Origin of the sequence: Bradyrhizobium sp. 956_D2_N1_4 (assembly GCF_052076025.1) — a bacterium.
GTDB classification, from domain to species: domain Bacteria; phylum Pseudomonadota; class Alphaproteobacteria; order Rhizobiales; family Xanthobacteraceae; genus Bradyrhizobium; species Bradyrhizobium barranii.
Genome location: NZ_CP197237.1, coordinates 4,764,233 through 4,879,575, shown reverse-complemented (window position 1 = coordinate 4,879,575; position 115,343 = coordinate 4,764,233). Strand labels below are relative to the sequence as shown.

96 protein-coding genes and 7 pseudogenes (2 of these 103 running past the window's edge) are annotated in these 115,343 nt (G+C 61.9%); 52 read left to right on the top strand and 51 right to left on the bottom strand.

Annotated elements, in window-relative coordinates:
- A protein-coding gene (locus AB7535_RS23165) for a MobA/MobL family protein (protein WP_439036960.1) crosses the window boundary here: on the bottom strand, window positions 1-595 show its start. The gene continues 1,988 nt to the left of window position 1, outside the view; 595 of the gene's 2,583 nt are visible here — the first part of the coding sequence; it begins with the start codon at window positions 593-595; its stop codon lies off the left edge, out of view.
- Window positions 596-856: 261 nt separating this feature from the next.
- Here AB7535_RS23165 and AB7535_RS23160 point away from each other — a divergent pair, with 261 nt between their 5' ends.
- The gene (locus AB7535_RS23160; RefSeq protein WP_439036959.1) at window positions 857-1,567 is read left to right on the top strand and encodes a hypothetical protein; all 711 of its coding nucleotides are present in this window, start codon (window positions 857-859) and stop codon (window positions 1,565-1,567) included.
- A gap of 145 nt (window positions 1,568-1,712) precedes the next feature.
- Here the strand turns inward: AB7535_RS23160 and AB7535_RS23155 are convergent, their stop codons facing one another.
- On the bottom strand, window positions 1,713-1,841 hold the full coding sequence (locus AB7535_RS23155) for a hypothetical protein (protein ID WP_439036958.1): 129 nt from the start codon (window positions 1,839-1,841) through the stop codon (window positions 1,713-1,715).
- A 112-nt stretch (window positions 1,842-1,953) separates the two neighbouring features.
- Between AB7535_RS23155 and AB7535_RS23150 the strand changes: the two genes are divergently transcribed.
- The 4 genes and pseudogenes from AB7535_RS23150 (at window position 1,954) to AB7535_RS23135 (ending at window position 4,141) form a co-directional block, all read left to right on the top strand.
- Window positions 1,954-2,307: a hypothetical protein gene (locus AB7535_RS23150; protein WP_439036957.1), complete on the top strand. Its 354-nt coding sequence runs from the start codon at window positions 1,954-1,956 to the stop codon at window positions 2,305-2,307.
- A gap of 2 nt (window positions 2,308-2,309) precedes the next feature.
- The gene (locus AB7535_RS23145) at window positions 2,310-2,909 is read left to right on the top strand and encodes a PIN domain-containing protein (protein WP_439036956.1); all 600 of its coding nucleotides are present in this window, start codon (window positions 2,310-2,312) and stop codon (window positions 2,907-2,909) included.
- Between the two features lie 220 nt (window positions 2,910-3,129).
- Window positions 3,130-3,540: pseudogene (locus tag AB7535_RS23140) on the top strand (helix-turn-helix domain-containing protein); the annotation flags it as partial.
- Between the two features lie 97 nt (window positions 3,541-3,637).
- The gene (locus tag AB7535_RS23135) at window positions 3,638-4,141 is read left to right on the top strand and encodes a hypothetical protein (RefSeq protein WP_439036955.1); all 504 of its coding nucleotides are present in this window, start codon (window positions 3,638-3,640) and stop codon (window positions 4,139-4,141) included.
- Window positions 4,142-4,609: 468 nt separating this feature from the next.
- Here the strand turns inward: AB7535_RS23135 and AB7535_RS23130 are convergent, their stop codons facing one another.
- Entirely contained in the window at window positions 4,610-5,221 is a 612-nt protein-coding gene (locus tag AB7535_RS23130) for a hypothetical protein (protein WP_354134195.1), read from the bottom strand.
- Between the two features lie 2 nt (window positions 5,222-5,223).
- The gene (locus AB7535_RS23125) at window positions 5,224-6,060 is read right to left on the bottom strand and encodes a metallophosphoesterase family protein (protein WP_439036954.1); all 837 of its coding nucleotides are present in this window, start codon (window positions 6,058-6,060) and stop codon (window positions 5,224-5,226) included.
- A gap of 81 nt (window positions 6,061-6,141) precedes the next feature.
- On the opposite strand from AB7535_RS23125, the gene AB7535_RS23120 reads away from it, so the two are divergent.
- Window positions 6,142-6,375 (top strand): helix-turn-helix domain-containing protein, encoded by a 234-nt coding sequence (locus AB7535_RS23120; RefSeq protein WP_439036953.1) that lies wholly within the window; start codon window positions 6,142-6,144, stop codon window positions 6,373-6,375.
- Window positions 6,376-6,545: 170 nt separating this feature from the next.
- On the opposite strand, the gene AB7535_RS23115 is transcribed toward AB7535_RS23120, so the two are convergent.
- On the bottom strand, window positions 6,546-6,881 hold the full coding sequence (locus tag AB7535_RS23115; protein WP_439036952.1) for a hypothetical protein: 336 nt from the start codon (window positions 6,879-6,881) through the stop codon (window positions 6,546-6,548).
- A 464-nt stretch (window positions 6,882-7,345) separates the two neighbouring features.
- Here AB7535_RS23115 and AB7535_RS23110 point away from each other — a divergent pair, with 464 nt between their 5' ends.
- Both AB7535_RS23110 and AB7535_RS23105 read left to right on the top strand, forming a co-directional pair.
- Window positions 7,346-8,605, top strand: a complete 1,260-nt coding sequence (locus AB7535_RS23110) for a nucleotidyl transferase AbiEii/AbiGii toxin family protein (protein WP_439036951.1) — start codon at window positions 7,346-7,348, stop codon at window positions 8,603-8,605.
- Window positions 8,606-8,679: 74 nt separating this feature from the next.
- Entirely contained in the window at window positions 8,680-8,817 is a 138-nt protein-coding gene (locus AB7535_RS23105) for a hypothetical protein (RefSeq protein ID WP_439036950.1), read from the top strand.
- A 119-nt stretch (window positions 8,818-8,936) separates the two neighbouring features.
- On the opposite strand, the gene AB7535_RS23100 is transcribed toward AB7535_RS23105, so the two are convergent.
- The 5 genes and pseudogenes from AB7535_RS23100 to AB7535_RS23080 form a co-directional block, all read right to left on the bottom strand.
- Window positions 8,937-9,446 (bottom strand): hypothetical protein, encoded by a 510-nt coding sequence (locus tag AB7535_RS23100; RefSeq protein ID WP_439036949.1) that lies wholly within the window; start codon window positions 9,444-9,446, stop codon window positions 8,937-8,939.
- A gap of 1,327 nt (window positions 9,447-10,773) precedes the next feature.
- Window positions 10,774-10,905, bottom strand: a pseudogene (locus AB7535_RS23095) (PRC-barrel domain containing protein); the annotation flags it as partial.
- 274 nt (window positions 10,906-11,179) lie between these two features.
- Window positions 11,180-11,998: a glycosyltransferase 87 family protein gene (locus tag AB7535_RS23090; protein ID WP_439036948.1), complete on the bottom strand. Its 819-nt coding sequence runs from the start codon at window positions 11,996-11,998 to the stop codon at window positions 11,180-11,182.
- A gap of 1,060 nt (window positions 11,999-13,058) precedes the next feature.
- Window positions 13,059-13,319 (bottom strand): heme-binding protein, encoded by a 261-nt coding sequence (locus AB7535_RS23085; protein ID WP_439037362.1) that lies wholly within the window; start codon window positions 13,317-13,319, stop codon window positions 13,059-13,061.
- 67 nt (window positions 13,320-13,386) lie between these two features.
- Window positions 13,387-14,316 (bottom strand): dTDP-4-dehydrorhamnose reductase family protein, encoded by a 930-nt coding sequence (locus tag AB7535_RS23080; protein WP_439036947.1) that lies wholly within the window; start codon window positions 14,314-14,316, stop codon window positions 13,387-13,389.
- Window positions 14,317-14,600: 284 nt separating this feature from the next.
- Here AB7535_RS23080 and AB7535_RS23075 point away from each other — a divergent pair, with 284 nt between their 5' ends.
- Together AB7535_RS23075 and wecB (AB7535_RS23070) are read left to right on the top strand one after the other, a co-directional pair.
- Window positions 14,601-15,887: a class I SAM-dependent methyltransferase gene (locus AB7535_RS23075; protein ID WP_439036946.1), complete on the top strand. Its 1,287-nt coding sequence runs from the start codon at window positions 14,601-14,603 to the stop codon at window positions 15,885-15,887.
- A gap of 37 nt (window positions 15,888-15,924) precedes the next feature.
- A complete protein-coding gene (gene wecB / locus AB7535_RS23070) occupies window positions 15,925-17,007 on the top strand; it encodes a non-hydrolyzing UDP-N-acetylglucosamine 2-epimerase (protein WP_439036945.1) in 1,083 nt (360 codons plus the stop codon).
- 102 nt (window positions 17,008-17,109) lie between these two features.
- Here wecB (AB7535_RS23070) and AB7535_RS23065 read toward each other — a convergent pair whose 3' ends face one another.
- Both AB7535_RS23065 and AB7535_RS23060 read right to left on the bottom strand, forming a co-directional pair.
- The gene (locus tag AB7535_RS23065) at window positions 17,110-17,883 is read right to left on the bottom strand and encodes a glycosyltransferase (RefSeq protein WP_439036944.1); all 774 of its coding nucleotides are present in this window, start codon (window positions 17,881-17,883) and stop codon (window positions 17,110-17,112) included.
- 37 nt (window positions 17,884-17,920) lie between these two features.
- A complete protein-coding gene (locus AB7535_RS23060) occupies window positions 17,921-20,341 on the bottom strand; it encodes a YfhO family protein (RefSeq protein ID WP_439036943.1) in 2,421 nt (806 codons plus the stop codon).
- Window positions 20,342-20,908: 567 nt separating this feature from the next.
- Between AB7535_RS23060 and AB7535_RS23055 the strand changes: the two genes are divergently transcribed.
- The 3 genes from AB7535_RS23055 to AB7535_RS23045 all read left to right on the top strand — a co-directional run bounded on the left by AB7535_RS23055 (window position 20,909) and on the right by AB7535_RS23045 (window position 23,791).
- The gene (locus AB7535_RS23055; RefSeq protein WP_439036942.1) at window positions 20,909-21,172 is read left to right on the top strand and encodes a hypothetical protein; all 264 of its coding nucleotides are present in this window, start codon (window positions 20,909-20,911) and stop codon (window positions 21,170-21,172) included.
- The gene (locus AB7535_RS23050; protein WP_439036941.1) at window positions 21,169-21,723 is read left to right on the top strand and encodes a methyltransferase domain-containing protein; all 555 of its coding nucleotides are present in this window, start codon (window positions 21,169-21,171) and stop codon (window positions 21,721-21,723) included. The genes AB7535_RS23055 and AB7535_RS23050 overlap by 4 nt, the downstream gene beginning before the upstream one ends.
- A gap of 193 nt (window positions 21,724-21,916) precedes the next feature.
- Window positions 21,917-23,791, top strand: a complete 1,875-nt coding sequence (locus tag AB7535_RS23045) for a hypothetical protein (protein ID WP_439036940.1) — start codon at window positions 21,917-21,919, stop codon at window positions 23,789-23,791.
- Window positions 23,792-23,872: 81 nt separating this feature from the next.
- On the opposite strand, the gene AB7535_RS23040 is transcribed toward AB7535_RS23045, so the two are convergent.
- The 3 genes from AB7535_RS23040 to AB7535_RS23030 form a co-directional block, all read right to left on the bottom strand.
- Complete coding sequence (locus AB7535_RS23040) at window positions 23,873-24,301, bottom strand: GlcG/HbpS family heme-binding protein (RefSeq protein ID WP_439036939.1); 429 nt, start codon at window positions 24,299-24,301, stop codon at window positions 23,873-23,875.
- A complete protein-coding gene (locus AB7535_RS23035; protein WP_439036938.1) occupies window positions 24,294-27,269 on the bottom strand; it encodes an FAD-binding and (Fe-S)-binding domain-containing protein in 2,976 nt (991 codons plus the stop codon). The genes AB7535_RS23040 and AB7535_RS23035 overlap by 8 nt, the downstream gene beginning before the upstream one ends.
- Window positions 27,270-27,373: 104 nt before the next feature.
- Window positions 27,374-28,111 (bottom strand): GntR family transcriptional regulator, encoded by a 738-nt coding sequence (locus tag AB7535_RS23030; RefSeq protein ID WP_439036937.1) that lies wholly within the window; start codon window positions 28,109-28,111, stop codon window positions 27,374-27,376.
- A 132-nt stretch (window positions 28,112-28,243) separates the two neighbouring features.
- Between AB7535_RS23030 and AB7535_RS23025 the strand changes: the two genes are divergently transcribed.
- The 7 genes and pseudogenes from AB7535_RS23025 (at window position 28,244) to AB7535_RS22995 (ending at window position 38,321) form a co-directional block, all read left to right on the top strand.
- Window positions 28,244-29,446 (top strand): pyridoxal-phosphate-dependent aminotransferase family protein, encoded by a 1,203-nt coding sequence (locus AB7535_RS23025; RefSeq protein WP_354115017.1) that lies wholly within the window; start codon window positions 28,244-28,246, stop codon window positions 29,444-29,446.
- A gap of 52 nt (window positions 29,447-29,498) precedes the next feature.
- On the top strand, window positions 29,499-30,782 hold the full coding sequence (locus AB7535_RS23020; RefSeq protein WP_439036936.1) for an MFS transporter: 1,284 nt from the start codon (window positions 29,499-29,501) through the stop codon (window positions 30,780-30,782).
- Window positions 30,783-30,898: 116 nt separating this feature from the next.
- Window positions 30,899-32,098 carry a pyridoxal-phosphate-dependent aminotransferase family protein gene (locus AB7535_RS23015; protein ID WP_028156591.1) on the top strand — a complete coding sequence of 400 codons (1,200 nt, stop codon included), beginning with the start codon at window positions 30,899-30,901 and terminating at the stop codon, window positions 32,096-32,098.
- A gap of 41 nt (window positions 32,099-32,139) precedes the next feature.
- Window positions 32,140-32,937, top strand: a complete 798-nt coding sequence (locus AB7535_RS23010) for an enoyl-CoA hydratase/isomerase family protein (protein WP_354248920.1) — start codon at window positions 32,140-32,142, stop codon at window positions 32,935-32,937.
- A 145-nt stretch (window positions 32,938-33,082) separates the two neighbouring features.
- Window positions 33,083-33,274, top strand: a pseudogene (locus AB7535_RS23005) (tripartite tricarboxylate transporter substrate binding protein); the annotation flags it as partial.
- A gap of 173 nt (window positions 33,275-33,447) precedes the next feature.
- A complete protein-coding gene (locus AB7535_RS23000; protein WP_439036935.1) occupies window positions 33,448-35,508 on the top strand; it encodes a metallophosphoesterase in 2,061 nt (686 codons plus the stop codon).
- A 311-nt stretch (window positions 35,509-35,819) separates the two neighbouring features.
- Window positions 35,820-38,321, top strand: a complete 2,502-nt coding sequence (locus AB7535_RS22995; protein WP_439036934.1) for a hypothetical protein — start codon at window positions 35,820-35,822, stop codon at window positions 38,319-38,321.
- A 373-nt stretch (window positions 38,322-38,694) separates the two neighbouring features.
- Here the strand turns inward: AB7535_RS22995 and AB7535_RS22990 are convergent, their stop codons facing one another.
- Window positions 38,695-39,228, bottom strand: coding sequence for a prepilin peptidase (locus tag AB7535_RS22990; protein WP_439036933.1), 534 nt, complete (start codon window positions 39,226-39,228; stop codon window positions 38,695-38,697).
- Between the two features lie 495 nt (window positions 39,229-39,723).
- Between AB7535_RS22990 and AB7535_RS22985 the strand changes: the two genes are divergently transcribed.
- The 4 genes from AB7535_RS22985 (at window position 39,724) to AB7535_RS22970 (ending at window position 43,330) form a co-directional block, all read left to right on the top strand.
- Window positions 39,724-40,698 (top strand): Bug family tripartite tricarboxylate transporter substrate binding protein, encoded by a 975-nt coding sequence (locus AB7535_RS22985; RefSeq protein ID WP_439037361.1) that lies wholly within the window; start codon window positions 39,724-39,726, stop codon window positions 40,696-40,698.
- Window positions 40,699-40,904: 206 nt separating this feature from the next.
- A complete protein-coding gene (locus AB7535_RS22980) occupies window positions 40,905-41,447 on the top strand; it encodes a tripartite tricarboxylate transporter TctB family protein (RefSeq protein ID WP_283017166.1) in 543 nt (180 codons plus the stop codon).
- A gap of 9 nt (window positions 41,448-41,456) precedes the next feature.
- Window positions 41,457-42,971, top strand: coding sequence for a tripartite tricarboxylate transporter permease (locus AB7535_RS22975; RefSeq protein WP_439036932.1), 1,515 nt, complete (start codon window positions 41,457-41,459; stop codon window positions 42,969-42,971).
- Window positions 42,972-43,063: 92 nt separating this feature from the next.
- A complete protein-coding gene (locus tag AB7535_RS22970; protein ID WP_439036931.1) occupies window positions 43,064-43,330 on the top strand; it encodes a right-handed parallel beta-helix repeat-containing protein in 267 nt (88 codons plus the stop codon).
- Window positions 43,331-43,427: 97 nt separating this feature from the next.
- Here the strand turns inward: AB7535_RS22970 and AB7535_RS22965 are convergent.
- The 3 genes and pseudogenes from AB7535_RS22965 to AB7535_RS22955 form a co-directional block, all read right to left on the bottom strand.
- A pseudogene (locus AB7535_RS22965) lies at window positions 43,428-43,616 on the bottom strand (CoA transferase); the annotation flags it as partial.
- Window positions 43,617-43,801: 185 nt separating this feature from the next.
- On the bottom strand, window positions 43,802-44,803 hold the full coding sequence (locus AB7535_RS22960) for a class I SAM-dependent methyltransferase (RefSeq protein ID WP_439036930.1): 1,002 nt from the start codon (window positions 44,801-44,803) through the stop codon (window positions 43,802-43,804).
- Complete coding sequence (locus AB7535_RS22955; protein WP_439036929.1) at window positions 44,800-45,771, bottom strand: fatty acid desaturase; 972 nt, start codon at window positions 45,769-45,771, stop codon at window positions 44,800-44,802. The genes AB7535_RS22960 and AB7535_RS22955 overlap by 4 nt, the downstream gene beginning before the upstream one ends.
- A gap of 237 nt (window positions 45,772-46,008) precedes the next feature.
- Between AB7535_RS22955 and AB7535_RS22950 the strand changes: the two genes are divergently transcribed.
- Both AB7535_RS22950 and AB7535_RS22945 read left to right on the top strand, forming a co-directional pair.
- Window positions 46,009-46,191 carry a hypothetical protein gene (locus tag AB7535_RS22950; RefSeq protein ID WP_439036928.1) on the top strand — a complete coding sequence of 61 codons (183 nt, stop codon included), beginning with the start codon at window positions 46,009-46,011 and terminating at the stop codon, window positions 46,189-46,191.
- Window positions 46,192-46,341: 150 nt separating this feature from the next.
- Window positions 46,342-46,587, top strand: coding sequence for a hypothetical protein (locus tag AB7535_RS22945; protein WP_439036927.1), 246 nt, complete (start codon window positions 46,342-46,344; stop codon window positions 46,585-46,587).
- Between the two features lie 7 nt (window positions 46,588-46,594).
- Here the strand turns inward: AB7535_RS22945 and AB7535_RS22940 are convergent, their stop codons facing one another.
- Window positions 46,595-47,278 carry a class I SAM-dependent methyltransferase gene (locus AB7535_RS22940; RefSeq protein ID WP_212454617.1) on the bottom strand — a complete coding sequence of 228 codons (684 nt, stop codon included), beginning with the start codon at window positions 47,276-47,278 and terminating at the stop codon, window positions 46,595-46,597.
- 9 nt (window positions 47,279-47,287) lie between these two features.
- Window positions 47,288-48,286, bottom strand: a complete 999-nt coding sequence (locus AB7535_RS22935) for a glycosyltransferase family 2 protein (RefSeq protein ID WP_439036926.1) — start codon at window positions 48,284-48,286, stop codon at window positions 47,288-47,290.
- A 223-nt stretch (window positions 48,287-48,509) separates the two neighbouring features.
- Here AB7535_RS22935 and AB7535_RS22930 point away from each other — a divergent pair.
- Window positions 48,510-48,722: pseudogene (locus tag AB7535_RS22930) on the top strand (tripartite tricarboxylate transporter permease); the annotation flags it as partial.
- A 46-nt stretch (window positions 48,723-48,768) separates the two neighbouring features.
- Here AB7535_RS22930 and AB7535_RS22925 read toward each other — a convergent pair.
- The 3 genes and pseudogenes from AB7535_RS22925 to AB7535_RS22915 form a co-directional block, all read right to left on the bottom strand.
- Window positions 48,769-50,583, bottom strand: coding sequence for a chloride channel protein (locus AB7535_RS22925; RefSeq protein ID WP_439036925.1), 1,815 nt, complete (start codon window positions 50,581-50,583; stop codon window positions 48,769-48,771).
- 396 nt (window positions 50,584-50,979) lie between these two features.
- A pseudogene (locus AB7535_RS22920) lies at window positions 50,980-51,921 on the bottom strand (CaiB/BaiF CoA transferase family protein); the annotation flags it as partial.
- Window positions 51,922-52,905: 984 nt separating this feature from the next.
- Window positions 52,906-54,099, bottom strand: coding sequence for a CaiB/BaiF CoA transferase family protein (locus tag AB7535_RS22915; RefSeq protein ID WP_439036924.1), 1,194 nt, complete (start codon window positions 54,097-54,099; stop codon window positions 52,906-52,908).
- A 191-nt stretch (window positions 54,100-54,290) separates the two neighbouring features.
- On the opposite strand from AB7535_RS22915, the gene rfbA reads away from it, so the two are divergent.
- Together rfbA and rfbB are read left to right on the top strand one after the other, a co-directional pair.
- Window positions 54,291-55,166, top strand: coding sequence for a glucose-1-phosphate thymidylyltransferase RfbA (rfbA, locus tag AB7535_RS22910; RefSeq protein ID WP_439036923.1), 876 nt, complete (start codon window positions 54,291-54,293; stop codon window positions 55,164-55,166).
- A 25-nt stretch (window positions 55,167-55,191) separates the two neighbouring features.
- Complete coding sequence (gene rfbB / locus AB7535_RS22905) at window positions 55,192-56,253, top strand: dTDP-glucose 4,6-dehydratase (protein WP_439036922.1); 1,062 nt, start codon at window positions 55,192-55,194, stop codon at window positions 56,251-56,253.
- Between the two features lie 126 nt (window positions 56,254-56,379).
- On the opposite strand, the gene AB7535_RS22900 is transcribed toward rfbB, so the two are convergent.
- Window positions 56,380-56,688, bottom strand: a complete 309-nt coding sequence (locus AB7535_RS22900) for a hypothetical protein (protein ID WP_439036921.1) — start codon at window positions 56,686-56,688, stop codon at window positions 56,380-56,382.
- Window positions 56,689-56,889: 201 nt separating this feature from the next.
- Here AB7535_RS22900 and AB7535_RS22895 point away from each other — a divergent pair, with 201 nt between their 5' ends.
- The 5 genes from AB7535_RS22895 (at window position 56,890) to AB7535_RS22875 (ending at window position 63,515) form a co-directional block, all read left to right on the top strand.
- Window positions 56,890-59,895, top strand: a complete 3,006-nt coding sequence (locus tag AB7535_RS22895) for a M10 family metallopeptidase C-terminal domain-containing protein (protein WP_439036920.1) — start codon at window positions 56,890-56,892, stop codon at window positions 59,893-59,895.
- A gap of 115 nt (window positions 59,896-60,010) precedes the next feature.
- The gene (locus AB7535_RS22890; protein WP_439036919.1) at window positions 60,011-60,697 is read left to right on the top strand and encodes an acetyltransferase; all 687 of its coding nucleotides are present in this window, start codon (window positions 60,011-60,013) and stop codon (window positions 60,695-60,697) included.
- Between the two features lie 7 nt (window positions 60,698-60,704).
- Entirely contained in the window at window positions 60,705-61,637 is a 933-nt protein-coding gene (locus AB7535_RS22885; RefSeq protein WP_439036918.1) for a hypothetical protein, read from the top strand.
- A gap of 47 nt (window positions 61,638-61,684) precedes the next feature.
- A complete protein-coding gene (locus AB7535_RS22880) occupies window positions 61,685-62,512 on the top strand; it encodes a phytanoyl-CoA dioxygenase family protein (protein WP_439036917.1) in 828 nt (275 codons plus the stop codon).
- A gap of 40 nt (window positions 62,513-62,552) precedes the next feature.
- A complete protein-coding gene (locus AB7535_RS22875; protein ID WP_439036916.1) occupies window positions 62,553-63,515 on the top strand; it encodes a methyltransferase domain-containing protein in 963 nt (320 codons plus the stop codon).
- Window positions 63,516-63,520: 5 nt separating this feature from the next.
- On the opposite strand, the gene AB7535_RS22870 is transcribed toward AB7535_RS22875, so the two are convergent.
- Both AB7535_RS22870 and AB7535_RS22865 read right to left on the bottom strand, forming a co-directional pair.
- Window positions 63,521-64,171, bottom strand: a complete 651-nt coding sequence (locus tag AB7535_RS22870; protein ID WP_439036915.1) for a class I SAM-dependent methyltransferase — start codon at window positions 64,169-64,171, stop codon at window positions 63,521-63,523.
- A gap of 4 nt (window positions 64,172-64,175) precedes the next feature.
- A complete protein-coding gene (locus AB7535_RS22865; protein ID WP_439036914.1) occupies window positions 64,176-65,159 on the bottom strand; it encodes a glycosyltransferase family 2 protein in 984 nt (327 codons plus the stop codon).
- Between the two features lie 661 nt (window positions 65,160-65,820).
- Here AB7535_RS22865 and AB7535_RS22860 point away from each other — a divergent pair.
- Window positions 65,821-66,603, top strand: a complete 783-nt coding sequence (locus AB7535_RS22860; RefSeq protein WP_439036913.1) for a hypothetical protein — start codon at window positions 65,821-65,823, stop codon at window positions 66,601-66,603.
- Window positions 66,604-66,717: 114 nt separating this feature from the next.
- Here the strand turns inward: AB7535_RS22860 and AB7535_RS22855 are convergent, their stop codons facing one another.
- A complete protein-coding gene (locus tag AB7535_RS22855) occupies window positions 66,718-67,410 on the bottom strand; it encodes a WbqC family protein (protein ID WP_439036912.1) in 693 nt (230 codons plus the stop codon).
- 187 nt (window positions 67,411-67,597) lie between these two features.
- Between AB7535_RS22855 and AB7535_RS22850 the strand changes: the two genes are divergently transcribed.
- The 3 genes and pseudogenes from AB7535_RS22850 (at window position 67,598) to AB7535_RS22840 (ending at window position 72,179) form a co-directional block, all read left to right on the top strand.
- On the top strand, window positions 67,598-68,512 hold the full coding sequence (locus AB7535_RS22850) for a class I SAM-dependent methyltransferase (RefSeq protein WP_439036911.1): 915 nt from the start codon (window positions 67,598-67,600) through the stop codon (window positions 68,510-68,512).
- A 146-nt stretch (window positions 68,513-68,658) separates the two neighbouring features.
- Window positions 68,659-70,464: an acyltransferase family protein gene (locus tag AB7535_RS22845; protein WP_439036910.1), complete on the top strand. Its 1,806-nt coding sequence runs from the start codon at window positions 68,659-68,661 to the stop codon at window positions 70,462-70,464.
- Between the two features lie 799 nt (window positions 70,465-71,263).
- A pseudogene (locus tag AB7535_RS22840) lies at window positions 71,264-72,179 on the top strand (IS110 family transposase).
- Window positions 72,180-72,429: 250 nt separating this feature from the next.
- Here the strand turns inward: AB7535_RS22840 and AB7535_RS22835 are convergent.
- Window positions 72,430-72,771: a type II secretion system protein GspD gene (locus tag AB7535_RS22835; protein ID WP_439036909.1), complete on the bottom strand. Its 342-nt coding sequence runs from the start codon at window positions 72,769-72,771 to the stop codon at window positions 72,430-72,432.
- A gap of 455 nt (window positions 72,772-73,226) precedes the next feature.
- On the opposite strand from AB7535_RS22835, the gene AB7535_RS22830 reads away from it, so the two are divergent.
- Window positions 73,227-73,571, top strand: coding sequence for a hypothetical protein (locus AB7535_RS22830; protein WP_439036908.1), 345 nt, complete (start codon window positions 73,227-73,229; stop codon window positions 73,569-73,571).
- A 9-nt stretch (window positions 73,572-73,580) separates the two neighbouring features.
- Here the strand turns inward: AB7535_RS22830 and rffA are convergent, their stop codons facing one another.
- Entirely contained in the window at window positions 73,581-74,723 is a 1,143-nt protein-coding gene (rffA, locus tag AB7535_RS22825; protein WP_439036907.1) for a dTDP-4-amino-4,6-dideoxygalactose transaminase, read from the bottom strand.
- A gap of 177 nt (window positions 74,724-74,900) precedes the next feature.
- Between rffA and AB7535_RS22820 the strand changes: the two genes are divergently transcribed.
- Window positions 74,901-76,487 carry a hypothetical protein gene (locus AB7535_RS22820; RefSeq protein WP_439036906.1) on the top strand — a complete coding sequence of 529 codons (1,587 nt, stop codon included), beginning with the start codon at window positions 74,901-74,903 and terminating at the stop codon, window positions 76,485-76,487.
- 55 nt (window positions 76,488-76,542) lie between these two features.
- Here AB7535_RS22820 and AB7535_RS22815 read toward each other — a convergent pair whose 3' ends face one another.
- The 5 genes from AB7535_RS22815 to AB7535_RS22795 all read right to left on the bottom strand — a co-directional run bounded on the left by AB7535_RS22815 (window position 76,543) and on the right by AB7535_RS22795 (window position 81,384).
- A complete protein-coding gene (locus AB7535_RS22815; RefSeq protein WP_439036905.1) occupies window positions 76,543-77,757 on the bottom strand; it encodes a glycosyltransferase in 1,215 nt (404 codons plus the stop codon).
- The gene (locus AB7535_RS22810) at window positions 77,754-78,521 is read right to left on the bottom strand and encodes a class I SAM-dependent DNA methyltransferase (protein WP_439036904.1); all 768 of its coding nucleotides are present in this window, start codon (window positions 78,519-78,521) and stop codon (window positions 77,754-77,756) included. Before AB7535_RS22810 ends, AB7535_RS22815 begins: the two co-directional genes overlap by 4 nt.
- The gene (locus AB7535_RS22805) at window positions 78,518-79,639 is read right to left on the bottom strand and encodes a DegT/DnrJ/EryC1/StrS family aminotransferase (protein WP_439036903.1); all 1,122 of its coding nucleotides are present in this window, start codon (window positions 79,637-79,639) and stop codon (window positions 78,518-78,520) included. The genes AB7535_RS22810 and AB7535_RS22805 overlap by 4 nt, the downstream gene beginning before the upstream one ends.
- The gene (locus AB7535_RS22800; RefSeq protein ID WP_439036902.1) at window positions 79,636-80,082 is read right to left on the bottom strand and encodes a hypothetical protein; all 447 of its coding nucleotides are present in this window, start codon (window positions 80,080-80,082) and stop codon (window positions 79,636-79,638) included. The genes AB7535_RS22805 and AB7535_RS22800 overlap by 4 nt, the downstream gene beginning before the upstream one ends.
- Window positions 80,083-80,199: 117 nt before the next feature.
- A complete protein-coding gene (locus AB7535_RS22795; RefSeq protein ID WP_439036901.1) occupies window positions 80,200-81,384 on the bottom strand; it encodes a CgeB family protein in 1,185 nt (394 codons plus the stop codon).
- A gap of 382 nt (window positions 81,385-81,766) precedes the next feature.
- On the opposite strand from AB7535_RS22795, the gene AB7535_RS22790 reads away from it, so the two are divergent.
- A complete protein-coding gene (locus AB7535_RS22790) occupies window positions 81,767-83,404 on the top strand; it encodes a carbamoyltransferase family protein (RefSeq protein WP_439036900.1) in 1,638 nt (545 codons plus the stop codon).
- Window positions 83,405-83,434: 30 nt separating this feature from the next.
- Here AB7535_RS22790 and AB7535_RS22785 read toward each other — a convergent pair whose 3' ends face one another.
- Together AB7535_RS22785 and AB7535_RS22780 are read right to left on the bottom strand one after the other, a co-directional pair.
- Entirely contained in the window at window positions 83,435-83,950 is a 516-nt protein-coding gene (locus tag AB7535_RS22785) for a D-glycero-alpha-D-manno-heptose-1,7-bisphosphate 7-phosphatase (protein WP_439036899.1), read from the bottom strand.
- A 76-nt stretch (window positions 83,951-84,026) separates the two neighbouring features.
- Window positions 84,027-85,250, bottom strand: a complete 1,224-nt coding sequence (locus AB7535_RS22780; protein WP_439036898.1) for a phenylacetate--CoA ligase family protein — start codon at window positions 85,248-85,250, stop codon at window positions 84,027-84,029.
- Window positions 85,251-85,336: 86 nt separating this feature from the next.
- On the opposite strand from AB7535_RS22780, the gene AB7535_RS22775 reads away from it, so the two are divergent.
- Window positions 85,337-86,491, top strand: a complete 1,155-nt coding sequence (locus AB7535_RS22775) for an AGE family epimerase/isomerase (RefSeq protein ID WP_439036897.1) — start codon at window positions 85,337-85,339, stop codon at window positions 86,489-86,491.
- Window positions 86,492-86,556: 65 nt separating this feature from the next.
- Here the strand turns inward: AB7535_RS22775 and AB7535_RS22770 are convergent, their stop codons facing one another.
- The 6 genes from AB7535_RS22770 to AB7535_RS22745 all read right to left on the bottom strand — a co-directional run bounded on the left by AB7535_RS22770 (window position 86,557) and on the right by AB7535_RS22745 (window position 93,814).
- Complete coding sequence (locus AB7535_RS22770; RefSeq protein WP_028152015.1) at window positions 86,557-87,396, bottom strand: ABC transporter ATP-binding protein; 840 nt, start codon at window positions 87,394-87,396, stop codon at window positions 86,557-86,559.
- Between the two features lie 145 nt (window positions 87,397-87,541).
- On the bottom strand, window positions 87,542-88,825 hold the full coding sequence (locus tag AB7535_RS22765) for an ABC transporter substrate-binding protein (protein ID WP_439036896.1): 1,284 nt from the start codon (window positions 88,823-88,825) through the stop codon (window positions 87,542-87,544).
- Window positions 88,826-88,870: 45 nt separating this feature from the next.
- Complete coding sequence (locus tag AB7535_RS22760; protein WP_071912027.1) at window positions 88,871-89,944, bottom strand: branched-chain amino acid ABC transporter permease; 1,074 nt, start codon at window positions 89,942-89,944, stop codon at window positions 88,871-88,873.
- Window positions 89,945-89,947: 3 nt separating this feature from the next.
- Window positions 89,948-90,841: a branched-chain amino acid ABC transporter permease gene (locus tag AB7535_RS22755; RefSeq protein ID WP_014493866.1), complete on the bottom strand. Its 894-nt coding sequence runs from the start codon at window positions 90,839-90,841 to the stop codon at window positions 89,948-89,950.
- A gap of 223 nt (window positions 90,842-91,064) precedes the next feature.
- Entirely contained in the window at window positions 91,065-92,996 is a 1,932-nt protein-coding gene (locus AB7535_RS22750) for a long-chain fatty acid--CoA ligase (RefSeq protein ID WP_439036895.1), read from the bottom strand.
- On the bottom strand, window positions 92,993-93,814 hold the full coding sequence (locus AB7535_RS22745) for an ABC transporter ATP-binding protein (RefSeq protein ID WP_014493868.1): 822 nt from the start codon (window positions 93,812-93,814) through the stop codon (window positions 92,993-92,995). The genes AB7535_RS22750 and AB7535_RS22745 overlap by 4 nt, the downstream gene beginning before the upstream one ends.
- A gap of 337 nt (window positions 93,815-94,151) precedes the next feature.
- Here AB7535_RS22745 and AB7535_RS22740 point away from each other — a divergent pair, with 337 nt between their 5' ends.
- Window positions 94,152-94,826, top strand: coding sequence for a Crp/Fnr family transcriptional regulator (locus tag AB7535_RS22740; RefSeq protein WP_028152011.1), 675 nt, complete (start codon window positions 94,152-94,154; stop codon window positions 94,824-94,826).
- On the opposite strand, the gene AB7535_RS22735 is transcribed toward AB7535_RS22740, so the two are convergent.
- Complete coding sequence (locus AB7535_RS22735; protein ID WP_038957534.1) at window positions 94,823-96,073, bottom strand: MFS transporter; 1,251 nt, start codon at window positions 96,071-96,073, stop codon at window positions 94,823-94,825. The two genes, AB7535_RS22740 and AB7535_RS22735, sit on opposite strands and share 4 nt — an antisense overlap.
- Window positions 96,074-96,363: 290 nt before the next feature.
- On the opposite strand from AB7535_RS22735, the gene AB7535_RS22730 reads away from it, so the two are divergent.
- Window positions 96,364-99,684 (top strand): adenylate/guanylate cyclase domain-containing protein, encoded by a 3,321-nt coding sequence (locus tag AB7535_RS22730; protein ID WP_439036894.1) that lies wholly within the window; start codon window positions 96,364-96,366, stop codon window positions 99,682-99,684.
- A 21-nt stretch (window positions 99,685-99,705) separates the two neighbouring features.
- Window positions 99,706-100,386: a redoxin domain-containing protein gene (locus tag AB7535_RS22725; RefSeq protein WP_439036893.1), complete on the top strand. Its 681-nt coding sequence runs from the start codon at window positions 99,706-99,708 to the stop codon at window positions 100,384-100,386.
- Here AB7535_RS22725 and AB7535_RS22720 read toward each other — a convergent pair.
- A complete protein-coding gene (locus tag AB7535_RS22720) occupies window positions 100,383-101,243 on the bottom strand; it encodes a uroporphyrinogen-III synthase (RefSeq protein ID WP_439036892.1) in 861 nt (286 codons plus the stop codon). The genes AB7535_RS22725 and AB7535_RS22720 overlap by 4 nt on opposite strands.
- A gap of 140 nt (window positions 101,244-101,383) precedes the next feature.
- Between AB7535_RS22720 and purU the strand changes: the two genes are divergently transcribed.
- Window positions 101,384-102,247 (top strand): formyltetrahydrofolate deformylase, encoded by an 864-nt coding sequence (gene purU, locus AB7535_RS22715; protein WP_439036891.1) that lies wholly within the window; start codon window positions 101,384-101,386, stop codon window positions 102,245-102,247.
- Window positions 102,248-102,512: 265 nt separating this feature from the next.
- A complete protein-coding gene (locus tag AB7535_RS22710) occupies window positions 102,513-102,965 on the top strand; it encodes a hypothetical protein (RefSeq protein ID WP_439036890.1) in 453 nt (150 codons plus the stop codon).
- 616 nt (window positions 102,966-103,581) lie between these two features.
- Here the strand turns inward: AB7535_RS22710 and AB7535_RS22705 are convergent.
- Complete coding sequence (locus AB7535_RS22705) at window positions 103,582-104,121, bottom strand: hypothetical protein (protein ID WP_441279799.1); 540 nt, start codon at window positions 104,119-104,121, stop codon at window positions 103,582-103,584.
- 229 nt (window positions 104,122-104,350) lie between these two features.
- Here AB7535_RS22705 and AB7535_RS22700 point away from each other — a divergent pair, with 229 nt between their 5' ends.
- Window positions 104,351-104,533, top strand: coding sequence for a hypothetical protein (locus AB7535_RS22700; protein ID WP_439036888.1), 183 nt, complete (start codon window positions 104,351-104,353; stop codon window positions 104,531-104,533).
- A gap of 96 nt (window positions 104,534-104,629) precedes the next feature.
- Here the strand turns inward: AB7535_RS22700 and AB7535_RS22695 are convergent, their stop codons facing one another.
- Window positions 104,630-105,943, bottom strand: coding sequence for a hypothetical protein (locus AB7535_RS22695; protein WP_439036887.1), 1,314 nt, complete (start codon window positions 105,941-105,943; stop codon window positions 104,630-104,632).
- 149 nt (window positions 105,944-106,092) lie between these two features.
- Window positions 106,093-106,851 (bottom strand): class I SAM-dependent methyltransferase, encoded by a 759-nt coding sequence (locus AB7535_RS22690; RefSeq protein WP_439036886.1) that lies wholly within the window; start codon window positions 106,849-106,851, stop codon window positions 106,093-106,095.
- A 313-nt stretch (window positions 106,852-107,164) separates the two neighbouring features.
- Between AB7535_RS22690 and AB7535_RS22685 the strand changes: the two genes are divergently transcribed.
- The 4 genes from AB7535_RS22685 to AB7535_RS22670 all read left to right on the top strand — a co-directional run bounded on the left by AB7535_RS22685 (window position 107,165) and on the right by AB7535_RS22670 (window position 113,042).
- Window positions 107,165-109,213: a hypothetical protein gene (locus AB7535_RS22685; protein WP_439036885.1), complete on the top strand. Its 2,049-nt coding sequence runs from the start codon at window positions 107,165-107,167 to the stop codon at window positions 109,211-109,213.
- A gap of 248 nt (window positions 109,214-109,461) precedes the next feature.
- A complete protein-coding gene (locus AB7535_RS22680) occupies window positions 109,462-110,496 on the top strand; it encodes a polysaccharide biosynthesis protein (RefSeq protein WP_439037360.1) in 1,035 nt (344 codons plus the stop codon).
- A 103-nt stretch (window positions 110,497-110,599) separates the two neighbouring features.
- The gene (gene wecB, locus AB7535_RS22675) at window positions 110,600-111,739 is read left to right on the top strand and encodes a non-hydrolyzing UDP-N-acetylglucosamine 2-epimerase (protein WP_439036884.1); all 1,140 of its coding nucleotides are present in this window, start codon (window positions 110,600-110,602) and stop codon (window positions 111,737-111,739) included.
- A 121-nt stretch (window positions 111,740-111,860) separates the two neighbouring features.
- On the top strand, window positions 111,861-113,042 hold the full coding sequence (locus AB7535_RS22670; RefSeq protein ID WP_439037359.1) for a glycosyltransferase family 4 protein: 1,182 nt from the start codon (window positions 111,861-111,863) through the stop codon (window positions 113,040-113,042).
- A gap of 108 nt (window positions 113,043-113,150) precedes the next feature.
- On the opposite strand, the gene AB7535_RS22665 is transcribed toward AB7535_RS22670, so the two are convergent.
- The 3 genes from AB7535_RS22665 to AB7535_RS22655 all read right to left on the bottom strand — a co-directional run.
- Entirely contained in the window at window positions 113,151-113,447 is a 297-nt protein-coding gene (locus AB7535_RS22665; RefSeq protein WP_439036883.1) for a hypothetical protein, read from the bottom strand.
- A gap of 255 nt (window positions 113,448-113,702) precedes the next feature.
- Window positions 113,703-115,022: a lipopolysaccharide biosynthesis protein gene (locus AB7535_RS22660; RefSeq protein ID WP_439036882.1), complete on the bottom strand. Its 1,320-nt coding sequence runs from the start codon at window positions 115,020-115,022 to the stop codon at window positions 113,703-113,705.
- A 141-nt stretch (window positions 115,023-115,163) separates the two neighbouring features.
- On the bottom strand, window positions 115,164-115,343 hold the final stretch of the coding sequence (locus AB7535_RS22655) for a hypothetical protein (protein WP_439036881.1). It continues 1,119 nt past the right edge of the window; 180 of the gene's 1,299 nt are visible here — the last part of the coding sequence; its start codon lies off the right edge, out of view; the stop codon is at window positions 115,164-115,166.

Here is a 115,343-nt window from a genome sequence, read left to right as displayed (position 1 = left end):
TCTCCCAGCTAAGGTTCGGCCAGTGGATCCCTTCCTTGACTTCTACCTTGACCTTGGCCTGATCGCCGCGAGGACGGACGCGTGCCACGAAATCGCGCTGCTTCAGACCGAATTTGCCGTTGGCGTCGATCGGCCGAGTGGAGAAAAGATAGTGCGCGTGGCGGTTCGTGCCAGCTTCGTGGATCGCCAGGTGGATCGTCAGACGTGACGATCCACGGACATGTAATGCGATCCTCTGCGTTATCTCGATAGCTTCGTGAAGCGACGCCTCGTGCGGTGCGGGCAGGGCGACAACGAGGGCAAACCCTGCCTGCGGTGGCCGTTGGCGTTCATCGAGGGGCTTGATCACCTTGCTAAGCTCGGCGCTGTCTATCGCGCGTGCAAGAGAGGCGCTGTCATAATGGCTGACGAGGTGAGCGTCCGGCAGCCAGACATCCTGGTAGCTGACGTCGCCCGCGAGGTGGATGTAATCGACAGCTCCTCCGGGGAGGCGTGGATCGTTGATCCGGTCCCGAAGGATATAGGCGACGTTCGTGGTCGCGCCCGCCAACTCGGTCAGCGACACGATGGTAAATCGGGCGTAAGGGATCGCCATCAGAAACTAAGCTTCCAAAGATTGCATATTGAGCGTTTGGCATTCAGCAGGCCAACAATGGGCAGCCGCCCTGGAAAGCCGCAAGCTCATAGGCCGGCCGTCCCCGCAATTTGAAGTTTTTGCAGGTATCGAGCCCGGCCGCGCGGTGGTGGACGGCAGCAATCCACACCACTCCACGAAATGTCACCCCGCTGGGCGTCTTCTCGCTTTGACCCTGCTGGACGTCGTGCTCCGATACGGCGGTAGACGGAGGGAGATCCCATGAAGAACGAACTCAAACGCATCGATGCAAGGCTGGCGCGTATCAGCGAGGAGCGCGCAGAGCTTGATCGCGACACCGCGGCCGCGAAGGGCGAACGTGAGGCGGTGGTGCTTGCCGGGTTGAAGGAAGCGGGGGTGTGCGAGCTGCCTCCTGCGGAGCTGGAGGCGCTGATCCGGGGCATCCGCGCCGCCGGACAGGTCCAGACCAAGGCTTCCATCGACGAGGCTGGCACCAAGCAGGATTGCGTGAAGGTGAAGGTCCGTCTTAGCCGTAACGCAAGCGAGCAAAAGCAAGGCGCTTTGCGCGCGGCGGGGGTCAACTGGAATGGTAAGCAGGGGCGGTATGTCGGTCGCGTCAGTAAAGCCACGCTGGCGAAGCTCATCGAGCAGTTTGATGACCGGGTCGAGGTCGAGGCCGCCGAAGAACCGCCGCCGGATGGAGGATTGCCGTCCACCGCCTTGCCGAGCGTCGAAGCGCCGTCGGTGGCAGCCGAACCGGCTGGCGAGCCGGCGCCGGAGGGTGCTCTTGAAGCTGACCAGGCGCCGCCGGCGGTGGACCCGTCCACCGCCGCCCCGGCCGCCGAGGAACCGCCGGTGGCCGCCGCTGAGCCCTCGCCGGCGTCTGAGCCGGTTGCTCCCCGCGAGGGCCTCCAGCAGCCTCCGCAGGCGCCCTGGCCCCGCCTGCCGCCGTTGCGCCGCCCGAGCACCTAGAGCGGTTCACGGAATTATTGAATCGGTGCGGCGACGGGCATAAAACGCCCCCACAAAAACGCCCTCCACTTTCGCAGGACACAAAAAACCCACCGGCGACGGCGGGGTTTTCCTTTGGGTGATGCGGTTGAACTTGATCGAGAGGCTATCCCTCGAGCTTGTGGGTCCCCTCCAGCCATCCCGGGAGCAATTCCTCGACCACCCCGGACACGCTCGTCTTTTCGCGGGCGGCGAGGTCGCAGAGCGGGACGACGCCATCAGAGCGCTTTCGCATCGCCATTTATCATCGTGCGAAATCGAGGTATTTCAGTACCTTATTCTCAAGAGCTTGAACTTGATTTCATTAGTTTAAGTATTTTATGATATTTGAGGAAGAGGAGCTAGTCATGGCCAAAGCAAAATCGCGTTCGACCTCCCTCCCCGAGGATCTCGATCTTCGGGTTCGCACGATTGCACTCAGAGAAAATCGGACTCCCGCCAATGTTCTCGAAAATGCCGTCAGGGTTTTCACATTGTTACCTCAGGACCTCCGGAATCTTTTGATCGAGAATTCGGCCGACCAGATGAAGGGCGCGCGGAAGATCGAGGAGCTGAGCCGTCGCATCATGTTCTCACTGGCCAGGGAACGTTTCGAACAGGCTGCTGCGAAGCTTGCCGCTTCCGATGGAAAGATCGACCACGACATGCTTAACGCCGACGAGATGGTCGTGGTCGAGACGTACGGTCCTGCGGCGACCTGACGATGATCGTCGTGGTCCCGGACATCAACGTGCTCGTCTCAAAATTGTATGCCGACAAAGCGGCCAAATCGTCGACGATAAGTCAAAAGGTCGTTCTGCATCTCGTTTCCGGGTCGATCAACGGTGAGCCGGTGCAGATCGCCATGTCGTTCAAGATGCTCGACACGTATCGCGAAGTGCTCCTCCGAAAGGAATACCCGGAAGCCCTGGTGGAGGAGGAGATTTTCGCACTTGTCGACATGATGAAGTTCGGGCCAGCCGGTTTCGACCCGCACATCGTCCTAGGCGGGTCTCCGGACCCGGCATTGAAAGATCTCGAGGATGGCGGCGTTCTTGCGACCGCCTACGCCGCGCACGCCGGCATCCTGATCTCCGACAATCTGAAGGATTTCGCCGGACAAGATGCGGAGACATACCGGACGTCGCGCGTCCAAGCGCCCGACGGCAAAACGCGCGAACTCTATTGTGTCATTCGCGCTAGACCAGACGGAAGAGAACTCGTGATCGTGCATCCGGCCGATTTCATATCGTGGATCGACCGTAAGTTTAAGATTTCGCCCGAGGCGATCAGACAGGCATTCACCGTCATACCGCAACCGTAAGGCGCGGCGGATGGTCGAGATTCGAGATACGTCGTCCAGGGGACATACTTTGCCCGGCGACCTCTGCCAATGGTTCGCGGCGCTCAATCCAGCACTTGCATCTTCAATGATTTAGAGAGGGATTAGAGGACCTACTCTGCCCGTGGCCGCAATCGGGAGGGATTCCGGATTTGGAACGAATATGATTCAAGATGCTGGCTGGGCTGGAGGCCAGCATCCGATGGTCCGACCAATTTCCAATGATTTGCGTAAGCGTGCGGTTGCGGCTGTCGCAGAGGGTGAGAGCTGCCGCTCGGTGGCATTGCGGTTTGGGGTTGCGGTGTCGTCGGTTGTGAAGTGGTCGCAGCGTTATCGAGCGACCGGCTCGGTAGCGCCCGGTAAGATGGGCGGCCATCGCAAGCCCGTACTTGAACCGCATCGCGCCTTCATCAGGGAACGGATCAGTCAGACGCCGCATTTGACGCTTCACGCCCTGAAGGACGAACTCGCCGCGCGCGGGATCAAGGTTTCCCACAATGCGGTCTGGCTGTTTCTGCGGCGCTAGGGGCTGCGGTTCAAAAAAACGCTGCTCGCCCTCAAGCGAGCTCGCTCAGACATCGCGCGTAGACGCCAGCGCTGGCGTTCATGGCAGGCTACCCGCCGGCAGCGTGCTGTCGGTTCAAGGGCCCCGGAGGGGAAACCTGAAGCGGCCTTTGCTTTGTCTGTTGGGCCTCGCCCCCTGAGAGCCTATGCGGACCATTATTTATGTTGACGGTTTCAACCTTTACTACCGGATGCTTGAAAAGCGTCCCGATCCGAAATGGCTGAACATCAAGCAGCTCTGCGTCCAGTTTCTCAAACCGGAAAATATCATCATTGGTGTTCGCTCTACACCGCGCCGCGTTGATCCGCTCGCTCCAGCCCGGCAGCAGGTCTATTTCGACGCGCTCGCTACCATTCCTGAAATTTCTCTGCACATGGGGAGTTTTCTGGGTGCAAAGAAATTCTCAGGCCTGGTCCACCCGCCGGCGCTCCGTCCGCCGCTCGCCAATCAACTTCCGCAGCCACGGCCAGCCGTCGTCAAGGTTCACAAGACCGAGGAAAAAGGCGGCGACGCAAATCTCGCCTCGCATCTTCTTCTCGGGGCATTTCGAAACGATTACGATGTTGCGGCTGTGCTCTCAAATGACACTGACCTCGTCGAACCTAGCATGTTGCTTCTCAAGATTTTAGCGAGTTGTTGCGATCCTTAAGTAATTCGCAACACGCCTTCTCCAAGAGGGCCCAGACCCTCTGTCTGCGGTGGTGCGCAACCACCATGCACTCGGCCTTACGCGCTGGGTCGCCAGTCAAAGGGTTTGCGGTCTCCGTAATCTCGACATGGTAGTCCGAGCAGTCAGCGAGGTCGCTTACGTTGGATATCTGCATCGAAGCGACGGCGCGGCTCTCCAACTCAATGCCTCCAGGCACCAATTCGATAGTTATCCTCAGCATTTGTTCCGCCTTCTTTGTTTGATGCGGGAAGCTCGGCCCGATGCCGATTGAACGTTGCCCAACCGGAAGCCTGAGCAGTGATCGAAAATTACGACTTTGGAGCGCCCATCGGCATCCGACGAATTGCTGAACCGCAGCAACTCATAGGAGGAGTTGCGCGAATTGCAGGAGAACTTAAACGCCAATAATGGAAGTGAGGTTTGCAGCTTCGCGTACATGGAAGGCTGTCATTCCAGCCCTAACGACGCAGGAGACACATCGGTAAAGCTGTTGGTTTTCGGATCGTATCGTCTGCAAGACAGAATTTGAATCTTGCCGTTGATCTCGCCTCGACGGATGTAAATGTTCTCGAGGCCAGGCTTCATTGGCGCTCGTTCACCCTTAGCGTGAAGGTCGCAAGCGGTTGCAAGGTAACTTCCGCGGCGGTAGAGCCGACCCTCCTCACTGCAGATTTCACACGTGCATGCTGAACACGCACATGCGAGCTCAATCAGCTTATCCACGTTAGCAGTGGTGGATTGCGAAAGTAGCCCATTCCAAGAAACCCGTAGGAGGCCTTGCTCCTCCTTGATCTGCATCAGCTTAATCGTATTGCCTTTACCTTCTTCGTCGAGAAGGTATTGGAGCTGTGTACAGAGCCGATCGAGAATGCCGAGCCATCCTATTCCGCAGTCGGGAAGACCTTCAGCTAACTCCGGATGAGATTCTGGTGGTTGGAAGAGCTTGTAGTGCACCCAGACAAGTTCAGCTCTCCAATCTTCGGGCGCGGGGCACGAAGGCATGCCTTCCTCTTCGAGGTCCAGATTATCATGAGAAAAGACTCGCTCGTCTTCTGCCATCTTCAAATGTCTATGATGAGTTCAGGGTCGAAGTGGCCGCCTTCGACGGGATTGCAGATTACGCGGGTTCGACCGCATTCTACGTGGTAGGGAGCATGAACATGACCGCAGACCCAAAGTTCAGGCCGGACATGATCGGGTAATGTTGGGAGGATGTTTGATGTGTAGAAGGCGGGTGCCCACCAAGGAAGCCGAGCACCTCGATATGCATCGACGCAGGCAGCGAGAGGAGGGTGGTGTGTAACTACTACGGTTGGGCCTTCGTGGATAGAGACGAGTTCGTCAACGAGAATAGCCCTTTCCCGCGCATGCTCGGCTGCGGCATCATATGGGGTCCATCTGCCTCTTTCGGTTGTGATCGCGCCATACTCACGGGGACCGGTCTTTGGATGAACCGCGATAGCGCGCGCGCGGGCTGCCCACTCGATTTCATTGTCAGTGCCCCACATCCAGCGGCTGGCTTGAGCCCAATCCCCCCAAAGCGTCAGCCCGATAAAGCGCGTATCGTCAATTTCGTATGTAGGACTGTCGGCGCTTAGAACGGTGACAACCTTTCGACGAGCCTCGGCGTTTTGTCGATCTGCCTCATTACGCATTAATTTGATGACGTCAGCGATGGTGTGTCCACCGGTCTCATGAGTCCAAAACTCATGATTACCAGGAACAATTAGCGCGGGCTTTCCATGCGCGATTTGCGTGACACACTGAACAGCTTTTTGGGGTTCGCCTTCCCAAATGTCACCGGCGCAGACCAGCACGTCGAATGACTCACTCAGGTACGGTAGTTCGTTTAACGCCCGGCGTTCCAAGTGCAGATCCGAAATAGCGAGTACTCTCATAAGATCGGATCCAGCCGGAATCGCACGATGTGAATACTATAGTCTGTAGTCCTTTAGTGTTCAAGCGCGAACTATCGCGGGGTGACAAACCCCAACATAGCCTTTGGAAAACTGGTCGCTAGTCTACGGCAATCCGCCCAACTCTCTCAGGAGGAGCTTGCGGAACGGGCGGCTATTCATCGAACCTACGTGAGCCAGCTTGAACGTGGCTTAAAATCGCCCACGCTTGTCACACTATTCAGGTTGTCGAAGGCGCTTGGCACAACTCCAAGCAAGCTGGTGCGGCAATTGGAGACCGATCTCGGCGGAATATAGTTCGAGGTCTCTTGGCTGAATGGCGTTTTCCGGAACATAGGTGGCAAATATCATTCGTGCACGGCCGCTCACCTCGCTTCAACTGGTTATCGAGGATGTCCGGTGGTTTGCGGGCGCGCCGGATACCTTACTAGTCGATGCTAGACCACCGCGCGCCGCTGTGCTTGCCGTTACCGGATCCAGTCGACGGGCACGCTTTGATAACGCTCGACCAGAGCCTCGCGGACCTCCGAATAGTTCAAGGTCGCTTCGGCCACGTGCAGCATGGTCGGAAACCGTATGCCGCCCTTGGGCTCGAAGCGCAGGCGGTCTTGCCTGCCGACAGCTAGGTCGGCCTGCAGGGCGCTGAAGTCGGTCCGCTCGTTGACGGCCACGACGATCTCGCCGTCGACGATCGCGCTGCCGAGTCCGGCCGAGGCGTAGGCCGCCGCGATGCCGGTGAAACGCTTGGTCCAATTCAGGCTCTTCCGGGTGAAGATCTCGGTGCCGGCGTCCGAGACGTGCAATTGGCTGCGGTAGCCGTCGAACTTGATCTCGTGGATCCAGCGGCCACCAGCCGGCGGCTTCGGCTTCAGCGTCGCGAGTTGAGGGGCGATGAACCAAGCATCGGCCCGAGGGGAACTACTCCCTCGACGGCCGTCAGGTCCGGGATCCTGCTACGCTAACGCCGCCCATTGTGAGAGAGATAGGGGCTCAAGTCCCTGAAATCTAATCATTTCTTGCGACTTGCAGGTCTGTTCCCGATTATCGGGTGTAGATCGAGAAGAGCCATGCTGCACACCAACAAGCCCGTTATGCCGGTCATCAACGGCATCCTGGAACTCCGCGAGGGCTACCGCCGTCCGCTCGGCGGGCGCGAACAGCGCGTCGTCGACGCTGGCCGCGCGCTCTATGGTGAGCGGTGGATGCGCCGTCTCCCGCCTCGTGAATGCCTCCCGTTCGATGGAGGTGTCTCACCAGGACGCGCTACGTGTTCGAGCGCGTCCTGGTGCGCCTCGGTGAGTGCGAAGTCTGGAACAAGCGCCTCGTGCTGAAGGGCGCGATGGCTCTGATCGGTGTGACGCAGGATCACCAGCGTACCACCACCGACATCGACGTCTGGGCGATCGACAAGCTCACGCGCGAGGAGGCGATCGAGGCGTTCAAGGCGATCGCCTCCGTTACGCCCTCCGATGCCGATCCAATGACGTTCAACCTCGACACGCTCAAGGTGGAATCGATCAACACCAAGGCTGACGAGCCGGGTCACCAGATCACCTGTGAGGCCCGCATCGGTAATATGCGCCTGAAGTTCAAGTTGGAGATCAGCCACGGCCACGTCTGCACGCCGAAGCCGGTCATGATGACCTATCCGACCGTCCTCGACGGCCACGCGCCGGCGAAGATCATGGCTTACAACGCCGAGACGATGCTCGCGGAGAAGGTGCACGCCATTGTCTCGCTCGGTACGCACACCAGCCTCTACAAGGACTTCTACGATGTCGCTCTCATCATGAAGAAGTGCGATCTCGACGGCCAGGATACCGAGCAGGCTTTCAAGCGCACGTTCGGCAAGCGCCTGACGGATATCCCGGACCTGGACAGCGAAAAGCTCCCCGTCTTTCATCCGGATTTTTTCGCTGAGGGCGAGCGCAACTGGCGTGAATGGGCTGATAAGAAGTTCGCCGGACAGCGCGGCTACGTGAAGCAGAGCTACGCTGATCTGGTATCTGTAATCGAGCCCTTCATTTCGTATTGCTGCTCGATGACCCGCGACGAGGCCATGACGATGGACTGGAAGGCCCAGGCCTGGAGCGTGCCGCTGGTCGACAAGGAGATTCTGGACTGGCAGGCGGACATCGCGTGGACTATCGCGACTGAGCGCCGAATGGCATCTGGCGAGTACGTCAGTCAGCGTGAGTTGATTGAGCGCGCGCGGTCCGCGGCCACCAGCGTGACGGAAGAGGAGGCGCCTGGGCCCGCCTTCGGCATGTATCCGGCAAACAGCTACGCAACCTGCGGATATCGCGTCCCGATATCAATGAACGTTTCGCTCTTGCCGCCAGAAATCCAGCCACCGTCCGAAGCTTTGCGAGCGCCGGAACTGTTGCGCCTTTCAGCGGCTTGCTGGCCTCGACGCCGCGAGACTTCGTGCGCAATGATATCGAGCTATATGTGCCACGGGATGGCGATTACGAATGGCTATTCAGCCTCACCCCACGGTACTTGTCCAGAAATGCTCGGGACATAATCGTAAGCGACATCTTTCTTGAGTTGTCTGAGCGTCGCGTCGATCGCGCTGGCGTCCCGGCTTGCGCGAAGCGCATGATTGCCGCTTACAACAAAGACAATCCTATGAAGACTTACGGCGACATTCGCACGCCGCTGCCTCTCGACGCGCCAGCCTATTTCGACGGGACCATGTCGCGCGTTGAGATTGTTTCGGAGAACCTCTGGCCGTGAACTCAACGGCCGGAGGCGCCTCGGCGACAGCGGGTCCTCACCGGTCACGGCGCAGTGCCGTATCGACATAGGATGTAGGCCCGCCGGCTCAGGCTTGCGGGCCCTCACTCAATGTTTAATCACTGCCATGCAACTGAATAGCTTCGCCCGTTGGAGTTAGGATCGCTGTTGTCGCTGGCCGAAAAGATGATGCCGGCACCGCGAAAATGCGAATAACCTCCGTTGGCCACTTTTGAGGGACTATGTGGTGGGCCAAGCGGACTCCCATCCTCAAGCAAGACAATGGTCGATCTGGTCGGACCACTGTCAAAGTCCGCGAGCCCGTCGAGTTTTGGCGCAAGGGCCTGATAGGCGGTCGCATCGAGCTTACGGAAGGGGCCGGACAGATTCGCGAACTTGGGCGGCTCAGGTATTGGAACGTAGCTGTAGTGCAGATAGAGCGCGACCGGGAAGTAGACGGCAAGTACGACTAAAACCGCCTTTGTAACCTGAGGAAGTGTCCAAGACGGCATGGCTAGACCACGCGACGATGGGATCACTTGCTCGAGTATAGACGAGAAACCAGCAAGGAGGCAGTTCACCTTGGCGGGCCTCCACACCTTGGCAGAAGTACGAAGCAAAACGGTCAACGCTATTGTCTTTCCCGGGACCCAGATTCCTAGTCACGCTTCGTTGCACGAATACAATTTTTGCGGCTATCGATTGAACCAATTTTCCGCGCTCGCGCCAAAGTAGTAATCGCCATTCGGCGGGGAAACAGAAGGGAATTGACCATGCGTGCATTGCAAATTGCTGCCGCCACGGCAGTTCTTGCCTTCCTATTCTCATCTCCATTGTTTGCGCAATGCGCGGGGTGCGGCGCGGACTACAACTGAGCCGAACGAAACCGCGTTAACCCGGGTTCTGAAAATCGCACCACTTTGCAGGACATCGAGAGACAAAGTGAATCGGCGCGATGCGCAAACGATGCCATGCGGAGGAACGACCTGCGGCAGGTACATCCGCCGGGTGATCCCATACGACGCAACCAATGATCTTTCTCGAAAGCGCGGGGCTTTGGTCCCGCGCTCATACCTATAGCGCCGGTCGCCGCCGGTGGTCACCACCGGCGGCAACCGAGCGGACAGGCGGCCGGTTCACGTTGATGGGCCTGCGCTAATCATTCGTGAATTGCCCACCCCTGACGCCGTAGAAATACTGATCCAGCTATGATGGCGGTGGCGTTGATTACCGGCTGTGTCAGCGTTTTGGCTCTAGGCGCCACATTCGCGGTGGTCATCTATTTCGATGCTAGAGCGGATCGCAGGCGCCAACAGTAAGGCCGCGCCGGAAGTTGATTGCCTGATGAACAGGATCACTCAAACGTTGGGCCGGACGGGGATGTCCCTTGTTGTCGTCTCTCTCGTCTCTGCCTGCTCCAGCTCAGAACATGCCGCTCCGAAGTCAGTTGCTCGATCTGGCGCGCCGTGGGCCCGAGACCTCAATGAGCCGCCCCCAAATCGAGAGCCCGCGAGTGCCGCAACTGCACAGACAAAGGCAGGCCTGAACGCTGCGCGCCAGAAGGCGGTTACCGGGCGGTAGGGGGGCTTTCGCGCTGAGTCGTCCGCAAGCTTACCTGTGCTGGCAGAACTTCACGAGCGGCGGGGCTTTGGTCCCGCACCTAGATCAGCGGAAAATGGTTGTTCCTATATTGAAGGGCTGACGGATCCGCAGGGCTCATGGGTTAGGAGCACGTGCCCGTGCCAACATTCATGGTGCGTTTGGGCGAAGCCAATCAAGGCCAGGATAATCAAAGCCACTACGACGCATCCGGCTACAACGTTCTGCATCATGGCTGCCACTCCAGGTAAACTGTGACTGGCTTACTCGGCCAGGCACCGGCGAGCAGGCCTTCGAAGTCCGCGCTGGGCGCCCGGTCACCGAGTGATCACCGCGGACGGTGACCGGGCGGACAAGCTATCTGGCGAAACCGGAGTCTAGAAGCTTCAGAGTCGAAATCGGCCACTTGCCGTCGTGGCCACCGATCGAGATCCGGAGCCCGTGCACCTCGTCAAGGAAGACGTGATCAACCGTCCCCGCCTTACCGTCGCGGCGGGCTTTTTTTGGTCTTGGGAAATTCACGGGTGGTTGCCGGTTCTTTCTGGCGGGCCTACAAAAGAAAAGGCCGCAGGGGTGGACCACTGCGGCCGACCGGGTTAAAAAAATTTAAAATATGCAGCCAGCCCCGTTTCACCTAGGCTGAATACGGCGCAGCGCGGCAGGACAATTGTTCTCTCTGCTTCGGGCTGGGCTCGCGCGAATAGGCGGCGATCGCAGTTGCGCTTGGCGGCGTGGCGCTGGCTTTGCAGCGAATCTGGCTACACTATTCCGCGGCTTGTACGACCTGGGGCAGGGCCGGCGCAGGCTGTGTTCCGCGTCGCAGCAGCCTCGCGAGCAGAACAAGCAGCGACATCAGCGCGAAGCCACCGATGGCGGGTGCAAACTTCCCATCCATGTCGGCAAGATCGGCCTCATTCCCGAACTGTGCCGCCATGCGTGCCGACTGAAGCATGCCGTAGGCGCCGGCGAGCAGGATCAGTCCATAGATGACGCTGCGTTCGCGCGCACTCGCCAACTGGACAAGATCGGGAAGCAGCAACGCGAGGCCAATCCCCACCATCGGCAGGTCGTAGTCATAGGCATAGGGGCTGACATGGTGGTGATGCCGAGCGCGAATGTGGGCGACATTTATTCGCGCGGCGCCAAGCCGGACGGCGAGCACGACCGCGAACAACGCGAAGCAGGCGACGACCGCCTGGGCCCAGAAAGCAAAGGTCGGAGGAGCACCGGCGCTGCCGACGGCCGCGTAGGTCGAGATCATGCGAAGCAGCGGATAAAGACCGTGCTCCAGGAAGATGGCTGATTCCCGGACAGCACCGAGCCAGACGGTCCAGATCTGCCATCCGAACACCAGCGTGCAGATGAGTGAGCTCGCCAGCACGAACATGGTGGCCGTCGCGAGCGCCGCCCAGCGGCGCGCCGCCAGCATGTAGACGCCGGCGGCAATGGCCAGATGCGGCTTGATCACCATCGCGCCCAGTGCGAGACCGGCGAGGACCTGGCGCCGCTCCACGTTGAGGCAGACTAGGCCGATCAGTGCGCCTGTGAGGAAGCCGTTCTGAACGGCTATGCGCCGAGGCAATGATGAAGACCGAGCTACCTGGTTAATTCTCGCACTATGCCAAGATGACCGCCTCTGCTTAGCAATTTTACGAGGAGACCGCAGCCTGCCGCGATGAGGCAACTCGCGCCTCGATCTGGTCGATCGGGAAGGCTGCTTGAAGCTTGCTCACGAATGGACCGAGCTGGCGCTCGCGGCCGAGCGGGGCCAGATTTTCCGCCGAGGTTAACGGTGGATACGTCCCAGCAGCATGTGTCGCTTGCCGGATTGAGCTCCCGAGCGCAGGCTGTCGTGCACCGCGCCTTGGCGGGCCGCGCGGTCACACCGAATAACCTCCAATCGCTGACGCAGCGCGACCTGTTTATGCTCGTGGGCGTGGGCCCGCGGACGTTGAAGGAGATTGTTAGCTGGGCGGAGGCGAAGAGCCTGCGGTTAGCGCGCGGGGCTTGAGTGCTACGAGCGCAGCGCACTGGCCGCGCAGAAGCGCGCGCTTCGATCGGTGAAGGTCACCGCGAGGGTAAAGTTTGTGAAGGCTTCGTTCTGGAGAAATCTCGACTAGCTGGCCAGCGATCGGTCACGGGAAGTTATAGAATTAACCTCTCGGCTGACTGAAATGACGTCAAGTTCTTTCGATGTTAGCTTAAGTATTGACTTATGCTGAGTTTTTCTCTTCCGAATTCTTGTGCGTAATTCTTTGTGGAAGAGAATGAATACAAAACTCCCGCCTCGGCTGGGTGCAGGACATCTCGACGATGCACTTCGGAGGGTTGCAGCATACCCAGGCGAATGCCCGAACTACGGCCATGACCGGACGAGCGACTGCTTAACGAACTCTTCCGCACTATGGCGGCTCGTTCTCACCACCTTTGCAGATATTTGCTCCGCTAATCTCGTCACCGCTGCCACCGGCTACTGCCTGACAGACTAGGCTAGTCTGCCAAGAGCCGACCTGCCGTCGCATTTATTTATGCCGCGTTAATCGCCGATGCATAGAATGAAGGGATGTGTCATGGGTTTTTCAACCGCCGGTGAACTTTTAGCATCGACGCACTCTTGCGCTTCGCTTCGCCGCGGACGAGCGCTATCCAGCGTTGGCCTTCAGCCTTGCGGCCTGGATGCCGGTGATGGCATAAGCCCTGTCATTGTCGGAGGTGTCGCCGGACACTCCGACGTCACCGAGCAGTGTTGCGCCATCCATGATCAGCACGCGGCCGGAGACCGACACCAGCGAGAGTGAACTCGTTCGCAAAATCGCACGTTTCGCTTCGAAGCGTCCGGCGCGTTGCGGCAGAGGGTAATCGCGCGTCTCAGTTCTCCACGAGCCTGAAGGTTTGTTCCACATCGAGCAGGTGATATCTCGCTCGCTGTGCTCACGTTTGGACAAATAGCCCCCTTACTATTGCTGAGATTCAATGCGCGTCGTAGGGCGTTGGGTCTTCGTGCATTTCCCTGATCATCGTGTGCCAGTCTGGCGCGCGGAAACCGGTTCGTTTCGCGAAGTTGCTGCCGTCGAGTCTGCGATCGCAGAAAAACGTCTCGTCGCGCTCGAGGGTCACGCCGAGCCCGTATTGAGCGTTCACGATCTGCAAAAGCTCGTATTTGCTGATCGGCTCCGAGGCAACGTGCCAGACGCCATCGACGTCCGGATGTTCCGTAATCAATTTTCCGACCAGATCTGACATGGCGCTGGTCGTGAGCCCAGTATAGAGAGCGCCGACGAATCCCCTCGCGTGCCCGCCGCGTTGCGCAAGGAACCATTCGATCAGACTGGAGCGCCCGCGCAGTTCCCTGCCGACGATGGAAGACCGAATGGTCAGGCAGCCGGGCCCCGAAACTTCACCCAGCAGCTTGCTGCGTCCGTACAGATCCTCGGCGTCGGTAGGCGAATTCTCCGCAAAAGGACCTTTCCGGCCGGCGAACACGCAATCGGTGCTGAATTGTATCAGGCGGGCGCCCCGCTGCCTGCAAAGTGCTGCGGCTCTGTGCGGAAGCATCGCGTTGGCAGCGATCGAAGTAATGGCGTCCTTCGCCAGATCGAGCTGCTTGATCACGCCGACCGCATTTATCACGACATCAGGACTTGCCGCCTCGATCGCGGCCTGGAGGGCCGTGTCCTGCAAAACATCCACATTTGGCTGAATCTGGTGTGTGACAGCCAGGGCCAGTCGTGCCGCGGGCGTGTCGGGAATCGAAGATGAGCGTATCGTTCCGGAAACCTGAAAGCCCTGCGCCGCTAGCCGCTGGACAAGCTTGTGCCCAAGCATACCGGTCGCCCCGAGCACTAGCACGCGCGGGACGCGGCGAGCCGTGTGTGGATCAGGCGGCAATTCCGACGACATTCTTCATTTCCACTCACGATTGACGTGGCCCAGCATCTCAGCGGATGGCATCTATCTCACCGGTCTGTCAAGAAATTCCGGATTTCGCGTGGGCGGGCCCGGACCTGAGGCAGGACGATGTGTCATTTCCGGCCCGCCCGGTGGTTAGGTCCCGCTTGACAAGTTCGAGCCATCAGGCGCACGCCTAGTGCATAGGGCTTGTTGGCTAAAAAGTTCGCTAGCTACCGCTTAGTTGGACCTAATCTCGGGGTTCGACCCCATCAAGTAGGACCTCGACAGTCGTTATGGAAAGATTGCATCCGATTGACACCCAGAACGGTCGATGTGCATTTTGTGAGGCAGAGGGTCTGGTAGAAGTCATTGATTTCGGCGAGGTGGCGCTGGCCGGCGGGTTCTTGAAGGAAGAAACGTTCGCCCGAGAATCGAAATTCCGCCTGCGGGTGTGTTTTTGCCCGAGCTGCTACGCGGTTCAGGTTCCCGACAAGGTCGATCCGAGCCTCCTCTTCGCCGATTATTTTTACTTCTCGTCGGCGATCCGGACACTGAGGGAGCATTTCAACGATTACGCGACGGAGGTGGTTGCACGATTTGTCAATCCGCGCCATGCCACCGTGCTCGAATTCGGCTGCAATGACGGCATCCTCCTGAAGCCGCTGGCGGATCAGGGTATCGCCAATCTCATCGGCGTCGATCCGGCGCTCAATATTCTGAAGACGATAGACGATCCGAGAATCAACACGGTCCATGGCTTCTTTGACGAATCGCTCGTCGAGCAGTTGATCGGGCGTTTTGGCAAGGCCGATCTGGTTCTTGCCAACAATGTGTTCGCGCATATCCCTGACATCAACGGCGTTACGCGGGCGGTAGAGAGAATCCTGAAGGACGACGGCGTCTTTGTCTTCGAGGTGCACTATCTCGGCAAGATCATCCAGGATCTCCAGTACGATATGATCTATCACGAGCACCTGTATTATTACTCCCTGCTCGCGCTCGAAAATCATTTCGCTCGTCATGGCATGACAGTCTTCGACATCAAGCCGATACCGATTCACGGTGGCTCGATGCGTTATTATGTCTGCAAGAAGAACAGTTTCCATGCCAAAGACATCTCGGTCCGCGTGCATAATCTGCGGAACGAGGAGCGGGCGCTTGGCTATGACCGTCCGGAGACCTACACGACATTTGCTTCAAACTGCGCCGACCGTCGCCAAAGGCTGCTGGACCTGTTGACGCGGTTGCGAGCAAAAGGCCGCACGATCGCCGGTTACGGAGCATCCGGCCGAGCCAACACCATTATCCAGTATTGCGAGATCGGGCGCGAGCATCTCGAATACATGATCGATGATGCGCCGGCAAAGCACGGCTATTCGACACCCGGTTCGCATCTCATGATCCGCAGCAACGACGTGCTGCGTACGGATCCTCCGGATTATCTGCTGATCTTTGCCTGGAGCTTCTTCAATGAAATTGCGGCGAAGAGCGCAGACTACGTCGCGCAAGGCGGCCGGTTGATGGTACCGCTTCCCGATGTGCGGATAACGTTCTATCCGACGTCGGATGATCTGCTCTAGAAAAACTGAACTACCCCGGTAAAAGTCGGAGACTAGAATGAAAGTTATGTCGATTTTCGGCACGCGGCCGGAAATGATCAAGATGTGGTCGACGTTCAAGAAGCTTGATGCCCTGAACTTCGAGCACATCATGGTTCACACCGGCCAGAATTTCACGCCGGAGCTCAAGGATTTCTTCTTCCGCGATCTCGAGCTGCGCGAACCGGATCATCAGCTCAATATCGACACCTCGAGCTATTCGCGCGAAGTCGCCGACGTGATCATCAAGTCTGATCAGTTGTTCGAGCAGTACAAGCCGGACGCGCTGCTGATCCTCGGTGATACGTTCAGCGGATTGTCGGTGATGCCGGCGGCACAGCGCGGCATCAAGATCTTCCACATGGAGGCGGGGCTGCGGGCGTGGGACAAGCGGATGCCGGAGCAGCGCAACCGCATCCTGATCGACCACATGAGCAGCATCCTGCTGCCGTTCAATGCCTATCACAGGGAGAATCTCCTCCGCGAGAATATTCATCCGTCGAAGATATTCGTGTCCGGCAATCCGACGTTCGAGGTGATGCGTCACTTCCTGCCGCAGATCCAGGCCTGCGACGTTCTCAAGCGCCTGAACCTGTCGCCGAAGGGCTACATCCTGGTCACCGCGCACCGTAGCGAGAACGTCGACAATCCGGTCTATCTCGCCCGTCTGTTCGAGGCCTTCGGGGAGATGGCGCGCCGCTTCAAGCGCGAGGTGATCTATCCCATGCACCCGCGCACCAAGAGCAAGCTGAAGGATATCAAGATCGCCGACGGCGTTCGCGTCATGGCGCCGCTCGGATTCTACGACTTCAACAAGCTGCTCGCGGAAAGCTTCTGCGTGCTCTCGGATTCCGGCACCGCGCCGGAAGAGGCGCTGTTCTACAAGGTGCCGTGCGTCAGCCTGCGCATGACCACGGAACGACCGGAGACTGTCGAAGCTGGCGCCGTCGTGGTCGGCGGCATGGAAGTGTCCAACCTAGTTGACGCCGTTGAAACGGTGACCGGTCAGGATTGGCAGGTGCGGTACGACTTCAACGACAATTTCGCGGCCTCGTCGGTCGTGGTCAACTGCATCCGCAGCCAGATCACGAACTGGTTCTGAGCGAGCGGAAGGCGCTCGCCTGAGGGGTTGCCGGCCTTGAGGGGGTAGGCCGGCTTTCCCCGACCCTGGGTGCTGGAGACCGCGTGACGGTCTCCGGCGGCGTCATCTCTTGAAGATGTAGTGGAGATAGCGCCAGTAGATGCTCCACTGGTAGGTGAACTTCGACTCGGAGCCCTCTTCCTGCCTCACGGTCAGGATGTAGGGCACTTCGGCGAAGCTGAAGCCCATCTTGCCCGCAAGATAGACTTCCTCGATCAGGACGATGAAGCCTCTCTCCGTCGTCGGGAGCTTGGTCCAGGCCTCGGTCCGGATCGCGCGAAATCCGTTGGTGAAATCGGTGATCGGCAAGCCCATCACCATCCGGGCCAGCAGATTTCCTGCACGGGAGATCCAGTAGCGCTGCCAGGAAACGCCCTTGACGGTGCCCCCCATGTCGTACCGGGTCGCTTTCACGAGATCGACGCGGCGCCGCATGGGCTCGTAGAAGTTGGCGATGAAATGCGGCGCCTGCGTCCCGTCCGCATCCATGACCAGCGCGTACTCGAAACCATTCTCGGCCGCGACCCGGCAAAGGGTCCGCTGCGCTGCGCCGTAACCACCGTTCTGGGCGTGGCGCTCGAGAACGAGCGACGGAAACCTGCGCTGTAACTGAAGCAGGATCTCCCAGGTCTTGTCGCTGCTGCCGTCGTCGACCGCGATGATGGCCGTGCGCGTCGGGACCGTGCTCAGGAACGCAGAAATATTGGTCAAGCAGTTTTCGATTGCGGCCGCCTCATTGTAGGTGGGCAGCGCAATGCAGAAGCTCGGCAGTCCTTCGGCACTCTCCGTCGGGCGGGAACTCGCAGCAACGGACGAGGTGTCGGCGGGGTCTTGCAAGTGCAGATCTCCAACAGGCTAACCGATACAGGATCCACTATCCGGCCTGCCGGACCTGTGCGGACGCGCCGCCAGCGGCCCCTCCCATCAAGGCCCCCAGCCGCGGGTCAATCCATTGCCGGAATAGAACGAGACAAAGCAAGACGGCAAGCCCAATGCCCGAAAATATCTCGCCTATCAAGAATGTCCGGGGGGCATAGCGCATCTCGACGACATGCTTGCCGGGGTCCAGAAGCACGCCCCGGAAGGCCTGGTTGACCCGGCCAAGATGACGTTCCTCGCCGTCGACCCAGACCTTCCAGTTCGGATGCCAGGCATCGTTGAGCACCAGGACGCCCTTTTGCGACAGGCTGGCCGACATCTCGAGCCGGGTATGGTCGTAGCGCGTGATGTCGGCATATTCGGGCTGGCTCGGGGGCCCCGCGCTCGGGCCCAGAACTCCACGTGCTTTTGCCTCCGCTATGAAGACGGGATCGTCGGAGGTCACGACCTCACGCGGCGACCTGTCGATATCCAGCGGTGTCTGATGTCCTTCGGAAACCTGATGGACAATGAGCGCGCGCGGCAGGGGACCAGGGTTTTCGACGATTGTGAACATGGGATCCTGGTAACTGATCCGCCAGCCGGACCCCGTCACGAACTGACGAAGGCGCACATACGACGTCGGCAACACCAGGAACCTGACGCCGAGAAAATCGAGCCCGCGAAGATTGAGAAAATCGGTGTCAGGTGCCAGCACCAGGGTCGCGAATGTCTCCCAACGCTGGGCCGGATTGGGCAAGATCAGGCGATTGAAGAGATCCTCATAACGGGGGAACAGCTGAAAGTTCATCGAGCCGATCTGGTACAATCCATATGCGCTGCCGTATTCCGGCGGAACGCCCGGCTGCCCGTAACTCGCGACCCGGTGCAGACCGCCTTCCTTTTGCAGCATGTCGATGAACGGCGCAGGCTGCAGGAAACGGTCGTACCGCACCAGCTTGTAATGATTCACGTCGAACGTGAGCTCGCCCCAGGAGAGCACGACGAGGCTCAACGCCACGATGATCGGAGCGACCTGTGTTCGTCTCAGAATGATCAGTGCCACGCCTGCCTCGAGGAGGGCCAGTGTGACCCCGAGATAGAGCGGGTGCTTGATGTTCTCCCGGCCATAAAGGAGCGTTGTGTAGGCGAATGCTCCGCCAATCACCGCCGCGCCGGTAAGCAACGGGATCCAGCGTAGTCCACCCTCGAGCAGGGCGTGCAGTCCGAATGCGACGATGATCGAACAGACCAGCCCGATGCTGATCCATACATATTGTTCGCCGAGGTTGCCGAGCACCGGGATCGCATCGATGAGCGACGATACGCCGGCTACTCCGTAAACCCGCCCGATCAGCAGCAGGAGAACCGCGCAGAGGGGAATGAGGATGGTGCGCTGAAAGACCGGCCATGGCCGAACGATCTGGGTCGCGAGCAGGGCGCCGATGATGCCCTGGTGAAATGCGGAGTTGCCGCGCAGCTGTGTGAGCTGCGCGGTCGGGGCGACGTAGGACTCGAAGGCGTGCTTTGGCGTGAAGAGCGAGATCAGATTGAAAAGGTTGGTCGGGAAGAATTGCCGCTTTGCGTAGGAGTCGCCGGTGGCCATGTATTTCAGCGCTTCGAAGATCGGCAGATACACAACCGCAAGCGTGAGCAGAGCGAGCGCCACGCCGCCTAGCTGTCCCGCGATCAAACCGCCGGCGACCCTGGAAATCGAGCCCAATCCGCGCGCTCGCGAGATCGCATGTCCAACAGAAGCGGCAGCGCCGACCAGCAGGGCCGTTGCCATTGTCAGGATCGTCGTTGGCAGAAACGTCGTGGCGAGGATCAAGCCTGCCCCACACGAAACGCCCGCAAGCTTCAAAGCGCTCGGACGCCGCGCGAAGCTCACCAGTGCCAGCGTCAAGATCGGGAAATAGAGCCATGTCTGCGAGACATTCGAGCCCATATTGGCGACGTAATAGCCATTCAGCAGATATGTGACGCCACCGGCCAGCGCTGCGACGAACGAGAGCCGAAATTCGATCGTAAGCAGCACGAGCAGGCAAAAGACGGCGATCAGGTTGAAGACCAGGAAGACGGCGTGGAACGCCCCATCGCTGCCGCCAAGAAGCGCGGTCGTGATCGTCAGGGGCGAGGTCTTGATGTCAACGAGCGTTTCGGGGCCATATGAGCCGGTCGCCGAATACGGATTCCAGTAGATCGATTGCCCATCGCGAAAGCTGCGCCGGACGAACTGGATGCCAGGCTCAGACTGGAACGCGGCGCCCCCCGGATCGGTGAACCCGTCGGCGATGGTGCGGCTCTCCCGCTCGGGAAACAGCTGAACCTTGCTTTGCTTGTCGTAGGTGATGTTGACGATATTTGCGTTGCTCAAGCTGGCCTTGAGGAAGATGACGTCCGGGAATGCGCACACGATCAGGACGATCGCAGCCACCGCACAACGTCTGACAAGTCCTCGGTCGTTTGAGCCGGATCGACGATCTGCAAAAATCTCCAAAACCGAAAAGCCGCCCCACCCCGACATCGCAATAGATCCGCTTCACTCGTCTTGCAGCCGCAGCGCCAACGTGGCGGCTTTTGTGGCACCTGCCGCGCAACATAGCACGGCCACGCGGCGAGACGCGACGGCCCGTACGAATACGGATAAATCGCGTGCCCATTTGCGGGAGGGCCACGCCGCCGCGATTCGTCAATTCGCATTCTGAGTAGCCAACAGAGTTCTCACCGCGCGTGCCACGGAATCGGGCCGCCGCGGTTGCCGCGGCTTCGGCATCGACGGGTTCAGCGTCGGACAGCTCGTGGAGTCCAGAGCATGCCGTCAGGCTTCTTGACCCGCATCGTGCTGGTCGTTGGTTGGGTCCGGTGGCCCAAAAAGGCTGGTTCCAGAGGCCATTGGTGGCTCTTTTTGTTCTCTTAATACTGGAGGGCTTGCGGTTTACAGAGGCGTCAAATGTCGAAATTTGCTTGACAAGTGAGCATCATGCATCGCGAGGGCCTGGTTGTGGGTAAGAACGAAGAGCCGCGGGGCTCGAGGACAGTCGACGATTTTTCGAGCCAGTGGACGACGTTCCCCGACAACTCAGGCTATTTCGTTTCGATCGATCTGTTCGAGGACTCGCTCGCCGGTTTGCTGAGCTTGAAGGATTTCTCGGACAAGCGGGTTCTTGATCTCGGCAGCGGCACCGGTCGCATCGTGCGTTGGATCCTGAAGGCGGGTGCGCAGCATGTCTACGCGGTCGAGCCGGCGGAACGATCGAGATCTTGAAAGAGAATACGCGCGAGCGCTCCGAGAGAATTACCTACAAGAACTGCACCGGCGACAAGGTCGACATCGACTCCGATGTCGATGTCGCGGTTTCGCTCGGCGTCGTGAGCTATATCGAGAATCCGCTGCCGACGTTTCGTGCCATTCGCAATGCGTTGCGTCCCGGCGGTCGCTTCTTCGTGCTGCTGATGTCGCGGGAAGGAAACGCATTCTATTATTACTTCGTGCTTCCGCTACGATGGATGACGACCAAGCTGCCGGATTCCTGGCTCGTGGGCGTCTCCAGGTTCCTGGCTGGTTGCGCATCGATCTACGGCGCGCTGTGTCACGTCGCTCCGCTGCCGATGCATGTCTATTTTCGCTCGGTGTTCACGAAGGTCGCCTGGCGCGAACGGGTCATGCTCGTGTTCGACCAGCTGAACCCCACCTATGCACACTATTATCGCGGGCCGGAGCTCCGGCAGCTGTTCGAAGCCGCAGGATTTACCGACATCAAGATGATTCACAGGCATGGCTACAGCTGGGCAGCGATCGGCACGCGGCCGTCCTGACTTTCCCGCGTGCCAGGCTGGTGGCACCCGTTTTCGGTCCATCGATGCTGGCCGTGGTGAGCAAGTAAGCGGGAGTGCTTGGGGGCTCGAATGATCCCGGGTCGCCGGCGAGATCAGGAAGAGTCTGAGAATGCCTTGGAGGTGGGACTTCCTGGGTCTGCGGAAAGTAAGCCGCGGCGCCGTCGATCTGACCTTGCTTGCGCTGCTGAGCACGGTCGAGGTCTGGCTTCTCGTGCGGGATTTCGGTGTACGGCTATCGCAGCCGCCGATCGACGAAGGCCCGGTGGCGCACGCCTACTACTTCGCCAACCCCGGCAATTTCTCGCTAGATGCCTACATGACGGTCTGGACTCACGTTGGGATGAGCTCAGTCACGAACTGGCTTCCGGCGTTTCTCTTCAAATACCTCTCCGTCCCGCCTGAGATATTCTACGCGCTCTTCGTCATCTTGCAGGCCGCAGGCCTCAGCTGTGCCTGCTACTATTTCGCGATGACGTTGTTCAAGTCGCGGGGCATCTCCTGGCTGACCGCGCTCTTCGTGCTGATGTGGCGGCCACACTTCTTCAGTCCCGCACTGATTGGAGGGCTCGACTGGATGCCTTATGCCAATTGGTTGGCGCTGCCGTGCCTCATCATGGCGGCGGCAATGGTGGTCCAGGAGCGCGTCAGATCCAGCACGATATGGCTTGCTGTCGGCGCGGCCATTCATCCGATCATGGCGCTGATCGCCACCATGTTCGTTCTCGCCTATATCGTGACGCAGCGTGGACTGAATGTCAGAACGGTCTTGCTTGCCGCCGGTGCGGGTTCGGCAGTTCTCCTCGTGGCCTATGTTCCGGGCTACATTTCAACACGCGGACTGGCGACAATCTCGATGTCAGCCAAGGCGCTGTTGAACAACGCGCACATCTATCCTTTGGGGGCCGAGTACCCCTATGGTCTGGCAGCCTTCATCAACGGAATATTCTGGACGGTCGGACTGTTCCTGCTCGGGCTGTCCGGCCTCGCCGGCGCGAGCAGGCAGGCGCGCTGGTTCCTGTTCAGCGCGGGAGCGATGACGGGCTTGGCCTGTGCGCTGCATGTTCTTGCGGTGATCCTTCAATTTGCCCCCGTCATGAATCTGATCCTGTCGCGCGCCTGCATTCTTCTCCTTCTCGTGAGTATTCCCTTCGTCGTGCGGCGTTTGGTGGCTGATCTTGCGAGCGGGTCGCCGCTTCGGGTGATTGCCGCTCTGTTGCTCCTCTTCAATTGCTGCACGTTGTCGATCCTGGGGCTTGTCGCGCTTTCCTTGCGGCCGGCCGAAATTGCCGGGAACCGTGTCAGAACTGCTTTCGCCTGGATGGGGAGCGCGGTCGCCCTCGTGACGTCTGTCGTCCTGCTTGTTCGTCACGTGCCCGGTTATTCAGCAGCTGTTGATCAGAAGCTGCTTTTCTGGATGGGGAGCACGATCGGCTGGATGCTGACGGAAAACAGGCTCAGTCTGTTCAGGTGGGATCTGTTCATTGCGTGCACTGCGGTGATCGCGCTGGCGAGCATCTTTGCGCGAACCTCCTGGGGGCGGGATTTGATCGCCTTGCCTGCAAGGAAGCTGGTCGAATTTCGTGCGGCTGTTGCTGTCGTGGCCTGCGCTCTCATCGTTGCGATGTCGCTGGACAATGCCGCGACGGGCCTGGCGGAGACGACGGGTGTGCATCGTGACCTGTACGATGCCCAGGTCTGGGCGCGCGATCACGCCCGGCCCGGGTCGGCTTTCATCAACACCGGCTTGGCGCCGCTGGCCTGGCGCGGGGTCAGCAGGCGTCAGACCGTGGTGACTTATTTCGTCGGGAACGTCTACGTTTCGACTCCCGAGGCCCAGAAATACAACGCACGCCTGACCGATTTCAAAACACGGAACATGATCGTCGATGGTTCAGAGAGCTGGGCAAGGCTTGATGAAAACCAATGGCGCGCGTTTAAAAGCGAGTTTGGCGGGGACTACCTGGTTCGAAAAGCCGGGTGGAATTCGCTGTCATTTCCCGTCGTCTTTTCAAACCACTCATTCGTCATCTACAAGCTTGACGGCTAGAGCGAACGACGGAGGCCAGATTTTGGGCCTACGACATCAGCTGCGACGGGAACGTTCCGGCGCGGCTGACGCATCGGATATCTAGCCCGCGTTGGCCTTCAGTCCCGCCGCCTGGATGCCGGCGACCGCACAGGCCTCGTCATTGTCGGAGGTGTCGCCGGAGACGCCGACCGCGCCCAGCAGGGTGGTGCCGTCCTGGATCAGCACGCCGCCGGGGACCGGCACCAGCGCGCCCTTGGCGATCGTGTTCACGGCGTCGATGAAATAGGCCTGCTCCTGTGCGCGCTGGTACAAGGCGCGCGAGCCCATGCCCATGGCGAGCGCACCATAGGCCTTGCCGTGGGCGATCTCGGCGCGCATCAGGCTGGTGCCGTCCTGCGCTGCCGCGATCTTGAGCACGCCGCGTGCGTCCAGGATGGTGACGACCAGCGGCTTGAGCTTCAGCTCGGTGGACTTGGCGAAGGCGGCGTCGAGGATTTTGCGGGCGGTGTCGAGCGTGAGGTCAGCCATGGCTGGTTTCCTTTTTGGTGTGAGAAGTGGAATTTGCTCCGGCGCGGTCGAGGCTCATCGCCAGCACGCGCGCGACGTGAAGCGCTTCGCGCTGGGCGCCGTCGTGGATCTGATGCCGGCAGGAGGTGCCGTCGGCAACGACCAGTGTAGCTTGGTCGGCGCGCCGCACCGCGGGCAGCAGCGACAGCTCGGCCATCTCGATCGAGGCATCATAGGTGTCAGCACCGTAGCCGAACGCGCCGGCCATGCCGCAGCAGCTCGATTCGATGGTCTCGACCTTCAGGCCTGGAATGAGGCGCAGCACCTGCTCGACCGGCTTGAAGGCGCCGAAGGATTTTTGGTGGCAATGGCCATGGACGACGGCCTTGTCCGCGACGGTGCCGAGCGACAGCTGCAGCCTTCCGGCCTCCGCTTCGCGCACCAAAAATTCCTCGAAAGTCAGCGCGTGGGCGCCGACGGCCTTGGCATCGTTGTCCTTGCGCAGCGAGGCGAGCTCGTCGCGCAGCGTCAGCAGGCAGCTCGGCTCAAGGCCGACGATCGGTACGCCACGGGCGGCAAAGAGCGCGAACGCGGCCACTAGGCGGTCGAGTTCGGCCCTGGCTTCGTCGACGAGGCCGGCTGAGAGGAATGTACGGCCGCAGCAGAGCGGGCGACTGCCGCTCGCGGGCCTAGGCAGGTGCACGCGATAACCGCCCGCCGCGAGCACGCGGAGCGCGGCGTCGAGATTTTCGCGCTCGTAGATGCGATTGAAGGTGTCCGTGAACAACACGACTTCGCGTCCGGTCTCCGGCCCGACCGCTTCCGCGGGCGGCACGAATACGTCGCTGCGGAAGGCGGGCAGGGCGCGGCGTGCGCTGATGCCGGCAAAGCGCTCGAACAGCTTTCGGAGCAGCGGGCTGCGGTTGCGCAAATTGGCGAGTGGCGCGAAGCGCGATGCGAGACCGGCATAGCGCGGGAGGTAGCCGACCAGGCGATCGCGCAGGGTCAGGCCATGGGACGCGGCGCGGGCGGCGAGCACCTCGATCTTCATCTTGGCCATGTCGACGCCGGTCGGGCATTCGTGGCGGCAGGCCTTACAGGAGACGCAGAGTTTTAGGGTCTCCATCATCTCGTCGGAGGACAACGCGTCGGGACCGAGCTGGCCGGAGATGGCGAGCCGCAAGCTGTTGGCGCGGCCGCGGGTGACGTCCTTCTCGTTGCGCGTGGCGCGATAGGACGGGCACATCACGCCGCCCTCGAGCTTGCGGCAGGCGCCGTTGTTGTTGCACATCTCGACCGCGCCCTGGAATCCGCCGCCGGCGCCGGGATAGGCGGACCAATCCAGCTTCGTCTTCAACTCGTTGACGCGGTAGTTGGGTTTGAAGCGGAACAGCGAGCGATCGTCCATCCGGGGCGCATCGACGATCTTGCCGGGATTGAGGACGCCCTCGGGATCGAAGCGGCTCTTCACCTCCCTGAAGTCGGCGACGAGACGCTCGCCGAACATGGTCTCGTGGAATTCGGAGCGCACCAGGCCATCGCCATGCTCGCCGGAATGCGAGCCCTTGTACTCGCGCACCAGCGCGAAGGCTTCCTCGGCGATGGCGCGCATCGCCTTGACGTCCTTCTCCAGCTTCAGGTTCAGCACCGGCCGTACGTGCAGGCAGCCCTCGGAGGCATGCGCATACATCGTGCCGCTGGTGCCGTGCTTTGCGAAAACCTCGCCCAAGCGCGCGGTGTAGTCGGCCAGATGCGGCAACGGCACGGCGCAATCCTCGACGAACGAAACCGGCTTGCCCTCCTGCTTCATCGACATCATGACGTTGAGGCCGGCGGCGCGGAAATCGGCGATGCCGCTTTGCAGCGCGGGCTCGGTGATCTCCACCACGCCGCCCCATTTACGCTTGTCATTATTCCAGCCGAAGCCGAGATCGCCCATCAATTCGCCGAGTTGCTTGAGGCGCACCAGATTGTCGGCCTGGTCCTCTTCGGCGAATTCGACCACCAGAACGGCATCCGGATCGCCCTTGATGGCGGCAGAGATGATCGGCCTGAACATCGCGATGTCGCGGCCGAGCGCGAGCATGGTGCGGTCGACCAGTTCGACCGCGATCGGCTTGAGCTTGACCAGGTGCTGGGCGGCGTCCATCGCCTCGTAGAAGCTGCCGAAATGGCAGATGCCGAGCGCCTTGTTGCGGATGACAGGCCACAGCTTCAGCTCGACCTTGGTGGTGAAGGCGAGGGTGCCTTCGGAGCCGACCAGGAGATGCGCCATGTTGTTGCGCGCATTGCGCGGCGTCAGCGCATCGAGATTGTAGCCGCCGACACGGCGCTGCACCTTGGGAAAGCGCGCAGCGATCTCGTCGGCCTCGCGGGCGCCGAGATCGAGCATGTCGCGGAACAGGGCGCGCGCGCTGTCGTTCGCATCGAGATCGGAGAGATCACGCGACACCTCGCCGTACCGGCCCAGCGTGCCGTCGGCGAGCGCCGCCTCCATCGACAGCGTGTTGTCGCGCATCGTGCCGTAGCGCAGGCTACGGCCACCGCAGGAATTGTTGCCGGCCATGCCGCCGATGGTGGCGCGCGAGGCCGTGGAGACGTCGACCGGAAACCATAGGCCGTGCTTCTTGAGCTGGCGGTTGAGGTCGTCGAGCACGATGCCGGGCTCGACCACGCAGGTGCGGCCGGCGACGTCGAGCGACAGGATCCGGTTCAGGTGCTTCGAGAGATCGACCACGAGGCCGTCATTGACGGTCTGGCCGCATTGCGAGGTGCCGCCGCCGCGCGGGGTGACCTTCAGTCCCTCGTCACGGGCGATCGCCAGCGCCCGCAAGGCCTCGTCCATGGTCCTGGGCACGACCACGCCGGCCGGCATGATCTGGTAGAACGAGGCGTCGGTGGCATAGCGGCCGCGGCTGAAGCCGTCGAACAGGACGTCGCCGGTCATTTCCGCGCGCAGGCGCCGTTCGAGCGAGGAGGCGTTTGTCATCCCTGGTCCCGGATTGGCCCAGCGAGGCCCAGCCTTGCTGAGTTATTCATTATTTCTCACGACGGATTATATTATGAATTCAAAATGAGCAAGTCCGTCGCCCCTCAGGGCGAGCCCGGCGCGTCCTCTTGGGGCTCGGTTAGGTGCTCGATTGCGGCCGCCCGCTTGTTGCGCAGGTGCTGGAACAGGATGTCGCTGAGCTCGCTGGCGGCGCGGCGGCGCAGCGCGTCGAGGATAGTCTCGTGCTCGCGCATCGCTTCCGCCCAGCGCTGCCGCTTGCGGGCGAAATTGGCGGAGTAACGGACCCGGCGGATGCGGCCTGCGAAGTTGGCGTAGGCGGTCTTCAGCGTCTCGTTGCGCGCGGCCGCGACGATGCTTTCGTGGATGCGCTGGTTGGTCTGGAAATAGCCGTGCATGTCGCGATGCAGATAGTGCCCGTACATCTCGTAATGCAGCTGCTCGATCGCGGTGATTTCCTCATCCGTAATGGCTTCGCAGGCGAGGCGCCCGGCAAGGCTCTCCAGCCCCGCCATGACGTCGAACAGCTCCTCGAGGTCGCGCTGGCTGAGTTGGCGGACGCGCGCGCCGCGGTTGGGCAGAAGCTCGATCAGGCCCTCGGAAGCGAGCACCTTCAGAGCCTCGCGCAGCGGCGTGCGGGAGATGCCGAGCATCGCGCAGAGCTGGCGCTCGGGGATGCGCGCGCCGTCGGGAATATTGCCCTCGACCACGTAGTCGCGCAGCCGCAGCAAGATCTCGCCGTGAAGCGAGGCCTCCTGGCGGTCGCCGCCATTTGCGGCTGGTGGGGCGATCGGAACCCCGGTGTCGGGAATCGTGGATTTCATTTGCAGCACAATAGTTTGCCTGTTTGATCGCGTCGATGTTCACAATCGAATACCAAAATTCGATTGAAATGACAAAAAATGAATGCAAGATGGCTCCGAAGCTGGCCAGAGTCCGCCGACAGGGAGGTTTTCATGCACCAGGGACGCCATTTCCTTCAGATTCCGGGCCCGAGCCCGGTCCCCGAGCGCGTCCTGCGCGCCATGGACATGCCGGTCATCGACCACCGGAGCGCGGAATTCGGCGAGCTCGGCCGCGCCGTGCTCGAAGGCAGCCAGACAATTTTCCAGACCGCGGGCCCGGTCGTGATCTTCCCCTCGTCGGGGACGGGCGCCTGGGAGGCCGCGATTGTCAACACGCTGTCGCCTGGTGACCGGGTGCTGATGGTCGAGACCGGTCATTTCGCCACCCTGTGGCGGCAAATGGCGGGGCGGTTCGGCATCGAGGTCGACTTCGTGCCCGGCGACTGGCGCCGCGGCGCCGATCCCGCATTGATCGAGGCGAAGCTCACCGAGGACAAGGCGCGCGCGATCAAGGCCGTCATGGTCGTACACAACGAGACCTCGACCGGCGCGACCAGCCGCATCGCCGAGATCCGCGCCGCGATCGACCGCACCGCGCATCCGGCGCTGCTGATGGTGGACACCATCTCCTCGCTCGGCTCGGTCGACTACCGCCACGACGAGTGGAAGGTCGATGTCAGCGTGAGCTGCTCGCAGAAGGGTTTCATGCTGCCGCCCGGCCTCGGCTTCAACGCGATCTCGGAGAAGGCGCGCGCAGCCGCGAAGACCAACAAGATGCCGCGCTCCTATTTCGACTGGGAGGAGATGCTCAAGCCCAACGCCAACGGCTTCTTCCCCTACACGCCGGCGACCAATCTGCTTTACGGCCTGCGCGAGGCGATCGCGATGCTGCTCGAAGAGGGGCTCGACAACGTGTTCGCGCGCCATCAGCGGCTGGCTGCCGCGACGCGTGCCGCCGTCAGTCACTGGGGCCTCGAGATCCTCTGCCAGGAGCCCTCGGAGTTCTCGCCGGTGCTCACCGCGGTGTTGATGCCGCCGGGCCACGACGCCGATCAGTTCCGCAAGATCGTGCTCGACAATTACAACATGTCGCTCGGCTCGGGCCTGTCGAAGGTCGCCGGAAAAGTCTTCCGCATCGGCCATCTCGGCGAATGCAACGCGCTGACGCTGCTCGGCGCGCTCACCGGCGTGGAGATGGGCCTGTCGGTTGCGGGCGTGCCGCATCGCTCCGGCGGTGTCGACGCCGCGATGAAGCTGCTGGAGCAGCGCCCGCAGGGTAATGCATCGCCGCATCTGAAAGTGGTCGGTACCTAGGTCGCGCGGGACAGGCAAGGCCAATCATAAAAAGCAGTCAGGGAGGGTGGAGATGGGAATTCGGTTCAAGGCCACGCATGTCGTCTTGGCGATGCTCTGCGCGATGTATTTCATCACCTATGTCGACCGGGTGAACATCGGCACCGCCGCGAGCGAGATCCAGAAAGAGCTGGGTCTGTCGAACACCCAGCTTGGCCTCGTCTTCTCCGCTTTCGCCTATCCCTATCTGCTGTTCCAGGTGATCGGCGGCTGGGTCGGCGATCGTTTCGGGCCGCGCAAGACGTTGTTCTGGTGCGGCATGATCTGGGCGGCGGCGACCATCTCGACCGGCTTCGTCAACGGCCTTGCCGCACTGTTCGTCGCGCGCTTCGCGCTCGGCTTCGGCGAGGGCGCGACCTTTCCGACGGCAACGCGCGCGATGCAATACTGGACGCCCGCGAACCGCCGCGGTTTTGCGCAGGGACTGACACACTCGTTCGCCCGGCTCGGCAACGCCGTGACGCCGCCGGTGGTGGCGCTGCTCATCCTCTGGCTGACCTGGCGCGGTGCGTTCGTCGTGCTCGGTCTCGTCAGCCTGGTCTGGGGCGTCGTCTGGGTCTGGTACTTCCGCAACGAGCCGAAGGAGCACGCCTCCATCACCGAGGCCGAGCTCGCCGCACTGCCGCCGCGCCCGACCGGCGAGCGGCCGCGCGTGCCGTGGCGGCCGTTGCTCGGCCGCATGTGGCCAGTGACGCTGACCTATTTCTGCTACGGCTGGTGCCTGTGGCTCTATCTCAACTGGCTGCCGCTGTTCTTCAAGAACAACTACAATCTCGATATCAAGAACTCGGCGCTGTTCGCCTCCGGCGTGTTCTTCGCCGGCGTGGTCGGCGACAGCGTCGGTGGCGTGCTTTCGGACAAGATCCTCGACCGCACCGGCAATGTCCGCCTGGCGCGGCTGAGCGTCACCGTTGCGGGATTTACGGGCGCGCTGCTCTCGCTGTTTCCGATCCTGTTCGTCCACGACATCACGATCGTCGCACTGTGCCTGTCGGCCGGCTTCTTCTGCGCCGAGCTGGTGATCGGCCCGATGTGGTCGATCCCGATGGATATTGCCCCGAAATATTCCGGCACCGCCTCGGGACTCATGAATACCGGCTCGGCCTTCGCCGCCATCGTGTCGCCGCTCGTTGCCGGCTTCGTGATCGACGCGACCGGCAACTGGTACCTGCCGTTCCTGATGTCGATGGGGCTGCTGTTGCTCGGTGGCTTCTCCGCCTTCCTGATGCATCCGGAGCGCCCGTTTACGGAGGCCGAGGGGCGCCTGCCGGTCGGAAAGGTGGTGGCGGCGGAGTAGGGGCGGCGGAGGCCCGCCGCTTATGCATGGGAGGCGTCTTAAGGAGAGGGGACAAGCCGGTCAAATGGTGCTATTCGGCGCCCATCAAAACCAAGGCTAGACCGGGAAGGACGCCGATGACCGTGCACACTGGAAGGCATTTCCTACAGATTCCAGGACCGACCAACGTGCCCGACCGGGTGCTGCGGGCGATGGACATGCCGACGCTGGACCATCGCGGTCCGGAGTTCGCGGAGCTCGGTTTTGCGGTCCTGGCCTCGATGCAGCGGGTGTTCCGCACCCAGCAGCCCGTGATCATCTTCCCCTCGTCCGGCACCGGTGCCTGGGAAGCGGCGATGGTCAACGTATTCGCCCCCGGCGACAAGGTTTTGATGTGCGAGACCGGCCAGTTCGCCGTGCTGTGGCGCGGCATCGCCGACAAGTTCAAGCTCGACGTCGACTTCATCCCGAGCGACTGGCGCCATGGCGCCGATCTCGCCGAGATCGAGAAGCGCCTTGCCGCCGACAAGCAGCACACGATCAAGGCGGTCTGCGTCGTCCACAACGAGACTTCGACCGGCTGCGTGACGCCGCCGCTCGAGGTGCGCAAGCTGCTCGACCGCGTCAAACATCCAGCCCTTCTGATGGTCGACACCATCTCCGGCCTTGGGTCGATGGAATACGAACACGATGCCTGGGGCATCGACGTCTCGGTCGCCGGCTCGCAGAAGGGCCTGATGCTGCCTCCGGGCCTCGGCTTCAATGCCGTCTCGGAGAAGGCGCTCGCGGTGGCGAAGGCCAACCCCGGCATGCGCTCCTACTGGGACTGGCAGGAGGTCATCTCCTTCAACAAGCTCGGCACCTTCCCCTATACGCCCGCGACCAATCTGCTCTACGGCCTGCGTGAAGCGGTCAAGATGCTGGAAGAGGAGGGGCTGGAGAATGTCTGGACCCGCCACAAGCGCCACAGCGCCGCGACGCGCGCCGCGGTCAAGGTCTGGGGCCTGGAGACGCAGTGCGCCGATCCCGCCGCACACTCGCCGGCGCTGACCGGCGTGCGCGTGCCCGATGGACACGACGCCGACGCCTTCCGCAAGGTGGTGCTCGAAAACTTCGACATGTCGCTCGGCACGGGCCTGAACAAGGTCAAGGGCAAGGTGTTCCGCATCGGCCATATCGGCCATTTCAACGACCTGATGCTGATGGGCACGCTTGCCGGCGTCGAGATGGGCCTGGATCTTGCAAAGATTCCGCACCGGAGCGGCGGCGTATTGGCGGCCATGGACGTCCTGAAGGGACGCGACGCGGTGCCGATGGCCAAGGCGCAGGTGGCCTGAAGGCTCAGGTGGCCTGAACTAACCTAGAAAGTGAGCGCGCGATGAACGCACCGACGACGACCAACGAAGACCTGCTCTACTCCGTCCAGGACGGCATCGCGCGGATCACCTTCAATCGCCCCCAGGCGCGTAACGCAATGACCTTCGCCATGTATGACCGCATGGCGGAGATCTGCCAGGAGATCAACGCCGATCGCTCGATCAAGGCGCTGATCCTCACCGGGGCCGGCGACAAGGCGTTCGCCTCGGGCACCGACATTTCTCAGTTCCGTGCGTTCAAGACCGCGCAGGACGCGCTCGACTACGAGGCCCGCATCGACCGCGTGCTCGGCACGCTCGAGCAGTGCCGTGTGCCCGTGATCGCGGCGATCGCGGGAGCCTGCACCGGCGGCGGCGCCGGCATCGCGGCCTGCTGCGACCTTCGCATCGGTACCGAAACCACGCGCATCGGCTTTCCGATCGCACGCACGCTCGGCAACTGCCTGTCGATGTCGAACATCAGCCGCGTCGTCTCGCTGGTGGGACCTGCCCGCACCAAGGATCTGATCTTCAAGGCGCGCCTCGTCGAGGCGCAGGAAGCGCTGTCGCTCGGCCTGCTCAACGAGGTCGTGCCCGACGTCGAGACGCTGCAGCGCCGTGCCGACGAGACCGCCAAGCTCGTCGCAAGCCATGCGCCGCTCACGCTGGAAGCGACCAAGGAGGCCGTGCGCCGCATCCGCCGCACGCTGTCGCGCGAAGAGGGCGAGGACCTGATCCTCAAGGCCTATATGAGCGAAGATTTCCGCGAGGGTATGGACGCCTTCCTCAACAAGCGCGCGCCGGTCTGGAAGGGCAAGTAGCGCGCGCTTCGTCAGCCGAAAGTCATATGTGGCGGAATGTCCGTCGGCTTGAACTCGCGATCTTTAGTCCGCACAATGCATCGATAGACTTCACGGCATCACAAAGACGAAACTCGTGCGAATTTCCGTGAAAGCCGTCGGAGCTGTGAAGGCCTTGTTGTTGAGCACGCCGGCCTTTGCCGGCTGGTAGCCGACCAAGCCCGTCGAGATCGTGGTGGCGGCAGGCGCGGGCGGCGCCTCCGACCAGATGGCGCGGATGACGCAGGCCGCGATCCAGAAGAACAATCTGATGAAGCAGCCGATCGTCGTCTCGCTCAAGGGCGGTCGTGCCGCCTCTCGACAGAGATCAGATGCTGCCGGTCGACAGTCGATGGCATTGCGCGGCTGGTCGCTGTGCGCCCGCTTGATAACATTATTCATGATACATTTCTTTAATCCGAATGTTAATTTCGATCGCTAGAGACCCGCCTACCGTCGCAATTGCGACCGAGTAGGAACAGGCAATCTTCTATGAGCAATGACGACATCGACCGCGCTGGAAACCATCGTTCCGGCAGCAACAATCCCACGCGCCAAATGATCGATCGCCGCGCGGTCCTCCAGGGCGCCGCCAGCCTTTCCGTGCTGGCGCTCGGCGCGGGCGCGGCAAAGGCGCAGACCAGCAGTCCGTCATTGACCAGCTTCTCGATCGCGGTGCTGCCCGACACGCAGTTCTATTCGCGTTACGCGACGACCGACGAAAACCAGCAGTTTCAGAAGGCCTATGGCTCGACGCCGTACGACGCGCAGACTCAGTGGATCGCCGACAACGCCGCGAAATACGGCGTCCGCTTCGTCATCCATCTGGGTGACGTGGTCGACCAGCAGAACAAGCCGAACCAGTGGATCGTGGCCGACGCCGCGATGAAGAAGCTGGAAGATGCCAAGGTCCCCTATTCGATCCTTGCGGGTAACCATGACGTCGTCACCGACAACGACTACCATACCCCCTGGGATCAGAATTCGGGCACCGACGCCCAGCGCAGCCTCAACGCCGAGCCCTATTTGAAGTGGTTTCCGAGCACCCGCGCAGCGCAGCAGTCGACATTCCGCGAGCGAGATAGCAGCGGCTTCCACGAGTACCACATCTTCCAGACGAACGGCGTGAAGTTCATGGTGCTGTCGCTGTCCTGGCGCATTTCGGACGGTGCCATCGCCTGGGCGCGCGACGTGATCGACCGCAACCCGACGCTGCCCGTCATTCTTTCCAACCACCAGTTGCTCAACATCGACAGCGACGGCCTGTCGCCGCTGGAGACCGATTACGGCAAGATGCTGTGGGACAAGCTGATCCGCGACAAGGATCAGATCTTCATGACGCTGAACGGCCATTACCATGGCGCGGCGTATCTCTCCAAGATCAACGATTTCGGCAATCCGGTTCACCAGATGGTGGTCGACTATCAGATGGATTATCAGGGCGGCAACGCCATGATGCGGCTCTACGAAATCGACCTCACCAACAACAAGATCGACGTGATGTCGTTCTCGCCCTGGGTGGTGCAGAAGCCGAAGAACACGCTCAACCAGTTCGATCACGCCGAACTGACGGCGTCGAACAACAGCTTCTCGATTCCGATCAATTTCAAGAGCCGATTCGCCCGGTTCACGCGCTTCAGTCCGAGCAAAGTGCTGACCGGACCCGCGATCATTCCGTCCGTGCGCGCCGACCTGCTCGCCGGCTATGTCGATCCGCCGACGCCGGAAGTCGTGCTGCCCGCGGATACCGAGGACTACCCGCATGTCGCCGATACCGTGGCGCACTGGCGCGCGCCCTCCACGGTCGTCGAGGGTCAGGTCGTTCCGATCGGTGGGATCCTGCCTGACGTCGCCGGCGGCAACAATCTGATGCGTGCGGCGCTCGTCGCGTCCGCTCAGCTCGGCGACGTCGTTTGGACGACGGATAAGCACCGTCTGTCCTCCGCCGCGGGCAGCGTGGTGTTTCTCAACACCGACAATACGGCCGGTCGCCTCAACGCCTTCCTGACGGCGTCAGCCGCCTCGCTCAACGGCCGCAGCTTCTGGAACGGCTACACGGTCGAGGCCTTTGTGAAGATCCCGGCCGGCTGGACCGCGAACCTGCACAAATGGGGCAATATCCTCGGTCGCGTGGGTAACCGCGGCAACGTTCCCGGCGGCTATCAAGGCGGCGATCCGGAGGCGTCGAGCGTCCTGTTCGCCATCTCGAACTTGCGCGAAGTGCAGTGGGAAGTGGTGCCGGCTTCCGTTTCGCACTACGCACAGACCAACTGGTCGGGCGAGATCATCCGCGATAGCTGGTATCATATCGCGATCGTCAACGATCCGGCGACCCTCACCACCACCCTGTACATCGACGGCGCGCCGGTATTGCGCAACGTCGGCAATGCGGCGATCGGCATGCGCTCGCAGAGCACGCCTCAGCCCTGGATCCTCGGCGCCGGCTGGTGGAACGGCGTGCTGTCCGACGGCTTCTTCGGTGCGGTTGGAGAGATCCGCATGGTCTACCGTCCGATCGGTCGCGACCAATGGCTGACCGCGCGCCGAACCTGACCTGACCGCGTCCAGGCGACGCGATCATTGACGCAGACACAGTGGAGCTCGTTGCAACGAGCTCCACTTTTTTTGGCCGCATGTCCGAATGCGACAACGATCGCGCCGCCGTTGTCTGAGCGTTGTCGCGCGAAGTTTTGCACACCTCGGATGCAATCGGCCCCATGATCGCTTCATTCACACAATACATAACATACTATCAAAATTATGATATATTGCGATGCAATACGGGCGCTCTCACAACCTCTTGCTCATAGGCCAGCGGATGACATCCGTGGCCGGCACAGTTTGAATGAAAGCGATCCAGAACTATGGCTGCTCCCGTTGTAAAAGTCGGCTCCGAATTCTCCGTGAACACCAATACGACTGGGGGCCAGGAGGCGCCGACCGTCACGGGGCTCGCCAATGGCGGCTTCGTGGTCTCTTGGGATGACGCCAGCGGAACGCTGGGCGATGCCAGCGGCACCAGCATCAAGGCGCAGGTCTACGCGGCCGACGGCAGCAAGGTCGGTTCGGAATTCCGCGTCAACACCGAGACCGCCGACGGCCAGCTCGCACCGGTGATCACGGGCCTTTCCAATGGCGGCTTCGTCGTCACGTGGTTCGACAACAGCCAGACGCTCGGCGACAGCGAGGGCACCAGCATCAAGGCACAGGTGTTTTCGGCCGATGGCACGCCGGTCGGGTCGGAAACCCTCGTCAACAGCTCGACGTCCTATTCGCAGTTCGCGCCGACCGTCACGGGTCTTTCCAATGGCGGCTTCGCCGTCACCTGGACCGACGACAGCGGCGAAGGCGGCGACGACGACGGCACCAGCATCAAGGCGCAGCTGTTCGCGGCCGATGGCAGCAAGGTCGGCCCGGAATTCCTCGTCAATACCGAGACCGGCGGCAGCCAGGACAACGCAACCATCACGGGGCTGGCCAATGGCGGGTTCGTGGTGACCTGGGAGGATCTCAGCGGAACGCTCGGCGATGACGATGCGACCAGCGTTAAGGCGCAGATGTTTGCGGCTGACGGCAGCAAGGTCGGCAGCGAATTCCTGGTCAACACCGCGACGGCCTCCGACCAGCTCAAGCCAACCATCTCGGCCCTGCCCAATGGCGGCTTTGTCGTGACCTGGTACGATTTCAGCCAGACCGGCGGCGACAGCAGCGGCAGCAGCATTAAGGCGCAGATCTATGCGGCCGATGGCAGCAAGGTCGGCAGCGAATTCCGCGTCAACAACACGACGGTCAACTCCCAGTTCACGCCGACGGTGACGGCGCTCAGCAATGGTGATTTCGCCGTCGCCTGGCAGGACTGGAGCGGTGCCGGCGGCGACGCCAGCGGCAGCAGCATCAAGCTGCAGGTGTTCACTGCGGATGGTCAGAAGGTCGGGGCTGAATTGCTGGTCAACACCAGCACGGCGTCCAATCAGTTGCATCCCTCGATCGCCGCCTATGCCGACGGTCGCTTCGTCGTCACCTGGCAGGATGCCAACGGAACCGACGTCAAGGCGCAGGTATTCTCGGTCGATACCGTGAAGCCGGTGCCGGTCCTGTCGGCCGTGACGTCCACAAGCCCGTGGGTCGCGGTGCTCGCCGGTTCGGTCGACGTTGACGCCGCCGGCCAGACCCTCACGCTGCGCGACGGTACGTCGCAAAGCGGCGGTTGGAGCACGACGGCGACCGTCGACGGCAACGGCGCCTGGAGCGCCGAATTGTCCTGGGACCAGTTCAACACCGCCATCGATCTCGTCGTCACTGACGCGGCCGGCAACACCGGTGTCTCGAACTACGTGTATGGCACCGCCAGCGGCCGGACTTTCGGCGCGGGCAGCCATCAATACATCTACGGCACGGCGACCGATTACGTCATTGGGAATGGCGCAGAGCAGCACGTCTATGCCGGTGGAACGGCCATCGGCACGACCCTGAACGCTGGCAGCATGCAGATCAACTGGGGTACGGAGCACCACACGGCCGTGACTTACGGCGCTTTGGAATATGTCTATGGCATCGCCACCGGTTCGACGATCGCCGGCCGGCAAGTGATCGGCACCGGCGGCACAGCCAGCACGACGCTGATCGTCGCCGGCGGCGAGCAGGACATCTACGGCGGTGGCACGGCGACCGGCACCACCATCCAAGGCGGGTTACAGGCCGTCTACGGCACGGTCGACCAGACCGTGATCGGCAGCGGCGGCGTGCAAATGGTCCACGGCACGGCTTCGCACACCGCCGTCAACGATGGCGGCGAGCAGCGCGTCTATGAGAGCGGAACAGCCATTGGCACCACGCTGAACGCTGGCAGCATGCAGATCGACTGGGGCAGCGCCACCGGCACGACCATCAACGGCGGTATTCAGTACATCTGGGGCACGGCGAGCGATACCACGATCGTCTCCGGTACGCAGTATGTCGGCGCCGGTGGCAGCGCCAGCGGCACCACCATCGGCTCACACGGTCTCGAATACGTCTACACCGGCGGAACGCTCACCGATGTCACCTTCGGCGGGGGATCTGCGAGGCTGGTGCTTGAGCAGTCGTCGGCCTTCAGCGGGACGATCGCCGGCTGGCAGGATGGCGTGGAGCTCGATCTCGGTGACATCGCCTTCGGCGAAACCACCTCGCTTGGCTATGCGGCAAACGCCGAGAACACAGGTGGCACGCTGACGATCACCGACGGCGCTCATACGGCGTCGCTGCACCTGCTTGGTCAATACAGCGCCGCGGACTTTGCGCTCGCTGCGGACGGCCATGGCGGTTCGATCATCACCAATCCGGTGGATCAGTCCCAGGCACAGCTTTCCATCTCGCACGCGGCGTAAGCTGAGGACGAAGCCAGGGCGGGTCCGCGCGGGCAAACGAAAGCAGATCAGAGGGGCGCGCCTCATTGGCGCGCCCCTTTGGATTCTCCGCTGTTCATTCTGCCAGAGCGGCAGTCGCTGCCGTCGCGACGGCTGCCACCTTGGGCTGTTGGGGTCGTAGCCCTGACAAGCGAGCTGCGACGTCTGGTGCCTGTCGGCGTGCGGCCAGCAGGCGTCAAGCTGGCATGGTTGGATGCGACGGAATTGTCGCATAGCGACGCGATGAGCCGGCAAGCGATCGCTTAATATGAAGGAGGCTTTGGCCTGTTGGCACCAGTCAGGTGTTCGACACGCTTTCGCATTTCACCGGTCGGTGCACCTGCCACATGCCTGACTAGCCCGGCCAGCTGCCGAGCCAATTGGTGTACCAGCGTTCACCCAGCCAACCGACCCAGATTGCGGGGGCGAGGAAAAGCCCGAAAGGCAGGAAGGCCGTGCGGCGGAGCCGCTCCTTTCTTAGGGCAGCATTGGCGAGATAGGCGGCGATCGCGGCCAGCGCCGCAAGCTCGATCACTGCGACCACGGTCGCGAGATCGAGCCAGGCGCCGCAAACCGCGGCGAGCTTGACGTCGCCGAGCCCGAACCCGTCGCGGCCACGCCAGCGCCGATAGAACGTCATCAGGAGCAGGAGCGGCAGCGCCACGGCGGCCGCGCGGGCCACGGGCCAAAGCAGAGCCTCGACGCCGATATCAGGCACGAATGCGCCGGCGCGGAGCAAAGCGAGCGCGAACGCCGCCGCCGTCAGCTCATTCGGAATGAGGTAGTGGCGGGCATCGTTCGCTGCGATCGCGAGCATCAGGGCGGCGAGGTATGCACCTAACAGCCCATCCGCGCCCGGCGCGATCATGAGGCTTGCGACAACGAACACGAATACGACAACAGCGAATACCAAATTGCTTTGAACTACCTCTGATTTTCCTCCGGTGGAATTTCGATTGAAATGGGCCATAGGCTCTCGGCATCTGCGAAATGAGGAAACGCGCCCGTTCTTCACTGAAGCGACTGGAGACCAGTGATCATATCGGTTGCATTCGCGTGCTGGCCCATCCGCCGATGATCTCGCGGGCTTTGTGGCACAAAGCTGTGACAAATTATCTCTCACCGCCAAACAGCAGGCAATTCCCGAACGATCGTAGGGGGCAACCCGAACTGCAACGTTGATTTGGGGGCTCGCCTTCTATTCCAGTCCCGAGATTTCGGCGGTCGAGCTTGCAATCGATCTCATTCCAAAGTCATAAGCGGATCGGCGCCGGGCCGGCTTGAACTGGCCGGCATTCGCCCGCACAATGCAATTCGCTTCGCGAATTGCCAATCCGAACAAGAACATCGGCGAAAACTTGGGGAGACGCACGTGGGACATGGAATGAAGGCCGCGGTCGTGCTGGCGGCTACGCTTTGCGGCGCGCCGGCTTTTGCCGGCTGGGAGCCGACCAAGCCCGTCGAGATCGTGGTGGCGGCAGGCGCGGGCGGCGCCTCCGACCAGATGGCGCGGATGATGCAGGCCGCGATCCAGAAGAACAATCTGATGAAGCAGCCAATCGTCGTCTCGCTCAAGGGCGGCGCCTCCGGCGCGGAAGCGCTGATGTACATGAAGTCCAGCGAAGGCGACCCGAACAAGGTGCTGATCGCCTATTCGCTGATCTACATGCTGCCGCTGTCGGCGAAGATCCCGTTCAACTGGCGCGAGCTGACGCCGGTCTCGGTGATCGCGCTCGACCAGTTCGTGCTGTGGGACAATAGCGCAGGTCCGAAGACGGTGAAGGAATTCGTCGCGGCCGCGAAGGCGGCGAGTTCGCCGTTCAAGATGGGCGGCACCGGCTCCAAGCGCGAGGATCACGTGCTGACCGTCTTCCTCGAGCAGAAGACCGGTGCGAAATTCTCCTATCTGCCCTACAAATCCGGCGGCGAGGCCGCGACCCAGCTCGTCGGCAACCACACCGAATCCAACGTCAACAACCCGAGCGAAAATCTCGAAGTCTGGCGTGCCGGCCAGGTGCGCCCGCTCTGCGTGTTCGACAAGGAGCGCATCTCCTACACCAGCAAGGTGACGGACACGCAATCCTGGGCCGACATCCCGACCTGCAAGGAGGAGGGCGTCGACGTCCAGTATCTGATGCTGCGCGCGATGTTCCTGCCCGGCAAGGTCACACCGGAGCAGCAGGCGTTCTATGTCGATCTGTTCCACAAGGTGACGCAGACCGCGGAATACAAGGACTACATGGAAAAGCAGGCGCTGAAGCCGATCTTCCTCACCGGCAGGGACATGGTGCAATTCCTCGAGGAGGACGACGCCACCAACAAGTCGCTGATGACGGAAGCCGGATTCGTCGCGAAGTAGCCGTCTCTCTTCTCCCTCCCCCCGTTCTTACGGGGAGAGGGCAGGGGTGAGGGGCTCCCTCCCCCGAAGAGAGTGGCAGACGGACTCGCGGAGAGTCTCCCTCACCCAGCGCTTCGGCGTTCCAGAAAACGGCCGCGGACGCGGCCTCTGCCTCTCCCCGCAAGCGGGGCGAGGTGACATCACTCCCGGCTTTTGCAAAGCAGCCCATGTCCCAAACCGATCTTGAAATCGTCGTCGACGATCCGACCGCGCCTGAAGACGACTCACCCTCCGTCGTCTCCTCCGGCACGATCGAGATATTCGTCTGCCTGCTGTTGCTCGCGTTGGCCGCAACGCTCGGCTATGACAATTGGCGCACCGGCGCCTCCTGGGATTCGACCGGGCCGGAGCCCGGCTATTTCCCGTTCTATCTCTCCGTCATCCTCGGTGGCGGCAGCCTCTATGGCCTGATTGCGGCCTTCGTGGCGCACCGCGCGGCATCCGAGAGCTTCGTCACGCGTGCGCAAGCGCGCCGAGTGATGGCGGTGTTCGTGCCGACGCTGCTGTTCTGCCTGGTGATGCAGTTCCTCGGCCTCTACGTCGCGAGCTTCCTCCTGATCGCGGGATTCATGCGGCTCGTCGGCAAGATCGCGCTGTGGAAGTCGCTGCTCACGGCCTTCCTGTTCACGGCGATCATGTTCGTCACCTTCGACATCGCCTTCGACGTCATCATGCCGAAAGGGCCGCTCGAAGCGGCCTTCGGCTACTAGGCGCTCACGATGGAAGCTTTCGGTCTCTTGCTTCATGGCTTCGCCGTCTTGCTGACGTGGAAGACGCTCGTGCTGATGATGGTCGGGCTGGTGCTCGGCATCTTCGTCGGCGTGCTGCCCGGGCTCGGCGGCCCCAACGGCGTTGCGATCCTGCTGCCGCTCACCTTCACGATGGATCCAACCTCGGCGATCGTGATGCTGTCCTGCATCTACTGGGGCGCGCTGTTCGGCGGCGCCATCACCTCGATCCTGTTCAACATCCCCGGCGAGGCATGGTCGGTCGCGACCACGTTCGACGGCTATCCAATGGCGCAGCAGGGCAGGGCGGCGGAGGCGCTGACCGCGGCGTTCACGTCGTCCTTCATCGGCTCGCTGGTCGCGGTGCTGCTGATCACCTTTCTCGCGCCGATGATCTCCTCCTTTGCGTTGAAGTTCGGCCCGCCCGAGTTCTTCGCAGTTTATCTGCTGACCTTCTGCTCCTTTGTCGGATTGGGGCGCGAGGCCAAGCACAAGACGGTCATCTCGATGTCGCTGGGGCTCCTGCTTGCGGGCGTCGGCATGGATACCGTGTCCGGCCAGTTGCGCATGACCTTTGGCTCGTCAGAGCTCTTGCGCGGCATTAACTTCCTCGTTGCCGTCATCGGCCTGTTCGGCATCAGCGAGATCCTGCTGACGATGGAGGAGCGGCTGGCGCTGCGCGGACACGCGGCGACCATTTCGCTCCGTGTCGTGCTGAGCGTCTGGAAGGACCTGCCGAAATACTGGGCGACGCTGCTGCGTTCCTCCTTCATCGGCTGCTGGCTCGGCATCACCCCGGGCGGCGCGATCGCGGCCTCCTTCATGGGTTACAACCTCGCAAAACGCTTCGCCAAGGATCCCGAGAGCTTTGGCAAGGGCCGCATCGAGGGCGTGTTCGCACCGGAGACGGCGGCGCATGCCTCCGGCACCTCGGCGCTGCTGCCGATGCTGGCGCTCGGTATTCCCGGTTCCGGCACGGCCGCGATCCTGCTCGGCGGATTGATGGTGTGGGGACTCAATCCGGGTCCGCTGCTGTTCGTGGAACACAAGGACTTCGTCTGGGGCCTGATCGCCTCGATGTATCTCGGCAATGTCGTCGGTCTCGTGCTAGTGCTGACGACGGTGCCAATCTTCGCCTCGATCCTGCGGGTGCCGTTCGCCGCGGTGGCGCCGATGATCGTGGTGTCCTGCGCGATCGGCGCCTATGCGATCCAGAACGCGATGTTCGACATCTGGCTGATGCTGGGCTTCGGCGTCGTCGGCTACGTCTTCAAGAAGATCGGCATCCCGCTCGCGCCGTTCACCCTGGCGCTCGTGCTCGGCAACCGCGCCGAGGATGCCTTCCGCCTGTCGATGATCGGCTCCGGTGGCAACCTCAAGGTGTTCTGGTCGAATGGCCTGGTCGGCTCGATCACAACCTTGGCGATCGCGCTGTTGTTTTGGCCTGTGATCGACCGCTTGCTGCGCTGCGTCGGATGGCCGCGGCAGACGAAGCCTGCCGCTTGACCCAAGCGGATTGGAAACTGGAGCGCCGAACGTCGTGAACACCACGGGATATGGGAGGCAGCGGCTTTGCGATTGCAAGCGCGGCTGCGGGCTTGATCAAGGCGACGCTCAGCAACGTCAAGGTGATCAACGCGGCCAGCGGTATCGGCGTGGGTGCCGGCGCCGCCGTTCACCTCATCAATTCGGTCGTGTCAAGCAACTCGGTTGCCGGCATTGCCATCTCGGGCGGTGGCATCAACATTGACGCCACGACGATTTCCTTCAACACGATCGGCATCAAGCAAGTCGGCGGATCGGTCGACCTGTCCAACAACGACCTTTCTCCGCTATGTCGGCACGCGCTTCGACGGTTTGCGTAAGATCTAGATGGTTGCTTAAGCCGTCAATGCGCGGCCGATGGTGATCACCGCGGCGGCCCGGACCCGAAAGGCCGGCTGTCGCGACGCGGCCGTTCTTTCACACCACCTTGGCGTTCCGGAGCGTCGCGATCTCGTCTGCACTGAGGCCGAACTCCTTCAAGATCTCGTCGGTCTGCTCGCCGAATTCCGGCGGCCGCGCCACCATCTTGCTCGGCGTGCGCGACAGCGTGACGGGTTGGCCGACCAGTCGAATGTGGCGGTCCTCGTCGTTCGGCACGTCCTGAGCGCAGGTCTTTGCGTGGGGTAATGGCTGAGAGAGGTCGGAGAATTCTCGCCAAACGGATGATCTTGCCCGCAGATCTCGCAGCTCTTCTAGGCAGCGTCGGGAGTCTTCTCAGCCATGGCATTCAATGGAACCGGGATTCAGATTGCCGTCCGGCCCGCGCGCTGATTCCTATTGGAGCGACGTGATCACGCACCGCCAGAAATCCTGCTTGACCCTAACTTCGCTCTCGAAATCGGTGTTGCCGATGATGTCTCAGAAGTGGATGATTGGGCCGTGAGGATGCAATTCATCTGCGACGTCTTAGAGAAAGGCATCCTGACAAAATCGAACGCCGCAAAAAGCAGATGAAAAAAGGGAGTAAGGCTGTTCTGCAGCGATGGCCGTGCAGCTGACACCTCCGCGAGGCCAATGCGCTTTAATTCGTTAATGGCGCTTACGGTCCAGAATGGGGCGCCTTGCGTATACGAGCAATTCAAAACATGGAGGCCCGCGGATTCACAGTGACGAATGAAGCTAGGTTTGGTGAAGAGAACAAAATGTCGAGGCGTGTGATATCCTCCCCAGGAACGATATCTAAAAATACGAGCGTCTAGCGAGTCGTAGTTGGGCGTTTTAATCCAAATGAGACCACCAGGAGAAAGCAGGCTCTTTGCCTTTTTCAGTATCTGGATCGGATCTGGAACGTGCTCGATCAGGTTTAGCATCAAGATCAAGTCAAACGTTTTTTCAGTCTCGAAGCCTTCAATAGGCGTGAGGTGAAAGTTGTGACCTTTGGCGCGGGCGACATCGGCCGCTCCAGCATCAATGTCTACTACCGTTGTATCAGCAATTCTGGAATCGGCTCTCTTCAGCCCGTCGAGGAGCCAACCGATTCCGCCTCCAACGTCTAATGCAGACAGGCGTTCTCCATTGAGTTGTTTGGTGATTGCTTGGAAAGCCCTGTCGTCAAGACGCTTCTTGAAGCGTAGTGCCAAGGTATCGGCTGCATTGGCGTGAAACGAATAATAGTTGGATGGATAGATTTCATTCAGCCGATCCGACAGCATCGGGTAAATGAACAGAATATCGCAGCTGTCACAGCGGTAGAAATCGAAGAGCCTGCCGGATGTAAAATACTCAACGTCGTTGGCTTTCGCGAAATGACGCACAGAACCATCGGCACAAATCGGGCACGTTATTTTGGTCATGTGAACCTGAAGAGACTGAGGAACGTTTTCAAATATGTGGAGCGACGCTGCTCGATAACCGATGCTAACTCCGTCTTGAGGAGATATGCCTCCATTTCATGCAAGTTGGTATAGGAAACCTGCGGCTCCCAGTGGTGCAGTAGGTGGCGATTGAATCCCGCGGCTCCGAATACCGAAGCGAATATGCCGGGTCCAAATATCCTCGTATAGGCGCCATGATCATGCTCATTGTAATCGACACATGGATCCGCAGAGGGGTCTCTATGTTCCAGCAACTGGCGAAGAGCGCCGAAGAGGGGGAAAAACATCACGGTCCCCAGGACCCACGCGGCGCAAAAAAGTAGCTCGCGAGAAAAGAAGGAAATCGTGACGATTGCAATGTGCGCAAGGAGACCCATGGGCCTGACCCATGTGCCTCGATCGACCCTCTTGGCTTTAGCTTCGAGTTCGGTGCGCGACCGCAGCACTTCCATCACTCGGACGCCAAACAGAGCCTTGATCAGAAATGCCAGATTAAGCGAGGAGAAATAAGTCGATTCGCTGTCGTCGATTTTGCCGAGCGCGCGATGATGCTGAAAATGGGTGATGCGGTACTGCTGAACAGATGTGCCTATCATCCAAGCAACCAGAATGTTGCATAGAAAATCACTTTGTCCTCTATCAGGGGCGAAATTGAAGTGAGCGCCTTCATGAAGGAACAGTTGCAGGTAGGCGATCCAGAAGCCAATAGAGATTGCACCAGCAAACACAGTAAATAGCAGTCCATAGTCCGTTTCCACGGGCACGGCGCGGACAAACGCAAAAGTAACAACCAGCGCAAAGTAGCCGAGCGCAATATCCAGATAGAGCCTCGTATAGTTGGGCGTCAGCGTCTTGATGAAGTCCGCGTATCTGAGACCTTCGTCATTTACGAGAAATGGCCTTATTTCCTGAAACCTTCGCGAATAGTCATCATTACTATCGATCATTTGCCGTCACCCCGGAGATGGTTCGCCGCCTGAGCGTGCGCCGAGCGTCATTGGTTTCGCCCCCGTCTGGCTCAAGTTGAAGAGGTCAGGTTAATATTTCCATTCCCGGTCCATCCTCCGATTGACGCGTTGAGCGAGAACGGACAGCGAACGGCAGCCGGGCGCAACAAACCGATGGATCATTAGATTCCCCCAGCGGGGCGACGATCTAGTTCGCAACCTCTAATCGAGCAACTCATGACCGCCCCTTCGGCGCCGATACCAAGTTGCGCACCGTCTCACTTCTACAATTCGCCTGGTGGCGCCACGGCTGTCGCGCAGTCGCCGACTACCGGCGCAAGCGGTGGCATTAACGGCGGGCTCGGCGGCTCCGAGGCGCGGCCGCGCAATATCGCGCTGCTTGCGTGGATCAAATACTGAGAACTCGCTATGAAAATCTGGAACTACAGCTCAGAAGCCGGCGAGGTCCTTACTGAGAGCGCCGCCGATCCCTGTCCCGTGCAGGAAGACGTTTGGTTAATCCCGGCTTTCGCGACGAATATCCTATTCGCGGACGGAGCTTGATTCGTCATGCTGGAAGTCGTTCTTCTGCTACTAGGAATTGGAGCGCTGGCTCTTGTAGTGATTGCCTTCTGGGCGCGTCTATTTGGCCCCATCAGGCGCGATTTTCTCAAGCTGCTCGACGAATACAAGCTTGATGCGACACTGCTTGAGCTGGACACGCCGGGGGGGGCGCTGCTCCACTGCCCGCCGGACTGGCAATGCATCTTCAGCGACAATGTGGCGGTCGCCCATCGGCGGTTGGATGTGTTGTAGAAATAGTTCAGGCGGTACCAAAGGCGGCGTATTGGGCGCCGAGCGGAATACGCCTCAAGGCGCCCTCGACGCGGCGTGCCGGCTCTGCCTCCCAGGGCAACAGTAGGAAATGATGCGCGCCGATCTTCTGCAAACCGCTAGCCGCCATCAATCTCCGTGCCTTGCGAGCGCTGAGCAACACGGCGTCGCGATCGAATTCGCAGCGCGCAACGGCAAGGCGGGTAAGCGGATTGAGGGGATTGTGCTCGATGATGCAGATAAGGCCCCCCGGGCGCGCCACGCGCCGCATCTCATTGATGAAGTTGGTCCATTGGGCAGGCGCGACGTGGTGCAGCACGCAAATCGCAGTCACGATATCGAAACTGTCGTCGTCGAAGGGAAAGCTCCTGCCGTCGAAGGCGCGGTACTCGCCGCCGGGATTGTCGGCGCGCGCCTGTTCGATACTCTCCGATGAAACATCGATGCCGGTCAGGCTGCCGACCATGCCGCGCAGCAACGGATGAAAGCTGCCGACGCCGCAACCGACGTCGAGCATCGCGGGTCTTGCCGATCCGAGACGCCGCGCGGTCAGGTCGCGTAGGAGGTCGGCTTTGGAGCGCATGAAGAAGCTGTGGGGCAGGCCCGAGAAGTCGATCGATGATTGGACGACGTCCCGGTAATTGCTGCGGTACTGGTCGAAGAGCTCGCTCATGTGGGCTCACTATTCGTGCATGGCGTGAGCTGCGGCGCTCGCCGGCGCAGCCTGGGCGCGATCGAAGCCCAACCGCTTCTGCACGACGTAGAGTGGACGGTGTTTCACCTCGGCATGAATGCGGCCGATGTAGAGCCCGACGATGCCCGTCATGAGCATGTTAAGTCCGGATAGGAGCGATATGACGACCATGGTCGAGGACCAGCCGGCAATCAGGTGGCTGTCCTTGCTCATCCACAGCACAAGCACCCAGCCGCCGTAGAGGAGGGCCAGGCACGACACCACGAGCCCACACCAGATTGCCAGGCGTAAGGGCACATCGGAAAAGCCGAGCGCTGCAGCCAACGCAAGACGGGTCATCTTGAGCAGAGGATATTTTGTTTCGCCGGCCGCGCGCTCAAGGCGATGGAAGGTCACTTCAGTCTGCCGGAAGCCGAGCCAGGCGATCATGCCGCGCACGAAGCGGTCCCGCTCCGGCATCTGGCGCAGCGCGTCGAGCACCTTGCGATCGATCAGGCGGAAGTCACCGACGTCGGCCGGAATCCGAACCGAGGTCATGCGCCCGAGTATCCGGTAGAACAGATGGGCCGTCGAGCGCTTAAACCGGCTTTCGCCAGCGCGCGACAGGCGCCGCGCATAGACGACTTCGTAACCTTCTTCCCATTTGGCGATGAGTTGCTCCACGACCTCAGGCGGGTCCTGCAGATCGGCATCCATAACCACAATCGCTTGGCCCTGCGCCGCGTCCATGCCGGCGGTAATAGCGACTTGGTGGCCGAAATTGCGCGACAGGCCGATCAAGCGATAGCGCGGATCGCGTTTGACGAGTGCTTCCAGCACGATGGTGCCGGAATCGCTGCTGCCATCGTCGACGATAATGACCTCCGCCGGCCCGTTGAGCCGGGTCAGCAGCAGGTCGAGCCGGCGCAGCAATATCGGGAGAACGGCCTCCTCATTGAAGACCGGGACAATGATGCTGTAGCTAACCGTCCGGGAATCGATCGCCATTGGGTTCATTCCGCTTTGAATGGGCTGAAATCTAGAGCACCTGTGGTTAAAGCAGCCTTGCATGAACAACTAGGAACGGCCGGAACGGAGACTCTTTTTTCGTGAAAGCCGGGATGGGGGGCAATAAGGCTTATCCGGTCGGGCCCGGCGGCCCCGAACGGACAGGCATCCAACGTTTTACCCAATGCGAGACTGCCCCTGTCGTGAGCGGACTCAGACGACGCCCGCCTCCCTAGTCTTCGTGCTCGGCAACCGCGCCGAGGATGCCTTCCACCTGTCGATGATCGGGTCCGGCGGCAACCTCAAGGTGTTCTGGTCGAACGGTCTGGTCGGCCCGATCACGACGCTGGCCATCCTGTTGCTACATTGGCCGGTGATCGACGGTCTTCTTGGGCGCGCCGGATGGACGGGGCGGGCGAACCCCGCGTCGAACTAGCAAAGAGGGTCGTAGGCGCAGATCGTCGGCGAGACGAATCCGCTGTCTAAAGCCGCGCGTCGTCAAGGGTGGTCACCTGTTCTGACGGGCTGCGGCGGCCAAGGCCGAAGAAGGCCGAGCGCTGCTTCTCGACGGATCTTGCGGTGGCGCGAATGCGCAGGAGATCCTTGCGGGCAACCAGGCCGACGAGATGCCCGCTCGCGCGTTCGACGATCGGCACGCGCCCGACGTCGGCCAGAACCATCCGATCCGCAAGATGTGACGCCGGTTCGTCGTGATAACCGAGTGTGAGCGAGCGGTCCGAGGCGCAGTCGAACAGGGTGTCGCGACCGTCGGCGCTTTCCGCTCGCCAGCGCAGGACGTCCGAGCGGCCGACGAGACCCGAGACCTGACCGTCCGCATCGATCAGCGGATAGGACTTGTGACGCCGCCCGTTCCCGGAGAAGAACGTCACCGCTTCGCCGACCGTCATCGTTGCCGGCAGCGTATCGACGTCCGTCACCATCACTTCGTTGACGCGGAGCAGTTCGAAGGGATCGATGCCGTATTCTCGCACCACGTGCTGGCCGCGCCGCGCGATTTTCTCCGTGAGGATCGAGCGCTTGAGCAGCAATACGGTGAGCGCATAGGAGGCGCTCGTGGCAATCAGAAGCGATCCGAGCAGCGGAAAGTCGCCGGTCAGTTCGACGGCGAACAGGATACCGGTCAGCGGCGAGCGCATGGTGCCACCCATCATCGCGGCCATGCCGACGAGCGCCCAGGCCCCATGCGACCCCGGCAGCAATTGTCCTTCGAGCCAGCCGACGCAGCCGCCGAAAATGAGAAGCGGCGCGAGGACGCCCCCGGATGTGCCCGACGCCAGGGCGACGATCCAAGTCGCGGACTTTACCAGCAGGATCAGCACCGCGGCCGATACCACGATGTTGTCGTTGAGCAGGTCGCCGATGATGTCGTAGCCGACACCGAGCGCCCGCGGTTCGATCAAGCCGCCGGCGCCGACGAACAGTCCGCCGATCGCTGGCCACCACATCCAGTGGATCGGCAGGTGACTGAAAAAATCCTCGGCCTTGTATAGCAGTGTGGTCAGCAATCCCGATTGCAGTCCTGCGACCACGCCGACGCCCACGCAGGCAAGCGGCCCCCACCAGGGCAGATCGAGCTGGCCGGCAACCGGAAACAGTGCGCCGCTGCCGATCAGCCAGGGGCGCAGCGACGACGAGACCACGCAGGCGGCGATCACGGGGATCAGGCTGCGCGGCTTCAGCTCGAACAGGAGAAGCTCGACGGCGAGCATGACGGCGGCGATCGGTGTTCCGAAGATGGCCGTCATTCCCGCGGCGGAACCGGCCACCAGCAACGCCTTGCGCTCGGCCGCGCTGAGATGGAAGCATTGCGCGAAGAGAGAGCCCACCGCACCGCCGGTCATGATGATCGGGCCCTCTGCGCCGAACGGCCCACCGGTGCCGATCGAGATCGCCGACGACAGCGGCTTGAGGACGGCAACTTTAGGTTGCAAGCGGCTGCCGCCGATCAGGATCTCCTCGATCGCCTCGGGAATGCCGTGGCCGCGAATTTTTTCGGACCCGAAGCGCGCCATTAGGCCGATGACGAGGCCGCCAATGGCCGGGGCCGCAACCATCCAGGCGTCGGGTTTCAGATTGGCTGTCGAGAGGGTCTGCGTGCTCAGCGTGTGCAGCCACACGGCATTGGTGACGAGCGCGATGGCGCGCAGCAACAGCCACGCCGTACCGGAGCCACCCGCGCCGACGAAGACAGCCATGGCGACCAGCATGAGAACGCGCCGGTCTGTCGTGAAGTCGCCGAGGCGCGGCAGTGAATTGGCGGGGATGGGGCGGGGCATCTTGGTCCGATCGGGATAATGCGATTGTGAGGATGATGAAGCGGCGCCGATCACATCGGCCGGCGCCGGAAATATATCGTAGAGCGATATAAATCAACGGATCATTGCTGGCAGGAAGGCCGGTTCGCAGATTAGGCGAGAAGGCAACCTAGCGCGGCAGCTCGGGAATCCGGGTGATGCAGGCATGAGCTCGGCACCGCTTCAGATGCGCGCCGGAGCAGACCGCCAGGTACGATTTGAGTTGGACGACAACGATGACCCGCGGTTCTGCTCCCCTGGAGCATGATATTCTTCGGCCCGAGATCGCCTTGGCAGATCGCTTCAGGCAGGCCCGCGAGACGATCCCCGAGCCGTGCGCAGGCCCTAGCGGGCCGTGCGCGTTAGCGCTGCACGACGTCAAACGACCTTCGCTCGTCTCAGTTCGGCAGTTTCGTCAGGGGCGAAGCCGAACTCGGCGAGCACTTCGCTCGTCTGCTCCCCAAACTCCGGCGGCCGCGCCACCATCTTGCTCGGCGTACGCGACAGCGTGACGGGCTGCCCGACCAGGCGGATTGCGCGGTTCTCGTCGTTCGATACATCCTGCGCGATGCCGAGATGTTTGACCTGCGCGTCCTCGAACATCTGGTCGATGGCGTAGATCGGCCCGCAGGGCACGCCGGCGTCGTTGAGCTCCCTGACCCAGGTCTCGGTCGACTTGGTCACGGTGCGCTCCTCAAGCTCGGCGTTGAGCGCGTCCCGGTTCTTGGAGCGTGAGGGCGCGGTCGCATAGTCGGGATGGCTAAAGAGCTCGGGGGCGCCGATCGCCTGCGCGCAACGCTCCCAGATCCGCCCGCCGGTCGTGGCGATGTTGATGTAGCCGTCCGAGGTCTTGAACACGCCGGTCGGGATGCTGGTCGGGTGATTGTTGCCGGCCTGCTTGGCGACCTCCTTCTCCATCAGCCAGCGTGCGGCCTGGAAGTCGAGCATGAAGATCTGGGCCTGGAGCAGCGAGGTCTGCACCCACTGGCCCTTGCCGGACACCTCGCGCTCGAGCAGCGCGGTGAGGATGCCCATGGCGCAGAACAAGCCGGCCGTGAGGTCGGCGACGGGAATGCCGACCCGCATCGGCCCTTCGCCCGGTGCGCCTGTGATCGACATCAGCCCACCCATGCCCTGGGCGATCTGATCAAAGCCCGGCCGCTTGTGATAGGGCCCGTCCTGGCCGAAGCCGGAGATGCTGCCATAGACGATGCGCGGATTGATCTCGCGCAGGCTCTCATAGTCGATGCCGAGCTTCTTCTTCACGTCGGGACGGAAATTCTCGACCACGACGTCGGCCTTGGCGGCGAGGCGATTGAACGCAGCAGCCATAGTCCTCGTCCCACTAGCTGGAGCGAGAGAAGGCCGGCTAGTGCCACATCCCAAACGCTTAGCCTGGGGCCGTATCTAAGCGTCACCATCTCGCGCTGATCTCATAGGTTCTTTAGAGCGGACCATTCTCTGAGGAGGGAGGCGAACGTCGATCTACTCGAAGTATTAAGTTGATTTGTATTGAGGCCGCCACGACCGCTCAACGAAATCACTGCATTTAGGTGCAGGGTCCAAGATTTCGTCGAATATCGCTGCAAGATTGGGCTTTCCAATATGAGTGCGCGTGAAAGGCTTTGCGGTGCCAAGCTTTGAGCGGGGCTTTGAGCAACGTATAAATCGGCAAGTACTGAGTGTACCATTGGGCGAACACCTCGCCGCAACCGGGACATTGGAATTGTCCGGCTTCCGCTAAGGGAACGAACCGCATTGAACGTTCGTAAACAGACCCGCATGTTGGGCAGGACATTCGGTCATGAAGCTTAGGGGCCATCCGAAGAGCTCACCATGAACGCTATTTGGCTAATCTGAGGCGTGGCTCTTTCCGCGGTGTCGATTTGGCTACTTCCAAGCCAATAGATATATCCGAGAACTTGTCTATATTAACAGAATCGGCAGAAGGAAACCTCAACACACCTTTGCCTGACCGAGCCCGTGCCAAACGTCTTACTCTGATGAATGGTTCTCAAATGGCCAAGAAAGTAAGGAGGTCGGGGCGGATCACAGAGGCGGTTTTGGTCAGCCTTGTTGTCTCGTCCTGCGTGAGCTCCGATCAGGCTTCCTCGGTCGCGACCGTTAAAACCGGTGCACCCTGAGCTCGAGACCTCAATGAGCCACCGCCTAGCCGAGAGCCGGTAATCAGCCCTGCGCAGGCGTCAGCTGATCTACGGGCCGCACGGGAGAAAACATTGCGCTAACGCTTGCGGAACTCCCACTGCTTCTTCGTTATCCACGCTCTCCTGGTCGTTTTGTAGTTCAAACGACCTTGGCAGCCTTTAGACCTGCGATTTCCTCCTGGTCGAACCCGAACTCCTTCAGCACCTCATCAGTCTGCTCCCCAAACTCCGGCGGCCGCGCCACCATCTTGCTCGGCGTACGCGACAGCGTGACGGGCTGCCCGACCAGGCGGATTGCGCGGTTCTCGTCGTTCGGTACATCCTGCGCGATGCCGAGATGTTTGACCTGCGCGTCCTCGAACATCTGGTCGATGGCGTAGATCGGCCCGCAGGGCACGCCGGCGTCGTTGAGCTCCCTGACCCAGGTCTCGGTCGACTTGGTCACGGTGCGCTCCTCAAGCTCGGCGTTGAGCGCGTCCCGGTTCTTGGAGCGTGAGGGCGCGGTCGCATAGTCGGGATGGCTAAAGAGCTCGGGGGCGCCGATCGCCTGCGCGCAACGCTCCCAGATCCGCCCGCCGGTCGTGGCGATGTTGATGTAGCCGTCCGAGGTCTTGAACACGCCGGTCGGGATGCTGGTCGGGTGATTGTTGCCGGCCTGCTTGGCGACCTCCTTCTCCATCAGCCAGCGTGCGGCCTGGAAGTCGAGCATGAAGATCTGGGCCTGGAGCAGCGAGGTCTGCACCCACTGGCCCTTGCCGGACACCTCGCGCTCGAGCAGCGCGGTGAGGATGCCCATGGCGCAGAACAAGCCGGCCGTGAGGTCGGCGACGGGAATGCCGACCCGCATCGGCCCTTCGCCCGGTGCGCCTGTGATCGACATCAGCCCACCCATGCCCTGGGCGATCTGATCAAAGCCCGGCCGCTTGTGATAGGGCCCGTCCTGGCCGAAGCCGGAGATGCTGCCATAGACGATGCGCGGATTGATCTCGCGCAGGCTCTCATAGTCGATGCCGAGCTTCTTCTTCACGTCGGGACGGAAATTCTCGACCACGACGTCGGCCTTGGCGGCGAGGCGCTTGAACGCGGCGAGCCCGCGCTCGTCCTTCAGGTTCAGCGTCATCGCCCGCTTGTTGCGGTGCAAGTTCTGGAAGTCGGAACCCCGCCGCGGCCCGCCCGGCTGCTCGCCGCCGGAATCCTCGGTCAGCGCGTCGATCTTGACGACATTGGCACCCCAGTCCGCAAGCTGCCGCACGCAGGTGGGCCCGGACCGGACCCGGGTCAGATCTAGCACGGTGAAGCGTGACAGGGCTTCCGAGGCATGCGGAAAGGGCATTAAGGGGCTCCGGGGCAGAGGCGGGCGGTACGAGACTTCTCTGATCAGGCAAATCGAACAAAATTTCAATGCGCTCCAGCAGCTAGCTGGTTCCCGCACCGCTTCAACGTCGGGTTGGCACAACAACCACGTTGCACCGAGCCCAGCATTGAGTATCAAGTGCGAAAGGTCGCACAAATTTTTGGGGGCACATGAAAGGCATCATTTTGGCGGGAGGCAGGGGGTCGCGACTGTATCCCGTTACCGCTGTCGTGTCTAAGCAGCTCCTGCCTGTCTTCGACAAGCCGATGATCTACTATCCCTTGTCCACTCTAATGCTGGCGGGCATCCGGGAAATTCTCGTTATCACGACGCTTGAAGACCAGCCCTTGTTCAGGCGCCTGCTCGGAGACGGCGCTGAAATCGGGCTGCGCCTCTCCTACGCTTCGCAGGATACGCCGCGGGGGCTGGCGGACGCCTTCATCGTCGGTCGCGAGTTCGTCGGCACGGACGCTGTTGCCCTCGTGTTGGGAGACAACATCTTCTATGGCAACCGTATGCAGGAGATGCTGAGTTTGGTTGCCTCGCGTGAGCAAGGTGCGACTTTATTCGGCTATACCGTCAATACACCGGAACAATATGGCGTCGTGGAGCTGGACGCTGCCGGCAGGCCGCTGTCTCTCGAAGAGAAACCAAAAAATCCGAGATCAAATTTGGCGGTCACCGGGCTCTATTTTTACGACAACGATGTCGTTGACATCGCCGCCAAGATCAAGCCGTCAGAACGCGGGGAACTCGAGATCACCGACGTGAACAAAGTGTATCTCGAGCGTGGCAAGCTGTTCGTACAGCAGCTGGGCCGCGGCGTTGCGTGGCTGGATACCGGCACCCACGGGTCTCTGGTCGAAGCGAGCCATTTCGTGCAGATCCTGGAGCAGCGACAGGGATTGCGGATCGCGTGTCCCGAAGAGATTGCGTTGCGTCTAGGCTATATCTCACTCGAAGCGTTCGAAAAGCTCGCGCAAAAGAACGCAGCGAGCAGTTATGGAGAGTATTTGCTCTCGGTCTATCGCTCGTTCAAGCGCTAGGCGGCAGCCGAAAAGAAAGACTTAAATGCGCTTTAACGGAGTGACTATTTTCGTGACCGGCGGTGCGGGCTTCATAGGCTCCGCCGTCATTCGTCATCTGCTCGCGGATACCAGTGCACGGGTCATCAATATCGACAAGCTGACCTACGCCGCCAATCTCGCTTCGCTTCCGGGAGCAGCGAATCATCCGCGGTATGCCTTCGAAAAGCAATGTATCTGCGATGGCGTCGGCTTGCGCCGGCTGTTCGATCTCTACAAGCCGGACGCGATCATGAATCTTGCTGCTGAAAGCCACGTCGATCGCTCCATTGATGGACCTGCCGAATTCGTCCGGACCAATGTCCTGGGCACCTTCACGCTCTTGCAGGAGGCATTGCGCTATTGGCGTAGGTTGCAGCCAGCGAATCGGGCACGTTTCCGGTTCCTGCATGTCTCGACGGACGAGGTGTTCGGTTCCCTCGGAGCTGAAGGGGTGTTCACTGAAGAGACAGCCTATGCCCCAAATTCACCCTACTCGGCAAGCAAGGCATCATCGGATCATCTGGTGCGCGCGTGGCGCGAAACCTACGAGCTCCCGACGCTACTGACGAATTGCTCCAACAACTACGGTCCTTATCAATTTCCCGAAAAACTGATCCCGCACATGATCATCAGGGGATTGGTAAGCGAGTCGCTGCCGGTCTATGGCGACGGCAAGAATGTCCGGGACTGGCTTTACGTCGAAGATCATGCAAAGGCGCTGACGCTGGTGCTTGAGAAGGGCAGGGTCGGCGAGACCTACAACGTTGGTGGGTCCAGCGAACGTAGCAACCTTGAAGTGGTCGAGTGCATCTGCGACGAGCTGGACCAGATTGCGCCGGCCTCAGACCCGCGGCGAAGCCTGGTTACATTCGTGAAGGACCGGCCTGGGCACGATCGACGCTACGCGATGGATGTGGGCAAGATCGAGCGCGAACTCGGCTGGCGCGCAGAAGAGAATTTCACCAGCGGACTTATTAAGACAGTTCGCTGGTTCTGCGACAACCGAGAATGGTGGAAGGACATTCTGGAGCGCGGCTATCAGCACGCGCGGATCGGTCTCGGTTAACATGGACACGGCTTGAGGATTGTCGCTGAGAGCCGGCTGTTAGCCCTGATCGCTCGGCTCTTGCAGAGTGATCCCCTCCCGAGCTTCCGCCGAGTCACTCGATGAACGGCGGTCAGGCGTTTCCAATCAAGGCCGAGGACTGAGCCTAGTGAGCTCGGCGCGCGCCTGCTCGGCCAGCGGGTCATCGCCATGCCGCGCAATGAAGAGCTCGAACGCCTCGCGGGTTCCCTTCCGGCGGGCGGCTTCGTATTCCTCCGCCACCGCCGCGGAGGGATCCCGGGCCATTGGCATGGAGGGGGCGGGTCCCGCCTTGCCGCCATCGTCTGCATTGGCTTTCCCGACCATGGCGGGCTGTTCTCCGATGGGCAGACGGTCCGGCCCGGCGAACACCGCCATGACCCCGATGAGACCGACTGAAAATGGGCCTGGTTTCATGATTTCCTCTACAGATCATACCCGCAGGCGGGACCTGAATCCTTGCCCTTGGCCGGTACCGCTACTTGATTTGATGGTTAATACGGCCTTATGAAAGGGGGCCGGCGGCCGCTGCCGAATTTTAACCAAACGTATAACTCTCAAGCTAGAATCACGTGCCTTCGTCCGCGAATCGCGTGATCCGTTGCTCCGGAGAGACCATTGGCTAATTCTGTCACCGTTGGTGCCACCAACAACGCCGATATTGACGGCTTGCTGTCGGGCTACAAGTGGACCGGCACGATCACCTATAGCTTTCCCGACTCGGCCAGCGACTACTCCAATCCTTATTACGGCGGCAACAGTGAGCCGACATCGTCTGGCTTCGCCGCGGCGCCAAGCGCGATGCAGGCGGCGATCAACTACGCGATCGGACTGATCCTCGGCTACACCAACGCCAGCATCCAGTACTCGGGGACCGACGGCGCGGACATCATGATCGCGCGGTCGTCGAAGCCCGCAACCTCCTACGCCTACTACCCCGGCGACTATGCGGCCGGCGGCGACGTCTGGTTCGGGACCCAATACAATTACTCGCTGGCCAAGCTCGGCAACTACGAGTTCACGACCGCGATGCACGAACTGGGCCACGCTCTCGGTCTCAAGCACAGCCAGGAGACCGGCGGCCCCGCCAATGTCGCGGTGCCGAGTGCGCATGACGACAGCGAATATACCATCATGAGCTATCGCAGCTATGTCGGCGCCTCGACGACCGCCGGCTACAGCAACGAGGCTTACGGATATCCGCAGACCTATATGGCCAACGATATCCTCGCGCTCCAGACGATGTACGGCGCGAACTACGCGACCCAGGGCGGGAACACCGTCTACTCCTGGAATCCCACCACGGGTCAGGAGTTCATCAACGGTGTCGGGCAACTCGCGCCGGGCGGTGGCACCGGCAACTCGGCCAACCGCATCTACGACACGGTCTGGGACGGCAATGGCGTCGATACCTACGACCTGTCGAACTACACGACCAACCTGACCATCAATCTCAATCCCGGCGCGTCGTCGGTATTCTCCACCACGCAGCTGGCCTATCTCGGTAACGGCCACTACGCGGCTGGCAACGTCTACAACGCCTATCTCTACAATGGCGATGCGCGCTCCTACATCGACAACGCCACCGGCGGCTCCGGTAACGACTCGATCATTGGAAACGCCATCGCCAACGTGCTGCAAGGTGGCGCGGGGAACGACACCATCACGGGCGGCGGCGGCAACGACACCATCATCGGCGGCGCCGGAACCGACACCGTGGTGTATTCCGGCGGCAAGGCCAATTACGGGATCAGCTACAACTCGACCACGCAGGTCTTCACGGTGGCCGATCTGCGGTCCGGCACGCCCGACGGCACCGATACCGTGTCGGAGGTGGAGTATTTCCAGTTTGCCGACGACACGATCTCGACCGCCACGCTGATCAGCCTGCTCGTTCCGACCGTGATCGAATCCTACGGATCGACCAGCCTCGCTGTCGTGTGGACCCATTACTCATTGTTCGCCAACGGCACGTCCAGCGGGCCCACCGTGACCTATGGGACCACGCAGATGATTGCGTCGAACGATGCGGGAGTTTGGCGTGCGATCGGTGCAGAGCAGTCGGGCAGTGGTTACCTGATCGCCTGGAAGGTGAACGGCTCCGACCAATATGCGGTCTGGAATGCTGACAGCCAGGGCATCTATGTGTCCAATGCGGTGATGCCGACGACGGGTTCGGATGTGGCGCTGCAGTCGATCGAGACCAGCTTCCATCAGGACCTGAACGGCGACGGTGTGATCGGCGTTCCTGCCGTGACCGCGACCGTGATCGAATCCTACGGATCGACCAGCCTCGCTGTCGTGGGGACCCATTACTCGTTGTTCGCCAACGGCACGTCCAGCGGGCCCACCGTAACCTATGGGACGACGCCGATGATTGCGTCGAGTGATGCGGGAGCCTGGCGTGCGATTGGTGGAGAGCAGTCGGGCAGCGGCTACCTCGTCGCCTGGAAGATGAACGGCTCCGACCAGTATGCGGTCTGGAACGCAGACAGCCATGGCACCTATGTGTCCAATGCGGTCATGTCGACAACGGGTTCAGATGTAGCGCTGCAGTCGATCGAGACCACCTTCCATCAGGACCTCAACGGCGATGGCGTGATCGGCGTTCCTGCCGCGACCGTGACCGCGAGCGTGATCGAATCCTATGGATCGACCACCCTCGCTGTCGTGGGGACCCATTACTCATTGTTCGCCAACGGTACGTCCAGCGGGCCCACAGTAACCTACGGGACGACGCAGATGATCGCATCGAGTGATGCGGGAGCCTGGCGTGCGATCGGTGCGGAGCAGTCGGGCAGCGGCTACCTGATCGCCTGGAAAGTGAACGGCTCCGACCAGTATGCGGTCTGGAACGCAGACAGCCATGGCACCTATGTGTCCAATGCGGTCATGTCGACGACGGGTTCAGATGTGGCGCTGCAGTCGATCGAGACCAGTTTCCATCAGGACCTCAACGGCGACGGTGTGATCGGCGTTCCTGCCGTGACCGCGACCGTGATCGAATCCCAGGGATCGACGACCCTCGCTGTCGTGGGGACCCATTACTCGTTGTTCGCCAACGGTACGTCCAGCGGGCCCACCGTAACCTACGGGGCGACGCAGATGATCGCATCGAGTGATGCGGGAGCCTGGCGTGCGATCGGTGGAGAGCAGTCGGGCAGCGGCTATCTCGTCGCCTGGAAGATAAACGGCTCCGATCAGTATGCGGTCTGGAATGCCGACAGCCAGGGCACCTACGTGTCCAATGCGGTCATGCCGACAACGGGTTCGGATGCGGCACTGCAGTCGATCGAGACCAGCTTCCATCAGGATCTCAACGGCGATGGCGTGATCGGTGTCAAAGCATCGGGACAGGGAATTCAGCCGAGTACGATCTCGCAGATTGCGACGGAGACAGCGGATTCATTTGTGTTCCAGAAGCTCCAGGATCTGGGTCCGGCTGGCGATCACGTGGGCACTCAAGCGGGTGGAGCGGAATTTCCCGCGCCGTCTCACCCCGGAACCGCAAGCCCGCCGGATACGGCTGATTTCTTCCCGACGCTCGCCCACGAAGTGAGCGATGCGCAGGATGTGTTCGCGGCGCTGGTCGCCAGCCACACATCGGGGTTTCTGATTCGCTGACCGCGCTGACCGGATATCGCTGCCGCGAATCCGGTCGCGGCCAGCGGCAATATTTGTGCAGAATCAAGGCCACGCGCCTTTCGGCCAGCGAGCCAAATGCGCTATAAGCGCCCCCATGATCAAGTCCGACCAAGAGAAGCACAGGCAAGTCGTCATATTCGGAATCGGAGAAATCGCCGAGCTCGCGGACTATTATTTTTCCTGCGATTCCCAATATGAGGTTGTCGGATTTACGGTTGATGGCGCTTTTCTGAAGCAAACGGAATTTCGCGGCCGCCCTGTCGTCGCATTCGAGGAGGTCGGGGACAAATTTGCACCCGACCGCCACGCGATGTTTGTCGCTGTCAGCTATGCCAAGATCAACGCTGTACGTACGGAGAAGGTGGCTGCCGCCCGGGCCAAGGGGTATCAGCTTGCGAGCTATTTGAGCAGCCGCGCCACGGTATTTGCCGACTTCGAGTTGAAAGAGAACTGCTTCATTCTTGAGGATAACACCATCCAGCCCTTCGCCAGCGTCGGCGCAAATGTCACGCTGTGGAGCGGGAATCATATCGGTCACCACTCGGTGATCGAGGATGATGTCTTCCTGGCATCTCATGTGGTCATTTCCGGAGGCGTTCGCATCGGACGAGGGAGCTTCGTGGGCGTGAACGTGACGATCCGCGATCACGTCACGATCGGCCAGCGATGCGTGCTGGGCGCCGGTGCGCTGGTGCTCGAGGACCAGCCCGATTTGTCGGTCGTCGCACCCCGAGGAACCGAACGCTCGCCCGTGCCAAGCACGCGCTTGCGAAGTCTGTGAGGCCGTCATGTCCTGGCGACGCCTCGGAGTCGTCTTTGCTCCCAGCGGAGAGCAATGGTGGGCGCGCAGTCACGCGGCGTTACCGATCCCTGTTCATATAACGAACGACACATTTCGCTTTTTCTACAGCTCGCGCGATGCAGACAAGCGCTCGCACATCGGTTGGGTCGACGTCGCCGTTTCGGATACACCGCAAGTCCTGGGAGTGGCCGCGCAGCCGGTAATCTCACCTGGCGAAGACGGGACATTCGACGACAGCGGCATTAGCATCGGCTGCATCACGCGTGACGAGATCGAGTATCATCTCTACTATATGGGCTGGAACCTGGGCGTCCGCTCTCCCTGGCGAAACGCGATCGGTCTGGCGCGATCATCCTCGCTTGATGGCCCTTTCGAGCGCTTTTCACCCGGACCTGTTCTCGATCGCACGCCGGTGGATCCGTACACTCTGACCTACCCTTGTGTGCTCAAAATCGGTCCTGGGCAATGGCGCATGTGGTATGGATCGAACCTTGCGGCAGGTCTCGGTGAGGAGACGCTCCGCCATGCGATCAAGGTTGCGCATTCCGGCGACGGCCTTCGTTGGGAGCGCGATGGCTCGATCGCCATAGGGCTGACAGGGCATCAGGAACATGTTGTTGTACGGCCAAGTGTCGTGCGGATTGGCGAAGTCTATCTGATGACTTTCGCAACGCGCGGCTCGCGTTACACGTTGGGAGCAGCCTGGAGCAGGGATGCAAAGCATTGGGAACGTATCGACGGGATCATGGAATTCGATCGAACCGAGCCTGGGTGGGACCTCGACATGGTCTGCTATCCGGCGCTGTTCTGGCACCGTGAGCGGCTGTGGCTCGCGTACAATGGCAATGGCTACGGAGCTACCGGCTTCGGACTGGCCGTGTGGGATGGCGATCATCCGTTGAAGAGGCTCGCCGGCTGACGCAATCTACGACGAGGCTCGTTCTCCAAGTCCTCGAGAGTTAAGATATGACCGCAACATCTGTCGCACGTTACGGCGTTCACGCGCAGGCTCAAAGCAGCAATGCGCTGGACAGGGCAATTGAGCAAATCAAGCTGTTGGGATTTGCTGTCGTGGATGGAGGTTTCGACGCGGAAGCTTTGCGTCGGCTCGCGGACGCGTTCGATCGCGTGTTGGAGTCAACCCAAGACCGGTATGGCGGTCGGGAAGAGCTCAAGAGGATCGACGAACATAATACGATCCGAGTGCCGCTCGCGCATGATCGTCTGTTTCTAGATCTTGCGATGAACGCAAACGTTCTGGAAATCTGTCGCCGGTTGATCGCCGACTATATTATCCTCAATCAGCAGAACGGCATCATCAATCCGCCGAATGCGCAGCAATATAACCAGGCGGCGTACCATCGGGATTTGCCATATCAACATTTCGTTTCGAGCCGTCCTCTGGCGATCAATGCGCTGTTCTGCCTCGATCCCTTCACGTTGCAAAATGGTTCCACGCTGGTCGTGCCCGCGAGCCACAAGGAGGAGGCGTTTCCATCCGATTTGACGGTGGAGGCCCTGCAAAGGACCGTCACGGCCCCGGCCGGTTCCTTCCTGGTGTTGGACGCGATGGTGTTTCACCGCGGCGGTGTGAACCAGACCTCTAGTCCGAGAAGAGCGGTCAATCACCTCTACACCATACCTCTCATGCGGCAGCAGATCGATCTTCCTTCATTCCTTGGGCCTGAATACACCGACGACGAACAAACCCGTCGTCTCCTCGGTTATGGAGTCCAGACGCCGCGCGATGTTTCCGCCTTTTATGGAACGCGCCCGTCGAAGGCTACTAGCTAGCCATGCAATGCGAAATTTTGCCGAACAGAAGGACCAGTTCATGACGGAGTCAGGGTTTTTCTGTCCTCGCTCGCACGAGCCTCTCGTCAAGTCGGCCGATGGGCGCTTCCTTGAGAGCCCTGCGGGCGATCGCTACCCAATCATTGACGGCATTCCTTCGTTGCTGCTGGCCGCGGGTCACGATGACGCTCGCGGGGACAGAAACAAGTACTATCGAGAGCGCGCGGCGGAATACGATGCCGGCAACGATGTCATGTACCGTATGCTGCTGTGTGAGGAGGAGAAAACCCGCGAGCAGCTCACAGATCTGCTGGGGATTACCCGAGGGGATCGCATACTGGAAGTTGGCTGTGGCACGTGCCGCGACACCCGTCATTTCCTGACGCGCGGGGCGTCGGTATACGCGGGCGACATCAATCGTGAGATGGTTCACATCGGGCGCGATCGACTGGAAGCGGCAGAGGTCGACACCTCTGCCCTGAAGCTCTTTGTCGCCGATGCTGGAAAATTACCATTTCCCGACGGATTCTTCGATCGCGCTTTCCATTTTGGCGGCCTCAACCTCTTTCCCGATATCAGGGCTTCTATCGCGGAGATCGCGAGGGTCGTTAAGCCGGGTGGCCGGGTGGTGCTGGGGGACGAAGGGGTTGGAGCCTGGCTCGGCGAGACCGAGTTCGGAAAGATTCTGAAGAACTCAAATCCGCTTTTTCATCATCAAGCGCCACTCGAGAAGATCCCATCCCATGCTCGCAATGTGTCGTGTCATTGGATTTTGAATGGATCGTTCTACGTGATCGTGTTTGACGTGGGTACCGGAGAGCCGCAGCTCGATCTCGACATCGAGTTTCCCGGATGGCGCGGCGGATCGCATCGCAAGCGCTATTTCGGCAAGCTCGAAGGCGTTTCGCCCGAACTGCGCGACCAAGCCCTGAAGGCGGCGGCCGCGGATGGGATTTCGGTTGTTTCCTGGCTTGAACGGACGCTTCGTCGCGCGCTGGAGTGACTTGGTCAGGTCGTCCGTGACGTGGTCGTGCGCACGATGACCGTGAATTCGTAAAGTCCATAGTCCTGGAGAAGGGCTACGGATCGCCCGTACCGGGAAAGGCAGTAGGAAAGCATTTCGGCTGGCTCGGCATAGTACAGGTCGGGTCTGCGTCGGTCCGGATCGCTCGACATGCTTAGCACGTTGAAACCGAAGCCCTGTCGTCCCGATTGCGCGAGCACATCGATGGTCCGCAGCACATAACTGCGCCAGGTCGTGCTCGGAATGTCGCCTTTGACGTTGAATATCCCGCTCGCGACGGCGAAGTCGGCTGTGTCAGAAGGAGCAGAGCCGACACGCCACTGCCGGTCGTCGCCCTCGCCGTACAGCTCCCGCGCTTTGTCGATCATGCTCGGTGTGATGTCATAGCCGACAAAGTGCCCGCGATGTCCAGTCTCGCGCAGGAAGCGCAGGAAATCTCCGAATCCGCATCCGAGATCAATGAGCGAGGCGTCAGGGGAGCTCTCAATGAGGCGGAGAAACTGCCGATGTCGCAGCTCATGAGAGTGGACGTCGTTCCAGTCGACTCCTTGCGAAGTCGATCCGTGCGTCTCAAGCTTGGACGTGTAGTGCGCCGCGACCTGTTGCAGGATCGGAGGGTCAATCGCGTTATTCATTTGATTATCGTCGAATCACGAGTTGCGCGTCTGACAAGCCGTCACGGCTCGGCTTGCGATCGATTGCATTGTCCATCCTATAGATGCGGCGAACCAACGTGTAGGGACGCCGCTTGGTTTCCGACATGATATTTGCGATGTAGATTCCGAGAATGCCTAGGATAAGCGTTATCAGGCCGCCCAGGAACCAGATCGATATGATGAGCGAAGTGAAGCCATCCACACCGATCCCCGAGACGAAGTAGCGCACCAGATAATACAGGATTAGGACACCGGAAAGTCCGAAAATAACTATTCCGGTGTAGAGAACAAAGTAGAGCAGCCGCGTCGACGTCGTCGTGACATGCTTGACCGCAAGTTCGATCCGGTTGCGCAACGAATAGGTGGATGGCGACAACGAAAGCTTCTTCACGGTGATCGCAGTCTGACGAAAGCCGGTCACCTGCCACAGATCCGAGATGATGAATTCCCGGTCCTGATGGCTGACCAGAGCGTTGACATAATCGCGCGTCATCAGGCGCGACGTCACCACATTGCGCGGAACCGGTCGGTCACCCAGGACATCGAGGGCAGCAAAGAACAGCGCACCGGTCGTCCGCTCGAAAAATCCGCCGCGCCGGCTTTCCTGGACGCCGTAAACGACGTCGCAGGCTTCCCGCTTGAAGAGCTCATAAAACTGCTGGAGGCTTTCGGGCGGCTCCTCCAGGTCGCTGTCGATGAGAAATATCAATTCGCCGGTTGCGTGAGCAAGGCCCGTCATCATCGCCTTGTGGTGACCGAAATTGCGAGCGAGATCGACGACGACCACGCGCGGATCGGATTTGTGCAGTTCGACGGCCACCTCCAGACTGTCGTCCGGAGAGCCGTCATTGACCATGATGAGCTCGACGTCGTCTGTGATTGCGCTCGCCGCCTGCATTGCCCGTCGATGGAACTCGTCGATATAGGCCGCGGATCGGTAAAGCGTGGTGACGATAGAGACCTTCAATGCGACTCCCTCCGCGTCGAGACGCCCGTTGCGTCAAGGTAGCTCCTGGCAACCTCGCAATCGATGTCAGAGAATGATGCCGTTCGTGGTACCCCCTGGGGGAAAGTTCCCACTCGCACCAGGGCCTCGGGGCGTTCCAGCGTCGTTTGCATCACTTCCTCTTCGGGACTGCTAACGCTCTGCGAATCATCCGGCTTTGCAATGCCTTAGGGAGATGTCGCGGGAACGAGTCCATGAGGCAGTCTCATACGGCAAGTGGGCGGGAGGCGCAAACGCGTGCAGGCCGTGAATCAACCTCGAGGAAATACAAGATGAAGTTGCACCGGCTTTGAACCAGTGTGGCGTTCAAAGGACATACTGACCGAGTGCGGACCGTCTTTCCGGCAGAAATTTGCTAGCTCGACTTGATTCGCTTCCGATTTTCGTTTGCGTAACCCTCGCTTTGGCAGGCACCTGCGGACTATCTCCGGAGGAGATTACACTCCTGGCTCGGCTTGCGAGTGCCGGCTTGCCTGATGCGGAGGGCAGCTTCTAGGAAGGAAGCTACTGCATTCACTTTAGAAGGCATCATGCCCTGTTTAGACTTATACACACTTGCTGTAGGCCTGTTCGTTCCGCTGCTATGCCGGCCCCGGCTCATGCCCGGGCGACGCGAACCTGGGTGTCTGGCGTTGGGGACGACGTCACCGGTGCGATTTCGAAGACCGCGGCGTTTGGCGAGATCAACTTTCTGGATCCGGCCGGCTACGGCGCCCTGACGATCACCAAGTCGATCACCGTGAACTGCGGTTACAACCTCGGATCCGTCCTGATTGCGGGCACGAACGGCATTGTTATCAACGCGGCCGCGACCGATAAGGTCACTCTCCGTTGTATCCAGCTTCAAGGCCTCGCCGGTACCGCTTCCCCCGCTCTAAACGGCGTCCGCATCCTGTCGGCGAAGACAGCCTCGATCGAGAACTGCGTGATTACGCAATTCTCGCAAGCCGGCATCAGCGACGCCCGAACTGCGGGCAATACCCAGCTCTTTGTTCGCAACACCATCATCAGCAACAATACCGGAAACGGCATAACCTCGGCCGCGACCAGCCCGATCCGGGCTGTGTTTGATGGGGGCGAGTCAGTCGGCAATCCCTTCGGCATCGCGGCAGGCAACGGCAATCTTGCCATGGTCACGCGCTCCGTGCTTCCCGGCAATACCACCGGTGCGCAGGCCAACGCCAGTGGCGCAATCAATATCGAAAGCAGTTCGATTACCGGCAACGGGACCGGCGTGCAGTCCCTCACCAACATCCGCCTGTCGAACTTCGACGTGACGCTCAATAGCACGGGCTTCAACGGAACAGCGCTTTCCCACGGCAACAACCGGCTGCTTGGCGATTCGGCGTTCGGAACCGCGGTCATTGCCGCCGGTGGCGCCTGCACCGGTCTGGGCGAGCAGTAAGCGCACGCCTTGTCGCAAGCCGTCGCGTCAGCCACGGATCGCGCGCCTCAACAATCGAAAATCCCGGGACTCGTCCCGGGATTTTTTCGTCCAGGGCCCGAATCCAGCGGTCTTTCACCGCTCAGGCTTACGCATGAAGTGCCTCGCGTCCGGGCCGGTGTTGAAAATTAGGTCGAGCACGCTGACGGCATGTTCGAACCCGGCATGGAGCTGCGGATAGTCGGCGTAGCCCTGGTAGTTCATCCACTCCGTGGCGATTCCGGCTGCGGCGAACAGGGACTCGTCGAGATAAGCGCGTGCTGAAGGGCCGCTGAGATAGCGGTTGGCGCCAGCGGCCTGTGCGATCGCCAGCAGTCGGGCTGTTTTCACGCCCTCCGCGGGGTAGGCCGTATCCCTGACAATCCGCGTCTTCAGCCCGAGCAGGCCCGCGATCTCGCGCATGAAAAGCTCGTTGACGCAGGTGAGGCGGCTCTCCCTATCAGCGCGCTCGTACCAGGCGCGGACCGCGGGTGCGAATGCATCGAAGAATGGTGCGCGACGATAGGCAAGTTCCAGCGTGCGCCAGTGCTTCTCGGCCCAGGGCTTTTCGATCGCGACCTCGTCGATCGGCTGGTCGAACCGTCCCTTGGTCACGACGGGAATGGTCAGCCATTCGACGCCATTGGCGGTCTTGATCCTGTTGCGGTTGTGCCAGTGGCGCTTCACATATTGCATACGATCGAAAATGACGTATTCGTCGCATCGCCCCATAAGGTCGAAAAAGCCCTTCCAGGGGATGTAGCAGGACTGGATGATCGAGATTCGCACAGCTATGACTTCAGGGGCGGCGCCAGACGACGCGCCGCGATGGAACTTGACGCGCGTGGGTGATCCGAACAGTTTGTTGGCAAGGCCCTCGTCCGGGCCTCCATCTGGACCGTGTTTACAGTGACTCCGCGATGAATTCACTCCCTATTGTCCGTCCTGCCGAATCTGCGGCCACCGTGAGTTTCGTATGATCGATTCGGTCCGAGGGCGCCGCCGCTGTCCGGCCTGCGGTGCCGAACAGGAAATCCACGACAGCGAACCGACCTGGCCGGTCGGCTGGCGTTGCCCTGCTTGCTCGGTGGCCGTGGCAGAGCGCGAAGGCATCCCGATGTTTGCGCCCGAACTCGCCGATACGATCAGCGGAATGGATCCGCACGGCTTCGAGGCGCTTGCCAAGGTCGAGGACGAGCATTTCTGGTTCGTCGCGCGCAATCAGCTGCTGGTCGGACTTGCCGATCGCTTCTTTCCCAAAACGCGCCGCTTTCTCGAGATCGGCTGCGGCAACGGCGTGGTGCTGCGCGCGTTCGCGCAATCGCGCCGGTGGCAGCGGCTGGTCGGATCGGAGCTGCATCCGTCTGGGCTCGCCTTTGCCCGCGCGCGCCTGCCGCACGTCGAATTCGTGCAGATGGATGCGCGCCACATTCCGGCGCGCGGTGCGTTCGACCTCGTCGGCGCGTTCGACGTGATCGAGCATATTGCCGATGACGAAGGCGTTTTGCGCGGGATGCGTGCGGCAACGGTGGACGGCGGTGGCATCATCGTCGCCGTGCCTCAGCATCCCTGGCTGTGGAGCCGTGCCGACGAGATTGCCTATCACGAGCGTCGCTACCGCCGTGGCGAGCTCGAAGAGAAGATGCGTCGCAACGGCTTTGAGCCGCTGTTCTCGAGCTCGTACACGTCACTGCTGTTGCCGTTGATGGTCGCAAGTCGCCTGAAGAGCCGCGGCAAGGCCGGCAACGAGGAAGTCGAGCGTGAATTCGCGCTCGATCCGCGGGTCAACAGTATATTCACCACGATTTTGCGTGCCGAAGTGCGCATGACACTTGCGGGCCTGCGCTGGCCCGCTGGCGGCAGCCGAATCGTCGTCGGACGGGCGGTTTAGCTTCGTGGCGGCATGCTGACGGGAACTTACGTTGAATTGCAAGATGAGTGCACTGCTGTGGAAATGGCCTCCCAAAACTGCGCGCGCTGCCGGATCTTGTTCCGTCGGCGCTCGGCCAGCGATCGCCGAGCAGAAGCGCAGTTGACATGATCCAGCAGTATCGTGCCGAGATTGATGGTCTTCGCGCCGTTGCGGTGATCCTCGTCGTCCTGTTTCATGCCTTTCCCAGCACTGTCACTGGCGGATTTGTAGGCGTCGATGTCTTCTTCGTGATCAGCGGTTACTTGATCACCGGGATCATCCTGTCTGATCTCAACGCATCAAAGTTCAGCTTCGCAGGCTTTTATGCACGGCGCATTCGCAGGATCGTTCCCGCACTTTTGGTCGTCATCTTCGTCACGCTGGCCATAGGCTGGCTGCAGCTCTTGCCGGCGCGGTTTCAAGTGCTCGGACGCCATGGACTTGCTGGGGTTCTATTCGTTCCGAACTTTCTGTCCTGGAGCGAAGTCGGTTATTTCGATCAGGCCTCGGAGACGAAGCCGCTCCTGCACCTCTGGTCTCTCGGCGTGGAGGAACAGTTCTACCTGATCTGGCCGCTGTTGCTGCTGCTGCTCTATCGATCGAGGCGCCTCGTGGTAGGCCTTTCGGCCGTGGTAGCGGTCTCGCTGATCTACAGCTGCTTTGCCGTCCGATATGACGCTACCGCGGCGTTCTATGCTCCGTGGTCGCGCCTGTGGGAGTTGGGTGTCGGGGGAATTTTGGCATGCAGCAACCTGCGCGTTCGGGATCGCGAATGGATGTCCAATCTCGGAATCGCGCTCATCGTCGGGAGTACCGCGATGCTGACCAAGTCGAGTCCCTTTCCCGGCTTGCTCGCATTGCTTCCAGTTATCGGCACTTCCATTGTCATTGTATGCGGTTCGCGGATTTTGGCGCAGAAGTGGGCTGTTTCCATTGGCTTGGTCAGCTATCCGTTCTATCTCTGGCACTGGCCTCTTCTCTCATATGCAGCCATCCTTGGCGCGAGATCGGTTTCGGTTCGAGCAGCACTCGTCGTGCTGAGCCTGTTGCTGGCCGCGCTGACGACCAGGTTCGTCGAGCACCCCATCCGATTTGGAAAGTTGAGAAGGCATGGCGTCGCCGTTTCGCTCGCCGGCATGGCGGCGGTCATTGGTTTTTCCGCCGCCGTCTGGCAAAGTGGAGGGTTGCCCCGTCGCTATCCCGGCGATGTCCAATCCGTCCTCGCAACGATGCAATACGATCCTGCCTCGAACGCGCGCGTTCGGAGATGCTGGTTAAGTGCGGAAGCACCGTTCGACGGCTATGCGCCCGAATGCGGCAAGGGAGCCAGCTTGATATGGGGCGACTCACACGCGGGACGGCTCTACGCGGGACTCAAGCGTGACGGGAGCGACATTGCGCAATACACAAGGGATGGCTGCCCACCGTCACGTGAAGGCCCCTACGAGAACTGCACGAAGGCCAACGCCGCGGTTCTGCGCAGGATAGCCGAACTCAAACCACGAACCGTCATCCTGTTTGCGGTTTGGGCGAGGTATGAAAACTATCTCGCGGCTGACCCGCAGGATAAGGGGCTGATGGAGGCTCTGACGGAGCTTAAGGGCCTCGTCGACGATGTCGTCATCGTCGGTCAGTTGCCGCTTTGGTCCCCCGATTTGCCGACGCAGGTCTATGAATATTGGCGAGCGAATGGTCGGCTTCCCGATCGACTGCGTCCGAAACAGTTGCCGTACAAAGAGATAAACGATGCACTTGCGGCAATGTCAGTTGCGATCGGGGCGCGGTTCGTGTCGCCGTTCGATGCGCTGTGCAACGAGCAGGGCTGCCTCACCCATACACCGATTTCCCAGGGGGAATTGTTGAGTTGGGATGACGGGCACCTCACGACTCCAGGCGGGAGGTTTGTCGGCAAACTTCTGCGCCTCGATTGAGGCGCGGTCCGCGTGTCCTCGATAGCCGGCCAAGTCAATCGAGCGCTTCGAACCAGCTAACACGTGGTGGGTTCTGAGTGGAGCGCGCGACGAACTCCCAGGGGCGCCTGCGCCGCCGCGGGCGCGCGAGGCGCGGGCCCGGACCCGCGATGCCGTCACCGCCAAGATGACGCGTGCCGAGATCGCGGAGGCGTTCATGCGCGCGCTGGAATGGACGCCGAGCCGCGAGCATTGAAGCGAAGGGACTAGGGCTGGCTCCAGGCTGGCCAGAGCGTGGGCCAGCCCGTGATCCATTTGGCCGCCATGACCTCGCCCAGTCAGCCCAGCCAGATCGCCGGTGCCAGAAACAGGCCGAAAGGCGGTTGTGCTCAACGGCCTTCTTCGCAATGCAGCATTGAGGACGTAGACGGCGATCGCCGCCAGCGAGGCCAGCTCGATCGCCACGGCGACCGTCGTGAGATGGAGGCAGGGGCCGGCAATCCCCGCTAGCCCTCAAGGCCGCGCCAGCGCCGGTACGCATATCAGGGCGAGCAGCGGCAAGACCACCGCGAGGGCCCGCAAGGCCATCCGGAGCGGAGTCTTCGCGCCTGCCTCCGGCCCGACCGACCGCCCAGGCCCGGAGCAGGGCGAGGGTAAAGGCGGTGGCCGTGAACACGTTGGGGATGCCTTAGTTGCGGGCGTCGGTCCCTGTGTCTTGGAGGTCTGTCAGGATTGGTTGGGCGGGAAGCCGTTGGGTCCTTGGCGCTTGACGCCGTGAGCCGGCTCGGTCTCCCGCCCGTTCCATTACCAACCTGAACAGTTGCATGAGGCTGCCCAACAGACCTCGCCCCTTCGTTACGTCGGAATCGACGTCTCCAAGAAATATCTCGATATCTTCGATGAGGGCTTGGGCGTGCCGAGCGCATCGCCAACGCGACGCAGGCCATCACACAGATCGCGGCGCGTTGGCGATGCGATGTGCTGGTCGTCTTCGAGGCAACGGGTATCTATGACCTCGAGCTTCGCGAGGCGCTGAGCCAGGCCGGCATCCGCTTCGCCCGGATCAATCCGGCCCGGGCCCGCGACTTCGCGCGTGCCAGCGGCCAGCTCGCCAAGACCGACCCGATCGATGCGCGGATGCTGGCAGCCTTTGCACGGGCCATGCAGCCAACCAGCGAGCAGGCTGCCCATCTCGCTCGCAATGCCTTGGCAGGGCTTGCAAAACGGCGAGATCAGCTGGTTCTCATGCGCGCGCAGGAGAAGAACCGGCGCAGCGAGACCGACGACCGCGCCATGGCCGAACGGATCAGCCGCCTCGTTGAGGTCCTCGGCAGCGAGATTGCCGAGATCGAAGCCGACATCAAGGCACTCGCTCACTGCCTGGCGTGGGTCCCGTGGCTTGCATGCAGCTCATCACGAAGATGCCGGAACTCGGACATGTTGGAGCCAAGCAGATAGCGGCGCTCGCCGGCCTGGCCCCCTTCAACGTCGACAGCGGCACCTTCCGTGGCAAACGCAAGATCGCCGGCGGTCGAAAGCGCGTCCGTGACGCCCTCTACATGGCCGCTCTCAACGCGGCTCGCCGGGCCGATCCGTTCAAGGCTTTCTACGCACGACTGCGGCAGGCCGGCAAACCAGCCAAGCTCGCTCTCATCGCCGTCTCCAGGAACCTGCTGACGGTCCTCAATGCCATGATGCGCGACAGGAAGCCGTACCTCCAGGCCAAGCCGACATAACAGTTGCCGGCTATGGCAAGGATCAGGGCGGCCAGGAGGGCCCCCCAGAAGCCCCTCGGCGCCGGCGGCGGCGACGCCCGCGCGTAAAATGAGGCTGAGAACGGGCCTGAGCCTTGAGACCCCGAATCTTGGGACGCTGAGCCTGAGACGCCGAGCCCTGGGCAGGGATGGCCGGCTCGTCTGTCACGCCGTCAGCATGTTGCCTTGGGAACGACCACGACCGGATTGCTGGTGCCGACCAGGCGGCCGTTCATCTTGCATCGAGCCCGTCGCGCATGACGGCCGGACGAATGAACAGGATCCGCTCGGTGCGTGACCGGCCGGTGCCCCGGTGCGAGAAAGCGTCGCCGACGCCCGGGATGGAATCGAGGATCGGCAATCCCTGGCGCTGCTTGTTCTCGGTCTCGCTGATCAGGCCGGCGAGCAACACGGTCTGTCCGCTCCTCACGGCGATCGAGCTCTTGACGCGGCGCTGCGCGATCGTCGGCGTCAGCGAGTCGGCACTGCCCGCGGTGACCTGCTGGATGTCGAGCACGCCGTTGCCATTGGCGATGGCCGCGTACCGCGCCTCGCAAGCCGCCGAGCGCAGCATCCACAGGGCTCCGGACCTGACCTGGAACCGACGTTGGGCTAAATCTTAATTCGGTGCGGGTTTGATCGCCGGGACCCCAAGACCCAGGCTGTTGGCCTGTCAGCAAGGGCGGTCTGGTTCGACGACCGACCGTAGGGGAATTCTATTGGCCAGCAGTCTGGGATTGATCGGATTGGCCTGGGGCTCTGGGCGCGCCCCGGAGCGATGGCCGCGACCTTGTTCCGGATCGACATCCCGCCCGAAGAGGCCGCGCCCCCAAGCGAGAACATCGATGTCGGCACCGTGAAGCCGATTGCCAAGCCGGTCCCGTAGCGGTAATCCGCTGTGGTCGGTGCCGCTCTCCGCCCTGACCGCGACCGAGGAGCGTCCGACCTTCTCGGCCCCGGCGCCGTCCGCCGCCCCGTGCGGCGGCCACGACACTGGTCGAGGAGGTTAGCGCGCTGCCGTCCAAGGCGGTGGAGGCGGCGCCGCCGCTGATCCTGGTGGGGGCGGGCGATGCCCTTGCGATCCTGATCGACCGCACCGACCAGAAGGTGGTCCGGCTGCGTCAGGGCGAATCCCGCGCCGGCACGGTTCAGCCGTGCGAGATGACCCTCAAGCAGGGCGGTCGCAGCGAGGTGCTCGTTCTGCGGCGCTTGGATGGGCAGCTTGCCCCGCCGCCGACGCCACCCGGAGTGCCAGGCGTGGCGAGCGCTCCCGTCGAAGGCGGCAAGCTGGTGGCGCCGACGGCGGGCGATCTGTCCTTTGAGCCCTTCGTATCGCGTTCTGGCCCAAAGAATGGCGAATCGGACGGACTATAGATCTGGTGCTTACCGCCCGAGGATCGTCCCCAGCGTGTTGCAGATCCGCTCCTGCTGGGCCTGCTGCAACCCCATCCACATCGGCAGTCGGATCAGACGTTCCGAGAGTTCGGTTGTCAGCGCCAGATCGCCATGCGTCCGCCCGAACCGTTGTCCCGCGGGCGAGGAATGCAGCGGCACGTAGTGGAAGACCGCATGGATGTTCTCGTCCCTGAGCTTGCGCAGCACCACGGACCGGTCGACCTCCGGAGGCAGCAGCACGTAGTAGAGATGTCCATTGTGGAGGCAGTGGTCAGGCACGACGGGGCGGCGTAGGAGGCCGCGCTGCTCCATCGGCGCCAGCATGTCGTGATACTTGTTCCAGATCGCCAGTCGCTCGCGCGTGATGCGCTCGGCCTGCTCGAGCTGTGCCCAGAGGAAGGCGGCGGTGAGATCGCTCGGAAGATAGGAGGAGCCGATATCCTGCCAGGTGTATTTGTCGACCTCACCGCGGAAGAACCGACTACGATCGGTGCCCTTCTCGCGCATGATCTCGGCGTTCAGCACGAACGCGGGATCGTTCACCAGCAGGCAGCCGCCTTCGCCCGATATGATGTTCTTGGTCTCGTGGAAGCTGAAGCTGCCGAAATCGCCGATGGCGCCGAGCGGCGAGCCTTTGTAGCTCGCCTCGACCCCTTGTGCGGCATCCTCGACGATCCGCAGATTGTGACGCCGGGCAATCGTGACGATCGCGTCCATCTCGCAACCGACACCGGCATAATGCACCGGCGCAATCGCGCGCGTGCGCGAGGTGATCGCGGCCTCGACCTCCCGTTCATCGAGGTTGAGCGTGTCTTCGCGAATGTCGACGAAGACCGGGACCGCGCCGCGCAGCACGAAGGCGTTCGCCGTCGAGACGAAGGTGAACGAGGGCAGGATCACCTCGTCGCCGCTCTTGAGGTCGATCAGCATCGCGGCGAGGTCGAGGGCCGAGGTGCAGGAGTGCGTCAGCAACGCTCTCGCGCATCCGGTGCGCTGCTCGATCCATTGGTGGCAAAGTTTGGTGAAGCGACCGTCACCGGACACGTGAAGGCTCTCCAGTGCATTCTGGATGTAGCCGTGCTCCTTTCCGGTTGCGTAGGGCCGATTGAATGGGATGAATTCGGATGCCATTGCCTAAGCCGTTGAACCACCTTAAGACGCGCGCTAACGCTCTGTTTCGAAACCACGTTGGCGGTTTCCGCTGCGGGAATCAACTGGCGATCGGATGGGGTCCGACGGAACTGCCGCGCTGCCCTGTCGCTTGCGATCGCAACGGTTCGGGGCGGGCGTTTGTGGGAAGGATGCGGCTTGACCGATACCCAGGTTGACGCGCCGGGCGGGGCGAACGGCCCCAGGAGCGAACAGGGCACCAGTCGCCTTCACCGGCTCATTCACGGCTGGTCGGCGAATCTGGTGCAGGTATTTCTGGCGCTGACGCAGCAGCTGCTCCTCATTCCTGCCTTCCTGCATTTCTGGAGCAGCGACATGCTCGCTGCGTGGCTCGCGCTCTTTGCGGCCGGAAACCTCATCGTCGTCGCGGACGCGGGCTTGCAGCTTCGCTCGATCAACCGGTTTCTCGCCTTCAAATCCTGCGTTGATTGCGACGGGCGCACGGCGAACTTCTACGTGCGCATCATGCGGATCTATCTGCGGATCATCGTGATGCTCGGGGCGCTGCTGATCGTCGGCACCGAGCTGTTTCCGTCCGCCGAATATCTCGGATTTCGCGGGCTGCCGACTTTCGACACGGCGATGCTCGTCATCACCGTCGGCACGCTGCTTTCGCTGCCGGCCAATCTGGTCGCCGGTCTCTATCGCGCGCGCGGCAAATACGGTCGCGCGGTGTGGGCGCAAAACGTCGCGCTGGGGCTCGGACAGGTCGGGCAACTCGTCGCGATCGCCTGGTTCGGCAGCCTGCTCGCGGTGGCGATTGCCTATGTCTCGGCGCAGATCCTGTTTGCGCTGTTCCTGATTGTCTATGACGCGCCCCGCCAGTTGCCGTTCCTGCGGCGCGCTCGTGGGCGCCTGGTGGCGCGCTCCGTAGCGTCCTGGCGCTGGAGCGCCGGGCAGCTCCGCCTTGGCTTTCCGTTCTTCATCTCCAACATGGCGGAGCTCGCGCTGGTCAACGCGCCGATGTTGCTGGTCAGTGCGATGGTCCCCGATCGCGTGGCCGTGGCGCAATGGGGCCTGGTCCGCGTGATATCGAGCTTCCTGAGAGGCCTTTGCGTCCTGATGACACTGCCGATCGGCGCCGAGCTCGGTCACGACTATGCGACAGGCGACAAGGAGCGGCTGCGCCGGCTCTATGCCCAAGGCTCGCTGCTTGTCACCGCGATGGCCAGTCTGATCGTCGCAGGCCTGTTGCCGTTCTGGTCGGATTTTTTCGCCTTGTGGACGCATGGCAGCATTCCGAACGATGCGACGCTCGCCGTCGCGCTGCTGCTCGGCTCCGCCGTCGTTGCGCCGTCGCTGATGGCTTTCGTCTTTGCCAATCACAGCAATCGCGGCGATCTCCTGGTTCGAACCAAGGGGCTGCAGCTGATTGCTTTCCTCATCCTGTCGGTCCTGCTCATTCCCAGGCTCGGGCCCCTCGGCGCGGCAATCGCGATCGTGGCGAGCGATCTGCTGACGCAGTTCGGAATCCTGACGCTCGTCATCATGAGGCAGACGCTTGCCCATCCGCTCCGTCACATGCTGGTCCTGATCGCGAGCATGGTCGTAATCATACCCGGCGGATGGGGGCTTGGACTGGCGATCCACGCGATGGTACCTGGAACGGGGATATTCCGCTTCCTGGCGGAATGCACGATCTGGCTCGTCGTCGTCATGCTCGCGGCGAGCCCGCTTCTGATCGCGCGTGTGCGCCAATACGTGCTGGCGGCGGTACCGAGCTGATACGAGGCCGGTTCAGCAACAGGTCCCGCGCTCTCCCTCCAGCGTTGCCCTGATCTCAATAGATCTGGGGGTAGCGGCGGTACCTGAGCCGCAACAGGTGCTTCGCGAGCTGGCGGTGGCCCTCATCAATCCGCTCGGCGAAGTAGGCCAGCCTTTGCCTGCCTGCAATGGCGAGCCGCGCGCGCTCCTCGGCCGAACCGAGCCTGGCGATAGCCTTCGCGAGCGAATCTGGATCGTCATAGTCGAACAGGATGGCGGCGTCGCCGGCCTGCGCCTGGAAGGCTTCCGGATAGACCACCGGCGTGCCGACCGCCCACGCCTCGAGCGGGGGCAGGTTGGTGGGGCCGAAATAGGTGGCCATCACCAGCGCGTGGGCGCCGCGATAGAGCGCGCCAAGCTCCACGTTGGGGACAAAGCCGAGCATGCGCACGCAATCACCGAGCCCGTGTTGCGCGACCAACGCCTCGAACGCGGTGCGCGCACCGGGATCGGAGCCGCAGAGCACCAGTCTGTGAGTTTGGCCCTGATCCCTGAGCAGGCGCATCGCGAGCAGCACGGTTGCGTGGTTCTTGTGCGACCAGAATTGTGCCGGATAGAACAGATAGCCAGGCTCGATGCCGTGCTTGCCGAGGATCGCGGTGTCCTCGGCCTCTTGTTCGGCCGCAGCCGAGCGCGAGACGTAGAGCGACGGCGAGAATGGAATGCAGACAGCGTGGTCGCGCTCCATCGCGTAGCGCCGGCAAAGCATGTCGATCAGTTCGTCGGCGTTGGTCACGACCACCGCGGCCTTGGTGACGGCACTGCGCCACACGATGTCGCGACGCTCGAACTGGGCGAACTCGCGCACCTCGTCGAATTCGGGGCTGTCGCGGAAGCAGCCGTCGAAGATCGTGATGATGAACGGCAGCTTGTAGAGCAGCAGGTTCCAGTTCGACGTGGTGGTGAAATAGACGATGTCGACACCGGCCCCGATCAGCTTCTTCTCGAACGGCGCACGGGCCCGCAAGGAGTATTGCAGCAGGTCGAACGGTCCGGAATATTTGAGGAAGAGGAACAGGCGGTCGAGCCAGCCGAGCTTCAGATGAACGCTGTTGACACCGAGCTCGGCGAGGATCGCGACGTTGTCGGGGAGCGTCGTGAACACAGTGACGTCGATGTCGGCGGTCGCGGCCCAGTCGCGCATCCAGATGATGTCGGTGAGCGACTGCTGGAAGCCGCCGCCGACGTCCAGCGGCAGTTCGAGAAAGATGCCGACGTGGTAGCGCTTCACGGCTGCGCGGCCTTTCTCGCGACCGTATAGGCGCCCCAGTCCTTCACGTTCGGCGCGGCGTCGGACGGCCAGGCATGGCTGCCGGCCGGCTCGAACCCGCAACGCCTGAGAACGGCGTCGATCTCGAAGGGAAACCAGTAGCGCATGCGATGGGTCTCGTCGACGCGCCGGATCGTCGAGCGGTCCGTGTCCTCGCAGAACAGCGTGTAGTTCACGAGCACCGTCGCTTTCGGTTCGTCATGGTCGGATTGCGCGATCCGGGTCAGGCGCAGCGGAGCCTGCTCGATGACCTTGACGCGCGTCTCGACACCCTGGGCCAGCACGGCGCCGCCGTACCAATAGTCGAAGAAGAACACGCCGCCGGGCTTCAACGCCGCGTGGGCGGTACGGAAAAGCGCAGCCAGCTGCTCATGGTCGTTCTGGTAGCTCGCGACGTGAAACAGCGAGACCACGGCGTCGCAATCGCGCTCCGCGCCGACCTCGCACGCGTCGCCCTGCCGAAAGGGAATATCGAGCCCAGCCTGCGCGGCGCGCGCCTTCGCTTTCGCGATCATGTCCGCGCTGAGATCGACGCCGGCGACTTGCCAGCCCCGGCGCGCGAATTCGATCGCATGCAGCCCGGTGCCGCAGCCGAGATCGAGGAGTTTGCCCGAGGCAATGCCAGCCCTGCGCAGCCGGGCTTCGACGAAGTCGACCTCAGCGGCGTAATCCTTGTCCCGGTACAGGAGATCGTACCAGGGCGCGTAATCCGCAAACACGCTCACGCCAGGATCTCCTTCAACGCGTCCGCGGATCGCGCGATCTCGTCGTCGGTGAGCGCAAGTCCGCTCGGCAGATAGAAGCCGCGGCGGGCGATGCGCTCGGCGTTCGGATGGGACTCGTTCAGCATGAGGCCCATGCGGCGCAGGACCGGCTGCTCGTGCATGCACCAGAAGAACGGCCGTGTGCCGATCCCCTTTTCCCCCAACCGCCGCATCGCCTCCTTTGCATCGAACGGAACGTCGTCGCTCAGGACGACGCCATAGACCCAATAGATGTTATCGGCGTAGTTGGTCCGAGGTACGGGACGGCGGATGCGGTCGACGTGCTCGAGATGGCTGTCGTAGAGCCGGCCGATGCGGCGCTTGATCTCGACGGTTTGCGGCAGTCGCTCCACCTGGGCGACCCCGAGTGCGGCCTGAAGGTTGGTCATGCGCGCGTTCCAGCCAAGCTCTTCATGAACGAAGCGCTGCTGCGGCTGGAAGCAGAGATTGCGCAGGCCCGAGAGGCGATCGGCAAGCGCGTCGTCGTCGGTGACGATCATGCCGCCTTCGCCGGTGGTGACGTGCTTGTTGGGATAGAAACTGAAGGTCGAGAGGTCGCCGAAGCTGCCGCAGGGCGCGCCGCGATAGGTCTGGCCGTGCATTTCGGCGGCGTCCTCGATCACCTTCAGGCCCCGCTTGCGGGCAAGCGCGAGGATCGGGTCGAGATCAACCGGCAGGCCGTAGATGTGGACCAGCATGATCGCGCGCGTTCGCGGCGTGATCGCGGACTCCACGCCCTCGATCGTCATGTTCCAGGTTGCGGGATCGCAATCGACACCGACGGGAACGAGGCCGGCCCGCACGATCGCCGCCGCGCAACTGATGATCGTGAAGGTCGGGATGATGACTTCGTCACCCGGCGCGAGCCCGAGCGCGTGAACGGCAATGTCGAGCGCAACGGAGCCGTTCGTGACGGCGACGCCGTGCCGCCGTCCGGCGGCACTCGCCATCGCCTGCTCAAAGCGCTTGATGAACGGGCCTTCCGACGAAATCCATCCGGTGCGGATACACTCGGCGAGGTACTCAGCCTCGTTGCCGTCGAGCAGCGGCGTGTTGACGGGAACGAAAGGCGCGGTCACAGCCCGGGACCCTTGATCCGGATTTCGGACCGGGGCGCTTCTGCAAAGCGGGTCTTGTCGTTCTCGCCGGAATACGGACCTTGCTTGATCTCGAACATCTCGAGCGGTTCGAGCACATGGAAGCCGTGGGCGCCGCTGCAGAGCAGGATGATGTCGCCGGCGCCGAGGACCCGGCTCTCCAGATATTTTTCTTCAACCGTGTAGAAGTCGACCTGGAGCTTGCCCTTTTGGATCATGAGCACTTCCTGGGTGTAGTGCACCTCCCGCGTCACCTTGTTGTGGCGATGCGGCTCGATGCTCTTGCCTTTCGGATGGCTCATGTAAGCGAGCTGCTGCGACAGCTCGGGCGACGAAAAGAAGTGAATACCCGGCTCGCGAAACGAGGCGCGGACAATGATCGCGTAGAGCTGCTCGCCGAATCTGACATGTTCGACGTGTTCCATCCGAAGCCTCGACAAAAAGCGCTGATATTATAGTGACATAGCGTCTTCGACGCAGCGGCACTTTGGCTATTTTGCCCTGCACCGTCAAGGGCGGACGCGGCCCTGCGCCGTGCCCCGCTAGCCGCGGCCGGCCAGGTGAAGGATCTGGTCGATCCGCTGCCGGAATGTGTGGGCCGAAAGCGTTCGCGCCTGTCCTGCCGCGGCCATTGCGCGGCGCTCGTCCTCGCTTGCGAGGTAACGGTCGATCAGGCCGAGGCAGTCGTCGACCGAGCGCCAGGCTGCGACCTCTCGTCCGTCGTCGAACAGCGTGTGAAGATTATCCTTGCAGTCGGTGAGCAGACAGGTTCCGACGCCGGTGGCCTCGAACAGACGCGCGTTGCCTGCCTCGCGCCCGACCATGTCGATGTGCGAGTTCAGCGTGAGGCGGGATGCGCGTAGCGCCTGATACATCTCCACGCCCCAGACCTCGCCTTGATAGCAGCGGTGCAGCGGCGAGGACGCGGGCAGGCTGTCGAGGCCGCTGCCGTAGAGTTTCAGATCGTATTTTCGCGCAACGGCTTCCAGCTGCGCGACCCGCTGCTGGTGGTCGGCCGAAATCGCGCCGACGAAGGAGACGTCGATGCTGCGCTCGGGCGCCGGCGGAAGCACGTCGAGAATACCGGGCTCGAACGCCAGATGGACCACTTCCGACCTGACCCCGGCGTCACGAAAGAACTGCACGGCCTTGGAGAGTTGCGAAATCATCAGGTCATAGGACGACCAGTCCTGCCCGCGTGAGGGCATGATGCCGATCTGGCCGATCAGGATTGGGCGGCCGATGCCCTTGATCTGCCGCGCGAGGCGCGCATCGACATGGAACAGGTCCTGATTCAGCACGAGGTCCGGCTTGAACTCCTCGATCTGCGCCAGCAGGATTTTTTCGGCCTCGGCATCGAGCCGCGGGCTCAGGCCTACCTTGCGCGCGAGTGGCCGGAGGACCGGCTTGAACGGAGCGACCGCGCGCAGCAGCCAACCCGGAACGGCCTGCCGCTGCACCGGTGCATCAGGTGATGCCGGCTGCGCGACCGCGAGCCCGTGCTCGCGCGCCCACGCCGCCCGCATCCAGGGATTGTTGACGTGAATGTCGGCCGCGACGTGTCCCGCCGCGGCAAAATTGCGCGAGTAGAAGTCGGCAACGCCGAACAGGCTGGTATTGCGTGCCGCCATCTGCGTCGCATAGAGGGCATCGGCAAGATCCGGCGTGCGGCGGTACAGCCACCTCAGGAAGCGCGCATAATCGGCATTGAGGATGAGGACGCGCACGGCGTTAGAGCTCCGGAGGGATCGACGAGGATGGGATCGGGCAGGAGCGGGGCAGATCGTGTCCGTACGTGGTGTCATCGTCTGCCGCAAGCAGCGGGCAGGTCATGTCGGCAGGGGTTTCCATGTGGCGGCTCGAATATCCCATTCGGGTCGCTCAGACAACGTCCGAAGCGGACCGGAAAGCTGCGGCAAGGCGGGTCCAAGCCCTTGATTTGTTCGGGCTTTTGTTAATATAGGTCACCCCTAGACCGGTGCGTTCGGACTTTTCTGGTTTCCGCACGACCCTCACCGTTGCGGGAGGCTTCCGCCTCGACAGTGCGCGGGTTGAGCTCCAACTCTTTATGCGTCGGGCGCTCCATGGAAGGTTTCGAGGTAATTGCGCATGTACGTCATTGGAATTAGCTCCGGGATCAAGCATGGCCACCACGACGGTGCGGCTGTGCTGTTGCGCGACGGCGAGTTGATCGCGGCCGCCGAAGAGGAGCGCTTTACCCTGGCCAAGCATGCGCGCGGCGAGCTGCCGCGCGGGGCGATCGGCTTTTGCCTGAAGCAGGCCGGCATCACCATGCGCGACGTCGACTGGATCTGCTCGCCGCTCAAGACCTACACCAACTACACCCAGCGCTTGACCGAATATTTCAGGTACCAGTTCGGTCACAGCCCGAAGATCGAGCTCTACGACCATCACCTCTGTCACGCCGCGAGCTCGTTCTACGGATCGGGGTTCTCCGAGGCGACGGTCGCCTGCTTCGACTTCTCAGGCGATTCCAGCTCCGGCCTCGTCGCGCATGCGCGCGGCAACGATTTCCGCGTGCTGACGCGCTTCGCCCGCAACAATAGTCTCGGTCTCTATTACGGGATGCTGACGCAGTATCTCGGCTATCAGATGACCAATGACGAGTACAAGGTCATGGGCCTGTCGTCCTATGGCAGTCCCGAATATCTCGACAAGTTCGCCAAGCTGCTGCGCCCGGCGGGCATCAATTACGAGCTCGATCCTGAACTCGACAAGCGCAGGCGCGACGCCGAGATTTTCACCAGCGATTTCTCGACGCGGCAGGAGCGCATCTTCACTGAGAAGATGGAGGAGATCCTGGGGCCGCGACGCCTGCGTGGCGGGCCGCTCGACCAGCGGCTGACCAACATCGCCGCGAGCGGCCAGAAGCAGCTCGAGATCGTCGCCACCGAGGTGATCCGCTCTGCTATCGCCGAGACCGGCTGCGGCGACGTCTGCATCGCCGGCGGCGTCGGGTTGAACTGCAAGATGAACATGGAGATCGCCGCGGAACCGTCCGTGAAACGTCTCTACGTTCCGCCGGTGCCGCATGATGCGGGCGTGGCGTTGGGCGCGGCGATGATGAAATGCGCCGAGGCCGGCCATACGATCGCTCCGCTCACCCATGCTTATTGGGGCCCCGAATACTCCAACGACACGATCCGCGAGACGCTGGACAAGATCGGCGCGAAGTTCGAGCCGCTCGACGATCCCGTGTCGCGCTGCGTCAGCGACCTGACGGACCAGAGGACCGTGGGCTGGTTCCAGGGCCGGATGGAGTACGGCCCGCGCGCGCTCGGCAACCGCTCCATCCTGGCCGATCCGCGCCACGCGGGCATGAAGGACCGGATCAACCTTACGATCAAGTATCGCGAGGAGTTTCGGCCGTTCTGTCCGTCGGTGCTGTACGAACGCCAGGCCGAATATTTCGAGGACACGTTCGACGCGCCGTTCATGGTGGTGACGTTTCCGGTCAACGAGAAGGTCGCCGAGACCATGCCGGCGGTGGTTCATGTCGACAACACCGCGCGCATCCAGAGCGTCCATGCGGACAGCAATCCGCTCTACAGCCGCCTGATCGGCGAGTTCGCGAAGGCGACCTCGCTGCCGGTCCTGATCAACACCAGCCTCAACATCAACGAGCAGCCGACCGTGAACGCGCCGCTTGAAGCGCTGCACACCTATTTCTGCTCGGGACTGGATGTTCTGTATCTCGGACCGTATCGGCTATCCAAGGCGCGTTGAGTCACGCGCGGCGCCGTCCGGTTTTTGGCATCAGTCGGATTTCAACGCTTCACGCACGAAATTCGCGAGATTGCTTTCCCGGAACAGCAGGCCCCGGATGCCGGCGGCGCGCGCCGCATCGAGGTCGCGCTGCTGGTCTCCGATCAAGAAACTCTTCTCGGTCGCGACGGGAAATCGCTTCATCAGATCGGTGATCATGCCGGGCCCGGGCTTGCGCCGGTCGCTGTCGCGCCGGTAGCGCTCGACGACGCCCTCGGGATGATCGGGGCAATACTCGAACGCATCGATGTGCGCACCGACCGCCGCCAGTTCGCCCGCTATCCAGCGATGCAGCGCGTCCACGTCGCTCTCCTGGTAGAACCCGCGGGCAACGCCGGACTGGTTGGTGACGACAAAGGCGAAATAGCCGGCATCGTTCACAAGCCGGACCGCCTCGCGCGCGCCGTCGATCCATTCGAACTTGCTTGCTTCGAACAGATAGCCTGCGTCGCGATTGAGAACGCCGTCGCGGTCGAAGAAGACGGCTGGGCGCGTTGGAGTCGTCATAGGGTGTCGCAATAAAGGGTTTGCGTCCCTTGTTCGCCGTTCGGCCAGTCTCTTGTCAAGACGATCGCAACTGCCGCTACCGCTCGTCGGCGATCACCTTGCCGTCGTTCGGCAGCGCGCCGGGGCTGACCAGCTCGACGTTGCCGCCGAGCTTCGTCACCGCGCGCAAGGTGCCGGCGATCTCCTTGCGGAGCGCCTCGCTCGTGCCTGCCGTTTCCACCTTGAGCGTCATCGCGTCGGCCTCGCCCTCGCGGGTGACGACGAGCCGAAGCCGCCCCAGGTCGCCGTGACGCTTGCCGATCTCGGCGATCTGCTCGGGGCGGACGAACATGCCCTTGACCTTGGTGGTCTGGTCGGCGCGGCCCATCCAGCCCTTGATGCGCATGTTGGTGCGGCCGCAGTTGCTCGGGCCGGGCAGTGCGGCGGTGAGGTCGCCGAGCGCGAGCCGGATCCACGGACGATGCGGGTCGAGCGAGGTCACGACGATTTCGCCGACATCGCCGTCGGCCACGGGATCGCCGGTGCCCGGCTTGATGATCTCCAGGATCAGATCCTCGTTCACGACCATGCCGTCCCGTGCATCGCTCTCGAAGGCGATCAGGCCGAGATCGGCGGTGCCGAAGGCCTGGTAGGCGTCGATGCCGCGCGACTTGATCTCGGCCTGCAGCGAGGGCGGGAAGGCCGCGCCCGAGACCAGCGCGCGCTTGATCGAGGAGACGTCGCGGCCGGCGGTCGCGGCGGCATCGAGCAGGATCTTCAGGAAGTCGGGCGTGCCGCTATAGCCGACCGGACGATAGGCCTCGATCAGCTCGAATTGCTGCTCGGTGTTGCCGGGACCGGCCGGGATCACCGCGCAGCCGAGGGCGCGCGCGGAGGCATCGAAGATGAAGCCGCCGGGGGTGAGGTGGTAGCTGAAGGTATTGAGCACGATGTCGTCGGGGCGGAACCCGGCTGCGAACAGGGCCCGTGCGCCGCGCCAGGGATCGGCCTGCCGGCCCTCCGGCTCGAAAATCGGGCCGGGGGAGGTGAACAGGCGGCCAAACGACCCCGGAGAGGCCGTCACGAAGCCTCCGAAGGGCTGGGAGGCCCTGTGCAGGGCGGGCAGTTCCGATTTGCGCAGCATCGGCAGGGCCGCCAGCGCCGCCCGGGACGTCACGGCAGCAGGATCGATGCCCTTCAGCCGCTCGGCGTAGGCGGGCGCGGCCATCGCGCCGCGTAGCACGTCCGGCAGGCGGGAGAACAGCTCCGCCTCGCGCACGGCCGGTTCGCGCGTCTCGCGGGCGTCGTAATAGGCAGTCATGGCTGGTCTTTCCGGGTTGGCATCCGTTGCACGCCGCCGCCGGCATGGGTATCAGACGGCCAGTGTCGAGGCGTGGAGAGGACGCGATGGCGGACGAAGGCATCATTGCGGCGGACGAGGCGGCGGACGTCGTCGCGCGCCTGAAGCGCCGCATGATCGACGAGGCGCTGCCGCTGTGGTCGTCCGTCGGCTGGGACGATGCGGCAGGCGGTTTCATCGACCGGCTGCACCGTGACGGCACGGCCGATGCGGCCGCACCGCGGCGCGTGCTCGTGCAGGCGCGCCAGATCTATTGTTACGCCAAGGCGGCGCAGATGGGCTGGTACCCTGGGGGGCGCGCCATCGCGCTGAAGGGGCTGGAGCATCTGCTCAGCAAAGCGAAGGCGCCCGACGGCCGGCCTGGTTACGTGCACCGGCTGACGCCGGACGGCGCCGTGCTGGACGGCCGACGCGATGCTTACGACCACGCCTTCATCCTGTTTGCGCTCGCGGCCGTCTACGGGCTCGACCGGGATGCGCAAATTCGCGCCGAGATCGACGCGCTGCTCGCCTTCCTCGACAGCCATCTTCGCTCGCCGCATGGCGGCGTCCATGAAGGTCTGCCGGTCTCGCTGCCGCGCCGGCAGAACCCGCACATGCATCTGTTCGAGGCGATGATCGCATGCTTCGATGCGACCCACGACCTGTCGTTCCAGAACCGCGCCGGCGAGTTCTTCGCGCTGTTCCTCGCCAATCTCTACGACAAGCAGAAGCGGATCCTGACGGAGTATTTCGAGGAGGACTGGTCCAAGATCGAGCCGGTCAGCGTCGAGCCCGGCCATCAGGCCGAGTGGGTCTGGCTGCTGAAAGGGTTTGAACGCATCACGGGTTGCCCGACCGGACAACGTCGCGCCGAACTGCTCGCGACCGCGCTGCGCTATCGCGACGAGGCCACGGGGTGCCTGGTCGACGAGGGCGATGCCAGCGGCAACATCCGTCGCAGCACGCGCCGGCTGTGGCCGCAGACTGAGATGGCCAAGGCGTGGATCGCGCAGGCCGAGTCCGGCGAGGCGGGCGCTGCGGACGAGGCGCGCGCGGCGCTGGTGCGGCTCGAACGGCATTATCTCAGCCATCCCGTGAAGGGCGGCTGGTACGACCAGTTCGATCGCGACGGCAAATCGCTGGTCGACACCATTCCTGCGTCGTCGTTCTATCATGTTCTCTGCGCAGTCACGGAAGCGGAGCAGGTGCTTGAAGGTTAGAGTTCTTTTGTTTTGACGCGTTTTCTTCACGCGAGCCGGTTCCCACTTCGCTTGAAAACGCTATGTCAAAGCCAGCGCTTGCGCCGCTTGAAGCTTTTGAGGTTCTTGAAGCTCTTGCGCTGATCGCCGGCGCCGCCGAGGTAAAACTCCTTGACGTCCTCGTTGTCGCGCAGCTCGTCCGCGGTGCCGTCGAGCACGACCTTGCCCTGCTCCATGATGTAGCCGTGGCTCGCCACCGACAGCGCGGCGCGGGCGTTCTGCTCGACCAGCAGGATGGTAACGCCGAGGTCGCGGTTGATCTTCTGGATGATCGAGAACACCTCTTTCACCAGCAGCGGCGACAGGCCCATCGAGGGCTCGTCCATCAAGATCATCTTCGGTCGCGCCATCAGCGCGCGGCCGATCGCGAGCATCTGCTGCTCGCCGCCTGAGAGATAACCGGCAAGGCCGGTGCGCTCCTTCAGGCGCGGGAAATAGTTGAAGACCATGTCGAGATCGGCATCGACCTCGCGGTCTCTGCGGGTGAAGGCGCCGAGCTTGAGGTTTTCGAGCGACGTCATGTCGGCGACGATGCGCCGGCCCTCCATCACCTGGAAGATGCCGCGACGCACGATCTTGTCGGGATCGATGCCGGCGATAGCGGAGCCCTCGAACAGGATCTCGCCGCGCGTGACCTCGCCGTCCTCGGTCTTGAGCAGCCCCGAGATCGCCTTCAGCGTCGTCGACTTGCCGGCGCCGTTAGCGCCCAGCAGCGCCACGATCGCGCCCTTGGGCACGTCGAGGCTGAGGCCGCGCAGCACCAGGATGACGTCGTCATAGACGACCTCGATGTTGCGGACGGCGAGGAGGGGCGGCGCGGGCACGACGCTGGGGGAGGGACGCTCGATGTGAGCCGGTTCACTCATGGCTAGTTACTCTCTTGATGTCGTCACCCGCGAAGGCGGGTGACCCAGTATTCCAGAGACGCTCGACGTTCCCCGAGAGGCCGCGGCGTACTGGATCCCCCGCTTTCGCGGGGGATGACCGTTGTGCGTTGGGTGAGCGCCGGGCTCACCACCCCAGCAATTCCGGCTTGCGCGGCAGCTCGACGGTCTTGACCTTCTCGAGCTTGATCGTGCCCTTGGCCATGAGATCATTGAGGTCGCCGTCGGTCGCACCCGCGATCGTGGTGCGATAGAGGTCGACCTTCAGCGTGCCGCGGTGGTCCTTGTCGGTCCAGGTCGAGGCATTGCAGACGCCGTCCATTCCGGCCGGCACCCAGTCCTTCTTCTGGTAGAAGCCCTTGGCGACGTTCTCGCCGGTCGCCCCGCCGTTCTTGGCAGCCCAGTCGAGCGCCTCCCTCATGTAGAGCGCCGAGCAGACCGCCGCGATGTAATGCACGGGCCGGTAGACCTTGCCGGTGGGGTCGGACATCTTGGAGATCTCCATCACCGTCTTCATGCCGGGCGCATCGCCGCCCCAGCTCACTGCGGTGCGCAGCGGGAAGATCACGCCGTTGGCGGCATCGCCGGCGGTCTTGGCGGCGTTCTCGTCCATGCCCCAGACATTGCCGAGGAACTGAATCTCGACGCCGGCGGTCTTGCAAGCCTTCAGGACGGAGATGTTGGAAGCCGCGGTGTTGCCGAGATAGGCGTAGTTGGCACCCGAGGATTTCAGGCTCAGGCACTGCGCGCTGTAGTCACCCGGTGTGAGCGCGAACACCAGCGGCGGCAGCACCTCGAAGCCGAGCTCCTGCGCCATGGCTTCGCCTGCGGCCTTCGGCGCGTTCGGATAGGGGTGGTTGGCGCCCATGTGCACGAACTTCGGCTTGCCGGGCTTGCCCTTGGCCTTCCAGTCCTCGGCCGCCCACATCAGCATCGCGCGCAGCGAGTCCGAATAGCTCGGGCCGTAGAAGAAATTGTAGGGCGCGGGCTTGGCCTTGCCGCTGACGCCTTCGGGATCGGTGAGGGCTGCGGCATAGGAGCCGGAGAGGTCGGGGATCTTGTCCTGGGCGAGGAAGCCGGTCAGCGCTTCGGTGTCTGCGGTGCCCCAGCCCATGATCGCGGCGACCTTCGAGTCCGGCGCCGACCATTTCTTGTAGAGCGCGATCGCGCGCGGCACCTGGTAGCCGTAATCGTTGGTATCGACGCTGAGCTGCTTGCCGCCGACGCCGCCGTTCTTGTTGACCCAGGCGAAGGTGTCGGCGACGGCCTGGCCGTAGGGCGTGCCGACGTCGGAGGTGCCGCCGGAATAATCGGCGAGATGGCCGATCGCGATCTGCGCCTGCGCGCCGGCCGAGAATGCGGCGATCGCAAGCGCGAGCGATGCAGTGCTCAAAAGGGATTTTGTCTTCATTGGTTGCCTCCTCCTGTTTATTAGTTGGTTAGCGAGTTGCCGTGCTCAATGCGAGAACGGGTAGAGTTTCCAGTACGCCTTGATCTGTCGCCAGCGATGGGCAAGCCCATCCGGCTCGAACATCAGGAACGCGATGATGATCACTCCGATCGCGATCTCGCGCAGGAAGGTGATGTTGGTGTTGAGGGACAGCGCCTTGTCGATCGCGCCGCCCTTCAGGTACAGGCTGATGAATTCCATCGTCTCAGGCAGCAGCACCACGAAGGCGGTGCCCATCAGCGTGCCCATGATCGAACCGGTGCCGCCGATGATGATCATGGCGAGGAACAGGATCGAGCGCTCGATGCCGAAACCCTCCTGCGAGACCACGAGCTGGTAGTGGGCATAAAGCGCGCCGGCGATGCCGGCGAAGAAGGCGGCCAGCCCAAACGACAGCGTGCGGTATTTGGTGAGGTTGATGCCCATGATCTCGGCGGAGAGATAATGGTCGCGGATCGCCACCAGCGCACGGCCGTCGCGTGTGCGCATCAGATTGGTGACGAGGACGTAGCTCGCGACCACATAGGCCAGCACGACATAGAAATACTGTCTGTCGCCGCGCAGCGTGAAGCCGAAGATCGAGAACGGATTGGCGCTGGCGGGCACCGAGCCCCCGGTGAACCACTCTGCGCGGGAGAAGAAGTCGAGCAGGATGTATTGCGCCGCCAGCGTTGCGATGACGAGGTAGAGCCCCTTCAGTCGCGCCGCCGGGATGCCGAAGATCAGCCCGACCAGCGCGGTGACGACGCCCGCAAGCGGGATCGCGAAGAACACCGGGATCGGCGCGTTGTTGGAGATGTAGGCCGAAGTGAAGGCGCCGAGCAGGAAAAAGGCGGCATGGCCGATCGAGATCTGGCCGGTGAAGCCGACCAGGATGTTGAGGCCGAGCGCCGCGATCGAGAAGATGCCGATCTGGATCAGGATGCTGAGCCAGTACCCGCCAAGGAGTTGCGGCACGAGGCAGAGCAACAGCACGCCGATGATCGCAAAGTTGCGGCTGGTCGTGGTCGGGAAGATCGTGGTGTCCGCCGCGTAGGAGGTGCGGAAATCACCAGCAGGGATGAGGGCAGGGCCGGCCATGGATCAGATCCGCTCGATGTCGTGGGTGCCGAACAGGCCGTAGGGCTTGATCATCAGCACGATGATGAGGACGTAGAACGGTGCGATCTCGTAGAGATTGCCCCAGTGCAGATACTCGCTGTCGACATATTGCGCGATGTTCTCGAGCAAGCCGATGATGATGCCGCCGAGCACGGCGCCGCCAACGGAATCGAGCCCGCCGAGGATCGCCGCCGGAAACACCTTGATGCCGTAGGCCGCAAGTCCCGAGGACACGCCGTTGACGACGGCGACCACCACGCCCGCGACCGCCGACACTGTCGCGGAGATCGCCCACGCCATCGCGAACACGCTCTTGACGGAGATGCCGAGCGATTGCGCGACCTGCTGGTTGAACGCGGTAGCGCGCATCGCGAGGCCGTATTTGGAGGCGCGGAAGAACCAGGCCATGCCGATCATCATCGCGACCGAGACCACGAGGCTCATGACATAGACGGTCTGGATCTGAAGCCCGAGCAGGCTGACCGACTGGCTCTCGAACACGCGCGGGAACGGTTGCGGATTGACGCCGAACATCCATTTCAGCGTGGCCTGGAGCACGGTCGAGAGGCCGATCGTCACCATGATCACCGAGATGATGGGTTCGCCGATCATCGGTCTCAGGATCAGGACCTGGATCGCGATGCCGAATACGAACATGAACACCAGCGTCATCGGCATGCCGATCCAGAACGGCACCTGGTACTTCGCAAGCAGCGCCCAGCACACCCAGGCGCCGACCAGCAGCAGTTCACCTTGCGCGAAGTTGACGACCTGCGTCGCCTTGTAGATCAGCACGAACGACATCGCGACCACGCCATAGAGCGTGCCGACCACGAGGCCGTTGACCAGGAGCTGGATGAGGAAGGCGGTGTTCATGTCGATGTCCGCGCAAAATGCAGAAGCGATGACGGTGCACCCTCTCCCCTTGTGGGAGAAGGTGGCTTCGCGATGCGAAGCCGGGTGAGGGGGTCTGTCGGCAGCGACGGTGCGGAGAGAGGACCCCTCACCCGGGTGAGGATGTGGTTGACTGCGGAGATGCCCTCTCCCACAGGGGGAGAGGGCGCATCGACGGGCACCGCAGGATGGGATGGAAGCAGGCTCACTCCGCGGCCTCCGCCATATGCCCATGCCCGCCGAGATCCACCACGCGCAGCGTCGTTCGCACGCGTTGCGTGGTGCCGTCCTGGAAGCGGATCACGGTGTCGACGGGGATGTCGGCATCGCCGCGGTAGATTGCGTTGATGATGCCTTCGTATTTCTCGTTGATGACGCTGCGACGCACCTTTCGGGTGCGGGTGAGCTCGCCGTCGTCGGCGTCGAGCTCCTTGTAGAGCAGCAGGAAGCGCGAGATGCGTTGGGCCGGCGGCAGCGTGGCGTTGACGGTCTCGACTTCCTTCTTGAGCAGCGCGTAGACCTCGGGGCGCGAGGCGAGGTCGCTGTAGGTCGTGAACGAGAGCCGGCTCTTCTCCGCCCATTTCGAGATGATGGAGTAACGGATGCAGATCATCGCCGCGAGCGCGTCGCGGCCGGCCCCTAGCACCACGGCCTCCGCGATATAGGGCGAGAACTTCAGCTTGTTCTCGATGAACTGCGGCGAGAAGCGCTCGCCGCGCGAGGTCTCGGCCAGGTCCTTGATGCGGTCGATGACGACGAGCTGCTTGTTATCGTTGAAGTAGCCGGCGTCGCCCGACAGCATCCAGCCGTCCCTGATGTCGGCAACGCTCGCTTCCGGGTTCTTGTAATAACCCAGGAACATGTGGGGATGCCGCACCACGATCTCGCCGACGCCGTGGACGTCGGCATTGTCGATGCGGATCTCGACGCTGTCGGCCATCGGCACGCCCGTCGTGTCGGGATCGACCTTGCCCTCGGGATGCAGCGTGTAGGCCCCTAGCAGTTCGGTCTGGCCGTAGAGCGTGCGCAGCGGCACGCCCATGGCCTGGAAGAACTTGAAGGTATCAGGGCCAAGTGCCGCGCCGCCGGTCGCGGCCGAACGCAGGCGGGTAAAGCCGAGGCGGTCGCGGAGCGCGCGGAACAGGATTGCGTCGGCAAAGCTCGAACGTTTGCCGTCTTCGAGCGCGGCGAGGCCGCTTTTCATGCCGATGTCGAACAGGCGCTGCTTGAAAGGCGTCGCGTCCATCACCTTGGCGCGGACGTCGGCGGCGATGGATTCCCAGACGCGCGGCGCAAACAGCACGAACGTCGGCGCGATTTCGCGCAGATCGTTCATCATCGTATCAGGCTCTTCGACGAAGTTGATCTTCATCCGGCACAAGAGGCCTTTGCCGAGCACATAGACCTGCTCCATGATCCACGGTAGCGGCAGCACGGAGACGTATTCGTCGTCGGGCCCTTTCGGATCGAAGGCGAGATAGGTCGCGCAATGGCCGAGCACGCGGCCGGCGGCGAGCATGGCGAGCTTCGGGTGCGAGGTGGTGCCCGACGTTGTGCAGAGTATCGCGACATCCTCGCCCTTGGTGGCATCGACGAGGCGATCGTAGAGCTCCGGCTCACGCGTGGCGCGGCCGCGGCCGAGCTCGGCGAACGCTTCCGCCGACATCAGTCGGGGATCGTCGTATTTCCGCATGCCGCGCGGATCGGAATAGATGATGTGCTTCAGCCGCGGCACCCGCTCGGCAAGCGCGAGCAGCTTGTCGACCTGCTCTTCGTCCTCGGCGAAAACGACCTGCGCCTCGCCATAGTTGAGGAGGTAGGAGGCTTCCTCGTCCAGCACATCGCGATAGAGCCCAAGGCTCAATCCACCGATGGCGTGGGTCGCCACTTCCGCCGCGACCCAGTCTGGCCGGTTGTCGCCGATGATGCCGATGACGTCCTCGCGCCCCAAGCCCAATTCGATGAGGCCGAGCGCAAAGTCGCGTACGCGGGTGTGGTAGTCATTCCAGGTGAAGACGCGCCAGAGCCCGAGATCCTTTTCGCGCAACGCGATCTCGTTGCCGTGCTCCCTGGCATTGAGCCGCAGCATCTTTGGATAGGTGTCGGCCTGCGCGACGCGGCCCGCGTAGTCCATCATGCCGCACTCTCCTGCGCTGGCGGAGCATCGTCCGGGTCGACCAGCACCTCGTCCTCCTCGCCGAGATAGGCGCGCCTGACGTGGGGATCGGCGAGCACGGCGGCCGGATCGCCCTCGGCGATCTTGCGGCCGAAATCGAGCACCATGACGCGGTGGGAGATGTCCATCACCACGCCCATGTCGTGCTCGATCATCACCACCGTCATCCCGAACTCCTCGTTGAGGTCGACGATGTAGCGGGCCATGTCCTCCTTCTCCTCGAAGTTCATGCCGGCCATCGGCTCGTCGAGGAGAATGAGGCGCGGTTCCAGCGCCATGGCACGGGCGAGCTCGACGCGTTTGCGCAGGCCGTAGGAGAGGGTGCCGGCTTGCGCCTTTCGCACCGACTGGAGATCGAGGAAGTCGATGATCTCTTCGACCTTGCGGCGGTGCTCGAGTTCTTCCTTGCGCGCGCCGGTGAGCCAGTACAGCGATCCCGTGAGGAAATTGTTCTTCAGGAGGTGATGGCGCCCGACCATGATGTTGTCGAGCACGCTCATGTGGTGGAACAGCGCCAGATTCTGGAAGGTGCGGCCGATGCCGAGGGTGGGGCGCGCGTTCGGCGTCAGCCCTGTGATGTCGCGGCCCCGGTAGAACAGCTGGCCCTCGGTCGGCTTGTAGCGACCGGAAATACAATTCACGATCGAGGTCTTGCCGGCGCCGTTGGGGCCAATGATCGAGAACAGCTCGCCGTCATTGATGGCAAAGCTGACATCGGTCAGCGCACGGACGCCGCCGAATCGCAAGGACACGCCGCGCACTTCGAGACTGGTAGCCACCAAACAAATCCCTCCCGGTGATGGCGCATTCAGCGGCGCTCTTCGTCCGTTCCTGTCGGGCGATCCTAGTACGGCCGTGCCGGTGAGGCCATGCAGCTATTGGTCTCGACCGGCGCCGCGCCACTCTTGCTCCCGATCGGGATCAAAAGCCGCATCGCCCAAGGTGGTCCTCAATAGGGGAAAGCGCTATTTTGAAATGTCTCCCGCCTGACAATTCTGCGACAAAGTTTTTTCAGGCGGGAGTGGCCTTCATCTTTCGTCGGATGGTGGTCGAAGCGATCGTGTTGCAGTGCAGCAGAGAGATTGGGTGGCGAACGGTGCGGCTGGCTTCGGCATCATGATTTCAGAGGATCAACTGAAGCGGGTCGCCGCCTGGTCGCGCGAGCTCACGGACGCGGAGATTGAGGTCGCCCGCACCGGGATCACGGAACGGTCCTACCGCACCGGTGAGACCGTGTTCATGCGCGGCGATACGTTCAGCTATTGGGCGGGCATGGTGAGCGGCCTGGCACGGATGGGCGGGGTCTCGCGCGACGGCAAGGAGACGAGCCTTGCGGGGCTGACGGCCGGGGCCTGGTTCGGCGAGGGCAGCGTGCTCAAGAACGAGCCGCGCCGCTACGACGTGGTCGCGCTGCGCGACAGCCGCGTCGCGCTGATGGAACGCAGCGCCTTCATGTGGCTGTTCGAGAACAGCGTCGGCTTCAACCGCTTCCTGGTGCGTCAGCTCAACGAGCGGCTCGGCCAGTTCATCGGCATGCTCGAGGTCAACCGCACGCTGGATGCCACCGCACGCCTCGCGCGCAGCATCGCCTCGCTGTTCAATCCGATCCTCTATCCCGAGTCGACCGCGCATCTGGAAATCACCCAGGAGGAGATCGGGGCGCTCTCGGGCATGTCACGGCAGAACGCCAACCGCGCGCTGAACCGGCTGGAGAAGGAGGGGCTGCTGCGGCTCGAATATGGTGGCGTCACCATTCTCGATGTCGAGCGGCTGCGCGGCTACGGGGACTAGCGCGCGTTTGCGGGGGCGTGGACCGGCCAGAGGTCGGCGCGCCAGCGGACCGCGATCGCCAGCATCGCGATGAAGCCTGCGGCGGCGTAGAGCGAGCCCGTCGCGGAATAGCCGATGATGTCGATCAGGCTGCCGGCCGCGAGCAATCCGAGCGGCAGGCCGTAGATCACCATCATGCGCACGCCCATGACGCGGCCGCGCAGGTGCGCGCTGGCCGTCCGCATCAGGATCACGGCCGCTGATATCATCGACATGCTCTGGGCGATGCCGGCGAGAACGAGGCAGGCCATCGCCACCGGCATGGTCCTGATCTCGACGAACACCAGCAGCATGGCGTACCAGGCCAGCGTCGCGCCGATGAGAAGCCGGGCAATGCGCAGTCCGCTGACCAGGCTGAGCGTGATGGAGCCGATCAGCGAGCCCACGGCGAAGCTCGCCGAGAGATAGCCGAGGCCGGTTTGGTCGGTATGAAAGATGTCCCGCGCGATGTAGGGCAATAGTCCGCCGGTGAAGGGAAATGCGGTGAGATTGGCCAGGAAGGCGACGCACAGCGCCGCGCGCATTCCCGGGCCGTTCCAGGCATAGACGATCCCTTCCTTGAGGTCGCCCAGCAATCGCGAGACCGCGTGGCTGTTCGCCGGAAGATCGCTCGTCGTGACGGTCCTTTTCGGCCGGGTCAGGCAGAGCATGAGAAGTGCGGCCGCGAGATACAGACAGGCGATTGCCACGTAAACGAGGCCGATGCCGAGGACGGCGAACAGGCCTGCGCCGGTCAGCGCTCCGGCGATGCGGGCGCTGTCCTGGGTCGTGCGCGCAACGCTGATGGCGCCCACCAGTTGCTCGGCCGGCATGATCTCGGCAAGCAGCGCGCCGCGAACGCCGAGATCGGAGGGACGGATCAGCCCCATGAGCGCGACGATGATCATCACGCTCAGCGGCGACAAATGACCGGTCAGCGCCAGAACCATGATGGTCGACGAGAGCGCGGTATAGGCAAGACGCATCACGACCAGGAGATCGCGATGACCCATCCGGTCGCCGATCATGCCGAGCACCGGCGCGACCAAGGTCCCGACGAACTGCAGCGACGCAAGCACGGTGAGCAGCAGCACGGAGCCCGTCTCGACCATGATGTACCAGCCGAGCACCAGCGTCTCCACTTCGAACGCCCACGAGGTGAGCAGATCGGACGGCCACTGGAAGCGATAGTTGCGGATGCGGAACGGCGCGAGTGCGGATGTGCTCAAGATGCGATGACGGGTTTCACGGCGATTCCCCCTTATTCTTGTTCTTCTGTTGGCAGGGTAGCCCCGGCCATGCCTCTGTCAATTGGCGCTACCGCATGCCGCCATGCTTGCCGACGATTTGCGGTGTGCCAGTGCGCCCGCGGCATCGCTTCGTCGCCTAGCCGATACGGAGCGGGTGATCAACCACCGCTTGCTCTTCCCGTGTGACGAGCCCATGCTTGCCTGGTTCCTGGGCCCATTCGGCAGGTCCAGGAGCTCGCGCCATCGCGGCTTCCGCGAGGTCTTGACCAATGAACTGCTCTTGCTGTGGTTTAGAGGTCCAGAGCGGCTTTGCCTTCTGCCCGAAGTGCGGCACGAAGCAACCGAACGCGTGCCCCGGCTGCGGGTTTCCATGCGCGCCGGATTTCGCCTATTGCCCGAAATGCGGTGCCTTCGTCGCCGAGGTCCCCACAGGCGGGCAGGCATCGGCGCGGACGAGCCCGACGACGCTCCCGATCCGGTCCTCCTCTCCGCCGCTCGTGCCGACGGAGGACGCTCAAGCCGCATTTCGAGCTCCGTCGGACAAGATCGACAGCGAGGCGAACCGCCGCACCATCACCGTGCTGTTTGCCGACCTCAGCGGTTTCACTGCGATGAGCGAGCGGCTCGACCCCGAGGTCATGCAGACGCTTCAAAACGAATTGTTCGAGGAGTTGACGGCCGCGGTGCAAAGCTTTGGCGGCTTCGTGGACAAATTCATCGGCGATGCGCTGCTAGCTCTGTTTGGCGCGCCGGCGGCGCACGAGGACGACCCGGAGCGGGCGGTGCGCGCTGCCCTCGACATGATCGGCCGGACGGCGCGTCTCAGCGAACGCGCGAAGGCGTATGCCGGTTCACCACTGCTGCTCCATGTCGGCATCAACACCGGGCACGTCGTCGCGGGCGGGCTCGGTGCGGGCGTTTCCAAATCCTATTCGGTGACCGGCGACACGGTGAATACCGCCCAGCGGCTACAGTCGATGGCGGCTCCGGGCGAGGTGCTGGTCGGGCCGTTGACCCACCGTCTGACGCGGCATGCGTTCTCCTATGACTCGCTTGGCGAGGTCTCGCTCAAGGGCAAGATGGGCAGCGTGCTGGTCCACCGTCTGAAGGAGCCGCTCGACACGCCCCGTGCCGCGCGCGGTCTCGACACGCTGGGCCTCAATGCGCCGTTGATCGGGCGCGACGCCGAGCTTGCGCGCCTGATCGGCAGCCTTGATCGCGCGTGCGGCGGCGCGGCTCAACTGGTGCGGCTGGTCGGTGAAGCCGGCATCGGGAAAACGCGCCTGGTCAGCGAGTTCGTCGCGCGCATCCGCGACCAGGATCGATTCGCCGGCGTGGCGATCCGGCACGCGGCGTGCTCGCCGCTCGGCGAACAATCCTACGGCACTCTCGCCGCCGTGCTGCGCAGCGCCTATGGCATCGCGCAGAAGGCGGGCGCCGCAGAGGCGGAGGCAAAGGTCGCCGAAGCGCTGTCGGAGCTTGGCCTCGCGACCGACGAGGCCGACCGCCTGATGCCCCTCTATCTGCACGTCCTCGGCCTCGGCGACCCCAACGCCGCGCTCAGGCATGTCGAGCCCGAACAGCTCCGCCGGCAGATATTCTTCGCGATTCGCACCGTCTTCGAACGCCGCCTGGCACTGTCGCCACTGCTGATCATCGTCGAGGATCTGCATTGGGCCGACGCGGTGTCGCTTGAAGCGTTGCGGTTCCTGATGGACCGGCTGGAGCGGACGCGGCTGATGCTGCTGTTTACGCATCGGCCGATGCTGGAACTGGACCAGTTCGGTTCGAGCAGGATCAGCCACACGACCCTCCGGCTGCCCCCGCTTGGCGACGCCGACGGACAAAGGCTGCTCGCGGCCTATTTCAGTCACGGTTGGCGTGAACCGCCGGGAGCCCTGTTCGGTCGAATCCTCGATCGCGCCGGCGGCAATCCGCTTTTCCTCGAGGAGATCATACGCGGCCTCATCGAAGCCGGCACCCTCGAGCGCGACGGCGCGCAGTGGCGGATGAAGTCGGATGACGCCGCCGCCGATATCCCGGCAAGCATTCAGGCGTTGTTGCTGGCGCGTCTCGACCGGTTGCCGCATCAGGTGCGCCGCCTGGCACAGGAGGCCGCCGTGATCGGCCCGCGTTTTGATGCGGTTGCTCTCGGTGCGGCGGCAACCGAGCCGGCAAGGGTTGAAGCAGGGCTCGAGCTTCTGTGCGACGCGGAGATCATCGAGGAGATCGCGGGCGCGAACTCGATTTCGCTGCGGACCTACCGCTTCACGCAAACCATGCTTCAGGACGTGATCTATCAAAACCTGCTTCTGCAGCGCCGGATCGAGCTTCATGGACGGATCGGCGGGGCGTTCGAGAGGCTCTATGGCACCGAGCCCGAGCGCCTCGACGATCTCATACTGCTCGGACATCACTTCAGTCTGAGCGCGAGCAAGCCGAAAGGCGCACGCTATCTGCGCGCAGCCGGCGATCGCGCACGCGCCAGCTATGCCAATGACGATGCCATCCGTCTCTACCAACAGGCCCTCGCCGTGCTGTTGACCGGCGGCGAACAGGAGCCGGAACGTCTGGTCCTGTACGAGCGGATTGCGGACCTCTGTGGCGCGGCTGGCCGACGGAATACGGCCGAGGAGCACTATCAGAGCGCGTTGGAGGGGCACCGCGCCATCCAGGACCGGATCGGCGAAGCGCGAATTCTTCGCAAGCTTGGACGATTGCTGTGGGACGCCGGCAAGCGGATCAGGGCAGAGACGCATTACGCCGAGGCGGCCAAACTGCTTGGAGGGACCGACGCGCCCATCGAGTGGGCGCATCTGTTGCAGGAGCGTGGCCGTCTCGCGTTTCGGACCGGCGATCACGTCGCCGCCGCAAGATGGGCAGACGAGGCGCTCGGCTATGCACGGTCCGTACCGGCGGACGCGGACGAGCAGGGTGGGCCCGAGGCGGCACGTGCGATTGCGGAGGCCCTCAACACCAAGGGCGTTGCGCTGGCGCGGCTTGGACGACACGAGGAGGCGGTGCGCGAGGTGGAGCAAAGTGTTGCCGCCGCCGAAACCGCCGGCCTCCTCAACGTAGCCTGCCGCGGCTACACCAATCTCGGTGTGCTCTACACGATCGTCGACCCGGCGAAAGCCGTGGAGGTCTGCCGGCGTGGACTCGATGTCGCGCGTCGGATCGGGGATCTCGGCTTCCAGGCGCGCCTCCTTGCCAATTTTGCCGTTGCCTGTTGCACCTTCACGGACAGATGTACCGAGGAAGGGGTGCCGGCTGCCGAAAAGGCGATCGAAATCGACCGTGCACTCGATCAGCGCGAGCATCTCTCCGTGCCCCTGATCGTGCTCGGGCAAATCCATCAATGCCACTTCCGCCCCGATCTGGCCGCCCTCTGCTACAATGAGGCAATCGAGGTGGCGAACGAAACCGGTGAGCCGCAGCAGCTGTTTCCATGCTATGATGGTCTCGCCACGCTGAGCCTTGATCGAGGCGACATGCCCGAGGCCGACCGATATTTCGCGCTGGCCCATGATGTCTGCGCCCGCCATGGGCTTGATCCCGCCGGGCTGATCGTACTGCCATTTCTTGACTAGGTCATATGAAGGAGTTCAACCATGTCAGAACTTCATGTCGACGGACCGCTTCAGCCGGGCGATCGCGCGCCGAACATCGTGCTGGACGCCATCACACGCGATGGAACGATCGCGCTCCAGGATTTTCGCGGGCATAGCCCGATATTGATCGGCTTGTTTCGCGGGCTGCACTGCCCGTTCTGTCGGCGCCATATCGCGGCACAAGCGCAACTTGGCGCAGCCCTGCGCGACAAGGGCGTCGAAAGTCTTACGGTCGTGAATACGCCCATCGAACGCGCGCGGCTCTACTTCCGCTATCATCCCTTGCCCAATCTGCTCGCCGCGTCCGACCCCGAGCGGGTCTCGCACCGCGCGTTCGGCCTGCCCACTATCGAGTTTACGGAGAACGAAACCGAGTGGCCGCGCAAGGTGGGTATGGACGTCGTCAAGAGCATGCAGGTGGATGTGCCCGGCGAAACATCGGGGTCGATGAATCGGTTGGCGGCTGCCGAGTACCTCAACAACAAGGACGGTTACGAGATGATGGAGGCCGATCAGCGCATGGCGGCAACCGGCCAGGGCCAGCTGTTCGGCCAGTTCCTGCTCGATCGCGAGGGGATCGTGCGCTGGACCTTTACCGAGGTTCCTGAAGGCGGCCACCGCATGTTCGGGGCTCCGAGCCCTCAGGAGTTGATGTCGGCCGCCTCGCAGGTGGCGAGCTAGGCATCGGCGCCTGGTGATTGGCCCGCCACCTTCGGTCGTTTCTCGGCGAGCGCTGCCGCCATCGCCGAGATCAGCGGGCGCATGAAATAGTGGTCTTCCGCCGGCGCGATGTCGGTGCGCAGGCCATGCGCGGCGAGCTCCCCGGACACCGCAGGACCCACCGACGCAATCAGCGTCCGCTCCAACCCTGCGCGCAACTTCGCCTCACTGCCATGTGCCTTCGCGGCCTCCACGAGGCGGCGGACCTGGCCAAGATTGGTCAGCGCGATGGAATCGATCCGCCCCTCGGCCATGTCGTCGATGGCGGCGACGATGTTGGCATCCGCTGCCTTGGAATCGTAGGCATAAGGCAGAACGGTATCGACATCGGCGCCCTGCGCGGCAAGTGCGCCGGTCAGTGCGCTGTGGTCCTTGTCCGGATAAAGCTGAAGGCCGACGCGTCGCCCCTTCAGATCGAGCCTGCCCAGCATTTCGATCACGCCCTCGGTGGTCGGCTTCTCCGTCGTCTGCTGCGCATCGAGAGAGATCTCGCGCAACGCCTTGCCGGGCTTCGGGCCGCGGGTGAATTTTCGCGATTTGGCGAGGGCTGCGACCAGAGCCTGGTCGAGACCACGGGTCCGCGCGAGCTTCATGATCCGCCGCAGGCCTTCGCCCGTCATCAGCACGAGGTCGTCAAAGGGCTGGTCGATGGCGCGGCGGATCCAGGCCTCGACCGGGGCGGGATCGGGCGCGTCGTGAATCGTGAACATCGGGCACTGCACGACATCGGCACCCTGCTCGGCCAGAAGCTTTGAAAACTGCGCCTCCTCGCGCGTCTCCAGGATCAGGATGCGGTAGCCGTTCAAGCGGTCGGCCATGGGGATGCTCCGGTCAGAATTCGCAATCGTCTGTTCATCCTGACTCCGCGCTCGGGATTGGCGCAAGGGCGGGGTCGGTGATAGAGCAGGGCGCAAATCGCGGGGTTCCGCATCCTCTGCCCAAACCTTCATCAAGAGCCATGCCCGATCATCAATATGTCCTGACCCTGTCCTGCCCGGATCGTCCCGGCATCGTCTCGGCGGTGTCGACCTTCCTGGCCCATAACGGACAGAACATTCTCGATGCCCAGCAGTTCGACGACATCGAGACCAAGAAGTTCTTCATGCGCGTGGTGTTCACCGCCGCCGATCTCGCTGTGGAACTGTCGGCGCTCCAGACCGGCTTTGCCGCGATCGCGGAGCGTTTCGGCATGGATTGGCAGATGCGCGACCGTGCTGCGCATCGCAAGGTGATGCTGCTGGTGTCGAGGTCCGACCATTGCCTGGTCGACATCCTCTATCGCTGGCGCACCGGCGAGTTGCCGATGGTCCCGACCGCAATCGTCTCCAACCATCCGCGCGAGGCCTATGCCGGGCTCGATTTCGGCGGCATCCCGTTCCACCATCTGCCTGTCACCAAGGAGACCAAGCGCGAGCAGGAGGCGCAGATCCTCGATCTCGTCGCCAAGACCGGAACCGATCTCGTCGTGCTCGCGCGCTACATGCAGATCCTGTCGGATGACCTTTCTGCCAAGCTTTCCGGCCGCTGCATCAACATCCACCACTCGTTCCTGCCGGGCTTCAAGGGCGCAAAGCCCTATCACCAGGCCCATGAGCGGGGCGTCAAGCTGATCGGTGCAACCGCCCATTACGTCACGCGCGACCTCGACGAAGGCCCGATCGTCGATCAGGACGTCGAGCGCATCAGCCACCGCGACACGCCGGAGGATCTCGTCCGCAAGGGCCGCGATATCGAGCGGCGCGTGCTGGCGCGCGCGATCCGCTACCACCTCGACGACCGCGTCATCCTCAACGGCCGCAAGACTGTGGTGTTTGTGGATTAGGCAAGTATCGCAACACTAATCTGCCGATCCGTAGGACCTCCGAGCCTCCCGATGACCGTCAAGCTGCTCGTCGAATCCGGAAATGATTTCGCCGACAACAGCAATCACGGCGATCGGGCGATCTTTGGAGGCATCGTGGCAAGGCTGCGCGGCATCTGGCCGGGCTGCGAGACGCTGGATCAGGGCGGAGGCGAATGTCGCGCAGGCGCAGGGTGGAGGCGTCACGGCCGTTGCCGCGGGCGAGGCGGCCAGCGACGCGCGGCGAATGGAGCTCTTGCGCGACTGCGACCTGGTCCCGGCGGCGGGTAGCGGGTATTTCACCGAGAGCTTCGCGCCTCACGCACGCAGAGTTCTCGATACGCCGGCGGCGGGCTTGCGGCGCGGCAAGCCGGCGGCGATCCTGAGTTGCGGGTTCGAGGCCGTCCGAGGCCGGGCGCTGGCGGAGAGAATGCTGTCGGTGCTGCCGAAGCTCGGCCGCATCGTTTGCCGAGAACCGCCGCAGAGCCCCGACGTGCTCCGCTCCTTCGGAGTTCCGACCGATCGGATGGTGATCGCGGGCGACGGGGCCATCGAGTTCGCGCTTGCGAGGCGGCCCGAGGTGCTGGGCAGGGGGCTGGCATCAACGTGCGTTGCGCCGACTATGCCGGCGTCGGGCCTGCCACAATCGCCGACCGGCGCAAGATGTTGCGCGGCGCGGTCGTTGATCTGGACGCGCTGATCGTCCCCGTTCCGATTTCGGTCTTCGGGCCTTCCGACGCGGATGCCATCCGCGAGACGCTGGGCGACTTGGCGGAGCGGGTCGATGACCATCGCGGACTTGCTACTGGCACGGGCCGGCGATTGCTGCCTTGTCGTTACCGGCAGCTACCACGCTGCCATGTTTGCCCCGTCGCAAGGCGTCTCCGTGGTGGCGCTGGCCGGGTCACCTCACTACAGGTTGAAGTTTCGGGGGTCTGCAGGCCAGCTTCTCCGACACGGGGATTCAGATCGTTGAACTGGGGCGGAGAAACCGCCTCCGCGCTAGCTCACGCCATTGCGAAAGGTTGGTGCGAGACCGCCGGGGCTCACGCGGATCTGCTGTGCGCAGCCGAGCGCAACATCGTTCAGGACCGCGCATTCCGTTAGGCCGAGTCCGATGTCGCCAAAATCGATGCATTCACTCTCCGCAGCGGAGATCGAAACCTTCGACGCCATGGTTACCTGGGGCCGTTCACCGCCTTTGATCCGCAGCAGGCGCAGTAGGCGCGCCAGACCATTCTCGAGCGCGTGCTAACCACGCCGACGCGCTATTGCCCGTTCAGTCTGCGCGTCCGTCACCTCGACAGCCGGACCGTCTACGATCTGTGCTCCTCGCCCGAAATTCTGGGACCCATGGCCTCGCTCTCTCGCTCTTTGGGTCGAACCTCGTATTGAGGAACTCGAACCTGTTCAACAAGCCGCCGGACGAGCCTTTCTAGCTCGCGGAATATACGTGGCACCAGGATCACCGCAACTGGAACATGGAGCCGGTTCTCAACATCTCGGCCTAGCCGGCGATCTTTGCCGATTTCTCCGAGCCTGCGTCGGCGTTGCGGCGTCGTGTTGAAGTGAATCTCGCTGGTATCCTGGATGGCCAGCACATGACGGCTTTCTACTGTCGCGGCCATGCTTTCGCCCCAGCTTTCGCTGATCCGCTCCGCTCTCACCTTGTCGTGGCCAAGAAAGCGGTTGAACCGCACCTCCAGCGCGCGATCTCCCGGCAAAAGCCGCCGTAGGCAGACAATTCTGCCCGCAACCATGCGTTCGACAAGCGCCGCCCCCTTTATCGAGACGACAATCTCAGAACCGGCCCAACGTCCAGTCAATTCGTGACGACATCGCGGCACCCCGTCCAACCATGGAGTGCTGCAATAGAAATCACACAGACTTCCGATTCTGGAATCCCTCGCGGCCAACCCGGGGCAATCCGCCGCACCACCAGATATGGGCATGCCTTAGACCCAGGGGCGGAGATCACACTGTGCGCTGGGGAGTTGCACCCGCGATCTCGTAGGCAGCGGTCGACGAAGCCGTGCTGCGCGTCAACGACGCCGCCGTGACGTCGAACGCAGGCAGGAGGGGGACGTGGTCGTGCTCGAAGGCCTCGTGCCGGAGCGCCTCCTCCGGCTCCGATCCGACCGGGTTCGCCTTCAGCTGGACGACTGCACGCCGCTCTGGCCTTGCGACTTGAATGCCGCAAGCGGTGACAAGCGCCTGCACGGACTTGGTGTGCGCCGTGTCTCGCTGGTGGCCGTCGGCAACGGGTAAAAGCCTCGCGATCGCCTTCGCGTACGCCGAGGAAGGATCCCGTCCTTCGTCATGCTTTAGCGAACCGCGCCTCGGGAGGTGAGGGGCGCGGAGCCTTCATCGCGCAGATGATCGTTCGAACATCGCGCGCGGCGTCACATACCAGAGTAGAAAGAGTACCCCAGCCCCATGCGTCAGAAGCGTAGTCGACAGAGGAACGTTGAGAAAGACCTGCGGCAGGATCGCGCTGGAAATCAAGACAAAGCTGGGCGGCAGATCCGCAGACAGACGATTGCCGAAAGCGAAGACCAGCCCGCTCGCGAACGCCGCGATCGGTGCAAGCATGGGGCCGACAGAGGCGACGCCTTCGGTCGCAAACAGTGACGCATTCAAATATCCGAGTTCATAAGCTCGATTCATCACGATCGTCAGTGGTTCGCTGTAGGCACATGAAACGAACGGCTTCAGGAATCCGATCTGACAGAAATGGGTCAGCTCGTGCCTGGAGAAATAATCGTTGTAGATATCGAAGGCGTTCGACGGGATTATCATCATCCGAAAATTGACTGTGTAGAAGAGGGTTGGCAACACCATGAAAATGGAGGTCAGGAGTCCTGCAAGCATCGGCAGCAACAGGGAGAGAATGACGGCAGTTCTGGATCCGAAATATCTGGCGAGAAAGGCAACAAAGACCAGCCAAACTGGCGTAAAAACAGCGAACTTGGTCAGCGTAACCGGATAAAATAGCAGAGAGAGAACCAGCGCCGCACCCGCGCGCCAAATGTTTCTTCGCGCAACGAAACAGGCAAAAGCGAAGGGGAGCATGGTGGTGGTGATGATCCCGATCGCGTACCTGAGTCCGGCAGGAAAATCGAGCTTGTCACGGTAGCGGTAGATATCCTCTATGGGTACAATTCTGAAATTAAAAATCGCACCCGCTATGATCGTGGCCAAGGATAACAGCAGGATGAGCGTCAGCAAATGATCGAACACGCTCGCGGGCAGTTCGTATGCTCTGCCAACAGGTGATACGATCAGTGTGGCGGGGACAAGAAACGCAACAGCCGAAAAAGCCGCAGACCATCCAGCCAATCTGTGATCGTAGTGGAAGTCGCTGAAGCAGTTTAGCCAAAGATAGCCGAGGATCATCGAATAGAAATAGAATCCGACCAGGTACCCGAAACTGAAACGAGCTACCAAGAAGATCATTCCGACAAAGGCGAAGGCTGCGACCACTGCGACTGCCACCGGCAATCGAGCCGGCTCGTAGAAAATATGGAACGCGGCGGCACTAAAATAATGGCTGCTGAAAGTTGTGACGGCTCTCAAAGAGAACCCGACGGTGACAATGTACAAGCAAATCAGGACGCCGATTCCGCCTGGACCTTCGACGAGACCGGCAATTGCCCGCCATCTATCCTTTAAAGTCATTCACCGGATTCCTTAAGGGGTCGAACGACCTCAATAGGGGCGAGGGGAGCGCCTGGCAACCGGGCGGAGCCGGCATCGCTTGCGGGCCACCATAGCCTGCATCTTCGGGGGGCCATCGCACTGAGCACGCCGTCGATCGCATTGCGCCGTCAGGACGCAGGACGTTCCGAATCGGCTTTTGCCCAAACAGGAAAATCTTCGAGCCGCCAGATCCCGATAATCCGGCCGACGCTGATGGAGTCATCGGCAATCTCCATGATCGGTGGCCCGAAATTGTATGGAGAAATCTGTAAATTCAGAATGCGGAAGTCTCCGCTGTCGATGTCGGAGTTGTACCCAGTCGCTCGTTCTGTCGTCGTCAGAAAGAATCTGCTTTTTGAATTGTAGACGTTTCTGATCAGGCTCATGCTATCCGCAAAGCTCAGGTGGAAAAGCACCTCCCGGCAAAACACCGCATCCGCGGCCGGAATATCTTCGGTGATGGCATCCAGGCAAATGAAATTCCGCTGCGCAGTGGAAAATTCCTTCTGGTTGTGCGCAATGACGGACGGAACGATATCGATCCCGGTGTATGAGCAGGGCAGTTCTATCTTCTTCATCCAGGTGAAGTCTCCGCAGCCGATGTCTAGGAGCGACGATATGCCGAGCTCGGATAGGACTTTCGGAAGGGTCGCGATGACTTTCTGTGCCGCGCGCTCACTTGACCCGGCTCCTGAAGAGGGCTGGCCCTCATTCAGCTTCCAAAGATCGTTCTGATAAATTGCAGCGAAGCGATCCCGCACGGGAGCGCGCTTGTCGATGGTGAATCTATTCCCCCTCGCCTGGCGCAGCCAGTCGATGACTCTCGTCAGGCCAAGACGATGAAGTGTTCCTCGTAAGAACTCGCGCGCCGTGACCCTAAGCGTCATTTACAACTCCAGCCGGGATGTCAGGGATAGAAGAGCGGACAGTACTTGAAAGCCGGTCGCTGTAGAAGGGGGAGGCAATTCAGGTCTCCGGGGGCCACCTGGCGGCGAATTCGCCAACGTCCGTGGGGATCCTGCCCGAATTGGCCGCCAGGTCTGCGGCAGAGACCGCGACTCGCTCACTTGTCGATGCCCCAATCGACGTATAAACGATCCGTTCAAGTTGTGAATCCGCGCCCGTATTGCCGCCGATCCGCTCGGAGGTCGGACCCAGATCGACCCGATTGTGAGTCTCCCTATAATGTCGAGAAAATCCGTGACGATGCCTGGCCGCCCGGACTGGGTTCTTGGGGTGGGGTTCGCCCTGTTGGGTGCGGTGCTGGGCGCTGCCGTGCTTCACCAATCGAGCATGTTGTACTTCTATCAGGCGTTCATGCCGGAGATGGTCTATTCGGCGTGTGGTCACGGCTTCGTGCGCTCCCCGGTCACTCCCCCGCCGATGGTCGATTTCCTGTCCGGGCGCGCCACCGTGTTCGACTGCGCGTCGATCGGGATCGCTCCGGAAGAGCCGGCCGGCATCTTCTTTCGTTCGCAGCTCTATCTGGGTTGGGCGGTCTCTGCCTTGTGGCGCGTGACGTCAATTCGCTACACGAACCTTTGGCCGCTGGTTTCGACGCTGGTCGGTGCCTATGCGTGCGGCTGCTTCGTGCTCGTGCGTCTTTTTTTTGCCAGATGGCCGGCTGCGGCAGGGGCCGTTCTCCTGACTCTGTCGCCGGTCATGCTGTCAATGGTTCCGTACTTTCGGGACTTCGCCAAGGCGCCATTCTTCATCTGGGCTCTCGTCTTTCTGATTTTGACCATCCGCGCCGAGTCGCCGCGCATGGCTTTGTTGTGGGGGGCCCTGTCTGGCGCGACGGTCGGCTTGGGAGTCGGCTTTCGCTCCGACGTTTTCATCCTGTTGCCAATCGGAAGCATCGCATTGGTGGTCGGTTCGGGACCGAAGAGATGGAAAGTCGGCGTCGCAACAATCGCCGTTTTCGTCGCAACAGCCTTGCTTTCAGCCGCGCCGCTGTTGGGGGTCGGAAAGGCCGGCGCATCCGGCACGTTGCTGATGCAGGGCTTGTCAGATCCATTCCAGAGTTATCTGGATTTGGGGCCTGTGCCGTATTCGCTGGGAGCGCGCTATTCAGACGAGATCACGCTGTCGTCCGTCGCCGCAGACTTGCGTCCTGCTGATCCGGGTTGGGATGCGGGCGAAGGAAAGCTGGGCCACGCGGTTTCCCAAGCCATAACACGATCGGGTTCTTACGTGCTCGGTTGGCTTCCTTACTTCGCCGGGGACATGACGACGCAAGCGCTGAAATCTGCCGCCTGGGTGATCGTGTTTCCAGAACTCGTCGCGCCCGGGCGTGTCAATCTGGATCCAGGTGTTCCGGTGCGTGCGGCTCCGTGGATCGCGCGCTTGCTGAACCGGCTCTACGATCGCCTGGCGAACCCGTGGGTTGCGATCATTTGTGCGGCGGGATTTGTCGCGTTCTTCTGGCGAGAGGCGGCAGTCAGGCCGCGTGAAGCGTTCGCTCTGTTTCTGATGTTCGGCGCGCTTTTGACATATCCGGTGGTGCAGTTTTCGGTTCGGCACGTCTTTCAACTCGAGTTCGTCTGGATCCTGTCAGTTCTCGCGTTCTTCAGCGTTCCCTTTGAATGGTCGCGGCTTCGTGGCGTTTTGCCTCGCTTCCTGATCGTTGCGGCGATCGCGCTGGTCGGACTGATTTCAGCATACGCCGGCATGACGATGTATCAGGATCGCGCCCTGCGGCATCAATTCGAAGCGTTGCTGGCGCAACCGAGAGAGCCGATCGCCCTCGTCGCAAAACCCTCCGCCGGCGAGACGGCGATCTTCGGTCTGCCACTGCCCGACAGACATCGCGCGCTTGTCGAAAGCGCCCCGGACAGTATGACCCCCAAACTTGGCGAACGGGGTCTGCAGTGGGATGTGCGGGCTTCCGGAGATCGCATCCTGCTGACTTTCGGCGGAGAGAACTGCCGGCAGGGCAGGGCGACGGTTTCATTCCAATACGCGAAGCGCGAAGGCATATGGCAACCCCTCGATCACGGCTTCTCGGTGGACCTTCCGCAGGACCGGGCTTCGTTCAGCACGGTGCTGGTGCCGGCGTTCTATCGGCCGACCCAATATCTGTCCGAGATCCAACTGCCGACCGAATATGCGGCGTGTCTGGTCAAGGCTGAGAGAGTGATCGGGCCGACAAGACTTCCGCTTCTTCTGGACGCCGCGCTTGCCCCCGGATGGCAGGACCGGCCCTTGCATCGTGCCTTCGGGGGATTCTCCACATTCGGGACCAAATGACAGGTCGGTGACGGCGATGTTGATGCCGAAGGCTCATGCGCCGATTTGGTCGAATTCGGCTCGAATCCGCCCAAACCAAGCGTTCCACGCCCTAATTTGTGTTTAATCCCCGTATCGGCCTGATATGAGGGCAATGGGCGGTTGCGGAAGCGCGGGGGGTTCTGTAGCAGTTTTCTGAAGGCCGGGTCGAGTTCGACTGCAAAATGCTCGCAGCGCCGCCAACTTTGATAGATCGCTTGGGAACGTCAATGTTCGAAGACAAATGCTTGCTCATCACGGGTGGCACCGGGTCTTTTGGCAACGCAGTATTGCGTCGCTTTCTTTCGTCAGCAATTCGCGAAATTCGCATTTTCAGCCGGGACGAGAAGAAGCAGGATGATCAGCGCAAGCTGTACAATTCCGACAAGCTCAAGTTCTATCTTGGCGATGTCCGTGACTACTCGAGTCTTCTCGGCCCGATGCGTGGCGCCGATTTCGTGTTCCATGCCGCCGCGCTGAAGCAGGTACCGTCCTGCGAGTTCCATCCCATGGAGGCGGTCAAGACCAATGTCGTGGGAACGGAAAACGTGCTCGAGGCGGCGATTGCATCCAACGTCAAGCGCATCGTCTGCCTCTCGACCGACAAGGCCGTGTACCCGATCAATGCGATGGGAATATCCAAGGCGCTGATGGAAAAGGTCATGGTCGCCAAGTCGCGCAATCTCGATGAGCGATCGACGGTGATTTGCGGCACGCGTTACGGCAACGTCATGGCCTCGCGCGGCTCGGTCATTCCGTTGTTCGTTGATCAGATTCTCGCCGGCAAGCCCATCACCATCACCGATCCGAACATGACGCGCTTCATGATGTCGCTCGGCGACGCGGTGGATCTCGTGCTCTATGCGTTCGAGCACGGCGACAACGGCGACATCTTTGTCCAGAAGGCTCCCGCCGCGACGATCGAAGTTCTTGCCGAGGCGATGGTGAAGGTTCTTGGCCGTCCCGATCACCCAATCCAGATCATCGGGACCCGTCACGGGGAGAAGCTGTACGAAACGCTGCTCAGCAGGGAGGAGCGCGCCAGCGCGCAGGATCTCGATCTCTACTTCCGTGTTCCGCCTGATTTGCGCGACCTGAACTACACGAAATTTTTCGAAGAGGGCGAAACGCAGATCTCGCGCAGCGAGGATTACAATTCCCACAATACCGAACGCCTTGATGTCGCCGGCATGATCAAGTTGCTCAATAGCCTTGATTACATCCGCACGGTCGTTGCAGGCCGCACACCCGTCAACGAAGGATGACGAAGCGGCGTGGTAAACCCGACGGGGCTGGGCATGCCACTGCTGCTCGTAGCCGGTGGGTGGTCGTCAAGTTGCAAAAAATGAGACGTAGGATGTCGGGTTCATGACTGCTGGCAAGCTGAAGGTACTTACGGTAATCGGCACCAGACCCGAGATCATTCGGCTGTCGCGCGTTATCGCCAAGCTCGATCAATTCTGCGATCACACGCTGGTCCATACCGGACAGAATTACGACTACGAGCTGAATCAGATCTTCTTCGATGATCTTGGTATCCGAAAGCCGGATGTTTTTCTCGGGGCTGCGGGCGCGACGGCAGCCGAGACGATCGGCAACGTCATCATCGCGACGGACCGGGTCCTGGCGGAGCGGGGTCCGGAGGCTCTGCTTATCCTCGGCGACACGAACAGCAGCCTCGCGGTGATCGCAGCCAAGCGTCGCAGGATTCCGATCTTTCACATGGAGGCGGGCAACCGCAGCTTCGACGACCGCGTTCCGGAGGAGATCAATCGACGGATCGTCGATCACACCGCGGATATCAATCTCACTTATTCGACCATCGCCCGCGACTATCTGCTCCGCGAGGGATTGGCGCCCGACCGCGTCATCAAGACCGGGAGCCCGATGTTCGAAGTGCTGGAGCACTACCGTCCACAGATCGATGCTTCCGGCGTACGGGCGCGGCTCGGGCTGGAGACCGGCCGCTATTTCGTCGTCAGTGCGCACCGGGAGGAGAACGTCGATTCCGAGACGAATTTCGCCAAGCTCAGAGAGATGCTTAATGCTGTTGCCGCGCAGTTCAACCTGCCGGTCATCGTCTCGACCCATCCGCGCACCCAGAAGCGCATCGACGCGAGGGGCATGTCGTTCCGGCCCGAAGTCCAACTGCTGAAGCCGCTTGGATTCAGCGACTATGTCAATCTGCAGATCGGAGCCCGCGCCGTACTTTCAGACAGTGGCACCATCACCGAGGAAGCGTCGATTCTTGATCTCCCGGCGCTGAACATTCGAGAGGCGCACGAGCGCCCCGAAGGCATGGAGGAGGGAACCGCGATGATGGTCGGCCTCGACGTGGATCGTGTCATGCAAGGGATTGCAATCCTCGATGCGCGAGAGCGCGGCGCCGATCGGGCCCTCCAGATCGTATCCGACTATGCGACGCCTAATGTGTCCGACAAGGTCGTTCGCATCATTCATAGTTATACCGACTACGTCAAAAGGGTTGTCTGGAGAACGAATCGTTAGAAGATATAGCGCCGGACGCCGCCGGTCGTCCGCACCGTAAGATAGCCTGATTTGGTGCTCCTTGAAGTTGCTCGTCGTCAGCCAGTACTTTTGGCCGGAAAATTTCAAGATCAACGATCTTGTGGAAGATCTCGTGGCCCGAGGTCACGAGGTCACGATCCTGACCGGGACGCCCAGCTATCCCAATCGCAGCGGATTTGCCGATTTCTACGCTGCGCCCGAACGGTACGAGCGGTACAAGGGCGCGCGGATCGTCCGCGTTCCTCTGCTGGCGCGATCTGCCGGGCCCGGGCTATTGCTGAACTATCTAAGCTTCGTCGTGACTGCGACCGTTCTCGGTCCAATCAAGCTCCGATCGACGCCATTCGACTGCATCTTTGTGTTCGAGCCGTCGCCGGTCACGGTCGGCATTCCGGCGATCCTGCTGCGTCGGCTGCGCCGGGTGCCGATGGCCTTCTGGGTGCAGGACCTGTGGCCTGAAACGCTGTCTGCCATCGGCGCGGTGACGTCGCCCTGGTTGTTGGCGCCGATTGGTCGTTTGGTCCGGTTCATATACAATCGCTGCGATCTGATCCTGGCGCAGTCGCGCAGCTTTGTTCCGCGGATTGCCGGCAATTGCGATCATCCGGAACGCATCGTCTATTTTCCCAACTGGGCTGAATTGATCTATGAGGCGCGCGATCAGGCAGCGGCGCCCGAGGTTCCGCCGGCGCATGGCAAATTCACGGTGATGTTTGCCGGCAACATCGGTGACGCGCAAGACTTTCCCGCGATTCTCGACGCCGCCGAGCATTTGCGCGATCGCCCGGATTTCCGCTGGGTCCTCGTTGGCGACGGCCGCATGTCCGATTGGGTCGCTTCCGAAATCAGTCGTCGTGGCCTTGGTGACCTGGTCTTGATGCTTGGACGGTTTGCAGTCGAACGGATGCCGTCATTTTTTCGCTGCGCAGATGCACTGCTCGTCTCATTGAAGCCGGAGCCGGTGTTGTCCTCGACGATTCCTGCCAAACTGCAGACCTACCTCGCTGCTGGTGCTCCAGTTCTCGCGATGCTGGACGGCGAGGGAGCGGCGCTGGTCCAGCAGGCAGGAGCAGGTCTCGTCTGCTCCGCCGGTGATGCGAAAGGACTTGCCCATGCCGTCGTGCAGCTCGCGGGTTTGACGCCGGATGAGAGGCGCGCGATGGGAACGCGCGGACGTGATCTTGCAGCTGCCGAATTCGATCGCAAGAAGCAGATCGACAAGCTCGTCAGCTGGTTGTCCGAATTGCGTTATTCGGGTGACGGGAAGCGGGCAGCGCGTTGATGGGAGCAGCTTCGACCAGCGAAGCTCATCTCCGATCCATACGTCGCGGCTCAGACCAACAATGCGTCCGAAATGTTCACCAGCTCCGCGATCTTTTGCGATGTGATCTCACTTCGGGCGAACGATGGTATACCGCCTGCCGTTTGTGTTGGGGTTGGTGGCGTCGCTGGCCGAGAAAATGATTCCGATCCCTCGCCAATGCGAAAATCGTCCGCCGCCGATCTTGTTGATATCCTCGTGCGAGCTGTGCGCGGGCCCGAGCGGCTTTTCGTTCTCGTAGATCACGATCGGAGACCTCGCCGCTTCGTCGGCGGAGTCAGCGAGCTGATCAAGCGATGCGATGTACTCCGTTGATGCCTGATACGCTTGCCCATCGCCGTCAAACTTTGCGAATGGCGCGAGCATGAAACTCCGGATCACTGGCGGATCCAGCCGCGGAGTGTAGGAATATTTCAGGTAGATCGCGACCGGAAAATACAGTGCTAGCACCCCCAGCACTAGCGTTACCGTCCTCGAGAGCGTCCCGGATTGCATGGGCGCAGGATTACCAGAAACAGTTTGATGGGGCAATCGACCGATTATCAGCAGTGCGTTGACCGGATTCAACCCAAGGCGGACGACTGGATTGCGCTGTCTTCGTCGATGCTCTGAATTTCACCGTCATTCCGGCAACGTGCTTCGCAAGCTCTTCGGCGTGTGAGACAATAGCCGACCGACACGCAAGGGGTTTATCAGCCTTGCATTCGCGATGAGCCCGAAAAATTTCCTGACGAGAAGGACATTCACGAGCGCTTGCACGGTCGAACTTGCGGCATATACGGCCGCCACGCCCAAGATCCCGAAATTGAACATGGCCCAAACAGCCAGCAGCACCGTCACGCTCGCGATGATCAACGTGCTCACCATTGCGACTTTCTGTCTGCCCAGCAGAATGAGCACGTAACCGGCAACGCCGCCAGCTGAAAACATGACTTGGCCAAGTCCCAGGATGAGCGCGGCGCCGAAGGTCTGCGAATACGCCTCTCCCCAGATCGTCAATATCAAGCTTCGTCCGAAGCCCGCGAACGGGATAAAACCAACAAGCGCTGCGAATGTCGCGCCGGTGGCTGAAAGAGTTAGCAGCCACTGCAAGTACAAGCGGCGGTGACACGCCCAATTCGTCACAATATGGGGTAGGATCGTGAGCGATACAATCGTGAGCGGGACCGCAAACAGGCCGCCTATTCTCAAAGCCAGTCCATAGCACGCGACGTCGGCGGGGTGGCCGCCGAGCCCCACGACCCAAATGTCGAGCTGGGACGCGGCAACGAAACTCATGGCGGTTACGAGATTTGGCCAGCTTTCCGCGAGGATGTCCGACGGGGGCGCCGGTGTGATCGGCACCCGCTGCCACGCACGCATCGTTTGTTCCAATTGCACCAGTCCGAGCACGATCCCGGCTATGGCCGCGAGCACGCTGGCGGTCAGAAGGTGCGAGATGGACAGGGGGACCTTGAAAGCGAGCGCAAATACGAGATAGGCGCTGACGATCAGTCCCTGAAGGGCAGGCAGAAACGAAGCAGCCACCATGCCGTACAGCGCACGATGGATTTCTGCCAGCACGCCAAGTAGAGCGCCGGCTGCGATCATTGGTATTATGAGCGGAACGAGATTCCAGATCTGCGGGCTCAATGGGTTCGCAGCCGGGCCGAAAGCGAATGCACAAATCCCGACCAGGCATCCGACAGTCAGGCCGGAGATGATGGATATCTTTATCGTTTCGATGGCGACGGTCCGGGCTCGTCCCGTGTCTCCAACCGCCATCGCGTGTGAGACGATCCCGGGGATCGTCACGGGCAGCCCCAATTGAGCGAGGACAATGCTCACACTGATGATGGCTTGGACGAAAAAGAACACTCCGACATCGTGCAAACTCAGGCCCAGCGGGAGCAGCAAGCCGATCCCGGCGCCGGTCGCTAGTTGGAGGACTTTGCCGGCCATGGCCGTGCCGCCCGATCGGGCCGCATTTCCTCCGCTCGAAGGTCCGTCCGTCTGGCGTTTGCGTAAGAAGGTCACGGCCGCATCTCTATGATCCGTTGCCCATGCTGTCGACGTCTGCCCCTGACTTGGCACGAAAGCTGGCTAGAGCTGATCCTTGGCGGAGTGATGATCCAAAGCGGCGGACGCCGAGGGCGACGTTCTGATGGGACTTAGCCGGAAAAAACCGGCAACGAAAATCAGGAATAGCACTAGGAAGCCGAGAAGCGTGTCGGCCGACTGCAACAGCTGATTGTTGGCCGGAAAATACAAGACCATCGTGTT

Coding starts and splice junctions, on each gene's coding strand:
- AB7535_RS22775 (WP_439036897.1), top strand. CDS start 85,337: ATGGCGGACGAAGGCATCATTGCGGCGGACGAGGCGGCGGACGTCGTC.
- AB7535_RS23105 (WP_439036950.1), top strand. CDS start 8,680: ATGATTGCCGCTTACAACAAAGACAATCCTATGAAGACTTACGGCGAC.
- AB7535_RS22755 (WP_014493866.1), bottom strand. CDS start 90,841: ATGAACACCGCCTTCCTCATCCAGCTCCTGGTCAACGGCCTCGTGGTC.
- AB7535_RS23085 (WP_439037362.1), bottom strand. CDS start 13,319: ATGTGGAACAAACCTTCAGGCTCGTGGAGAACTGAGACGCGCGATTAC.
- AB7535_RS22945 (WP_439036927.1), top strand. CDS start 46,342: ATGCTGGAAGTCGTTCTTCTGCTACTAGGAATTGGAGCGCTGGCTCTT.
- AB7535_RS23000 (WP_439036935.1), top strand. CDS start 33,448: ATGAGCAATGACGACATCGACCGCGCTGGAAACCATCGTTCCGGCAGC.
- AB7535_RS23160 (WP_439036959.1), top strand. CDS start 857: ATGAAGAACGAACTCAAACGCATCGATGCAAGGCTGGCGCGTATCAGC.
- AB7535_RS22730 (WP_439036894.1), top strand. CDS start 96,364: ATGAACTGCTCTTGCTGTGGTTTAGAGGTCCAGAGCGGCTTTGCCTTC.
- AB7535_RS22750 (WP_439036895.1), bottom strand. CDS start 92,996: ATGATGGACTACGCGGGCCGCGTCGCGCAGGCCGACACCTATCCAAAG.
- AB7535_RS22725 (WP_439036893.1), top strand. CDS start 99,706: ATGTCAGAACTTCATGTCGACGGACCGCTTCAGCCGGGCGATCGCGCG.
- purU (WP_439036891.1), top strand. CDS start 101,384: ATGCCCGATCATCAATATGTCCTGACCCTGTCCTGCCCGGATCGTCCC.
- AB7535_RS22900 (WP_439036921.1), bottom strand. CDS start 56,688: ATGAAACCAGGCCCATTTTCAGTCGGTCTCATCGGGGTCATGGCGGTG.
- AB7535_RS23015 (WP_028156591.1), top strand. CDS start 30,899: ATGACCGTGCACACTGGAAGGCATTTCCTACAGATTCCAGGACCGACC.
- wecB (WP_439036884.1), top strand. CDS start 110,600: ATGACTGCTGGCAAGCTGAAGGTACTTACGGTAATCGGCACCAGACCC.
- AB7535_RS23025 (WP_354115017.1), top strand. CDS start 28,244: ATGCACCAGGGACGCCATTTCCTTCAGATTCCGGGCCCGAGCCCGGTC.
- AB7535_RS22955 (WP_439036929.1), bottom strand. CDS start 45,771: ATGATCGATAGTAATGATGACTATTCGCGAAGGTTTCAGGAAATAAGG.
- AB7535_RS22975 (WP_439036932.1), top strand. CDS start 41,457: ATGGAAGCTTTCGGTCTCTTGCTTCATGGCTTCGCCGTCTTGCTGACG.
- AB7535_RS22760 (WP_071912027.1), bottom strand. CDS start 89,944: ATGGCCGGCCCTGCCCTCATCCCTGCTGGTGATTTCCGCACCTCCTAC.
- AB7535_RS22765 (WP_439036896.1), bottom strand. CDS start 88,825: ATGAAGACAAAATCCCTTTTGAGCACTGCATCGCTCGCGCTTGCGATC.
- AB7535_RS22780 (WP_439036898.1), bottom strand. CDS start 85,250: ATGACTGCCTATTACGACGCCCGCGAGACGCGCGAACCGGCCGTGCGC.
- wecB (WP_439036945.1), top strand. CDS start 15,925: ATGAAAGTTATGTCGATTTTCGGCACGCGGCCGGAAATGATCAAGATG.
- AB7535_RS22845 (WP_439036910.1), top strand. CDS start 68,659: ATGATCCAGCAGTATCGTGCCGAGATTGATGGTCTTCGCGCCGTTGCG.
- AB7535_RS22710 (WP_439036890.1), top strand. CDS start 102,513: ATGGAGCTCTTGCGCGACTGCGACCTGGTCCCGGCGGCGGGTAGCGGG.
- AB7535_RS23040 (WP_439036939.1), bottom strand. CDS start 24,301: ATGGCTGACCTCACGCTCGACACCGCCCGCAAAATCCTCGACGCCGCC.
- AB7535_RS23150 (WP_439036957.1), top strand. CDS start 1,954: ATGGCCAAAGCAAAATCGCGTTCGACCTCCCTCCCCGAGGATCTCGAT.
- AB7535_RS22835 (WP_439036909.1), bottom strand. CDS start 72,771: ATGCTGCGCTCGGCGGCTTGCGAGGCGCGGTACGCGGCCATCGCCAAT.
- AB7535_RS22940 (WP_212454617.1), bottom strand. CDS start 47,278: ATGAGCGAGCTCTTCGACCAGTACCGCAGCAATTACCGGGACGTCGTC.
- AB7535_RS22790 (WP_439036900.1), top strand. CDS start 81,767: ATGTACGTCATTGGAATTAGCTCCGGGATCAAGCATGGCCACCACGAC.
- AB7535_RS22665 (WP_439036883.1), bottom strand. CDS start 113,447: ATGCTCGCGCCATTCGCAAAGTTTGACGGCGATGGGCAAGCGTATCAG.
- AB7535_RS22800 (WP_439036902.1), bottom strand. CDS start 80,082: ATGGAACACGTCGAACATGTCAGATTCGGCGAGCAGCTCTACGCGATC.
- AB7535_RS22925 (WP_439036925.1), bottom strand. CDS start 50,583: ATGCCCCGCCCCATCCCCGCCAATTCACTGCCGCGCCTCGGCGACTTC.
- AB7535_RS22850 (WP_439036911.1), top strand. CDS start 67,598: ATGATCGATTCGGTCCGAGGGCGCCGCCGCTGTCCGGCCTGCGGTGCC.
- AB7535_RS22995 (WP_439036934.1), top strand. CDS start 35,820: ATGGCTGCTCCCGTTGTAAAAGTCGGCTCCGAATTCTCCGTGAACACC.
- AB7535_RS23155 (WP_439036958.1), bottom strand. CDS start 1,841: ATGCGAAAGCGCTCTGATGGCGTCGTCCCGCTCTGCGACCTCGCCGCC.
- AB7535_RS22960 (WP_439036930.1), bottom strand. CDS start 44,803: ATGACCAAAATAACGTGCCCGATTTGTGCCGATGGTTCTGTGCGTCAT.
- AB7535_RS23135 (WP_439036955.1), top strand. CDS start 3,638: ATGCGGACCATTATTTATGTTGACGGTTTCAACCTTTACTACCGGATG.
- AB7535_RS22680 (WP_439037360.1), top strand. CDS start 109,462: ATGTTCGAAGACAAATGCTTGCTCATCACGGGTGGCACCGGGTCTTTT.
- AB7535_RS22740 (WP_028152011.1), top strand. CDS start 94,152: ATGATTTCAGAGGATCAACTGAAGCGGGTCGCCGCCTGGTCGCGCGAG.
- AB7535_RS23020 (WP_439036936.1), top strand. CDS start 29,499: ATGGGAATTCGGTTCAAGGCCACGCATGTCGTCTTGGCGATGCTCTGC.
- AB7535_RS23080 (WP_439036947.1), bottom strand. CDS start 14,316: ATGTCGTCGGAATTGCCGCCTGATCCACACACGGCTCGCCGCGTCCCG.
- AB7535_RS22985 (WP_439037361.1), top strand. CDS start 39,724: ATGAAGGCCGCGGTCGTGCTGGCGGCTACGCTTTGCGGCGCGCCGGCT.
- AB7535_RS22935 (WP_439036926.1), bottom strand. CDS start 48,286: ATGGCGATCGATTCCCGGACGGTTAGCTACAGCATCATTGTCCCGGTC.
- AB7535_RS23125 (WP_439036954.1), bottom strand. CDS start 6,060: ATGAGAGTACTCGCTATTTCGGATCTGCACTTGGAACGCCGGGCGTTA.
- AB7535_RS22870 (WP_439036915.1), bottom strand. CDS start 64,171: ATGAATAACGCGATTGACCCTCCGATCCTGCAACAGGTCGCGGCGCAC.
- AB7535_RS22785 (WP_439036899.1), bottom strand. CDS start 83,950: ATGACGACTCCAACGCGCCCAGCCGTCTTCTTCGACCGCGACGGCGTT.
- AB7535_RS22660 (WP_439036882.1), bottom strand. CDS start 115,022: ATGGCCGGCAAAGTCCTCCAACTAGCGACCGGCGCCGGGATCGGCTTG.
- AB7535_RS22720 (WP_439036892.1), bottom strand. CDS start 101,243: ATGGCCGACCGCTTGAACGGCTACCGCATCCTGATCCTGGAGACGCGC.
- AB7535_RS23145 (WP_439036956.1), top strand. CDS start 2,310: ATGATCGTCGTGGTCCCGGACATCAACGTGCTCGTCTCAAAATTGTAT.
- AB7535_RS22770 (WP_028152015.1), bottom strand. CDS start 87,396: ATGAGTGAACCGGCTCACATCGAGCGTCCCTCCCCCAGCGTCGTGCCC.
- AB7535_RS22875 (WP_439036916.1), top strand. CDS start 62,553: ATGACGGAGTCAGGGTTTTTCTGTCCTCGCTCGCACGAGCCTCTCGTC.
- AB7535_RS22695 (WP_439036887.1), bottom strand. CDS start 105,943: ATGACTTTAAAGGATAGATGGCGGGCAATTGCCGGTCTCGTCGAAGGT.
- AB7535_RS22915 (WP_439036924.1), bottom strand. CDS start 54,099: ATGCCCTTTCCGCATGCCTCGGAAGCCCTGTCACGCTTCACCGTGCTA.
- AB7535_RS22885 (WP_439036918.1), top strand. CDS start 60,705: ATGTCCTGGCGACGCCTCGGAGTCGTCTTTGCTCCCAGCGGAGAGCAA.
- AB7535_RS22880 (WP_439036917.1), top strand. CDS start 61,685: ATGACCGCAACATCTGTCGCACGTTACGGCGTTCACGCGCAGGCTCAA.
- rfbB (WP_439036922.1), top strand. CDS start 55,192: ATGCGCTTTAACGGAGTGACTATTTTCGTGACCGGCGGTGCGGGCTTC.
- AB7535_RS22950 (WP_439036928.1), top strand. CDS start 46,009: ATGACCGCCCCTTCGGCGCCGATACCAAGTTGCGCACCGTCTCACTTC.
- AB7535_RS22690 (WP_439036886.1), bottom strand. CDS start 106,851: ATGACGCTTAGGGTCACGGCGCGCGAGTTCTTACGAGGAACACTTCAT.
- rfbA (WP_439036923.1), top strand. CDS start 54,291: ATGAAAGGCATCATTTTGGCGGGAGGCAGGGGGTCGCGACTGTATCCC.
- AB7535_RS23075 (WP_439036946.1), top strand. CDS start 14,601: ATGGAAAGATTGCATCCGATTGACACCCAGAACGGTCGATGTGCATTT.
- AB7535_RS23130 (WP_354134195.1), bottom strand. CDS start 5,221: ATGGCAGAAGACGAGCGAGTCTTTTCTCATGATAATCTGGACCTCGAA.
- AB7535_RS23035 (WP_439036938.1), bottom strand. CDS start 27,269: ATGACAAACGCCTCCTCGCTCGAACGGCGCCTGCGCGCGGAAATGACC.
- AB7535_RS23030 (WP_439036937.1), bottom strand. CDS start 28,111: ATGAAATCCACGATTCCCGACACCGGGGTTCCGATCGCCCCACCAGCC.
- rffA (WP_439036907.1), bottom strand. CDS start 74,723: ATGGCATCCGAATTCATCCCATTCAATCGGCCCTACGCAACCGGAAAG.
- AB7535_RS22890 (WP_439036919.1), top strand. CDS start 60,011: ATGATCAAGTCCGACCAAGAGAAGCACAGGCAAGTCGTCATATTCGGA.
- AB7535_RS23010 (WP_354248920.1), top strand. CDS start 32,140: ATGAACGCACCGACGACGACCAACGAAGACCTGCTCTACTCCGTCCAG.
- AB7535_RS22980 (WP_283017166.1), top strand. CDS start 40,905: ATGTCCCAAACCGATCTTGAAATCGTCGTCGACGATCCGACCGCGCCT.